Source organism: Nocardioides sp. Root122 (assembly GCF_001425025.1).
Taxonomy (GTDB): Bacteria; Actinomycetota; Actinomycetes; order Propionibacteriales; family Nocardioidaceae; genus Nocardioides.
In genome coordinates, this window is record NZ_LMDE01000001.1 from 225841 (window position 1) to 339958 (window position 114118).

Annotated in this window: 105 protein-coding genes and 1 tRNA gene (2 of these 106 running past the window's edge); 54 read left to right on the top strand and 52 right to left on the bottom strand. The window is 72.4% G+C overall.

Going from position 1 to position 114118, the window contains the following annotated elements; translation table 11 throughout:
- Positions 1-534: the beginning of a carboxyl transferase domain-containing protein gene (locus ASC64_RS01055; protein WP_056905667.1), read on the bottom strand. The gene continues 942 nt to the left of window position 1, outside the view; only the first 534 of its 1476 coding nucleotides appear in the window; the start codon lies at positions 532-534; its stop codon lies off the left edge, out of view.
- A gap of 194 nt (positions 535-728) precedes the next feature.
- Between ASC64_RS01055 and ASC64_RS01060 the strand changes: the two genes are divergently transcribed.
- Complete coding sequence (locus ASC64_RS01060; protein WP_162245754.1) at positions 729-6200, top strand: carboxypeptidase regulatory-like domain-containing protein; 5472 nt, start codon at positions 729-731, stop codon at positions 6198-6200.
- Positions 6201-6219: 19 nt separating this feature from the next.
- On the opposite strand, the gene ASC64_RS01065 is transcribed toward ASC64_RS01060, so the two are convergent.
- Complete coding sequence (locus ASC64_RS01065; RefSeq protein ID WP_056905669.1) at positions 6220-7764, bottom strand: M1 family metallopeptidase; 1545 nt, start codon at positions 7762-7764, stop codon at positions 6220-6222.
- On the bottom strand, positions 7761-8339 hold the full coding sequence (locus tag ASC64_RS01070; RefSeq protein ID WP_056905670.1) for an RNA polymerase sigma factor: 579 nt from the start codon (positions 8337-8339) through the stop codon (positions 7761-7763). Before ASC64_RS01070 ends, ASC64_RS01065 begins: the two co-directional genes overlap by 4 nt.
- 20 nt (positions 8340-8359) lie before the next feature.
- On the opposite strand from ASC64_RS01070, the gene ASC64_RS21865 reads away from it, so the two are divergent.
- On the top strand, positions 8360-9817 hold the full coding sequence (locus ASC64_RS21865; RefSeq protein WP_156384939.1) for a serine/threonine-protein kinase: 1458 nt from the start codon (positions 8360-8362) through the stop codon (positions 9815-9817).
- A 12-nt stretch (positions 9818-9829) separates the two neighbouring features.
- On the opposite strand, the gene ASC64_RS01080 is transcribed toward ASC64_RS21865, so the two are convergent.
- On the bottom strand, positions 9830-10468 hold the full coding sequence (locus ASC64_RS01080; RefSeq protein ID WP_056905672.1) for a hypothetical protein: 639 nt from the start codon (positions 10466-10468) through the stop codon (positions 9830-9832).
- 10 nt (positions 10469-10478) lie between these two features.
- Complete coding sequence (locus ASC64_RS01085) at positions 10479-11132, bottom strand: hypothetical protein (RefSeq protein ID WP_156384940.1); 654 nt, start codon at positions 11130-11132, stop codon at positions 10479-10481.
- Between the two features lie 105 nt (positions 11133-11237).
- Between ASC64_RS01085 and ASC64_RS01090 the strand changes: the two genes are divergently transcribed.
- Positions 11238-12728 carry an amidohydrolase gene (locus tag ASC64_RS01090; protein ID WP_056905674.1) on the top strand — a complete coding sequence of 497 codons (1491 nt, stop codon included), beginning with the start codon at positions 11238-11240 and terminating at the stop codon, positions 12726-12728.
- 114 nt (positions 12729-12842) lie between these two features.
- Here ASC64_RS01090 and ASC64_RS01095 read toward each other — a convergent pair whose 3' ends face one another.
- Positions 12843-13997 (bottom strand): helix-turn-helix domain-containing protein, encoded by a 1155-nt coding sequence (locus ASC64_RS01095; RefSeq protein WP_156384941.1) that lies wholly within the window; start codon positions 13995-13997, stop codon positions 12843-12845.
- A 136-nt stretch (positions 13998-14133) separates the two neighbouring features.
- Here ASC64_RS01095 and ASC64_RS01100 point away from each other — a divergent pair, with 136 nt between their 5' ends.
- The 5 genes from ASC64_RS01100 to ASC64_RS01115 all read left to right on the top strand — a co-directional run bounded on the left by ASC64_RS01100 (position 14134) and on the right by ASC64_RS01115 (position 18951).
- Positions 14134-15264: a ferredoxin reductase gene (locus ASC64_RS01100; protein ID WP_056905676.1), complete on the top strand. Its 1131-nt coding sequence runs from the start codon at positions 14134-14136 to the stop codon at positions 15262-15264.
- A 77-nt stretch (positions 15265-15341) separates the two neighbouring features.
- Positions 15342-16574 carry a fatty acid desaturase family protein gene (locus ASC64_RS01105; protein WP_056905677.1) on the top strand — a complete coding sequence of 411 codons (1233 nt, stop codon included), beginning with the start codon at positions 15342-15344 and terminating at the stop codon, positions 16572-16574.
- Between the two features lie 210 nt (positions 16575-16784).
- Entirely contained in the window at positions 16785-16943 is a 159-nt protein-coding gene (locus ASC64_RS21870) for a hypothetical protein (RefSeq protein ID WP_156384942.1), read from the top strand.
- Between the two features lie 186 nt (positions 16944-17129).
- A complete protein-coding gene (locus tag ASC64_RS01110) occupies positions 17130-17366 on the top strand; it encodes a hypothetical protein (protein ID WP_056905678.1) in 237 nt (78 codons plus the stop codon).
- 79 nt (positions 17367-17445) lie between these two features.
- A complete protein-coding gene (locus ASC64_RS01115) occupies positions 17446-18951 on the top strand; it encodes a hypothetical protein (protein ID WP_056905679.1) in 1506 nt (501 codons plus the stop codon).
- Positions 18952-18954: 3 nt separating this feature from the next.
- On the opposite strand, the gene ASC64_RS01120 is transcribed toward ASC64_RS01115, so the two are convergent.
- Complete coding sequence (locus ASC64_RS01120; protein WP_056905680.1) at positions 18955-19794, bottom strand: maleylpyruvate isomerase family mycothiol-dependent enzyme; 840 nt, start codon at positions 19792-19794, stop codon at positions 18955-18957.
- Positions 19795-19950: 156 nt separating this feature from the next.
- Here ASC64_RS01120 and ASC64_RS01125 point away from each other — a divergent pair, with 156 nt between their 5' ends.
- The 3 genes from ASC64_RS01125 (at position 19951) to ASC64_RS01135 (ending at position 23349) form a co-directional block, all read left to right on the top strand.
- A complete protein-coding gene (locus ASC64_RS01125; RefSeq protein WP_156384943.1) occupies positions 19951-21609 on the top strand; it encodes a carboxypeptidase regulatory-like domain-containing protein in 1659 nt (552 codons plus the stop codon).
- A 171-nt stretch (positions 21610-21780) separates the two neighbouring features.
- The gene (locus tag ASC64_RS01130; protein ID WP_056905682.1) at positions 21781-21990 is read left to right on the top strand and encodes a DUF6458 family protein; all 210 of its coding nucleotides are present in this window, start codon (positions 21781-21783) and stop codon (positions 21988-21990) included.
- Positions 21991-22392: 402 nt separating this feature from the next.
- Positions 22393-23349 (top strand): hypothetical protein, encoded by a 957-nt coding sequence (locus ASC64_RS01135; protein WP_156384944.1) that lies wholly within the window; start codon positions 22393-22395, stop codon positions 23347-23349.
- Between the two features lie 12 nt (positions 23350-23361).
- Here the strand turns inward: ASC64_RS01135 and ASC64_RS01140 are convergent, their stop codons facing one another.
- From ASC64_RS01140 to ASC64_RS01160, 5 genes are all read right to left on the bottom strand, one after another.
- On the bottom strand, positions 23362-23967 hold the full coding sequence (locus ASC64_RS01140; RefSeq protein ID WP_056905684.1) for a response regulator transcription factor: 606 nt from the start codon (positions 23965-23967) through the stop codon (positions 23362-23364).
- Positions 23964-25094: a sensor histidine kinase gene (locus tag ASC64_RS01145; protein WP_162245755.1), complete on the bottom strand. Its 1131-nt coding sequence runs from the start codon at positions 25092-25094 to the stop codon at positions 23964-23966. The genes ASC64_RS01140 and ASC64_RS01145 overlap by 4 nt, the downstream gene beginning before the upstream one ends.
- Positions 25031-25828 carry an ABC transporter permease gene (locus ASC64_RS01150; protein WP_235563463.1) on the bottom strand — a complete coding sequence of 266 codons (798 nt, stop codon included), beginning with the start codon at positions 25826-25828 and terminating at the stop codon, positions 25031-25033. Before ASC64_RS01150 ends, ASC64_RS01145 begins: the two co-directional genes overlap by 64 nt.
- A complete protein-coding gene (locus ASC64_RS01155; protein WP_056905686.1) occupies positions 25825-26706 on the bottom strand; it encodes an ABC transporter ATP-binding protein in 882 nt (293 codons plus the stop codon). Before ASC64_RS01155 ends, ASC64_RS01150 begins: the two co-directional genes overlap by 4 nt.
- Before the next feature lie 196 nt (positions 26707-26902).
- A complete protein-coding gene (locus tag ASC64_RS01160; RefSeq protein WP_056905687.1) occupies positions 26903-28777 on the bottom strand; it encodes an acyl-CoA dehydrogenase in 1875 nt (624 codons plus the stop codon).
- Positions 28778-29034: 257 nt separating this feature from the next.
- On the opposite strand from ASC64_RS01160, the gene ASC64_RS01165 reads away from it, so the two are divergent.
- A complete protein-coding gene (locus ASC64_RS01165; protein WP_056905688.1) occupies positions 29035-29937 on the top strand; it encodes a sulfite exporter TauE/SafE family protein in 903 nt (300 codons plus the stop codon).
- Positions 29938-30001: 64 nt separating this feature from the next.
- The gene (locus ASC64_RS01170; protein ID WP_056905689.1) at positions 30002-30460 is read left to right on the top strand and encodes an RrF2 family transcriptional regulator; all 459 of its coding nucleotides are present in this window, start codon (positions 30002-30004) and stop codon (positions 30458-30460) included.
- A gap of 40 nt (positions 30461-30500) precedes the next feature.
- Here ASC64_RS01170 and ASC64_RS01175 read toward each other — a convergent pair whose 3' ends face one another.
- Positions 30501-31037, bottom strand: a complete 537-nt coding sequence (locus ASC64_RS01175; RefSeq protein WP_056905690.1) for a hypothetical protein — start codon at positions 31035-31037, stop codon at positions 30501-30503.
- A 179-nt stretch (positions 31038-31216) separates the two neighbouring features.
- Between ASC64_RS01175 and ASC64_RS01180 the strand changes: the two genes are divergently transcribed.
- Complete coding sequence (locus ASC64_RS01180; RefSeq protein WP_056905691.1) at positions 31217-31723, top strand: SigE family RNA polymerase sigma factor; 507 nt, start codon at positions 31217-31219, stop codon at positions 31721-31723.
- Positions 31724-31733: 10 nt separating this feature from the next.
- Positions 31734-32489, top strand: a complete 756-nt coding sequence (locus ASC64_RS01185) for a hypothetical protein (RefSeq protein ID WP_056905692.1) — start codon at positions 31734-31736, stop codon at positions 32487-32489.
- Between the two features lie 3 nt (positions 32490-32492).
- Here the strand turns inward: ASC64_RS01185 and ASC64_RS01190 are convergent, their stop codons facing one another.
- The 4 genes from ASC64_RS01190 to dcd form a co-directional block, all read right to left on the bottom strand.
- Entirely contained in the window at positions 32493-33125 is a 633-nt protein-coding gene (locus ASC64_RS01190; RefSeq protein ID WP_056905693.1) for a DUF2461 domain-containing protein, read from the bottom strand.
- Between the two features lie 10 nt (positions 33126-33135).
- Positions 33136-34242: an LptM family lipoprotein gene (locus ASC64_RS01195; protein WP_056905694.1), complete on the bottom strand. Its 1107-nt coding sequence runs from the start codon at positions 34240-34242 to the stop codon at positions 33136-33138.
- A 1-nt stretch (position 34243) separates the two neighbouring features.
- Positions 34244-35470, bottom strand: coding sequence for a hypothetical protein (locus ASC64_RS01200; RefSeq protein WP_056905695.1), 1227 nt, complete (start codon positions 35468-35470; stop codon positions 34244-34246).
- Positions 35471-35627: 157 nt separating this feature from the next.
- Positions 35628-36203 carry a dCTP deaminase gene (gene dcd, locus ASC64_RS01205; RefSeq protein ID WP_056905696.1) on the bottom strand — a complete coding sequence of 192 codons (576 nt, stop codon included), beginning with the start codon at positions 36201-36203 and terminating at the stop codon, positions 35628-35630.
- Positions 36204-36316: 113 nt separating this feature from the next.
- On the opposite strand from dcd, the gene ASC64_RS01210 reads away from it, so the two are divergent.
- The 7 genes from ASC64_RS01210 to ASC64_RS01240 all read left to right on the top strand — a co-directional run bounded on the left by ASC64_RS01210 (position 36317) and on the right by ASC64_RS01240 (position 42548).
- Positions 36317-37078, top strand: a complete 762-nt coding sequence (locus ASC64_RS01210) for an SGNH/GDSL hydrolase family protein (RefSeq protein ID WP_056905697.1) — start codon at positions 36317-36319, stop codon at positions 37076-37078.
- 43 nt (positions 37079-37121) lie between these two features.
- A tRNA-Gly gene (locus ASC64_RS01215) sits at positions 37122-37197 on the top strand.
- Positions 37198-37546: 349 nt separating this feature from the next.
- A complete protein-coding gene (locus ASC64_RS01220) occupies positions 37547-38608 on the top strand; it encodes an iron-siderophore ABC transporter substrate-binding protein (RefSeq protein WP_056905698.1) in 1062 nt (353 codons plus the stop codon).
- 28 nt (positions 38609-38636) lie between these two features.
- Positions 38637-39656: a FecCD family ABC transporter permease gene (locus ASC64_RS01225; protein WP_082550098.1), complete on the top strand. Its 1020-nt coding sequence runs from the start codon at positions 38637-38639 to the stop codon at positions 39654-39656.
- A complete protein-coding gene (locus tag ASC64_RS01230; RefSeq protein ID WP_235563464.1) occupies positions 39653-40774 on the top strand; it encodes a FecCD family ABC transporter permease in 1122 nt (373 codons plus the stop codon). The genes ASC64_RS01225 and ASC64_RS01230 overlap by 4 nt, the downstream gene beginning before the upstream one ends.
- Positions 40771-41613, top strand: coding sequence for an ABC transporter ATP-binding protein (locus ASC64_RS01235; protein ID WP_056905699.1), 843 nt, complete (start codon positions 40771-40773; stop codon positions 41611-41613). Before ASC64_RS01230 ends, ASC64_RS01235 begins: the two co-directional genes overlap by 4 nt.
- A complete protein-coding gene (locus tag ASC64_RS01240) occupies positions 41610-42548 on the top strand; it encodes a siderophore-interacting protein (RefSeq protein WP_056905700.1) in 939 nt (312 codons plus the stop codon). The genes ASC64_RS01235 and ASC64_RS01240 overlap by 4 nt, the downstream gene beginning before the upstream one ends.
- Before the next feature lie 203 nt (positions 42549-42751).
- On the opposite strand, the gene ASC64_RS01245 is transcribed toward ASC64_RS01240, so the two are convergent.
- From ASC64_RS01245 to ASC64_RS01265, 5 genes are all read right to left on the bottom strand, one after another.
- Positions 42752-43582 carry a DUF4097 family beta strand repeat-containing protein gene (locus ASC64_RS01245; RefSeq protein WP_056905701.1) on the bottom strand — a complete coding sequence of 277 codons (831 nt, stop codon included), beginning with the start codon at positions 43580-43582 and terminating at the stop codon, positions 42752-42754.
- A 113-nt stretch (positions 43583-43695) separates the two neighbouring features.
- The gene (locus ASC64_RS01250; RefSeq protein ID WP_056905702.1) at positions 43696-44238 is read right to left on the bottom strand and encodes a toxin-antitoxin system HicB family antitoxin; all 543 of its coding nucleotides are present in this window, start codon (positions 44236-44238) and stop codon (positions 43696-43698) included.
- 175 nt (positions 44239-44413) lie between these two features.
- Positions 44414-48166, bottom strand: coding sequence for a heterodisulfide reductase-related iron-sulfur binding cluster (locus ASC64_RS01255; RefSeq protein ID WP_056905703.1), 3753 nt, complete (start codon positions 48164-48166; stop codon positions 44414-44416).
- A 127-nt stretch (positions 48167-48293) separates the two neighbouring features.
- A complete protein-coding gene (locus ASC64_RS01260) occupies positions 48294-48593 on the bottom strand; it encodes a WXG100 family type VII secretion target (protein WP_056905704.1) in 300 nt (99 codons plus the stop codon).
- Positions 48590-48910 (bottom strand): WXG100 family type VII secretion target, encoded by a 321-nt coding sequence (locus ASC64_RS01265; protein ID WP_056905705.1) that lies wholly within the window; start codon positions 48908-48910, stop codon positions 48590-48592. The genes ASC64_RS01260 and ASC64_RS01265 overlap by 4 nt, the downstream gene beginning before the upstream one ends.
- A 120-nt stretch (positions 48911-49030) precedes the next feature.
- Between ASC64_RS01265 and ASC64_RS01270 the strand changes: the two genes are divergently transcribed.
- The 6 genes from ASC64_RS01270 to ASC64_RS01295 are packed head-to-tail and all read left to right on the top strand — an operon-like array spanning position 49031 to position 53283.
- On the top strand, positions 49031-49354 hold the full coding sequence (locus ASC64_RS01270) for a hypothetical protein (RefSeq protein ID WP_056905706.1): 324 nt from the start codon (positions 49031-49033) through the stop codon (positions 49352-49354).
- 1 nt (position 49355) lies between these two features.
- Positions 49356-50987 carry a putative T7SS-secreted protein gene (locus ASC64_RS01275; RefSeq protein ID WP_056905707.1) on the top strand — a complete coding sequence of 544 codons (1632 nt, stop codon included), beginning with the start codon at positions 49356-49358 and terminating at the stop codon, positions 50985-50987.
- A complete protein-coding gene (locus ASC64_RS22270) occupies positions 50984-51436 on the top strand; it encodes a hypothetical protein (protein WP_056905708.1) in 453 nt (150 codons plus the stop codon). The genes ASC64_RS01275 and ASC64_RS22270 overlap by 4 nt, the downstream gene beginning before the upstream one ends.
- Positions 51433-51936 (top strand): ADP-ribosyltransferase domain-containing protein, encoded by a 504-nt coding sequence (locus ASC64_RS01285; protein WP_056905709.1) that lies wholly within the window; start codon positions 51433-51435, stop codon positions 51934-51936. The genes ASC64_RS22270 and ASC64_RS01285 overlap by 4 nt, the downstream gene beginning before the upstream one ends.
- Positions 51933-52928: an ADP-ribosylglycohydrolase family protein gene (locus tag ASC64_RS01290; protein ID WP_235563465.1), complete on the top strand. Its 996-nt coding sequence runs from the start codon at positions 51933-51935 to the stop codon at positions 52926-52928. Before ASC64_RS01285 ends, ASC64_RS01290 begins: the two co-directional genes overlap by 4 nt.
- Positions 52921-53283, top strand: coding sequence for a hypothetical protein (locus ASC64_RS01295; RefSeq protein ID WP_056905710.1), 363 nt, complete (start codon positions 52921-52923; stop codon positions 53281-53283). The genes ASC64_RS01290 and ASC64_RS01295 overlap by 8 nt, the downstream gene beginning before the upstream one ends.
- 20 nt (positions 53284-53303) lie before the next feature.
- On the opposite strand, the gene ASC64_RS01300 is transcribed toward ASC64_RS01295, so the two are convergent.
- The 6 genes from ASC64_RS01300 to ASC64_RS01325 form a co-directional block, all read right to left on the bottom strand.
- Positions 53304-55901, bottom strand: coding sequence for a hypothetical protein (locus ASC64_RS01300; protein WP_056905711.1), 2598 nt, complete (start codon positions 55899-55901; stop codon positions 53304-53306).
- 56 nt (positions 55902-55957) lie between these two features.
- Positions 55958-56719: an IclR family transcriptional regulator gene (locus ASC64_RS01305; RefSeq protein ID WP_056905712.1), complete on the bottom strand. Its 762-nt coding sequence runs from the start codon at positions 56717-56719 to the stop codon at positions 55958-55960.
- 49 nt (positions 56720-56768) lie between these two features.
- Complete coding sequence (locus ASC64_RS01310) at positions 56769-57458, bottom strand: hypothetical protein (RefSeq protein ID WP_056905713.1); 690 nt, start codon at positions 57456-57458, stop codon at positions 56769-56771.
- A gap of 107 nt (positions 57459-57565) precedes the next feature.
- Positions 57566-58849 (bottom strand): vanadium-dependent haloperoxidase, encoded by a 1284-nt coding sequence (locus ASC64_RS01315; RefSeq protein ID WP_056905714.1) that lies wholly within the window; start codon positions 58847-58849, stop codon positions 57566-57568.
- Between the two features lie 108 nt (positions 58850-58957).
- Positions 58958-59659, bottom strand: a complete 702-nt coding sequence (locus ASC64_RS22450) for a response regulator transcription factor (RefSeq protein ID WP_200937429.1) — start codon at positions 59657-59659, stop codon at positions 58958-58960.
- Positions 59660-59743: 84 nt separating this feature from the next.
- On the bottom strand, positions 59744-60160 hold the full coding sequence (locus ASC64_RS01325) for a DUF2895 family protein (protein ID WP_056905716.1): 417 nt from the start codon (positions 60158-60160) through the stop codon (positions 59744-59746).
- Between the two features lie 167 nt (positions 60161-60327).
- Here ASC64_RS01325 and hutH point away from each other — a divergent pair, with 167 nt between their 5' ends.
- Together hutH and hutU are read left to right on the top strand one after the other, a co-directional pair.
- A complete protein-coding gene (gene hutH / locus ASC64_RS01330; RefSeq protein ID WP_056905717.1) occupies positions 60328-61881 on the top strand; it encodes a histidine ammonia-lyase in 1554 nt (517 codons plus the stop codon).
- Complete coding sequence (gene hutU / locus ASC64_RS01335; protein ID WP_056905718.1) at positions 61878-63644, top strand: urocanate hydratase; 1767 nt, start codon at positions 61878-61880, stop codon at positions 63642-63644. Before hutH ends, hutU begins: the two co-directional genes overlap by 4 nt.
- Before the next feature lie 7 nt (positions 63645-63651).
- Here hutU and ASC64_RS01340 read toward each other — a convergent pair whose 3' ends face one another.
- Complete coding sequence (locus ASC64_RS01340) at positions 63652-66318, bottom strand: fibronectin type III domain-containing protein (RefSeq protein WP_156384947.1); 2667 nt, start codon at positions 66316-66318, stop codon at positions 63652-63654.
- Positions 66319-66428: 110 nt separating this feature from the next.
- Entirely contained in the window at positions 66429-67487 is a 1059-nt protein-coding gene (locus ASC64_RS01345) for a GGDEF domain-containing protein (protein ID WP_056905720.1), read from the bottom strand.
- 130 nt (positions 67488-67617) lie between these two features.
- On the opposite strand from ASC64_RS01345, the gene ASC64_RS01350 reads away from it, so the two are divergent.
- Complete coding sequence (locus ASC64_RS01350) at positions 67618-68649, top strand: M48 family metallopeptidase (RefSeq protein WP_056905721.1); 1032 nt, start codon at positions 67618-67620, stop codon at positions 68647-68649.
- A 3-nt stretch (positions 68650-68652) separates the two neighbouring features.
- On the opposite strand, the gene ASC64_RS01355 is transcribed toward ASC64_RS01350, so the two are convergent.
- The 9 genes from ASC64_RS01355 to ASC64_RS01390 form a co-directional block, all read right to left on the bottom strand.
- Positions 68653-69675 (bottom strand): glycosyltransferase, encoded by a 1023-nt coding sequence (locus tag ASC64_RS01355; protein WP_056905722.1) that lies wholly within the window; start codon positions 69673-69675, stop codon positions 68653-68655.
- Complete coding sequence (locus ASC64_RS01360; RefSeq protein WP_056905723.1) at positions 69672-70019, bottom strand: WxcM-like domain-containing protein; 348 nt, start codon at positions 70017-70019, stop codon at positions 69672-69674. Before ASC64_RS01360 ends, ASC64_RS01355 begins: the two co-directional genes overlap by 4 nt.
- Positions 70012-71052: a DegT/DnrJ/EryC1/StrS family aminotransferase gene (locus ASC64_RS01365; RefSeq protein WP_056905724.1), complete on the bottom strand. Its 1041-nt coding sequence runs from the start codon at positions 71050-71052 to the stop codon at positions 70012-70014. The genes ASC64_RS01360 and ASC64_RS01365 overlap by 8 nt, the downstream gene beginning before the upstream one ends.
- Positions 71053-71102: 50 nt before the next feature.
- Positions 71103-71957 carry a 3-keto-5-aminohexanoate cleavage protein gene (locus ASC64_RS01370; protein WP_156384949.1) on the bottom strand — a complete coding sequence of 285 codons (855 nt, stop codon included), beginning with the start codon at positions 71955-71957 and terminating at the stop codon, positions 71103-71105.
- Positions 71942-72583 carry a hypothetical protein gene (locus tag ASC64_RS01375; RefSeq protein ID WP_056905725.1) on the bottom strand — a complete coding sequence of 214 codons (642 nt, stop codon included), beginning with the start codon at positions 72581-72583 and terminating at the stop codon, positions 71942-71944. The genes ASC64_RS01370 and ASC64_RS01375 overlap by 16 nt, the downstream gene beginning before the upstream one ends.
- Before the next feature lie 98 nt (positions 72584-72681).
- A complete protein-coding gene (locus ASC64_RS22455; protein WP_186339411.1) occupies positions 72682-72825 on the bottom strand; it encodes a hypothetical protein in 144 nt (47 codons plus the stop codon).
- A gap of 101 nt (positions 72826-72926) precedes the next feature.
- A complete protein-coding gene (locus ASC64_RS01380) occupies positions 72927-73808 on the bottom strand; it encodes an HpcH/HpaI aldolase/citrate lyase family protein (RefSeq protein ID WP_056905726.1) in 882 nt (293 codons plus the stop codon).
- Positions 73805-74887: an HpcH/HpaI aldolase/citrate lyase family protein gene (locus ASC64_RS01385; protein WP_056905727.1), complete on the bottom strand. Its 1083-nt coding sequence runs from the start codon at positions 74885-74887 to the stop codon at positions 73805-73807. The genes ASC64_RS01380 and ASC64_RS01385 overlap by 4 nt, the downstream gene beginning before the upstream one ends.
- Before the next feature lie 70 nt (positions 74888-74957).
- Positions 74958-75530, bottom strand: a complete 573-nt coding sequence (locus tag ASC64_RS01390; protein WP_056905728.1) for a J-domain-containing protein — start codon at positions 75528-75530, stop codon at positions 74958-74960.
- A gap of 159 nt (positions 75531-75689) precedes the next feature.
- Between ASC64_RS01390 and ASC64_RS01395 the strand changes: the two genes are divergently transcribed.
- The 4 genes from ASC64_RS01395 (at position 75690) to ASC64_RS01410 (ending at position 78574) form a co-directional block, all read left to right on the top strand.
- Positions 75690-76925 carry a 4-alpha-glucanotransferase gene (locus tag ASC64_RS01395; protein ID WP_056905729.1) on the top strand — a complete coding sequence of 412 codons (1236 nt, stop codon included), beginning with the start codon at positions 75690-75692 and terminating at the stop codon, positions 76923-76925.
- 82 nt (positions 76926-77007) lie between these two features.
- Complete coding sequence (locus tag ASC64_RS01400; protein WP_056905730.1) at positions 77008-77259, top strand: PspC domain-containing protein; 252 nt, start codon at positions 77008-77010, stop codon at positions 77257-77259.
- A 20-nt stretch (positions 77260-77279) separates the two neighbouring features.
- Positions 77280-77960: a maleylpyruvate isomerase family mycothiol-dependent enzyme gene (locus ASC64_RS01405; protein WP_056905731.1), complete on the top strand. Its 681-nt coding sequence runs from the start codon at positions 77280-77282 to the stop codon at positions 77958-77960.
- A gap of 86 nt (positions 77961-78046) precedes the next feature.
- The gene (locus ASC64_RS01410; protein WP_056905732.1) at positions 78047-78574 is read left to right on the top strand and encodes a maleylpyruvate isomerase family mycothiol-dependent enzyme; all 528 of its coding nucleotides are present in this window, start codon (positions 78047-78049) and stop codon (positions 78572-78574) included.
- 134 nt (positions 78575-78708) lie between these two features.
- On the opposite strand, the gene ASC64_RS01415 is transcribed toward ASC64_RS01410, so the two are convergent.
- From ASC64_RS01415 to ASC64_RS01425, 3 genes are read right to left on the bottom strand one after another with little or no spacing between them, the layout of a single operon-like run.
- Positions 78709-80172 (bottom strand): MFS transporter, encoded by a 1464-nt coding sequence (locus tag ASC64_RS01415; protein WP_056905733.1) that lies wholly within the window; start codon positions 80170-80172, stop codon positions 78709-78711.
- The gene (locus tag ASC64_RS01420) at positions 80169-81518 is read right to left on the bottom strand and encodes a M20/M25/M40 family metallo-hydrolase (RefSeq protein WP_056905734.1); all 1350 of its coding nucleotides are present in this window, start codon (positions 81516-81518) and stop codon (positions 80169-80171) included. Before ASC64_RS01420 ends, ASC64_RS01415 begins: the two co-directional genes overlap by 4 nt.
- Positions 81515-82129, bottom strand: a complete 615-nt coding sequence (locus ASC64_RS01425; protein ID WP_056905735.1) for a nitroreductase family protein — start codon at positions 82127-82129, stop codon at positions 81515-81517. Before ASC64_RS01425 ends, ASC64_RS01420 begins: the two co-directional genes overlap by 4 nt.
- A gap of 340 nt (positions 82130-82469) precedes the next feature.
- Between ASC64_RS01425 and ASC64_RS01430 the strand changes: the two genes are divergently transcribed.
- The 9 genes from ASC64_RS01430 to ASC64_RS01470 all read left to right on the top strand — a co-directional run bounded on the left by ASC64_RS01430 (position 82470) and on the right by ASC64_RS01470 (position 94033).
- Complete coding sequence (locus ASC64_RS01430) at positions 82470-83672, top strand: allantoate amidohydrolase (protein WP_200937430.1); 1203 nt, start codon at positions 82470-82472, stop codon at positions 83670-83672.
- Entirely contained in the window at positions 83669-85009 is a 1341-nt protein-coding gene (locus ASC64_RS01435; RefSeq protein WP_056905736.1) for a formimidoylglutamate deiminase, read from the top strand. Before ASC64_RS01430 ends, ASC64_RS01435 begins: the two co-directional genes overlap by 4 nt.
- Complete coding sequence (gene hutI, locus ASC64_RS01440) at positions 85006-86178, top strand: imidazolonepropionase (RefSeq protein ID WP_056905737.1); 1173 nt, start codon at positions 85006-85008, stop codon at positions 86176-86178. The genes ASC64_RS01435 and hutI overlap by 4 nt, the downstream gene beginning before the upstream one ends.
- A gap of 442 nt (positions 86179-86620) precedes the next feature.
- Entirely contained in the window at positions 86621-89539 is a 2919-nt protein-coding gene (locus ASC64_RS01445) for a helix-turn-helix transcriptional regulator (protein WP_162245756.1), read from the top strand.
- Positions 89540-89571: 32 nt separating this feature from the next.
- A complete protein-coding gene (locus ASC64_RS01450; RefSeq protein WP_056905739.1) occupies positions 89572-90330 on the top strand; it encodes a sucrase ferredoxin in 759 nt (252 codons plus the stop codon).
- Between the two features lie 98 nt (positions 90331-90428).
- A complete protein-coding gene (locus ASC64_RS01455; protein WP_056905740.1) occupies positions 90429-90686 on the top strand; it encodes a hypothetical protein in 258 nt (85 codons plus the stop codon).
- A 68-nt stretch (positions 90687-90754) separates the two neighbouring features.
- Positions 90755-91804 (top strand): cupin domain-containing protein, encoded by a 1050-nt coding sequence (locus ASC64_RS01460; protein WP_235563466.1) that lies wholly within the window; start codon positions 90755-90757, stop codon positions 91802-91804.
- Positions 91801-92706 (top strand): sucrase ferredoxin, encoded by a 906-nt coding sequence (locus ASC64_RS01465; RefSeq protein WP_056905742.1) that lies wholly within the window; start codon positions 91801-91803, stop codon positions 92704-92706. The genes ASC64_RS01460 and ASC64_RS01465 overlap by 4 nt, the downstream gene beginning before the upstream one ends.
- Positions 92707-92752: 46 nt before the next feature.
- On the top strand, positions 92753-94033 hold the full coding sequence (locus ASC64_RS01470; protein WP_235563467.1) for an MFS transporter: 1281 nt from the start codon (positions 92753-92755) through the stop codon (positions 94031-94033).
- Positions 94034-94088: 55 nt separating this feature from the next.
- Here the strand turns inward: ASC64_RS01470 and ASC64_RS01475 are convergent, their stop codons facing one another.
- The 4 genes from ASC64_RS01475 to ASC64_RS01490 all read right to left on the bottom strand — a co-directional run bounded on the left by ASC64_RS01475 (position 94089) and on the right by ASC64_RS01490 (position 96791).
- Entirely contained in the window at positions 94089-95090 is a 1002-nt protein-coding gene (locus ASC64_RS01475; protein ID WP_056905743.1) for a hypothetical protein, read from the bottom strand.
- Positions 95087-95386, bottom strand: a complete 300-nt coding sequence (locus ASC64_RS01480) for a hypothetical protein (RefSeq protein ID WP_056905744.1) — start codon at positions 95384-95386, stop codon at positions 95087-95089. The genes ASC64_RS01475 and ASC64_RS01480 overlap by 4 nt, the downstream gene beginning before the upstream one ends.
- A gap of 90 nt (positions 95387-95476) precedes the next feature.
- Positions 95477-95983, bottom strand: coding sequence for a DUF1648 domain-containing protein (locus ASC64_RS01485; RefSeq protein WP_056905745.1), 507 nt, complete (start codon positions 95981-95983; stop codon positions 95477-95479).
- A gap of 1 nt (position 95984) precedes the next feature.
- Positions 95985-96791 carry a hypothetical protein gene (locus ASC64_RS01490; protein WP_056905746.1) on the bottom strand — a complete coding sequence of 269 codons (807 nt, stop codon included), beginning with the start codon at positions 96789-96791 and terminating at the stop codon, positions 95985-95987.
- Between the two features lie 173 nt (positions 96792-96964).
- Here ASC64_RS01490 and ASC64_RS01495 point away from each other — a divergent pair, with 173 nt between their 5' ends.
- Positions 96965-97495 carry a hypothetical protein gene (locus ASC64_RS01495; protein WP_056905747.1) on the top strand — a complete coding sequence of 177 codons (531 nt, stop codon included), beginning with the start codon at positions 96965-96967 and terminating at the stop codon, positions 97493-97495.
- On the opposite strand, the gene ASC64_RS01500 is transcribed toward ASC64_RS01495, so the two are convergent.
- Positions 97482-98708: an MFS transporter gene (locus tag ASC64_RS01500; RefSeq protein ID WP_056905748.1), complete on the bottom strand. Its 1227-nt coding sequence runs from the start codon at positions 98706-98708 to the stop codon at positions 97482-97484. The two genes, ASC64_RS01495 and ASC64_RS01500, sit on opposite strands and share 14 nt — an antisense overlap.
- Before the next feature lie 139 nt (positions 98709-98847).
- Positions 98848-99690: an aldo/keto reductase gene (locus ASC64_RS01505; RefSeq protein ID WP_056905749.1), complete on the bottom strand. Its 843-nt coding sequence runs from the start codon at positions 99688-99690 to the stop codon at positions 98848-98850.
- Positions 99691-99753: 63 nt separating this feature from the next.
- Between ASC64_RS01505 and ASC64_RS01510 the strand changes: the two genes are divergently transcribed.
- A complete protein-coding gene (locus ASC64_RS01510) occupies positions 99754-101691 on the top strand; it encodes a M3 family metallopeptidase (RefSeq protein ID WP_082550105.1) in 1938 nt (645 codons plus the stop codon).
- Positions 101692-101708: 17 nt separating this feature from the next.
- Here the strand turns inward: ASC64_RS01510 and ASC64_RS01515 are convergent, their stop codons facing one another.
- The 3 genes from ASC64_RS01515 to ASC64_RS01525 all read right to left on the bottom strand — a co-directional run bounded on the left by ASC64_RS01515 (position 101709) and on the right by ASC64_RS01525 (position 106180).
- Complete coding sequence (locus ASC64_RS01515; protein WP_056905750.1) at positions 101709-103145, bottom strand: M28 family metallopeptidase; 1437 nt, start codon at positions 103143-103145, stop codon at positions 101709-101711.
- 101 nt (positions 103146-103246) lie between these two features.
- The gene (locus ASC64_RS01520; RefSeq protein ID WP_235563469.1) at positions 103247-105256 is read right to left on the bottom strand and encodes a M4 family metallopeptidase; all 2010 of its coding nucleotides are present in this window, start codon (positions 105254-105256) and stop codon (positions 103247-103249) included.
- Between the two features lie 213 nt (positions 105257-105469).
- The gene (locus tag ASC64_RS01525; RefSeq protein ID WP_056905751.1) at positions 105470-106180 is read right to left on the bottom strand and encodes an SGNH/GDSL hydrolase family protein; all 711 of its coding nucleotides are present in this window, start codon (positions 106178-106180) and stop codon (positions 105470-105472) included.
- Positions 106181-106339: 159 nt separating this feature from the next.
- Here ASC64_RS01525 and ASC64_RS01530 point away from each other — a divergent pair, with 159 nt between their 5' ends.
- From ASC64_RS01530 to ASC64_RS01565, 8 genes are all read left to right on the top strand, one after another.
- On the top strand, positions 106340-107125 hold the full coding sequence (locus ASC64_RS01530; RefSeq protein WP_056905752.1) for a GNAT family N-acetyltransferase: 786 nt from the start codon (positions 106340-106342) through the stop codon (positions 107123-107125).
- 238 nt (positions 107126-107363) lie between these two features.
- Entirely contained in the window at positions 107364-109241 is a 1878-nt protein-coding gene (gene dnaK, locus ASC64_RS01535) for a molecular chaperone DnaK (RefSeq protein WP_056905753.1), read from the top strand.
- A complete protein-coding gene (grpE, locus tag ASC64_RS01540; protein WP_235563471.1) occupies positions 109238-109948 on the top strand; it encodes a nucleotide exchange factor GrpE in 711 nt (236 codons plus the stop codon). Before dnaK ends, grpE begins: the two co-directional genes overlap by 4 nt.
- Positions 109949-110004: 56 nt before the next feature.
- Entirely contained in the window at positions 110005-111180 is a 1176-nt protein-coding gene (gene dnaJ, locus ASC64_RS01545) for a molecular chaperone DnaJ (protein ID WP_056905754.1), read from the top strand.
- Positions 111177-111593, top strand: coding sequence for a heat shock protein transcriptional repressor HspR (locus ASC64_RS01550; protein ID WP_056905755.1), 417 nt, complete (start codon positions 111177-111179; stop codon positions 111591-111593). Before dnaJ ends, ASC64_RS01550 begins: the two co-directional genes overlap by 4 nt.
- A gap of 1 nt (position 111594) precedes the next feature.
- Complete coding sequence (locus ASC64_RS01555; RefSeq protein ID WP_056905756.1) at positions 111595-112062, top strand: SRPBCC domain-containing protein; 468 nt, start codon at positions 111595-111597, stop codon at positions 112060-112062.
- A 227-nt stretch (positions 112063-112289) separates the two neighbouring features.
- Complete coding sequence (locus ASC64_RS01560; protein ID WP_056905757.1) at positions 112290-113600, top strand: reverse transcriptase family protein; 1311 nt, start codon at positions 112290-112292, stop codon at positions 113598-113600.
- Positions 113601-113658: 58 nt separating this feature from the next.
- A complete protein-coding gene (locus ASC64_RS01565) occupies positions 113659-113904 on the top strand; it encodes a hypothetical protein (RefSeq protein WP_056905758.1) in 246 nt (81 codons plus the stop codon).
- Here ASC64_RS01565 and ASC64_RS01570 read toward each other — a convergent pair.
- Positions 113895-114118, bottom strand: partial view of a lysophospholipid acyltransferase family protein gene (locus ASC64_RS01570; protein ID WP_056905759.1) — the final stretch only. Its footprint extends 550 nt past the window's final position; only the last 224 of its 774 coding nucleotides appear in the window; the start codon falls outside the window, past its right edge; it ends in the stop codon at positions 113895-113897. The two genes, ASC64_RS01565 and ASC64_RS01570, sit on opposite strands and share 10 nt — an antisense overlap.

Sequence of the window (114118 nt, forward strand, 5' to 3'; positions counted from 1 at the left end):
GTAGACACGGGGTCCGAGGAAGCCGACGAGGGCACCCGGCTCGGCGACGGTCACGTGGCCGAGAGAGCCCCACGAGGCCATCACGCCACCGGTGGTGGGGTGGCGCAGGTAGACGAGGTACGGCAGTCCGGCGGTGCGGTGGGCAGCCACGGCAGCGGAGATCCGCACCATCTGCACGAAGGCCGGCGTGCCTTCCTGCATCCGCGTCCCGCCGCTGACCGGGGCGGCGACGAGGGGCAGGCCCTCGCGGGTCGCGCGCTCGATGCCGGCGACGATCCGGTCGGCCGCGGCCCGGCCGATGGAGCCGGCCAGGAAGCCGAACTCGCCCACCAGGACGCCGATCCGGCGCCCGTGCATGCGGGCCTCGCCGGTGAGCACGGACTCGTCCACGCCGGACTTCTCGGCCGCCGCCGCCAGCTCGGCGGCGTACTCCTCCGGGACGCCGTCGCGCGATGGCGGGGTGTCCCAGGAGGACCACGAGCCGGGGTCCAGGACGAGGTCGATGAGGTCGCGCGCGGACAGTCGTTCGCTCATTGAGCGAGGTTAGGCCATGCGGTGCCGCGCCAGGTCCGGGACCGCCCACCCCGACGGGTGGCGCCCCGTACACCAGCGTGGGTATATCGCTGACAAGGCGTCCCTGACGGCTGGGGCGCCCGTCCTACGGTGCAATCCGCTGTCCACCGGGCTCGGGCCACGCCTGTATGGAGATCGCTGTGGTCACTGGAGCCGTGCGTCGCGTCGGAGGCCCCCTGGGCCTGTTCCTGCTCGTCCTCGCGATGGTGCTCGCACCTCTGGGCCTGCTGGCACCGGCCTCCGCCGCGCCGTACGACCCCGGCACCATCGGGGGCACCGTCTACGACTCGGACTTCCTCGAGGTCGACGGTGCCACGGTCACGCTCTACGACGAGGCCAAGTCGCCGGTGGGCAGTCCCCGGGTGACGGGCGCCGACGGGACCTTCGAGTTCAGCGGGCTCGACGGCACCTACTACGTGGGCGCCACGAAGACCGGCGTGGGCACCGTCTTCCACGCGTACGCCGGCACCCTGGCCAACGCCGACGCGATCGTCGTCGCCCCCGACTTCGGCGACTACGTGGACCTTCAGCTCATCCCGCCGCCCGTCATCGCCGGCACCGTCAGCAACGCCTCCGGACCGCTCGCCGGCGCGGACGTCACCGCCTACGAGCTCGACGGGTCCTGGACCGAGGTGGCGTATGCGACGACCGACGCGTCCGGCCGCTACGAGATCGCCGGCCTCCCGCCGAAGGCCTACCGCCTCCAGTTCAGCGCCCTCGACCACATCACCGAGTACTGGAACGACAAGGCGTCGCTGTCGACGGCGAACGACGTCACGGTGGCGGTGGGCGCGGTCCAGCAGGCGAACGCCGTGCTGACGGCCAGGACCGCCGTGTCCGGCCGGGTCACCGGCACAGGCGGCACAGGCGTCGCGAACGCCAGCGTCACGGCTGAGCAGCAGGTCACCGACCAGTTCGGCGACACCTACTGGGACCAGGTCGACTTCGCCACGACCGCCGGTGACGGGACCTACACGCTGCGCGTCCCGCCCGGAGCGACCCGCATCCAGTTCGAGGCGACCGGCTACCTGTCGGAGTACTACAACGACGCCCTCGACGTGGCCGACGCGGACCTGGTGCAGGTGGCGCAGGTCGCGGTCCCGAACATCAACGCCGCGCTGGTCGCTGGCGGCAAGATCACCGGCCTCGTCCGCAACGCCTCCAACGCCGGGATCCCGAGCGTCTCCGTGACGGCCTACCGCAACGTCGGCGGCACCTGGCAGGCGGTCGGGAGCGGGTTCACGGACGGCGCCGGCAGCTACGCCGTCGACGGCCTGCGGACCGGCACCTACCGGGTGCAGTTCTCGACCTTCGGCGCCGGCGGCTACCTGTCCGAGTACTACCAGGACAAGGACACGCTCGAGACCGCCAACGACGTCGCCGTCAGCCAGGGCGGCACGGTCACGGCCAACGCCACGCTCGACGTCGGCGGGCAGGTCACCGGGACCGTCACCGGGCCGTCCGGGGCGGTCGCCGGCGCCGAGGTCGTCCTCTACGCGCCGAGCCGCTTCTCCCAGTCCGGCTGGACCTGGCGCGGCTCCCAGACCACCGTCGCCGGCGGCACCTACACCTTCACCGGGCTGGTGCCCGGCGCCTACCGGGTGTGCGTGGAGTCGGCCGCGGGGCTCGCCCCGGAGTGCTGGAACGACAAGCCCGACGTGTACGCCGCCGACTCCGTCACCGCCGCCAAGAACACCACGGTCACCGCGAGCTTCGTGCTGGCGGCCGCGCGCAAGATCAGCGGCACGGTGACCTCGCGCGCGGGCGGAGCGCTCACCGGCCCGTCGGTGTCGGTCGACCGCAAGGTGGGTGGCCCCGAGGGCAGCTACTGGGAGTCCGTCGCCTACGCCACGCCGGGGGCCGGCGGGGCGTACTCGGTGGACGTCGCACCGGGCACCTTCCGTGTGACGGCGTCCGCGGACGAGCACCGCTACGGCTTCTACAGCGAGCCGTCGAACCCGACGCGCCCGGCTCGGATCGTCGTCGCGGCTGGCGCCGACCAGACCGGCAAGAACGTCGCGCTCGACCGCTACGGCCGGATCGCGGGGACGGTGAACGGCCCGTCGGGCGCCCTGTCCGGTGCCACCGTCCGGGTCTACCGGTGGTCCAACCCGAGCTTCGTGCAGGTCGGCTCCGTGCAGACCGCCGCCGGTGGCGCGTACACCGTGACGGGCCTCAATCCCGGCAACTACCGGGTCGGCTTCAGCGCCACCGGCATGACGCCGGAGTTCCTCGCGGACAAGGCCGACGTCGAGCTGGCCGACGACGTCGCGGTCGCCCTCAACGGCACGGCGAGCGCCAGCGCCACGCTCGCCTCCAGCCAGCGCACGCTCTCCGGCACGGTGACCGCTGCTGTGGGCGGGGCCGCGCTCGCGGACGTCGACGTGCAGGTCGAGCGCCGGGTGCAGACCCAGGACGACGTCCGGTGGCGCCTGGTGGACGAGGTGAGCACGGTCGCCAACGGCACGTGGAGCACCACCGTCCCCGACGGCACCTACCGGATCCGCTTCACCCGGACGGACTACCTCGTCCAGTGGTTCTCGGGAGCCCCCTCGGCGGCCAACGCGACCCTGGTGGTCGTCAACGGCGCCAACCGCACCGGCCTCAACGCCGCGCTGCAGCTGGGCGCCACCATCAGCGGCACCGTCAGCGGGCCCGGCGGCGCCATCCAGGACGGCTACGTCACGATCTACCGCCAGGTCGCGCCGGGGAGCTTCGAGGACGTCGACTACGCCTCCACCAGCGCAACCGGTGCCTACCGGGTCAGCGGCCTGGTGCCCGGCACCTACGCGGTCGAGCTCGCCGCCGATGGCCACGTCACCGAGTACTGGAACGACAAGGCCAGCCTGGCGACCGCCAACCCGATCACCCTCGCCGTGGGCGGCACGGCGACGGCGAACGCCACCCTGGCGGCGGCGCGGAAGCTCTCGGGCACCGTCACCGGGCCGAGCGGCGCGGCGCTGGCCGACGCGGATGTCGTCGTCGAGCGGCAGTACGACGACGGCGACGGCGGGACCTACTGGGACGACTACACCGACGCCACGACCACGGCGAGCGGCGCGTGGACCGCAGACGTCCGGCCCGGCACCTACCGGGTCCGCTTCCAGCGCTCCGGCCACCTCACGGAGTGGTGGAACAACGCCACGACCGCCTCGGCCGCACAACAGCTCGTGGTGACCACCGCCGACATCGGGTCGGTCAACGCCCAGCTGGCCGCGGCAGCAGTCCTCACTGGCCACATCTCCGGCCCGGACGGTCCGGTCTCGGGGCGCGTGACGGTCTACCCCGCCAGTGCGACCGACCTCGCGACAGCGGTGCCGGTGGCCACGGACTTCAGCGACTCGGACGGCGCCTACCGCGTCGACACGCTGCCCGCGGGCAGCTACAAGATCCGGTTCGAGTCGTCCCGGCTGCTGCCGGAGTTCCACTCCGACAAGCCCGACCTGGCCACTGCGAACGCCGTCGCGCTGTCCACGGGCTCGCCGACGACGATCGACGCCACCCTGGCGCGGGGACGGGCCATCACCGGCACCGTGACGGGCGTCGGCGGTGCCATCGACACGGCCACCGTCTACTTCCACCAGCGGCAGCCCGACGGCAGCTACGACCTCGTCGACTGGGACAGCACCGACGCCGACGGCGCCTACCGCGGCTACCTGCCGGCAGGGACCTACAAGGTCAGCTTCACGGCGTACGACAACCGGGTCTCGGAGTGGTGGAACAACGCCGCCAGCCAGGAGGCCGCCGCCCCCGTGGTCCTCGGCGCGAGCGACGTCGGCGGGATCAGTGCGGTCCTCGACGACGGAGCCACGGTGACCGGCACGGTGACGTTCCCCCAGCGGAAGTCCGGCTGGGACGACCGGGTGGTCGTCCGGGATGCGGCGACCGGTGCGTTCGCCGGCAGTGCGTCCGTGAACGCCCACACCAACGCCTACACGGTCACCAACCTGCCGCCGGGCACCTACCGTGCGGAGTTCGCCCGCGACCCCGGCTACGACGTGGCGGAGGCGCAGTTCTACGACGGCAAGGCCGAGCACCTCGGCGTCGGCGCGTCGCAGTCCTTCACCCTCACCGCCGCCGCGACCCGGACGGCTGTCAGCGCCGTCCTGGTGGAGGGTGGTCGCCTCACCGGACGCGTCCGCGACACGTCGTCGAACCCGGTCGCCGACTGCATCGTCACGGCCTACACCAGCGACGGGTCACGGGTCGACCGCGAGTCGCGCCCGTCGGGCGCCGACGGTACCTACGCGATCCCCGGGCTCACCACGGGCAGCTACCTGCTCCGCGTGGAGGGCGGCGGCTGCGGCTCCGGCACAACGTACTACGACGGCGTCGGCACCGTCTCGCCCTCGTCGGCCGACGCGGTCGCGGTGCCTGCGACGCGCGGGACCAGCACCGCCGTGCCGCAGGACGTCGTCATCGGCGTGCCCGACGCGCCACCCATGGTGAACAACACGCTGCCGTCGATCAGCGACACCACGCCCGACGTCGGCCAGACGCTCACCGCGACCAGCGGCACGTGGACACCCTCGGACGGCACGTACGCCTACCAGTGGCTCGCCGCGGGCGTGCCGATCACGGGAGCGACCACCAGCGCGTACACGCCCGTCGCGGGCGACGCCGGCAAGGCCCTCGCGGTCCGGGTGACCGCGTCGCGATCGGGTCGCACGAGTGCCAGCGCCGTGTCGGCGAGCACGTCGCCAGTCTCCGCCGGGACGATCACCAACAGCGTCCGGCCGGCGATCAGCGACACGACGCCCGAGGTCGGCCAGGCGCTCACCGCCACCAGCGGCACGTGGAACCTCGCCGACGGGACCTACGCCTACCAGTGGCTCGCCAACGGCACCGCGATCACCGGCGCGACGACGAACGCGTACGCACCGGTCGCCGGCGACGTCGGCAAGAAGCTGTCCGTGCGGGTGACCGCGTCGAGGGCCGGGTGGACGAGCGGCGTGGCCACCTCGGTGGAGACCAGCGCGGTCTCGACCCCGGGCACGCCGGTGATGGTCAACCTGACCCTGCCCACGATCAGCGACACGACGCCCGAGGTGGGTCAGGCGCTGACCGCGACCAGCGGGACGTGGAACCCGGCCGACGGGACCTACGCCTACCAGTGGCTGGCCGACGGCGCCCCGATCGCCGGGGCGACGACGAACGGCTACACACCGGTCGACGGCGACGTGGGGAGGACGCTCTCGGTGCGGGTCACCGCGTCCCGGAGCGGCCACACCGCAGACAGCGCGACGTCTGCGGCGACGTCCGCCGTCGCGGCGGTCGTCACCCCGCCCCCGCCGCCCCCGCCCCCGCCGCCGCCTCCGCCGCCTCCGCCTCCGCCTCCGCCGCCCCCGCCGCCCGTGGTCGTCACGATCACCTGCCCGACCCCGAAGGCGACCGGCACCTTCTCGGTGGGCAAGAAGGTGAAGGCCGTGGTGGGGACCGTGTCCCCGGCGGGCGTCACGGTGACGTACCAGTGGCTGCGCAACGGCAAGGCGATCAAGAAGGCGAAGAAGGCCTCCTACAAGCTCACGGCCAAGGACAAGGGCAAGAAGGTCAGCGTCAAGGTGACCTACTCCAAGGCGGGGCTCACCACGGTGGTCAAGACCTCGAAGGCCAAGAAGGTGAAGTAGCGGGTGGCGTGCCGGAGGCTCAGGCCTTCGGCACGCCCGGCTTCGGCGTCGCGCGTCCGGTGATCCAGGCGTCGAAGAAGCCGGACAGCTCGCGCCCGGTCTCCTTCTCCCAGTGGTCGAAGATCTGCTCGCGGGTGACCGAGGCGCCGTCGTTCTCGACCAGCCACGAGCGGGCGATGCGGTAGAACTCGTCGTCACCGAGCTCGACGCGCAGCTCGTTCCACATCAGGCCGGGCGTGGTGTAGATGTTCGAGCCGCCGAACTGGCGGGGGTCGTAGTCGCCGGGAGGGCCGTACTGGTCACGCAGACCCTGGTCGGCGGCCCGGGCGCTGTCGATGCTGACGCGCAGCGGCTGCAGCTCGTGCTCGTCCTGGTAGATCCACTGCATCAGCATCGTCATGCCCTCGTTGAGCCACACGTCGCGCCAGTCGCTGGGCGAGACCTGGTCGCCGTACCACTGGTGCACGAGCTCGTGGGCGATGACGGCCGGCGAGAGGACGTAGTCGTTGTTGCCCAGCGTCACCATCGTCTGGGTCTCCATGGCGCTCATCGAGTCGGTGACGACCAGGCCGAGCGAGTCGAACGGGTAGGGCCCCAGCTTGGACTCGATCCAGTCGACCGACGCCGCTGCGCCCTGCACCTGGTCGAGGTGCTGTGCCATCCCGCGAGGCGTCCAGTAGTCGACGCGCATCCCGGCCGCCGTCGCGGTGCTGCTGTGGGCGTAGTCGCCGATCGCCAGCGTGATGAGGTACGACGACGCCGGCTCGGTCAGCTGCCACGAGGTCGTGGTGCCCTCCTCGTCGGTCGTGAGCTCGGTCAGGTGCCCGTTGGAGATGCCGGTCCACGGCGCCGGCGCGTGCACGGTCACGTCGTAGAGCGCCTTGTCCGACGGCTGGTCGTTGACGGGGTACCAGGTGTAGGCGCCGTAGGGCTCCTGCATGGTCCACACCTCGCCGGCGTCGGTGATGGTGAAGCCGGTGGTCGAGAAGTCGCCGCGCGTGGTCGGTGCGGGTGCCGGCACCGGCGTGCCGACGTAGTCGAGGCTCAGCTGGTAGCGCTGGTCGGCGACGATCGGCGCCTTGACGACGAGGTCCTTGCCGCGCCGCGCGAAGACGACGGGCTCGCCGTCGAGGGACACCTCGCCGACGGTGAGGCCGCGGCCGAGGTCGAGCTGGAACCGGGGCGCCCTGCGGGTCGCCCGGAAGTCGATGACAGCCTCGCCCCGGAGCTCCTCGTCCGACGGGTCCCAGGTGAGGTCGAGGTCGTAGTGCAGCGCGTCGACCCGCGGGTCGCCGACGTCGGGGTAGACGCTGTCCTCGACCGGCGTCGAGAGCGCCAGGTCGAGGTCCTGCTCGACGGGCTCGGTGAGGGGCGGCGGCGAGGTGGGCGCGACCGCGTCCCGGGCGGCCTCGGTCGCCGTCGCCGCGGGCCGCTCCAGCTCGCCGGCGGCCTCCTGCTCGCTCGAGCAGCCGGCGAGCAGCACCAGCGCCGCCAGCACGCCGAGCCGGGTGCGCAGGCCCGCGGGGACTGCTGCCGCGGGCGCACTCGACCGGCGTCGGGTCATCTCTCGCCCCGAAGCAGCGGCCGGGCGAGCTTGCGGCCGTGGTGGATCTGGGCCTTGACGGTGCCCAGAGGGGCATCGACCAGCGCCGCGATCTCGTCGTAGGGGAGGCCGTAGACGTCGCGCAGCAGCAGCGGCTCGACGAACTGCGGGTGGTCGCGCTCGATCGTCTCCATCGCGTCGAGGAGGTCGAGCCGGGTGCCGGCGATGACGCTGGTGGTGCGCGGGTCGGGGCGGTCGTGCGCGCCGTCCTCGAAGTCCGTGGGGGTGGCCAGGTTGCGCAGCCGGCGGTAGGTCGTGCGGGCACTGTTGACGGCCACGATGTGCAGCCAGGTGGTGAACCGGCCCCGGCCGCCCCAGCTGCCGATCTTGGTGGCGACGTTGAGCATCGCCTCCTGGCACGCGTCCTCGGCGTCGCCGGAGTAGGGGAGCACCCCGCGGCAGATGTTCAGCACCCGCGGTCGCACCTCCGCCAGCAGCTGCTCCAGTGCATCACGGTCGCCGTCACGGGCCTGCTGGGCCAGCGCGTCGATGTCGTCGGGTGCCAGTGCGGCCCCGTGCTCCCCCGAATAGCTCACCCCTGCACGATAATGCCCGGGTGTCCGCTCCCTCTCGCCTCGGTCGGTATCCCGTGCGCCGTCGCATCGGGTCCGGGGCCTTCGCGACCGTCTGGCTCGCCTACGACGAGCACCTCGACTCGCCCGTCGCCATCAAGGTCCTCGCGGACAACTGGACCGGCGACCTGCACATCCGCCAGCGCTTCCTGGAGGAGGGCCGCTTCCTGCGCAAGGTCGAGTCGCCGCACGTGGTGACCGTCTACGACGCCGGCGAGCTGGTCGACGACCGCCCCTACCTCGTCATGGCCTACGCCGACCAGGGCACGCTCGCCGACCGGCTCGAGCTGTCCGCCCTGGAGCCTGCGCAGGCGCTCACCGTCATCTCGCAGGTCGGGAAGGGCCTGACCGCCCTGCACGACCGCGGGGTGCTCCACCGCGACATCAAGCCCGCCAACGTGCTGTTCCGCACCGTCGAGAACGGCCGCGGCTCGCAGGTCGTCGCCATGGTCGGCGACCTCGGGCTGGGCAAGGCCATGGACATGTCGTCGCGGCTGACCATGGTCGGTGGCACGCCGACCTACGTCGCGCCCGAGCAGGCGCTCGGCGAGGGACTCGACCCGCGCGCCGACCAGTTCTCCCTCGCCGCACTCAGCTACTACCTCCTGGCGGGTCGTCAGCCCTACGACCACAAGAGCCTCTCGGCGGCCGAGGACCCCGCGCCCCCGCCGCCGATGGAGATCGGCAACGCCGACGCGGAGGCCGTGGTGCTCAAGGCGTTGTCAAAGGACCGCGACGACCGCTTCGACGACGTCGAGTCGTTCGTCGCCGCGCTCGTGGACGCCATGGGCGGCGACATCGACGAGGCGCCCCAGGCGTGGATGCCGGTGGATCCCGAGCTGACCCAGGCAGGGGCGCGGCCCGTGAGCACGGGCGTCATCGGCAGCCTGCCGTCGGTGCCCGACGCCGTACGCCGCCGCACGTGGCCGTGGATGGTCGCCGCGGTGCTGGCGCTGGCGATGGGCGGCGGCCTCGGCTGGACCCTCGAGCGGGCGGCCACCACCGACCGCACCATCGACGACGCCACCGGCACGATCTCGGTGACGGTGCCCGAGGCCTGGACCGCGCAGGTGGACCCCGAGCCGTGGACGCCGGCGGAGGGCCAGCAGGAGCAGCCCTCGATCGCGTCCGGGTCGCGCGCGGACTGGAACACCGACGCCGCCCCGGCCCCCGGTGTCTTCGTCGGCATCCTCGAGGGCGAGAAGCTGCCGACCCGCGTGCCCCAGCACCCGGCCTGCGAGACCGCGCGCAAGCCGGTCTTCGACGAGCGCGAGGGCGACCGGTCGATGACCGTGTTCTTCAACGGCTGCCCGGGCGCCGACTACACCGTCGAGCGCGTCGTCCAGGTCAACGAGAACCAGCTGCTGTGGGTGCAGGTGCGCAGCCACGACCGGGGCACCGCCAACCGGGTGCTCGAGTCGGTCTCCTGCTTCTGCGCCTGAGGCGTGCTGGGCTCAGCCCAGCTCCATCCCCGCGGCGACGCGCGCGATCAGGTCGGCCATGCCCGCGTCGTCCACCTCGCGTCCCGTCACCGCGATCTCGACCTGCGCGTTGTCGGAGCCGGTGAGGTCGAGCCACGTGAGGTAGCCGTGGCGCAGGTGGTTGGACGTCACGAACGTGAAGTGGAGCAGGCCGTCGGCCTGGCTGATGATGTCGACGTTCTCCTCGTCCTCGTTGAGCTCGCCGATCCGGTTGTCCAACGTCCACTGGATCGAGCGTCGGTTGCTGAGCACCTGCTCGACGCGCAGGACGTAGCCGAAGTCGGGTTGGTCGGGCGGTCGCCACTGCCACTCGTTGAGGGAGTTGACGGAGAAGTCCCAGCCCCGCGGGACCGGGAACGACATCTTGAAGTCGCCCGTGCCGACGCTGGTGCGCACCAGGTCGAGCGACGGCGCCAGGGGCGCGGTCCCGGGGTCGGGCAGCAGCTCGGGGACCGGGTCGACCGGCAGGCTCGGCGACTGGGCCGCCACCGGCGCCGCGGCACCACTGCCGGGAGGGTGCTCGCCGACGACCAGTGAGATGCCGAAGCCGGCCACGCTGCCGAGCGCGAGCAGCAGCACGAGGGCGAGCGGGGCCCGGGTCCTCACCGCCATGGGTCCCTCGTCACTGGACCGGTCCGCCGGTCGCGCCGCGCATGCCCTCGGCGACCCGGTCGATGAGGTCCTTGCTGCCGGGCACGTCCCGCTCGCGGCCGTGCACCACGATCTCGACGTCGGCCTGGCCGCTGGAGTCGAGGTCGAGCCAGCGCATGAAGCTGTGGCGGGCGTTGCCCTCGTTACTGCGGTAGGTGTACTCCAGCGAGCTCGGGCCGCGGTCGACGATGACCACGTCCTCCTGCTCGGCGCGCAGCCGCTCGACGCGGATGTCGATGGCGTCCTCGATCGTGATGTCCTGGCTGTCGATCTGCTCGACGCGCATCACGTAGCTGTTGTTGGACGTGCCCGGCTCCTTCCACTTCGTCTCGTTGGAGGCGTTGGCGTTGGTGCGCCAGCCCCGCGGGACGGGGAAGAAGATCTCGAACTTCCCGCTGCCCATCGCGCCGGTGGTCATCGGGATCCCCGGCAGGAGCCTCGGGTCGTCCGGGTCGGGCGCATAGGGACGCGGCGCCTGCACGGGGAGGTCCGGCTCCTCGGCGGGCACGGGAGCCGGCACGCCGGCCCCGATGCTGGTGTCGCGGGTCTGTGCGGAGGCGGCGTAACCGCCCCCGGCGCCGACCGCCAGGAGCACGACCAGCACCGCAGGCCCCCGCCATTCCATGGGCACAACCTAACGGGGGCGCGGCCCGGCGCTCTCCTGCCCGCGCCCGGTCCGGCTCGCGGGGGGCGCGGTGCATGCCCGCACAAGACCTCTTACGGTGGCCCCATGCTCCTGCGCAACGCCCGCCTCGTCGCCGTCACCGAGCACGTGCCCGGACCCGTCGACGTGCGCGTCGAGGACGGCCGCGTCGTCGAGGTCGGCCCCGGCCTGAGCGCGCGCGGCAGCGAGACGTCGTACGACGCCGGGGGCGGGTGGCTGATGCCCGGCCTGTGGGACCAGCACGTGCACCTCGGCCAGTGGACGCTCGCCTCCGCGCGGCTCGACCTCGGGCCCGCGCGCTCCAGCGCGGACGCGGTGGCGCGGGTGCGCGAGCGGCTCGAGCAGTGGCCCGACCTGCCGGTCATCGGCTGGGGCCACCGGCCGACCGCGTGGCCGGACAACCCCACGGTCTCCGACCTCGACGCGATCGCGACCGACCAGCCGATCGTGCTCATCGCCGGCGACGGGCACCACGGCTGGCTCAACACGATCGCCCTGCACATGCTCGCCCTCCCGATCCGCGACAGCGTCGTCACCGAGGCCGAGTGGTTCCAGGCCTACGGCCGGCTCGCCGCCGTCGTCGGCTCCGACGGCACCGCTCCGGAGGCCTACCGGCGCTCGATGGAGGCCGCAGCGGCGCAGGGAGTGGTCGGCGTCGTCGACCTGGAGTTCAGCGGCGGGGTCGCGGACTGGGCCGCCCGCTGGGCCGGCGGCGCCGACCTGATCCGGGTCCGGCACGCCTGCTACGCCGACGGGCTCGACGACGTGCTCGCACGTGGCCTGCGCTCGGGCGATCCCCTCGACGGGGATCCGAGGCTGACGATGGGGCCGCTGAAGATCATCAGCGACGGCTCCCTCAACACCCGCACCGCCTGGTGCTGCGAGCCCTACGCCGAGAAGGCGGTGCCCGGCTTCGAGGAGGGCCAGCCCAACCAGACGCCGGCCGAGCTCCGCGAGCTGCTCGCCCGAGCCGTGGCAGGGGGGCTCGAGGTGGCGGTGCACGCCATCGGCGACCGGGCGGTCACCGAGGCGCTGGCCGCCTTCGCGGACACCGGTGCCCGCGGCGGGATCGAGCACGTGCAGCTCACCACCCGCGGCGACGTACGCCGGATGGCCGCGCTCGGTGTCCGGGCGAGCGTGCAGCCGGCCCACCTCATCGACGACCGTGACGTCACCGACCGGTTGTGGCCCGGGCGCGCGGAGCGGTGCTTCCCGCTGCGCTGGATGCTCGACGACGGCGTCGACGTTGTCCTGGGCTCCGACGCCCCGGTCTCACCGCTCGACCCCTGGCTCGCCATCGCGGCCGCGGTCCACCGCTCCGGCGACGACCGCGAGCCCTGGCACCCCGAGCAGTCGATCACCGCCCGCGAGGCGCTGGCGGCGTCGACCGACGGGTGGGGCACCGTCGCCGTGGGTCACCCCGCTGACCTGGTCCTCCTCGATGCCGACCCGCTGGCCGGCGCGTCCGACCGGGCCCACGGCCTCGCGCTGCGCGACTTCGCCGACCACGTCGTCACCACCTGGGTCGCGGGTGAGACGGCGTACGAGCGCGACTGACCGCGGGGGCCACAACCGCCGCACATGTGCGGGTTCTCGCCCTCGGTGATCCGTCCGAGGGGCCAGAACCGCCACACGTGTACGGCTTCTCGCCCCGCGGCGGTCCCCTGGCCGTCAGGCCAGCGCGAGCGTCGCGTCCAGCACGAAGGCCGGGTCCTCCAGCCGGTCGCCGTAGACCTCGCGGAGCTGGCCGACGCGGTAGCGCACGGTCTGGGCATGGACGAAGAGCTCCTCGGCGACCGCGTCGCGGCGGCCGTGGTGGAGCAGCCAGCTGCGGAGCGTGTCGGTCAGCTTCTCCGCCGTCGACGGTCGGAGGTCGGCCAGCGGCGCCAGCACCCGGGCCCGCAGGTCTGCACGCGCGTCGGCGTCGGCTGCCAGCACCAGTGCGGCGAGGTGGTCGTCGGAGTCCACGAGCCCCTCGACGCCGAGCGTGGCGCACCGCACGGCCCGGCGGTAGGACGCCGACGCCTCGAGCCACGCGGTGCTGGGCCCGACGACTGCGTCGGTGCCGCGCAGCGCCCGCAGCAACGTACGACGTGCGGTGGCCGACCCGGTGCTGGGCACCAGGAGCAAGGCATGCCCCTCCGGCAATCCGGCCAGGTCGTCGGTGGGCTGGAGGGTGCGGGGGTCGAGCGCGGTCAGGGCGTGGGAGACCTGCGACTCCGGGAGCAGGACCGCGGTCAGCGCACCGGGCGGCTCCCAGTCCGCCCGCTCGGCGGCCGCGTTGACGGCGTCGGCAGGGGCGCCGGTGAGCAGGGCCCGTGCGAGGCGTTCGAGGTTGCGCTGGCGCACGCGCCCGCTGCTCTCGAGCTCGTCGGTGTGCCCCGCGACCGAGGCCGCGGAGAGCTCGTCGATGTAGGCGAAGACCAGCTCGGCGAAGCGCGCCAGCTGCTCGGCGCCGATCCCCGCCTCCACGGCGGCGTCGGCCATGTCGCGCCACGAGGTGCGCGCGCCGACGCGGTAGGCGGCCAGCAGCGCCTCGACGGTGCGACCGCTGCGCGCCTCCCCGCGACCGAGCTGGTAGGCCCCCTCGATCGCCGGTGCCTTCGGCGGCGGCGCCTTGCCGTCCTGGCGGGTGGCGAGGGTGAGGAAGCCGCCGAGCGCGAGCTGGACCGCGTTGCGGATCACCTCACCCATCCGACCGCTGAAGGCGCCGGCATAGCTGGGCACCTCGTCGATGATGGTGAGGACGACGCGGTCCGCGACCTCGACGAGCCGCGAGCGCAGCGCCTCGGCCACCTGCGGGTCGAGGCCCACGACTGTCTGCATTTGTGTGGCAGAGCGCACAGGTTCTGTTGCCATCGGGACTCCTGTGGTGTCTTTTGTTCGCGACGAACAAGAGTCTAGCCCCGATTCACGTGCTCAGCGCAGGAACATCCGGCCCGCCTCAGCCACATTGGATGACATGACCACGACTCTCGAGCCCCCCGCTCGCGGCGCGCGCCCGAGCCGCCGACTGGGAGACCACCTGGTCCGCGTCGCCGAGGCCGCCACGACGCCCTACCTCCCGGCCGACTTCCTGGACCTCTTCGCACCCCTGCGCTCGGGTGCCGACCTGCGCGGTCGCATCGAGTCCGTCCACCCCGAGACCGCCGACGCGGCCACCATCGTGATCCGCCCCGGCGCCGACTGGGCCGGCCACGTGCCCGGCCAGTACCTCCGCATCGGCATCGACGTCGACGGCGTACGCCAGTGGCGCGCCTACTCGCTGACCCACGGCCCGCGCCGCGACGGTCGCATCTCGATCACCGTCAAGGCCGTGCCGGACGGCCTGGTCAGCAACCACCTCGTGCACGAGGCCTGTCCCGGCACCCTGGTCCACCTCGAGCAGGCGGCCGGCGAGTTCGTGCTCCCGCCCGCGGGTGGCAAGTTCCTGATGGTCACCGCCGGCTCCGGCATCACGCCGGTCATCGGCATGCTGCGCAACCTGTTCCCCAGCACCGACGAGGGCGTGCTCCGCCCGGTCCGCAGCGCCGTCCACGACATCGTCGTGGTCCACGTCGCGCCGAGCCACCCCGACTCGATCTTCATCCGCGACCTCGAGGCGCTCGACGCCGCGGGCGCGATCCGCCTCGTCGCGCGCTACGACGACGAGCACGGCGTCCTCGACGTCGACGACCTCGCCGCGCTCGTGCCCGACCTCGCCGAGCGCCAGACCCTGGCGTGCGGCCCGGCCGGCCTGCTCGACGCGCTCGCCGCGCACCACGACGCCGCCGGCCTCACGCTCACCACCGAGCAGTTCCGCACGGCGCGGGTCGAGCCCGGAGACGGTGGCACGGTCACCTTCTCGTCCGGCACCACCCTCGAGCTCGACGGTGCGACGCCGATCCTCGACGCGGCCGAGGAGGCCGGGATGCTGATGCCGAGCGGCTGCCGGATGGGCATCTGCATGGGCTGCGTGATCCCGCTGCGCGAGGGCAGCGTCCGCGACCTGCGCAACGGCGCGATCACCACCGCCGTCCCCGGCGAGACCGGCGCCCTCAAGGTGCAGACCTGCATCAACGCCGCCGCCGGCCCCTGCCACATCGACCACTGAGGCCCACCACCCCCACCGCGTGGTTTCGAGGCTCGCTGCGCTCGCACCTCAACCACCGAAGAACGGAAGGAACACCCATGACGACGATCCAGAAGAAGGCCGTCCTCGGCCAGGCCAACCCGATCGCGCACCTCACCGAGGCCGACATCGAGCAGATCGGCATCGAGCTCGACGCGATCCGCCAGGACGTCATCGACAGCCGCGGCGCCAGCGACGCGGCCTACATCCGCCGGGTCATCGACACCCAGCGCAAGATCGAGCTCGGCTCGCGCGCGGTGCTGCTGTTCAGCGCGTTCCCGCCGGCCTGGGTCCTCGGCACCCTCGGCCTGAGCATCTCCAAGATCCTCGACAACATGGAGATCGGCCACAACATCCTCCACGGCCAGTGGGACTGGATGCGCGACCCGAAGATCCACTCCTCGACCTGGGAGTGGGACATGGCCTCGCCGGCCGAGCAGTGGAAGCACAGCCACAACGAGCTCCACCACACCTACACCAACGTGATCGGCAAGGACAACGACCTCGGCTACGGCATCATGCGGGTCGACGAGGACCAGCCGTGGACACCCGCGTCGCTGGCCCAGCCGCTGTTCTGCTTCATCAACGCCGTGTTCTTCGAGTACGGCATCGCCGCCTACGACCTCGAGCTCGGTGCGGTCATCGCCAAGAAGCAGACCAAGGACCCCGAGTTCCGTCGCCGTGCCAAGCAGGTGCTGGGCAAGATCCGCAAGCAGGCGACCAAGGACTACGTCGTCCACCCCCTGCTGTCGATCCCGACCGGCTCGTTCGTGCCGACGCTCGCGGCCAACGTCACCGCCAACATCGTGCGCAACCTCTGGTCGAACTCGGTGATCCTCTGCGGTCACTTCCCCGAGGGCGTCGAGACCTTCGAGAAGCGCTCGATCGAGGGCGAGAGCAAGGGTGACTGGTACGTCCGCCAGATGCTCGGCAGTGCCAACATCTCCGGCTCGAAGTTCCTCCACCTGATGACCGGCAACCTGTCGCACCAGATCGAGCACCACCTGTTCCCGGACCTGCCGTCCAACCGCTACGCCGAGATCGCGCCCAAGGTGCAGGCCCTCTTCGACAAGTACGACCTCACGTACTGCGCGCGGCCGATGGTCCCGCAGGTCGCCTCTGCCTGGCACAAGGTCATCCGGCTGTCGCTCCCCAACGGCTGGCTCAAGACCACCAACGCAAAGAACGCCCCGCAGCAGCTGGCCGTGCTCTACAAGATGGCCACCGGCGACCGTCGTACCCGCCGCCTGCTGGGCCGCAAGCTGGAGAGCGAGGCGCGCGCCGCTGCGTGACGCCCGGCGGCGACCACTCTCCGCCCCGTTCTCCGCCCCGTTCTCCGCTCCGGACGACGCACCCGCAGATCAGTAGTCCTGCCGATGTATCAGGACGGGCCTCCGCACATCCTTGATGTCGACACCGCGCCAGGCTCGGGGGTGCCTGGCGCGGGTCACTGGAAACACACATGGGGGAGCTGTGGGGAACAACGGGGGAGAGATGGACGTGTGCAGGACCAGCAGGACCGCCGCCACGGGGGCGAGCCGATGATCCGCGTCGGTTCGGTGGGGCGGCCGCTGCAGGAGGACGCCGGTCGGGTCGTGGTCTACGTGCCGCGCCCGAGGGGGACGGCGGCCAACGAGATGCCGGCCTTCCCGGCAGCCTGAGGGGCTAGCGCCTCAAGCGCACGTCAACTCGTCGATGAGGGACGGTCCTGGTCTGGACCGTCCCTCAAGACTTTTCGCAGGCTTCGCGCAGGCCATTCCCCCACATGGGGGAGCGCTCCTACCGTTGCCCGCGTGGCGATCCGTGGGGGGTCGCCCGGTGGTGGGGACCAGAGGGGATTCGCTGACATGGGCGAGCACAGCATCGAGACGTCGGACATGGTTGGTCGGCTCGCCGACCTCCAACGGCTCACGGGGGGACTCCTCCCGCGACGTGAGCCCGAGCCGATCGTGATCCCTGAGGCGGCACGCCCTCTGATCCCTGTCCCCCGCCGGTCGCGGGTCTTCCTCCGGCACGGTGGCGGCCACGGAGCCTTCGCCGACGTCACGCTCACCGCGCCGCACGTCCGTCACGTCACCGACTGACGCGATCGTCCGGCGCCGTCGCTGCGCCTCCCCGTTGTGCCTCCCCGATGGGGGCACGCCGCTGACCTAGCATCAGCCGGTGGTCTGGGTGGTGGGGGTGCTGCTGCTTGCCTGGATGGCGTGGGGACCCGTCGTCCTGGTCCTCGCCGCCGGCGCTCTCTGCGTGCCGCGCCTGCGCTGGTGGGTGCTGGACCGGACCTACGTCAGCCGGCAGGTCGCCGTCCGCACTGCGGGTGCTGTGGCCCTGCTGGTCGCCGCGGTAGTGGTCGTCCCCGACGGCTGGCTGCCGATCCCGCCGGCGCCGGGGATCTGGGCCGCGCCGTCCTACGTCGGTCGCCCGGCGTCGCCGCAGGCCATCACGTCCGAGCTCCCGCCGAACCCCCAGCTGTCGACCGTGCCGGCCACCAGCCGACCGGGCCCGGTGGGGCTCCAGCCCGACGTCGAGACCTCCTGGTTCGGCCTGCAACGGTGCGGTCGGCTCGAGGTGACCTCCACCGACCGGCTGGTCGCGCTGTGCCATGACCGGTCCGGGCCGGTGCTGCGCCTCGTGGACCCCGAGTCCATGCGGCCCGTGGAGACCAAGGACCTCCCCGAGGGTGACGGCCGCGCGGCCTGTCCGGGCGACGCGCTCTACCTCGATGCCCAGGACCGCGCAGTGGTGGCGACCACGGACCGCAGCGTGCTGGCGGTGCGCACCTCCGCGGACGAGGGCGAGGACGGTCTCCGCACGGAGACCACCTGGGACCTCAAGCCCTACGTGCCGTTCGGTGACTGCGTGGTCGCGCTCGCCCCCGACTGGTCCGGCCGGATCTGGTGGGCTTCCGGGAAGGGGCTCGTCGGCACGATCGCGCCGGAGTCGGACGACGTACGCGTGCTGGACCTCGCCGAGGACGTCGAGCACGGGTTCGCGACGGACCCCGACGGCGGCGTGCTGCTGGCCACGGACGAGGCCGTGCACCGCCTCGGCGCCGGACCCGACGGCGTACCCCAGGTCACCTGGACCGCGGCGACCGGGCACGCGAGCGGCAGCGCGCCGGTGCTCGTGGACGGCGGCGCGGTCGCGGTCACCGACCTGGGCAAGGACCAGCTCTCCGTGGTGTTCCTCCGACGCGGCACCGGCGAGGAGGTCTGCCGCGAGGCCGTCTTCGGGAAGGGTGACGGGGACGTGGACGCCGACCTGGCGGCCGTCGGGCCGGGAGTGGTCGTGACCAACGACCACGACTACTCCTCGCCGCGCAGCACGCTCCTCGGCTTCACCAGCAGTGCTGGCGTCGCGCGCGTCGACCTGGTCGACGGCACGTGCGCCGAGCAGTGGACCAGCGAGCAGGTCGTCCCGGGCTCCGGCGCCGTCGCCAGCTGGCCCACGGGCCTGGTCTACGCCTGGACCAAGCGGCCCTCGCTGCTCGGCGTCAGCGCGTGGTACGTCACCGGGATCGACGCGCGGACCGGCCGCAGCATGTGGAGTGTCCGCGCCGGGACCGGTCTGCTCGCCGGCAGTGACGGGTCGCGGCTCGCCCTCGGCCCCGGAGGCTCGCTCTGGATGGGCACGCTGTCCGGGCTGGTGCGCGTCACCGACCGCAGCTGAGGCTCAGGGTGTGATCCCCATCGAGGCGAGCACCCGCGCACCGAGCTCCGCGTCCCCCGTCACGCGTACGCCGCCGGGCTGGGCGGGACGACGCCCACCGGCCAGCACGACGAAGGTCTCCCGGTCGGTCGTGAGGGTGACCGTGGGCTCGCCGTCGTCCGGACCTCCCGGGCGACCGCGGCCGTCCTCGCCCACCACGGCGATCGCCGGGTCGTGGCCGTCCACCTCGAGGCGTACGACGCTGCCGGCCGGTGCCTGCGCCCGCTTGGCCACGACGAAGGGCAGGCTCTCCATCAGGTAGTCGGTGCTGTGCCGGGCAGGCGCGGAGTCGAGGTTGCCGGGCATGTCGAGGGCCCGGCGGACGTCCTGCTCGTGCATCCAGACGTCCAGCGGCCGGTTGCGCAGCAGCAGTCCCGTCGTCCACCCGATGGCACCGAAGGCACCGGGCGCGGGCGCCGACGGGTCCGTCGGCGGGTCGGCCAGCAGCTGGGTGTGGCGTGCCGTGGTGGACTCGCGGATCTCGGTGATCAGCGCGTCGGCGGTCTGGTCGCGGCGCGCCACCACACCCTGCTCGGTGAACTGCCCCATCATCCCGCGGGCGTGCGGTGCCTCCCCGACCTCGACGTCGTCGTGCGGCCGGCCGGCGAGCAACGCCTCGAGGTGGGCGGTGTGCGCGGCGATCGCGTGGACGTCCCAGCCGGGCAGGTCCGTGGGGGTCGCCCACTGGTCGTCGCCGACGTGCTCGAGGAGGCGGGTGAAGGAGTCGACCGCCTCCCACCAGACGGCGATCAGGGCGCGCAGCCGCTCGGCATCGGTCGCGCTCGGGGTCGCGGGTGACGTCATGGAGGAGAGAGTAGGCCCACCCCTGGGTAGGTGTCGGCACGCGGGACGAGGGACCAATCGTCCCGTTCGCCCACGCGGTCGACGCAACGGTCCTAGCGTTCACAGCCAGTGACCGGGTCGACTCGCGGCCCCGAGTCCTTCGTAGTGGGGAACCTCATGCACACACGCTTGCGCCGGCCTGCCGGCGCGTTGATCACCCTGACGCTGGCTGCCGGCGCGCTGGGCCTCGCCCCGGCGGCGTACGCCGCGGACGGCACCATCTCGGGGCTGGTGACCGGGTCCGGCGGCGCGCTCGAGAGCGTCGAGGTCGCGCTCTACCAGTACAACATCACTGACAGCTACTGGGAGGCGATCGACTACACGGACACCGACGCGACCGGCCGCTACTCGATCGTCGCAACGGCCGGCGGCGCCTACCGCGTCGGCTTCACGGACTACTACAACGGCCACGTCGAGGAGTTCTTCGACGACGCCGCGGACATCGACGACGCCGACACGATCAACGTCACCTCCGGCGGCAACGCCGTGGCCAGTGCCGACCTCGCGCCCGGTGCCCACGTCACCGGCACGGTGACCGGCCCGGGCGGTCGCGACCTGCAGGGGATCCGCGTCGTCGCCTACCGCAAGCAGGTGGACGAGGACGGCTACGTCCACTATCCCTCGGTCAGCTCCGCGTACACCGATGCAGACGGCACCTACGACGTCGCGGGCCTGGCTGCCGGCAGCTACAGGCTGGCCTTCAGCGACGCCTACGACGGTGACGTGCACACCTACGCCAACGAGTACTACGAGAACCAGCCCACCGTCGAGACGGCCAAGGACGTGACCGTGGCTGCCGCGGGCACGGTCTCGGGCATCGACGCCGAGCTGGCGCTCGACGCTGCGGTCAGCGGCAAGGTCACCAACGCTGCCGGCGCCGGCATCGAGGACGCCTGGATCCAGGCCCTCGTGAAGGTCGGGAACGACTGGAACTTCGCCGGCTCCGCCTTCTCCGGTGCGGACGGCAGCTACGTCCTCGACGGCCTGGCCGCAGGAACCTACCGCCTGCGCTTCGCCGCGTCGGTCGATCGTCAGCAGGTCGACGAGTACTGGAACGACCGCGGCCGCCTCGAGAACGCCACGGACGTCCCGCTCGTCGCGGGTGGTCAGACCGCCGGCATCAACGCGCAGCTCGTCCCGGGCGAGCACGACGCCGAGATCACCGTGCAGAACACCGTCAAGCCCGCCGTCAGCGGCGCGACGGTCGTGGGATCCACCCTGACGGCGTCGACCGGATCGTGGTCGCCCACCCCGACGGAGTACTACTACGACTGGCTGCGTGACGGCGAGTTCATCGTCGGGTCCTACGACTCGACCTACACCCTGACCGCCGCCGACCTCGGCAAGTCCATCACCGTCCTGGTGACCGCCGGCGCGGACGACTGGGAGTACGGCCACGCCGAGTCCGCAGCCGTGGGTCCGGTGACCAACCCGGTGGTGGCCCCGCCGACCCCGACGCCCACCCCCACCCCGACGCCGACCCCGACCGTCGACGTGCCCACCGCCCTCACGGCGCTCGTGGCCACCCTCGACGTGACGGGCAAGCCCAAGGTGGGCAAGACCCTCAAGCTCACCGGCCTGGACAAGCTGCTGCGCGCCACCGGTGTGTCGTACAAGTTCCAGTGGCTCGCCGGGTCGAAGAAGATCAAGAAGGCGACGAAGTCCAAGCTCAAGGTCACGAAGGCGATGAAGGGCAAGAAGATCTCGGTGAAGGTGACCGCGACCGCCGCCTCCTCGTCGAAGACGGTGAAGATCAAGGTCGGCAAGGTGCGCTGACGCGCTGACCCGCACGCACGAGGGGCCGGACTCCAGCAGGAGTCCGGCCCCTCGTGCGCGTGGAGGACACCCGCACGGTGTCCCGGGTCCTCGGAATCACCGTCGTCGGCCCCTACGCTGCCCGGGACGGCCGCCCCGAGGCGGTCGCGTCACCTCGACGAAGGAGCTGTCATGGGTATCGGAATCGGCATCCTGCTGCTGGTCCTCGGCCTGATCCTGCTGTTCGCGATCAAGGAGTTCCCCGACTCGGTCCAGGACGTCGTCGACCCGAGCACGGTCGGCTGGATCCTGGTGATCGCCGGCGTCCTCGCCCTCGTCCTGGGCCTGGTGATGAACAAGCAGCGTGCGACGACCCACGTCGAGGAGCGCCGCGACGTCTGACTCGGCGTGCAGGTCATCCCGGCCCTCCCGAACAGAGTGCGGTCGTGGTGACGTACGGAGCGCGTCACGAGAACCACACTCCCGAGGCGAACGTCGTGTTTCCCCCATGTCCCGTGTGCTCGACACCACGTGTTCGGGGACACTCGTGCGCGGGCTGGGTCCGACTCGCGGGCACAGCAGTCGAACGGGGGTGCGATGGGTCTCGTCGTGGACGTCGAGAAGGTCCGGCGGGGACGTCAGGGATCGTCGATCGCATTCGTGCTGTGGGCCGAGTTCTCGGATGAGCCGGACGCAGCGGAGCTGAGGCGAGTGTCATCACACGTGAGCCGCGAGCTCGGCAGCGATGAGCCTCCGTTCGCTGAGCAGTGGATCAGGTCTGCTCGCGGTTGGTCCGCCGTCCTCATGCGCGCCGTCGAGTTCCGCGACGGCATCCGGTGGCTGCAGCTGTTCGCTGACTACTACGGCGATGACGTGGAGGGCACGGTGGCCGGACAGGCGCGGCTGTCCGGCGGCGGGTTGGGCCGCAACGACGTCACCCGTGGCCCCGTCACGGGCGTCGCCTACACGACCGGAGACCTGCGGAAGGCCAACAACGGGCGCAATGCGTGGTGGTACGTGCACCCGGACGTGACGGCTGCGTTGGTCGCAGCCGCCCAGGACTGGGTCGTCACACCAGGGTGTCGGCGGTGGATCACCCGAAGCGGCGGCTACTGGGGCATGGAGATGGAAGGACTCGACTGGCAGCAAGGATGGTTCGAGGCCATCCACTCCTACGTCAACGCAGAGGTGGTGACCCGGCAGACCAAACCGACCCGCATGCGCTCGGTCTCCTTCTGGCCCCACGGACGTGTCACCTACGCGGCCTACGACCCGACTCTCTCGCTGGGCGAGAGGCTCGACGTGGCCCGCCGGCCCCTCACGTTCGCCGTCGAGCACACGAACGTGGCGTTCGTCGCGACCCGCTACCCGGTGGAGAACGTCTGGTGGCCGAACCACGGCACGGACGACGACTGGGCATACGTCCACGAGCCAGACGTCAGGTACAACGAACCCCTGCTCGCGTCCATGGTCCCGGACGCGCACGGCATCCAGGTCGTGACGAAGGCCCACCTGGACCGCGCGGGCAACCTGGACGACTGGACCGTGACGAACGTGGGGCACGGCCGCTACCTGGTCGAAGCCTCCGACCTCGGGGCCTGGTACGCCGCAGACGCTCCCGACCCTGCCGTGCGGGCCAAGGCGCGCACGGACTTCGGCGACATGGTCATCACCCCCGAGCTCATCGAAGCGAACTTCCCCTGGACCTCCCGCACCGACCTGCCAGGGCACGACGGCCAGATCCACCGCTACCAGGACTGACCTCGCCTGCCCTCAGAGCCAGCCGCGGTCCTGGGCGATCCGGGCCGCCTCGCTGCGCGTCGTCGCACCGGTCTTGCCGATGGCGGCGGACAGGTGGTTGCGGACCGTGCCCTCGGACAGGTGGACCCGGGCGGCGATGGTGGCGACCGGGGAGCCGTCGAGGGCGTGGGTGAGCAGCTCCCGCTCGCGGTCCGTCAGGGGGCTGGGCCCGTCGATCAGCGACTCGGCCGCGAGGTCGGGGTCGATCACCCGCAGACCGGCGTGCACCCGGCGTACGGCGTCGGCCAGCTGCCGGGCCGGCGTGTCCTTGACGACGAAGCCGGACGCGCCGGCCTCGATCGCCCGGCGCACGTAGCCCGGCCGCCCGAACGTGGTGACGACCAGCGACCGCACGCCGGGCAGCTCACGGCGTACGGCGGCGGCGGCGTCGATGCCGTTGAGGCCAGGCATCTCGATGTCGAGCAGGCACACCTCCGCGCCCGAGGCGCGTGCGGCCTCGACGACCTCGTCACCACGCCCGACCTGGGCGACGACCTCGAGGTCGGTCTCGAGGTCGAGGAGCGCGGCCAGCGCGCCCCGCACGAGGGCCTGGTCGTCGGCGAGCAGCAGCCTGATCACGGGAACCCCACCTCCACGCGTGTGCCGGGCGCCGCGTCGAGCACCTCGAGCGTCCCGCCGGCGCCGCCCACGCGCTCGCGCAGGCCGCGCAGCCCGTTGCCCTCTGCCCCCGTGCGGCCGCAGCCGTCGTCGGTGACGGCGATCCCGTGCGGACTCAGCTCGATGACGACCGATCGCGCGCGGGCATGGCGTACGACGTTGGTGACCGACTCCCGCAGCACCCAGGCCAGCAGCGCCCGGTGGCGCGGATCGGTGTCGGCGACCTCGCCCACCACGCGCGTGCTGGTGCCGGCGTCGGCCAGCACCCGAGGTGCGGCGGCGAGCTCGGCCTCGAGGTTGCCGGCACGGAGGCCGCCGACGGTGGCTCGCACCTCCGCCAGCGCCTGGCGCGCGGTCGCCTGGATCGACTCCAGCTCGTCCTTGGCACGGGCGGGGTCGATGTCGATGAGCCGGGCGGCGAGCTCGGCCTTGACCGAGAGCGCGGTGAGCGAGTGGCCGAGCACGTCGTGGACGTCGCGCGCGACCCGTTCGCGCTCGGCGACCAGTGCGTGCTGGCCCTGCGCCTCGAGCGCGACCTGCTCGTGCTCACCGAAGATCCGGAGCATCACGCCGCCGAGCATGATCGGCCAGAGCATCAGGAAGAGGTAGGGAGGGAAGCCCTCGACGCCGAGCAGCGACACCAGGGGCAGGGCCACCCAGAACCCCACCGTCCACTTCCACGCCGGCGCGGGCAGGCGGAGCGCGGACAGCATCGCCAGGTAGGGGGTGTAGGAGACCGCCTCGATGCCGATCAGCGGGATCGTGGCCGCGGCCAGGGCGACCATCAGGGCCAGCGCGGTCCACGCGGTCAGGCGCATGCTGTGACCGAGCACGTTGGCCACGGCGAAGCCGACGATGCACGACAGGCCGAGCGCCCGGACCGCTGCCGGGGCGTCGGCGTCCACCACCGCGGTGACCGGGTAGACGAGGAAGACCAGCCAGATGGACGCGAACGCCCACCCCCACTTCACCCACGGGTTGATGGGGAGGGCGTCCGCGTGCGCGGCGGGGTGCGGGGTGTCGCTCACACCCGCGCCCGGCTCCGGCGTACGCCCCACAGCGCCAGCAGGGAGAAGAGGATCGTCCACGCGAGCACGTTAGCGACCGGGAGCCACAGCGGGTCGCGGCCGCCGGTGGGGAGGTATCCCTCGGTGAGCGGGAACCGGGCGAGGGCGGCGTAGCCGTAGAGCGGGGTGAGCCGGCCGATGTCGAGCAGCAGGCCGCTCATCGGGGTGAAGACGTTGCCGAGGAAGGCCAGGATCACGATCATCCCGGAGGCGATCCCGGTGGCGTTGGGCCCTCGGAATACCAGGGACATCGCCAGGCCGTAGATCGCGAAGAGCGCCGACCCCAGCCAGACCAGGGCGCCGGCGAGCACCCAGTCGCTCCAGCTCCCGCGGGCGCCGGTCAGGGCGCCGATGGTGAAGATCAGGGTCACCGGCATGAGCGCCACGACCATGGCGATCGCGGCCTTGGTGGCGATGAAGGCGAGCGGGCGCATCGGGGTCAGCCCGAGCTGGCGGCCCCAGCCCATCACCTGCTCGGTTGCGGCGCTGCCGGCGACGCCGGTGGTCGCAGTGACCGCACCGTAGGCGGCCATCGAGATCATCACGTACATCGCCACGTTGCCGCTGCCCACCGCGTCGTCGGAGCCGAGCCCGAAGACGAGGAACATGAAGGTCGGCAGACCGACGATGAAGAACATGCCGAACCGGTCGCGCAGCTGACGGCGCAGGTCGAGCCGGCCGTAGGTGGACATCGAGGGCCGCGGCGCGGTGCGTACGACGGCGGTGTCGGCGCTGTGGACGAGCTGCTCGGTCATCGGGTGGCTCCTTCGAGGATCGTGTCGACCGGCACCTCGGCGGTCAGGGCGAGGAAGGCGGCCTCCAGGCTGGCGGCCGAGACCTCGAGGTCGGCCACGCCCAGCGGCGCGAGGGCCTGCTGGGCGCGCGCCAGCCACGCGGGGTCGATCCCCTCGGGCCCGACTGCCTCGGCCGGGGGCCGGAAGGTGACGGTGCGGCCGCCGTAGGCCGCGCGGACGTCGGTGGTGGGGGCGTCGTGGACGATCCGGCCGTGGTTCATCAGCACCGTGCGCCCGGCGAACTCGTCGGCCTCGGCGAGGTAGTGGGTGGCGAAGACGATGGTCCGCCCGAGGGCGGCGTCGGCGCGCATGGCCTGCCAGAACTCCTGCCGGGCGCCCACGTCCATGCCGGTGGTCGGCTCGTCGAGGATCACCAGGTCGGGGTCGGGCACCAGCGCGAGGGCGAACTTCAGCCGCTGCTGCTCGCCCCCCGAGCAGGCCTCCACGCGGCGGCCGGCGAGCTCGGTGAGACCGGCCCGCTCGAGCACCACGTCGACGCGGTCGGGCCGCCCGTGCAGGGCGGCGATCGCCCGGACGGTCTCCTCGACCGTGAAGTCGTTGAGCAGGCCGCCGGTCTGCATCACCGCCGACACCCGTCCGGCCCGTACGGCGGCGTCCGGAGCGACGCCGTACACCTCGACCGAGCCGGCGTCGGGCCGGGTGAGCCCGAGGAGCATGTCGACGGTCGTGGTCTTGCCGGCACCGTTGGGGCCGAGGAAGGCGACGATCTCGCCGGGCTGGATGGTCAGGTCGACGTCGTCGACCGCGACGACGGGGGTGCCGTCGGCCTGGCGGAACTCCTTGCGCAGGCCGGTGGCGTGGATGGCTGGTGTGTTCATGTCACCAGCGTGTCGGCGTACGACCTCAGCGGCCGGGTGGAGTTGTCACGAGCTGGCCGTGACACCTGTCATCCGGACCGCCTTCTCGGTGGTTGAGGTGCGAGCGCAGCGAGCCTCGAAACCACATGACTTCATGGGTTTCGAGGCTCGTCGCTGGCGCCCCTCGCACCTCGACCACCGAGAGCGAGGTGTCGGATCAGAAGGCGGACTCGTCGAGGTCCATCAGCTCGAGGGTGGTCGCCTCGGCGATGGCGCGCTCGGCGCTGATCTTCGGCAGGTTGGTCTGCGCGAAGAACTGGGCGGCGGCGACCTTGCCCTCGTAGAAGGCCTTGTCCTTGGCCGAGACCTCGCCGGCCAGCGCACGCAGGGCCACGTCGGCCTGGCGCAGCAGGAGCCAGGCGCACACGACGTCGCCGAGCACCATCAGCAGGCGCGAGGTGTTGAGCCCGACCTTGTAGATGTTGCGGAGCTCGTCCTGCGAGGACATCAGGTCGTTGATCATGTGGCCGACGATCGCGTTGGCGTCCTCGAGCGCGGTGGCGAGCAGGGCCCGCTCGTTCTTGAGGCGGCCGTTGCCGGCCTCGGAGGCGATGAAGCCCTCGATCTCCTTGGCCAGGTGGCCGAGCGCGCGGCCCTGGTCCTTGACGATCTTGCGGAAGAAGAAGTCCTGGCCCTGGATCGCGGTCGTGCCCTCGTAGAGGGTGTCGATCTTGGCGTCGCGGACGTACTGCTCGATCGGGTACTCCTGGAGGAAGCCCGAGCCGCCGAAGGTCTGCAGCGACTCGGTGCCGAGCAGGACCCACGAGCGCTCCGAGCCGTAGCCCTTGACGATCGGGAGCAGCAGGTCGTTGACCGCGGCGGCGAGGCGCGCCTCGTCGGAGTCGGCGGTGCCGGCGTGCTCGGCCACCATCACCTGGTCCTGCCAGGTGGCGGTGTAGAGCACCAGGGCGCGCATCGCCTCGGCGAACGCCTTCTGCGTCATCAGCGAGCGGCGTACGTCGGGGTGGTGGGTGATCGTCACGCGCGGCGCGGTCTTGTCGGCCGCCTGGGTCAGGTCGGCACCCTGGACGCGCTCCTTGGCGTAGTCGAGGGCGTTGAGGTAGCCGGTCGACAGCGTCGCGATGGCCTTGGTGCCCACCATCATGCGGGCGTTCTCGATGACCTGGAACATCTGGGCGATGCCGTCGTGCACCTCGCCGAGCAGCCAGCCCTTCGCGGCCTCGCCGCCACCGACCTGCGGGTCGCCGAAGGTGACCTCGCAGGTGTTGGACACCTTGATGCCCATCTTGTGCTCGACGTTGGTGACGTAGACGCCGTTGCGCTCACCGGTGAGCTCGCCGGTCTCGAGGTCGAAGTGGTGCTCGGGCATCCAGAAGAGCGAGAGGCCCTTGGTGCCGGGGCCGCCGACGCCCTCGACGCCCTCGGGGCGCGCGAGGACGAGGTGCATGATGTTCTCGCTCATGTCGTGCGTGGCGCTGGTGATGAAGCGCTTCACGCCGGTGATGTTCCACGAGCCGTCGTCGTTGGCGACGGCCTTGGCGCGGCCGGCACCCACGTCGGAGCCGGCGTCGGGCTCGGTGAGGACCATCGTGCAGCCCCACTGGCGGTCGACCATGTACTGGGCGACCAAGCGGTCGCGCTCGTTGCCGTTGCGGTGGACCACGTTGGCGAACGCAGGGCCCGCGGCGTACATCCACACGGGGGCGTTGGCGCCGAGCACCATCTCGCCGAGGGCCCAGATCAGGGACGACGGGGCGGGGGTGCCGCCCATCTCCTCGAAGACCTGGAGGCGCCAGAACTCGGAGTCCATCCACGCCTGGTAGCTCTTCTTGAACGACTCCGGCACGGGGGCGGTGTGCGTGGCCGGGTCGAAGACGGGCGGGTTGCGGTCGCTGTCCTCGTAGGACGCGGCGAGGTCCTCGCGGGAGAGGCGCTCGACCTCGCGGAGGATCTCGCGTGCGCTGTCCCCGTCGATCTCACCGAAGGGTCCGGTGCCGAGCACCTCGTCGCGGCCGAGCACCTCGAAGAGGTTGAACTCGATGTCGCGGAGGTTGGTCTTGTAGTGGCTCACAGCTTCCACCTGTTCCGTGTCGCGGTCGGGGGCGCGAGGGCATGGGCTACTCGCGGGTAACAAAATGATGCCTCGCCGTCGCTCGCGACGCAACACGAACGTCCCATGTCGCCCGTCACAGGCGCCGCGCGACCGCGACGGGAGGCGCCGAGGGCAAGGTTGATTTTGTCTATCACCCAAAGTATGTCTAGTCTGTCGCGTGACAAACATGGTCACGACGTGCTGACCTGATCGACGACCCCGAAAGGAGCCTGCGGATGCGCAAGCTCATCGTGCTCGGCGTGGTGGGCCTGATCGCCCAGCTCATCGACGGCTCCCTGGGCATGGCCTACGGCGTGACCTCCTCGACCCTCCTGCTGGCCGCCGGCGTCGCGCCCGCCGCCGCCTCGGCCGCGGTCCACTTCTCCGAGATCGGCACCTCGCTGGTGTCCGGTGCCTCGCACCACAAGCTCGGCAACGTCGACTGGCGCACCGTCTCGATCCTGGCCCTGCCGGGCTTCGTCGGTGCCTTCCTCGGCGCCACCCTGCTCTCCAACCTCGACGCCGCGGTCGCCAAGCCGGTGGTCGCCGTCATCCTGCTGAGCCTCGGCTTCTACGTCGTCTACCGCTTCCTGCGTCTCGGCGGCGCGCGACCGACGTTCAAGGGCCACCCCTCCGCGCTCTTCCTCGCCCCGATGGGCCTCGTCGCCGGCACGCTCGACGCCGTCGGCGGTGGCGGCTGGGGCCCGGTCGGCACGACCTCGCTGCTCTCGAGCGGCCGCCTGGAGCCGCGCAAGGTGGTCGGCTCGATCGACACCTCGGAGTTCGTGGTCGCCGTCGGCGGATCGCTCGGCTTCCTCCTCGGCCTCGGGGCGCAGAACATCAACTGGGGCTACGCCGGCGCGCTCCTCGCGGGCGGTGTGATCGCCGCGCCGGTCGCCGCCTGGCTGGTCAAGCACCTCGCCGCCCGCGTCCTCGGCACCGCCGCCGGTGGCCTGATCATCCTGACCAACTCCAGGACGCTGCTCGAGGCAGTCGGTGTGCCGGGTGTCGGTGTCGCCGCCGTCGCCGCCGTCGTGTTCGTCCTCTGGATCGCGGGCATCACCTGGGCGGTCAAGCAGGAGCGCCTCGCCAAGGCCGCGGTCGTGGACGAGCGCGAGCTCGAGGGTGCGCCGGCCTGAGGTCGCGGCGCCCGAGCACCACAAGCACCACTGACTCGGCAGACATATCTGACAAACTGGCCTTATGCGCGTATCCGCCAAGGCCGACTATGCCCTCCGGGCCCTGATCGAGATCGCGGTGCGCGCCGACCGGACGGCCGTCAGCGCCGAGCAGCTCGGCAAGGCCCAGGGGATCCCGCACGGGTTCCTCCAGGCCATCCTCGCCGACCTCCGCCGCGCCGACATCGTGGTGTCGCAGCGCGGGCAGTCCGGCGGCTGGCGCTTCGCGCGCCAGCCCAGCTCGGTCACCGTCGCCGACGTGATCCGTGCTGTCGACGGCCCGCTCGTGTCGGTCTACGGCCTGCGCCCGGAGGCGGTGGAGTACGACGACTCGGCCCAGGTGCTGCAGCACGTGTGGATCGCCGCCCGCAGCTCGCTGCGCGCGGTCTTCGAGCAGGTCTCCATCCAGGACCTCGCCGACGGCGCGCTGCCTCAGGGGGTCGCCGCCCTCACCGAGGACGACGACGCCTGGCAGCCGCACTGACCTGCTCGACCGCAGGTCGACCCGGTCGCGCCGGCGACCGTCACGCAGCGAGCTTGCGGTTCACCTGGCGGCGGCGCTTGGAGATCTTGGTCAGCCGCTTCTCGAGCCGCGCCTCCTCCTCGATCAACGCGATGCGTGCGACCTGGGCGGCGAGCTGCTCGTCGGTGAGGTGGGAGGGCAGCACGTGCGTGCGACCGTCCTTGACGAGCCCGAGCCACGCGGCAGGAGGCTCGACGTGGAAGCCGCTCGTCACCACGAGCACGACCCGGAAGTCGGCGAGGCCGTCGAGGGCGAGCGCGGCCTGCTCGGGTGAGGCGTCGAAGAAGTCGGGCACGCTGACGAAGCAGTCGGACCGGGTCTTCCAGGCGCGCCGGCACACGGCGGCCCACGAGCCCTCGACCTGCTTGCGTCGCAGGCCGGCCGTCTTGTGCGTACGGCGGATCTCGATGCCGGCGTGCGCGAACGCCTCGGCGGACGCGTCGGGGACCGCGATCCGCCCGAGGGCGAGCGCGTCGGTCATCGCGGACACGTCCACCGGCTCGGGGCCGATGTGCAGCAGGAACAGTCGCTTGGCCATGGCGCGAGCCTGACCCCGTCACGCGTCCCCGACGTGAACGGCAGGCGGCCTTGCCGGGAAGAACGTGCCGCTGGGCTGTGACGCGACGGGTGGTTGAGTGCGTCTCACCGGGTGACGCCGAAGCACCACCGTCCTTCACCACCACCCTTCACCACCGTCCTTCATCACTCAGGAGAGACATGCCCTGCACGAGCGAGGAGTTCGAGGAGTTCGCCGTCGCGCGGACGCCCCAGCTCTATCGCGCCGCGTGGCTGATGTGCGGCGACGCCCACCGGGCCGAGGACCTGGTCCAGGACACCCTGGCCAAGGTCTACGTCCGGTGGCACCGCCGCCTGGGCGCACCGATCGAGCACCCCGTCGCCTACGCCCACACGACGCTCGCGCGTACGTACCTCAGCGCGCAGCGCCGACGCAGCACCCACGAGACACCGATCGAGCACCTGCCCGAGCGGGTCGGACCCGGTGGAGACGCCGCCACCGGGATCGCCCTCCGCGCAGCGCTCGACGAGCTGGCGCCGCTGGGCCGGGCGGGCCTGGTCCTGCGCTACCTCGAGGACGTCTCGGTGGCCGACACGGCCGACGCGCTCGGGGTCAGCCCGGGCGCGGTGCGCAACCGCACCCTCCGCGCACTCGACCGCCTCCGTGCCGTGCTGGGCCCGTCCCTCCGCGACCTGCTGGAAACCTGAGGAGGATTCCATGACTGCGCACGACACCGGCGTCACCGAGCTGCTCCGCCGGGCCAGTGACGGCCTCACCCCCGACGTCGACCGCCTCGTCGTCGGCGGCATCACCCGCGGCCGCTCGCGCCAGCGCCGCGCCCGGATCGGTACGACGGTCGCCTCGCTCGCCGTGATCGGCGTCGTCGGCGGGCTGGCGGCCGTCGTACCCCGGCTGGGCGCTGCGGACAGCGCCCCGGACCCCGGCTTCGCCACCGACGGGAGCGCCACTGCCACACAGGCGCCGACCGTGAGTCCGACGGCCCCGGCGGAGCCCGCCGACGTGGAGCTCGCCGGCTTCGGGGCCGACGAGATGCCGGCCATGGTGGTCGACCTCATCGGGACGAAGTGGGGCGAGCGACCGGAGCCCACGGTCAGCGTGGTGGACCAGCCCGACCTCAAGCGGGTGGAGTTCACCTACGACGGGATGCTCACCACGCTCGGGCTCGAGCGTGCGGAGCCTCTCGACGAGAGGACCTGTGCCCAGCAGGCAGGACAGATCGGGGGCGTGTGCGTGTTGGCCCCGCCGTCGGAGCCGATGATCCGGTGGGGACCCACGCTCGCCGACGGCGTCACCTGCCAGGGCGCCAACCAGTTCCGTGGCGGTTGGGAGATCTACGTGACCTCCTGCAACGCCGCTGTGGCGAAGGATTCCACGACGTTGGCCGACGCACCGCCGATCACCATCCCGGAACTGGTCGACATCGCCACCAGCGACGTCTGGTTCGCCCCGTAGGGATCAGTCGACCCGGACCGCGCGGAGCCAGGTGACGAGCGGGCGCAGCGCCTTCCAGTCGGCGCGGACCCGGTCGGCGAGGCCGGCGCCGATGGCGTCGGCCTCGAAGCCGTAGGACCGGCCGACGAAGAGCTGCTTGTGGCGCAGCAGGTGGATGCGCGGGTGGTCGGCGTCGTAGCCGCGCGGCGAGGTCTTCAGCCGGTCGCCACCGACCTCGAAGCCGTCCTTCTCGAGCTTCCTCAGCAGTCGCTCGAGTGCGGTGCCGGTCTTATCGGCGGCCATCGCGTCGCGGATCGCGGCCAGCGCGGGGCCGTCGGCGTCGTAGAAGCCGGCGCCGACGCGGGTGCCGCGCGGGGAGATCTCGAAGTACCACCCCGTCCGCGGGCCTGCGGCGACGAAGGCGCCCTGGTGGGTCTTGTAGGGCGTCTTGTCCTTGGCGAACCGGACGTCGCGGTAGGGACGGAACACCTTGGCCGTCCCGAACTCCGGCTCGAGCTCGGCCATCAACGCCTTCATCGGTGCCACGACCGACTCCTTCCAGACGTGCTTGTGGCTCTCCCAGAACGACTTGGTGTTGTCCATCTCGAGGTCGTCGTAGAAGTCGAGCGCAGCGACGGGGAATCCGGTGAAGCTCACCCCTCGAAGGCTAGGCGACGCTGGCCCACACCTGCTCGTCGCCCTGCTCGCCCATCGCGGAGATCGACAGCACCCCGCCGCCGCAGACCGGCTCGGCGATGAAGGCGTTGCCGCGTGACGTGGTCTCGTAGGCGATCTCGAGCGTGTGGTCCGGCGTCCAGCGCATGAGTCGTGCGGGCTCGTCGGGGGTCTGCGGGTCGCGGACGAAGAAGACCGAGTCGCCGCACGGCACGAGGGACCCTGTCGCGCCGGGACCGAGGTCGAAGAAGCCGTCCCCGGCCGAGGCGTGGAAGGTCGCCTCCTCCTGGCGTCGTGGCTTCGGCACCTCCGACCAGATCGCGCCGTCGGCGGTCGCGGCGACGTCCCAGCCGAGGCACTCCGCCGGCCCGGTGACGGGCTGCGGCACGCCGCTCGCGTCGAGGACGGTGAGGGTCCGGCAGGCCACCGGCCGGGCGTCGTCGAAGGTCATCATCCCGATGCCGTGCTCGCTGGCCGTGAGACCGGACCAGCCGGTGCGGGAAGGCGCGCACCAGCCGTCCTCGCCGTTGCTGTCGGCGAGGGCGCTGGTCGCCAGGCAGTACGCCCGGTCGTCGCCGTACGTCGGGTAGTAGAGGTCGCCGTCGACCAGCGCCCACGAACCGCCGCTGGCGGGGGTGGGTCCGACCAGTGTCGACTTCTTGCCGGTGGCGAGGTCGACCACGTCCACCTCGCTCGGGCGGGTCTCGGCCTTGTCCTGACGGACGACGACGGCCCACGCGGCGCTCATCAGCACCTCGGACACGGTGCGTCCGGGTCCGGCGGCGATGCCCACCGAGTCGCCGTCCCTGGCGAGGTCGACGGTGCTGTCGCCGCGGCTGCCCAGGGCCTCCCACTCGGGACCGCGGACGTAGCGGGCGCCGGGCGGCACGCCGGTGTTCTTCCAGTCGAGGACGTGCTCGACGGGCTCGGCGACCTCGGGATCGTCCGCGCTCCCGCCAGTGCGGGAGGGCTCGCCGGTCGGCGCGCTGGTCGAGCTCGTCGGTGCCGTGGGCGGCGCGTCGTCGTCCGGGTCCCCGGTGCTGCCGCACCCGGCGAGGCCGACGAGCAACGCCAGCGCGACCGTCGTACGCACGCGCACGTCAGACGCCCACGTTGTGCTGGAAGTGGTCGAGGTTGGCGCGGTAGGAGCGGTAGGCGTTGCGCCACTGCACGCGGCCGATCCGCGGCTCGCTCGGGTCGAACCGCGACTGGTCCCACGGCTCGAACCAGCCGAGCTGCGGGTTGCCGCCCGGGTTCTGGTCGAAGCCGCGGCCGACCTGGAAGTGCCCGCTCGCGTCGTCGTCGAGGTAGGGGTAGTACTGCTTGAGCAGGACGGGATGGAGCACGACCGGCGCGCGGTAGTCGTGGACGTGGCGCATCATCAGGCGGTACCACTGCTTGAAGGTGAAGTCGCTGATGTCGAGGACGACGTAGGGGCCGGCCTTGTCCTTGGCGTCGTAGTCGGTCTTGTTGTTCACCACGCGCACCATGTCGGTGATGGCGGTGCCGTCGGTGGTGGTGCCGAGGCGGCGGGCCCAGTAGGACTGGTTCTTGCGCTGCTTGCTCGAGCTCCAGCCAATGGCCTGCATCGTCGCGGGACCGCACCACCAGGTCTGGTTCTGCGCGAGGATGCGTGACTCCTTGAGGATGGAGAACTTCTCGGGGTAGTTGTTGCCGAACCCGCCGCGCTCGTCGCCCCCGGTCAGGTCGGACATCGCGACCTCGGGGTGCCTCGCCGCGAAGTCGTCCGGCAGCTCGACGCCCTGGATCTCGTGGCGCAGCATCCAGACCTTGCCCACGGACTGGGCGGCCATGGTCAGCTCCGCGCGCTCGGAGTCGGTGCGGGCGATCGCGCTGCGCGCGTTGTTGCGGGCGATGATCCCGTCGGCGTCGAGGTCGCCGGTGCGCTCCCGCCCGAACGTCGGCCGCGCGACCAGGCGGGCGGCGAGGGCCTCGCGGGACTGGTTGGTCCAGCCGAAGCCGAGGCAGTAGCGCTGGCCGTCGAAGACCGCGCAGCGCACGGACGCCCGCGCGAGCGCCGTACGTCCCTGGGCGCGGTCGAGCCCGGCGCCCTCGGCGAGCACGCGGTCGATCTCGGCCTGCATCGCGCGGGTCACCTTGCCCCGGCCGACCGTGCCCGGGGCGGCGGTCGTCTCGGCCGTCGGGGCGATCGAGCCGTCGTCGTCGCCGCCGTCGGGCAGGAACGGGACGGCCCCCAGGGTCAGCGCGAGCGCCGCCGCGGCGATGGTGACGGGGTGCCGCCAGAGCGGGCGTGTGCGGTCACCGCCGGCGATCTGGTGGGCGAGGAAACGGGGAAGGGCAGGCATGGGGAAGGACCTTCGATCCGAGAACAACGGACGCCCCACTGTCCTCTGTGGCCCCAGAAGGCGCAAGTCTCACTTCCGTCTCACAGGTGACCGGGCACTTCGTTCCCGTCCGGGGTGGTGACCGGGCACTTCGTCCCCGTCCGGGGTGGTGACCGTCTCAGATGGGCGTGCGGTGGAAGTTCTGGAACGAGCGGCTCGGGGTGGGCCCGCGCTGCCCCTGGTAGCGCGAGCCGTACTTCTCCGAGCCGTACGGGTGCTCGCTGGGCGAGGACAGCCGGAAGAAGCAGAACTGGCCGATCTTCATGCCCGGGTAGAGCTTGATCGGGAGCGTCGCGACGTTGGCGAGCTCCAGGGTGACGTGCCCGGAGAAGCCGGGGTCGACGAAGCCCGCGGTAGCGTGGGTGAGCAGGCCGAGGCGGCCCAGCGACGACTTGCCCTCGACGCGTGCCGCGATGTCGTCGGGCAGCGAGATGACCTCGTAGGTCGAGCCGAGCACGAACTCGCCCGGGTGCAGGATGAACGGCTCGTCGCCCTCGGGCTCGACCTCGCGGGTCAGGTCGGACTGGTCGGCCATCGGGTCGATGTCGGGGTAGCGGTGGTTCTCGAAGACGCGGAAGAACCGGTCGAGGCGTACGTCGATGCTCGAGGGCTGCATCATCGCGGGATCCCACGGATCGAGCGCGATCCGGCCGGCGTCGATCTCGGCGGTGATGTCACGGTCGGAGAGCAGCACGCGGCCAACCTAGCCGCAGACGTCACTCGGTGGTTGAGGTGCGAGCGGAGCGAGCCTCGAAACCACGCCCCACCACCTGGGAGCGGCCGACACCCCACCGGCACAATGGATCAGTGACCTTCCACCGCTACGTCGCCCTGGGCGACTCGTTCACCGAGGGCGTCGGCGACCCCGACCCCTCCCGCCCCAACGGGCTGCGCGGCTGGGCCGACCGCGTCGCCGAGGTGCTCGCGCAGCAGACCGACGACTTCGGCTACGCCAACCTCGCCATCCGCGGGCGCAAGCTCGGCCCGATCGTGGCCGAACAGGTGGACGCCGCCATCGCGCTGCAGCCCGACCTGATCACGATCCACGGCGGCGGCAACGACGTGCTCCGCCCGCGGGTCGACCTCGACGCCCTCGCCGTGATGTACGACGAGGCGGTCGCGCGGCTCGCGACCACCGGCGCAACGGTGGTCATGTTCACCATCTTCGACCCCGGCGCCGGGGGCATCTACGGCCCCGTGCGCGGCCGGATGGCGATCTTCAACGAGTGGGTGCGCGAGATCGCCGACCGGCACGGCGCCACCATCGTCGACATGTGGCGGATGCGCGACATCGAGATCGCCGGCGTCATGGACACCGACCGGATGCACCTCAACTCCTCCGGCCACACCCACATGGCCCACGCGGTGCTCGAGGCGATCGGCGTCGAGCACGGCCTCGAGCCGGTCGAGGTCGGTCCCCTGCCCGTGCTCGACCGCCGCCAGCAGTGGCGCGCCAACGCCCAGTGGACGCGCGAGTTCTTGGTCCCGTGGGTCCACCGCCGCCTCACCGGCCGCTCCTCCGGCGACACCGTCTCGGCGAAGCACCCGAGCCTGTCGAGCGTGCGGTAGCCCCGGTCCGGTATCGTTCGGCCCGCCGTCCCCGGACGGCACTGCGGATGTAGCTCAGTTGGTAGAGCGCGACCTTCCCAAGGTCGATGTCGCGAGTTCGAATCTCGTCATCCGCTCCACAAGGAACGTAGTCCCCTACGTTCTGAACGCGCCGAGCGCGACGCTCTGCTCACCGTCGATGTCGCGAGTTCGAATCTCGTCATCCGCTCCACAAGGGACCTGGTCCCCTGCGTTCTGAACGCGGTGAGCGCGACGCTCTTCCCACGGACATCGCCGCGCCCGTCAGTCCTTGCCGCCGGACGGGGACGAAGTGCCCGGTCACCGTTCTGGACGGGGACTAAGTGCCCGGTCACCGGCTCGGCCGGTCCACATCGTGGGCCAGGCCGTACCCGTGTGCCCCACGCACCGGCAGGTGTGGTTAGGCTGTCCTAAGTTAGGTCAGCCTCACTTACCCGTTCCGGAGACACGATGAAGCGAACGCTCGCGCCCACGGCCCTCAAGGCCGCCGCGGCCTCCCTGCTGGTCGCAGCCCTCACCGGCTGCAGCACCGGTTCCACCGACTCGACCGCCAGCGAGGGCGAGCCCACGGCCACCACCAGCGCCGAGGCCGACGCGTTCCCCGTCACCATCGAGCACGCGCTCGGTGAGACCACCATCGAGTCCGAGCCGACGCGCGTCGTCGCGGTGGGCTACGCCGAGGCCGACTACCCGCTGTCGCTGGGCGTGGTCCCGATCGGCGCCGACAAGATCGAGTACGCCGGCAACGAGAACGCGTCGTCCGACTGGTTCGACGAGGCCCTCGGCGACATCGAGGGGGCCGAGCAGCCGAAGCGGTTCAGCACCGCCGACGGCGTCCCGGTCGACCAGATCGTCAAGCTGCAGCCGGACCTCGTGACCGCCACCCAGTCCGGCATCACCCAGGAGGAGTACGACCGGCTGACCGAGGCCGGCATCCCGGTCGTCGCCTACCCCGAGGCTCCGTACAACACCACCTGGCAGGAGTCGCTGGAGATGGTCGGCCAGGCGCTCGGCCGCTCCGAGCTCGCCGCGCAGGTCCAGGCGGACACCGAGCAGGTCATCGCCGACACCGCCGCCGAGTTCCCGCAGCTCGAGGGCAGGACCTTCACCTTCGCCGGCCCCAACGCCGACCCCTCGTCGTTCTACGTCTACACGACGATGGACAACCGCCCCCGCCTGCTCGTCGAGCTCGGCATGGAGAACTCCCCGCTCGTCGAGGAGCGCAGCGAGCCGGGCCAGTTCCTGTTCAACATCTCCTCCGAGCGCACCGCCCAGCTCGACGCCGACGTGTTCCTGACCTACGCCACCTCGGAGGCCAACGTGAAGGAGCTGGCCGACGACCCGCTGGTCAAGCAGATCCCGGCCGTCGCCGACAACCGCTGGTACGCCCAGGTCGACCCGATCGAGTCCATCGGCCTCTCGGCCCCCTCGCCGCTGTCGATCCCGGTCGCGATGGAGATGTTCGTCCCGAAGGTCGCCGCGGCGGTCGACGGCGACGGCTCCACCCCCTGATCGCCCCCGGACGAGCGAGAGACCTGAGATGACGGCCACCACCGGGATCGAGCTGCTGGACCGGCCGCGGAGCACCTCCGCGGCCGGCCCCGCGACGGCGTACGCCGTGCTGCTCGGGCTGCTGGTGGCGGCCGCCCTCGCGTCGCTCCTCCTCGGGTCCCGGCTGGTCTCCCCGACCGCGGTCCTCGAGGCCGGGCCCGACCGCACCGTGATCGAGGTCCGCGCCGTCCGGACGGTCCTCGGCCTCCTCGTCGGGATGGCGCTCGGCGTGGCCGGCGCCTGCATGCAGGGCCTGACCCGCAACCCGCTCGCCGACCCCGGCATCCTCGGGGTGAACTCGGGTGCCGCGCTCGCGATCGTGCTCGGCATCTCCTTCCTCGGCGCGGGCGGGATCTGGGCCTTCGTCGTCCTCGGCCTGGTCGGTGCGGCCGTCGCCTCGGTCGCGGTCCACGCCATCGCCGGCATCGGCCGCGACGGGGCGACGCCCGCCAAGCTCACCGTCGCGGGCGCGGCGTTCGCCGCGGCCGCGAGCAGCTGGACGATCGCCGTGCAGCTCGTCGACCAGACCGCGCTCGACATCATGCGGCGCTGGCAGGTCGGCTCGATCGGCGGCCGGCCGTGGGACCTCGTCGTCTCGCTCGCCCCGGTCTTCCTCGTCGGCACGCTCCTCGCACTGGCGCTCAGCCGGACCCTCAACGCCCTCGCGCTCGGTGAGGAGATGGCCACCGGGCTCGGCCGCCACACCACCCGCGACCGGATCCTCGTCGGCCTGGCGATCGTGCTGCTGGCCGGCACCGCCACCGCGGCCGCCGGGCCGATCGCCTTCGTCGGGCTGATCGTCCCCCACCTCGTCCGCACCCGCACCGGATCCGACCACCGGCACCTGCTCCCGCTCAGTGCCGGATTCGGGGCGGTGCTCGTGCTGCTCGGCGACACCGCCGGGCGCATCGTCCTGCCGCCGTCCGAGGTGCAGGTCGGGATCATGACGGCGGTCATCGGCGTGCCCTTCTTCCTCCTCCTCGTACGCCGCGGACGGATGGGCATGTGAACACCCCACGACCTTCTTCTCCTCCGCTGTGCTCCTCCGAACAACGCCGCGGGGACCCCGTTCCTCACGAACATCCTGCGGTCGGACCCCAGGTCGGACCCCAGCTCGACCTGGACCTGCGCACCCTCACCCGCCGGCCGCGACGCCGCCGGCGGCTGGCCCTCGGTGGTCTGGGTGTCGCGCTGGTCGCGGCGTTCGCGGTGCGCGTCCTGCTCGGCGACTACACGTTCACCGTGCCGGACTTCTTCCGGATCCTCCTCGGGGAGCAGATCCCGGTCTCGACCTTCATCCTGATGGAGTCCAAGCTCCCGCGGGCGGTGCTCGCCCTGCTGGTCGGCCTCGCCCTGGGGGCGGCCGGTTCGCTGTTCCAGCTCGTGCTGCGCAACCCGCTCGCCAGCCCCGACATCGTCGGCGTCAGCCTGGGCGCCAGCGCGGCCGGCATCTTCGCGCTGCTCACCCTCGGACTGCGCGACGGCGCGGTCTCGCTGTTCGCCGTCGTCGGGGCCGTCGCGATCGCCGCACTGGTGCGGTGGGTGGCCGGCACCACGGGCGGCTACCGCCTCGTGCTCGTCGGCGTCGGCGTGGCCGCCGCGATGGGGTCGGTCGTCCAGTACCTCCTCGCCCGCTCCAGCACCTGGGACGTGCAGCTCGCGCTGCGCTGGCTCGTGGGCAGCGTCAACAACGTCCCGTGGTCGACGATCGGCGTGCTCGCGGCCGCTCTTGCGGTGCTGCTGCCCACCCTGGCCGTGCTGGCCAGGTCGCTGCCCGCGCTCGAGCTCGGCGAGGACGCCGCCGCCGGGCTGGGCGTCGGGCGCCACCGTACCGACGCGCTGCTGCTGGTCGGGGTGCTGCTCACCGCCGTCGCGGTCGCGGCCGCAGGTCCGGTCGCGTTCGTGGCGTTCATGTCCGGCCCGATCGCCCGGGCGCTGCTGGGCGGGCGGCACAGCCTCCTGGGCGGAGCCCTGGTCGGCGCGACCCTCATGCTGCTCGCCGACCACGTGGCGGCGTACCTCATCCCCGACGTGGTGCTGCCCGTCGGGATCGTGACGGGAGCGGTCGGAGGGCCGTTCCTGCTCTGGCTGCTGGCGCGCGGCGCCGCGACGGGAAGGACCGGATGACCACCACGTCCACGACCAGGCTGCTCACGGACCGCGTGAGCCTCGGCTACGGCGACCGCACGGTCGTCCGCGAGGTCAGTGTCGCGATCCCCGACGGCAAGGTGACCGTCGTCGTCGGCCCCAACGCGTGCGGCAAGTCGACGCTGCTCAAGGGACTCGCTCGGCTCGTGAGACCGCACGGCGGCTCGGTGCTGCTCGACGGCGAGGAGATCCACCGCCGCCCGACCAAGGAGGTCGCGCAGGTGCTGGGACTGCTGCCGCAGAACCCGATCGCACCCGACGGCGTCGCGGTCGCGGACCTCGTCGGCCGCGGCCGGCACCCGCACCAGGGCGTCTTCACCCGCTGGTCCCCCGAGGACCGGGCCGCGGTGCAGGAGGCGATGGTCCTCACCGACACCTACGCCCTCGCCGACCGGGCCGTCGACGAGCTGTCGGGCGGTCAGCGTCAGCGCGTGTGGATCGCGATGGCCCTCGCCCAGGGGACCGACCTGCTGCTGCTCGACGAGCCGACGACGTACCTCGACGTGGCCCACCAGGTCGAGATGCTCGACCTGCTCGCCGAGCTCAACGCGCGGCGTGGCACCACGATCGTGATGGTGCTGCACGACCTCAACCTGTCCGCGCGGTACGCCGACCACCTCGTGGCGCTGCACGAGGGCACGGTCGCGGCCGAGGGCACGCCGCGCGAGGTCGTCACCGAGGAGGTCGTCCGGACCGTCTTCGGCCTCGACAACCGGGTCATCGAGGACCCGGTGTCGCACACGCCCCTGGTGGTCCCCGTGGGCCGCCACCGCCCCCACCGCGCCCCCACGCCCCAGCCGCACCAGGAGAACCGATGACCGTGACGTCCGCGACCCTGCCCATGCTGTTCGCCGACCTGGAGGTCGTCTCGGTCGAGCGGATCAGCCCGACCTTCGTGCGCGTCGAGCTCGGTGGCCCCGAGCTGGCCGACTTCGGCGTCGATGGCCCGCGCTACGACCAGCGCATCAAGCTGGTCTTCCCCGACCCGGTCACGGGCCGGCGGACCTCCACCCAGGGGGCCGACGAGTCGTGGTTCGCGACCTGGCTCGAGCAGCCGGCCGGCGAGCGCGGCCACATGCGGACCTACACCATCCGCGACGTGCGCGGCTCCGGCGAGCAGACGACCTTCGTCGTCGACATGGTGCTGCACCTCGAGGGGGACCTCGTGGGCCCGGGCTCGACGTGGGCCTCGGCCGCGACCCCGGGTGACCGGCTCGTGGTGCTCGCGCCGCGTCGCGGCTACCCCTACGGCGGCATCGAGTTCACCCCGCCGCCGGCGGCCGACCTGCTGCTCGTCGGCGACGAGACCGCCGTCCCGGCGATCTGCTCGGTCCTCGAGCAGCTGCCCGACGACGCGCGGGGGATCGCCTTCCTCGAGGTGCCCCTGGCTGCCGACGTCCAGCGCGTACGGCGCCCCGCGGGCGTCGAGGTCGTGTGGCTGGCCCGCGAGGGCGAGGAGCTCGGCGCCGGGCTGCACGACGCCGTCGTGGCCCACCTCGGGATCCCGGGGGCGACCGTCGAGGTCGACGCCGAGGAGGTGGACCCCGACCTGTGGGAGACGCCGTTCTACTCCTCGTCCGGTGAGCAGTTGCCCGGCGACCTCGACGGGATCGGTGGCACCTACGCGTGGATCGCCGGGGAGTCGAAGGTCGTCACCGGCCTGCGCCGGCACCTGGTCAACGAGCTCGGCTTCGACCGCAGTCGGGTGGCCTTCATGGGCTACTGGCGCCGCGGCGTGGCGATGAGGTCCTGACCGGGGTCCGGCCCGTCCTCCCGCCTCGGCGCGACGCCGCAGCGTGGTGGTGCGTCAGCCGCGCTTGGGTGCGCGGGGGGAGTAGCGCACGCGCTCGGCGATGCGGTGCCGGGCGACGAGCTCGATGTCGGTGAGTGAGTTGAACATGGCCCTGCTCCTTTCGGTGGTCTCGGTGGGTGGAGGGTGTGGGCGGCGTCGTCCGGTCAGGCCTGGTGGAGGGTGACGTCGCCCGAGGCAGTGGTGGCGCGCACCTCGAGGTAGGGCTGGTCGGGGCCGGGCTGACCGGTGCTCGGCAGGTCCGAGGCGAGGCGGCCGCTCGCGGTGCGGATGTCGGTCCACACCGGCGTCCCCGCGGCGACGCCGATGCGGACGTCGCCGCTCCCGGTCCTGGCGGTCACTCGGCCGGACGCTGCCCGGTGGACGACCAGGTCGCCCGAGCCGGTCGTGAAGATCGCCTCGCCCGCCAGGCTGCCGACCAGGGCGTCGCCCGAGCCGGTCTTGACGGCGAGCTCGTCGCCGGCGGCCTCGACGCGCACGTCGCCACTGCCGGTGGTCACCAGCAGGTGCGAGTCCGCACGGCGGACGACGATGTCGCCCGAGCCGGACTTGATCCGCGCGTTGCCGGCCAGGTGCTCGGCGACGAGGTCCCCGGAGCCGCACTGGACGACGGTGTCGCCGTCGACGACGTCGAGCGAGACGTCGCCCGAACCGCTGTCGACGCGGGTGTCGTCGAACCGGCCGTGCGCGGCGAGGTCGCTGCTGCCGACCTTGGCGTTGAGGCCGCTCGCGACGGGCACCTCGACGACGATCTCGGCGCGGGCGTCCCGGGCGAAGATGCCGTTGCGCGGCGGGGCGATGATCGCGATCCGGTCGCCGAGGTCTCTGACGTCGTACTCCTCGGCGCGCTCGCCGGTGATGCGCACGGTCGTCTCGGTGGTGCTCGTGGCCGTGACGTCGACAGTGCCGCGCCCGTTCTCGACGTAGAGGTCGATCGGCTCGGGGGTGTCGAAGGTGAGGTCCAGCTGGTTGCTCATCGGTGGCTCCGTCGGTCGGGTCGGACTGGTCGTCGGGTGTGCTCGTCCCACGGGCCGGCCAGGTGCCGGTCCGTTCGGGCGGGGATCTCGGGGCCCGGGTCAGGGCCCGGGCGTCAGAGCCAGCCGCTCATCCGGCGGTTGCCCTGCTTGCGGTTGGCGGCGAACGGGTCGTAGCCCACGAAAGGCACGCTGCTCAGGTCGATGTCGACGTTGATCGAGTGCTCGTTGGTGGCGCTGCGGACCACGCCGACCATCCAGGTGTTCAGGCTCTGGCCGGCCGCGGCCGCCTTCTCCTCGGCGCGGGCCTTGACCGCCTCCGGGATCCGGAGGGTGATCCGGGCGAGGTCGCCGTCGTCCTCCTCGGGCGCGGACGGCGCTGCGGGCGGCGGGGGCGGGGCGGGGATCGCGCTCGGGGGCGCCACCTCGACCACGAAGTCGAGCTCGCGGCCGACGAGCCGCACGTCGACGCTGCCCTCGGGCAGCTCCGCGGTGATCTCGGCGGCGGCGTGGGAGATGGCCTCCATCAACGCCAGGCGGGCGCTCGGGTCGAGGGCGTACGCCAGCCGCTCGGCCGCCTGCTTGAGCTCGTCGCTCCCGGCCTCGGCCGCTGCCACGAGGTCGCGGCGGAGGGTGTCGACGTAGGGGGTGATGTCCATGTGCACCAGAGTGACATCACTCTGACGTCATGTCAACACCTTTATGACATCACGCCACGGTCAGGGTGATGTCACGGTGACGCGGGCCCGAACGGCACCGAGCCGGCGCGTCTGCAACGTGGGGTGAGCAGATGCGCCGGCTCGGTGGTCCTGGGTCGGCAGGGAGGCCGACTGGTCAGAGGTCGAACAGCGATCCCGACCCGCTGATGTCGACGTCCGTGCGCGGGGTGTGCGCCGGGCCGTCGGGGGCGCCCGGCTTCGCGGCCGGCTGCTCCTCTGCGGGCACGTCGTCCTCGTCCTCGTCCGCGGCGGGCTCCGGCTCCTCGGCAGCGGCAGGGACCGGGCCCTCAGCCGGGATCTCAGCCGGGGCCTCGACCTCGTCCTGGGCCGGCACGTCCTCGGGGTCGCGGAAGGTGGCGGCCTGGCTGAGGTCGGCACCGCTCGGCGGCGCACTCGGCGCCTGCGCCGGCTCGGTCGCTGCGTCCGGGGCGGCGTCGGGCTCCGGGGCGTCGGGCTCGGCCGCCGCCCCGGGCTCCGCGGTGCCCTCGGGTGCCGCATCCGGCGCCGGCTCGGCTGCCTGGGGTGCGGCAGCGGGTGCCGCGGCAGCTGCCGGAGCGGCGACCGTGGCCGGTGCCTCGATGTCGAAGAGCGATCCGACGCTGCTGAGGTCCACGTCGGTGCTCGGCGTCGAGGTCGTCCCACTGGCCGGTGCCGGTGCGGCCTCGGTCGCGACCTCCGCGACCGTCTCGGGCTGGCCATCCGGCTCGGGCTCGGGCGCGTCCTCGGAGTCGAGGATCGTCTCCGGGTCGTCGTCGGTGGCGACCGACGCCGTCTCGGTGACCGTCTCCGTCCCGGCCGCAGCCTCGGGCTCCCCGGCGTCCGCTGCTGCCGGCGCCGCAGGGGCGGGCTGGGCCGCGGGAGCCTCGAGGTCGAACAACGACCCGAGGCTGGACAGGTCGGCGTCGGTGGTCGGCGTGGACGTCGTGCCGCTGGCGGCCGGAGTCGCGGCCGGCGTCGCGGCCGGCGTCGCGGCGGGTGCCTCCGACTGCGCGGCCGGGGTCTCCGTAGCCGCCTGCGCCTGCTCCGTCTCCGGCTCGCTGACCGTCTCCGGCTCGGCCGCAGATGGCGCCGAGGGCTCGGGCTGGGCGGCAGCCGCAGGAGCAGCGTCCGGCTCGGGTGCGGCGATGTCGAAGAGCGAGCCGCCGCCACCCAGGTCGGCGGCCGGCGCTGCGGCCGGCGCTGCGGCCGGCTCCGCCTCCTTGGCAGGTGCTGCGGCAGGCGCTGCGGCCTCGGCCGGTGCAGCAGGAGCGGCCTCGGGCTCCGCCGGCGTACCGAGGTCGAAGAGCGATCCGCCGGTGCCCAGGTCGGCCGCGGGCTTCTCGGCAGGCTTCGGCGCGGCAGCCTCGGTCTCGGCAGGCTTCGCCTCCGCGGCGGCGGGCTCCGGTGCCGGGGTGTCGAACAGCGATCCGCCGGACTCCGCCGGCGTCGCCTTCGCGTTCGGCGCCGGGGTGTCGAACAGCGAGCCGCCCGCCCCGCCGGTCGAGCCCGTGGAGCCGGCCGAGTCGGCCGGGGTGTCGAAGAGCGAGGAGCCCCCCGACGCCTTGGCGGCCGGCCCGGCGTCCGCGGTCTCGGTGACCGTGTCCTCGGTGATGGTGACGTCGCCGGTCTCGGGCTCGTCCTTGGTGGCCACGTCAGTGCTAGCAGGGGCGGTCGCGGCGGAGGCTGCGGCCGGAGCGGCAGCGGGGGAGGAGCCGGGGGCGGCCTTGGTCGCCTGCTCGCCCTTCACGGAGGCGAGCAGCATCTGCGCGACGTCGAGGACCTCGACCTCCTCGCGGGCCTCGCCCTTGGCCTGCTGGGCGGTGAGGCCGTCGGAGAGCATCACGCGGCAGAACGGGCAGCCGACCGCGATCTGGTCGGCGCCGGTGCCGACGGCCTCCTTGGTGCGGTTGACGTTGATCCGCTCGCCGAGGTTCTCCTCCATCCACATGCGCGCGCCGCCGGCGCCGCAGCAGAAGGAGCGCTCGGAGTTGCGCTCCATCTCCACGACCTCGGCGCCGGGCAGCACCTGGAGCAGCTCGCGCGGCGGCGAGTAGACCTCGTTGTGGCGCCCGAGGTAGCAGGGGTCGTGGTAGGTGATCGAACGCTTCGCTGCGCCTGCGCCGTCCTTGACCGGCGTCAGCCTGCCGTCGCGGACGAGGCGGTTGAGCAGCTGGGTGTGGTGGACGACCTCGAGCTCGATGCCGAAGTCCTTGTACTCGTTCTTGAGCGTGTTGAAGCAGTGGGCGCAGGTCGAGACGACGTTCTTGACCTTGTACTCCTTGAAGGTCTCCACGTTCTGCTGGGCCAGGCCCTGGAAGACGAACTCGTTGCCGGCGCGGCGGGCCGGGTCGCCGGTGCAGGTCTCGCCGTTGCCCAGGACGCCGAAGGAGATCCCGGCGATGTTCAGCAGCTCGGCGACCGCGCGGGTGGTCTTCTTGGCGCGGTCCTCGTAGGCGCCGGCGCAGCCGACCCAGAACAGCCAGTCGACCGACTCGAGGGACTCGAGGTCGTCACCGACGACCGGGACGTCGAACTCGAGGCCCTTGGCCCAGTCCAGGCGGCCCGAGGGCGACATGTTCCACGGGTTGCCCTTGTTCTCGAGGCCCTTGAACAGCTGGTTGAGCTCGGCGGGGAAGTTCGACTCCACCAGCAGCTGGTAGCGCCGCATGTCCATGATGTGGTCGACGTGCTCGATGTCGACGGGGCACTGCTGGACGCACGCGCCGCAGGAGGTGCAGCTCCAGAGCACGTCCTCGTCGATGACGAAGTCGCCGTCGGAGGGGTTGTAGAAGTAGTCGAGCACGTCGGTGCCCGAGCCGGCGGACTCGCCCTTCGAGCCCACGCCCACCAGCGCGCGATCGGCGTGCCCCTCGACGCCGTCGTGCTTGGCGTACGCGTGGTCGCGGAGGCTGGTGATGAGGAGCTTGGGCGACAGGGGCTTCTCGGTGTTCCAGGCGGGGCACTGCGACTGGCAGCGGCCGCACTCGGTGCAGGTGGTGAAGTCGAGGATGCCCTTCCAGGAGAAGTCCTCGACCTTGCCGGCGCCGAGGACCGAGTCCTCGTCGAGGTCGTCGATGTCGTCGAGCGTGACGGCCTTGCCGTCGGAGGTGAGCGGCTTCATCGCGCCGAGCGCCGTGCTGCCGTCGGACTCACGCTTGAAGAAGATGTTGAACCAGGCGGTGAAGCGGTGCCACGCCACGCCCATGGTCAGGTTGGACGCGATGACGATCAGCCAGATCATCGCGGAGGTGATCTTCACCATCGCCACGAAGAACACGATGTTCTTCAGTGCCTGCTCGGAGTCGGGGTAGAACCAGTCGCCGACGAGGTGGCTCAGCGGGAAGTGCAGCTTGGTGCCGTCGTGGAGCTTGTACTCCGCGCCGCGGATGAACAGGATCGCGGCGCTCTCGAGGAGCACCATGGCCTCGACGAAGTAGGCCTGCCAGAAGTTGGAGCCGAAGAAGCGGCTGCGGCGCCCGAGCGAGCGCGGGTGCTTGACCTGGCGGTAGATCGCCAGCGCGATGATGCCGAGGGTGCCGAGCAGGCCGAGGACCTCGGCGGCCCAGCCGTAGATGTACCACTTGCCGACGACCGGGATCTCGAACATCGGGTCGAACAGCTGGACGTAGCCCGCCATCACCGCCGAGGACAGGAAGATGAAGGCGGCGTAGACGAACCAGTGCAGGATGCCGATCCAGTGCCACTGGAGCATCCGCGTGTGGAGCACCGACTCCTTCAGCATGTGGAGCAGGCGCGCTGCCGGGTCGTTGCTGCGCGACACCGGCTGGCCGCTGCGGATCACGCCGACCATGTGGCGTACGGCGCGCGTGGTGAGGACCACGGCGACGGCCGTGGCGGCCAGCGAGACGACGATCGCGAACATCTGCATGAAGGACTGCTCCTCGGTCGGGGCGTACGAGCCGGAGCATATGGCGGTCCACGGTGCCGACGGCAGGGCGCGTACGAGTGAGAAGAATCCTACCCGCAGGTAACTTCATTCACGGACGCGCGGCGGGTCAGTTCACGATCGCGACGTTCTCGACCTCGATCTCGCGCGCGTCCTCGCGGTAGGTCGCGAGCTTCTGCGTGACCTGATCGAGGGCGTCGGTCAGCTGCTTCACGCCGTCGCGCAGCTTCTGCTGGTGCTCGAGGTGCGCCGCGTGGGACTCGCTGGACTCCTCCCAGCTGGGCGTGAGGCGCTCGACCTCCTCGAGCAGCTCGTCGATCTGCTGGGTGATGGCGGTGGTCGCGTCGGCCAGGGCCGTCTCCATCGAGGAGAGGGAGCCCTGGTGCACGACCAGCCCGCGCTCGCTCACCGCGGACCACCGCCGAGGCGGTCGGCGAGCTGGCCGGCCCGCTCGGCCTGGGCGACGTCGTTGGTGGCGTGCTCCTGGGCGACGTACATCAGGTTCTGGGAGTAGCCCTCGAGGATCGGGCCGAGGGTCACCGCGACGTTGAACCACTCGTTGATCGCCTCGCCGAACCCGGCGGCGGCCTGCCCCTTGAAGCCCGCACCGGCCTCGCTCTCGATGGTGGCGCCGAGGTCGCGCAGCACCTGCTGCAGCGGCTCGACGGCATCCGCCGCTGCCTGGGCGGCTGCCTGCATCTCGGCATAGACGAGTCCGACGGCCACGGCCGCCCCCTTCCAGATCGGGTGTCGCGTGACCCATACCCCGCGCGGGCGGGTTCACACCCCCCACGATGCCCGAGTTCAGCCGGTTTGAGCGCGCCCGTCAGGGGGAACCCCACAGCCATGCCGTCCTACGACTACGAAGTCGACCTCGAGAGCATGGGCAAGGCCGCCCAGGGGCTCAACGACACCGTGAAGCTCTTCAAGGACAAGGACGTCGAGGACCTGGTGCCCGGCAAGGGCGACGTCGGCAGCGACGTGGTCTGGGACGCGCTCGACGAGTTCAAGAACCGCTGGGAGGAGGGCGTCAACAACCTCTGCCAGGACGTGGAGGAGATGGCCGGACGTCTCGGCAAGATCGCGATGAACTACTTCGAGACCGACAAGGCCGGCTACGACGCGCTCTCCGGCCTCAAGGGCACGATCGCGGCGATCAAGGTGATGTGAGATGCCCGACTTCGAGATCGAGGGCAACCCCGCCAACATCCGCTCCAAGGCGCTCACCATGGAGCAGAAGGGCCAGCTCTTCTACGACACCGGCGACGCCCTCGGCAAGATCGACGTCTCGGGCTGGACCGGCCGCGCGGCCGACGAGTTCCGCGAGGCCCACGACCTCGAGCCCGAGCGCTGGGTCAAGGCGGGCAACGGCTTCAAGAAGGCGGCCGCGGGGCTGACGACGTACGCCGGCCAGCTCGAGGACGCGCAGTCCCGGGCCGAGTGGGCGCGCAAGGAGTACGAGCGCGGCCAGCGCGAGTCGGCCAGCGCACGCACCCAGTACGACACCTACATGGGCAAGATGCGGGCCTACTGGAGCAGCGGCGGCACCGACCAGGCCGAGCCCTTCCACGACTGGGGCGACCCGATCCAGCAGGCCGCGCTCAGCGAGCTGGCGGCCGCGCGGGCCGACCTCGACAACGCCGCCCACGTCTGCGCCGGTGAGGTGAAGGCCGGCTGCGCGGACGCCCCGGAGGAGCCGAGCTGGTGGGAGTCGGGCCTGAAGTTCGTCGGCGGCATCTTCGAGGGCGCGGGAGAGGCGGTCTGGGACCTGCTGACGATGGTGCCGTTCAGCCCGGTCAACCTCGTCATCGACTCCTACAAGCTCGCCACGGGCGACCTCACGCCCGAGGAGCTGATGAAGAAGTACGAGCTGTCGGCGGAGAGCGCGTGGGACATGGCGCAGGGCATCTACACCGGCCTGACGACCGACCCCGTCGGCTTCGGCAAGGAGCTCGGCAAGTCGCTCCTCGACTGGGACACCTGGGCCGACGACCCGGCCCGCGCGATCGGCCACCTGGTGCCCGACGCAGTCGTCGCCGTCGCCACCGCAGGCAGCGGAGCGCTCGCCACCCGCGGCGCCAAGGGCGGCGCGGACCTGCTCGACGGCCTCAGCGACCTGTCCAGGCTGGACAACCTCGCCGACCTCAACAAGCTCGACAACCTGTCGGACCTCAACAAGCTGGACAACCTGTCCGACCTCAACAAGCTCGACAACCTCGCCGACCTCAACAGGTACGACAACATCGACGCGGCTCCTCAGGGCACGTGGCGCCACTTGGACGACCCCGGGCTCGACTCCTGGCTCGACGACGTCAGCGCCCAGCACCCCGAGCTCGACCGCGACGGCATCCGCGGCATCTGGGACTACACGACCGACAACGGCTACGACACGATGAACAACGCGATGCGCGGCGACGGCCCGATCGACCCGTCGGTCCAGAACCGCATCGACGCCACCAACCACGGTCTCGACCAGCTGCCGAAGTACGACGGCACGACCTATCGCGGCACCAACCTCCCGGACTCCGTGGTCGACCGCATCGACAACGGCGGCAACCTCTCCGACGGTGCGTTCACCAGCAGCTCGACCAATCCCAACGTCGCCGAGGGCTTCATGAACCTCGGTAAGGACAACCCGACGCGGATCACCATCGAGGGACACTCGGGCAGCAACGTCGGCCCCTTCTCCGCCGCGAGGTCGGAGGCTGAGATCCTGTTCCGTGGCGGCACCGAGTTCGAGGTGCTGAGCAACACGGTGGGGCCGGACGGCATCCGCCAGCTCGTGGTGAGGGAGATCCCGTGAGTGGTCGCGACGACCTGGACAAGATGACCCCCGCGGAGATCGCCGACTGGGCGGCCCGCGACTGGGCGGCCGCGCGCGAGGCGCACAAGGACGATCCACTGCCCGAGTTCAGCAGGGTCAAGCGGGACGACCACCCCCACTGGAACGTCACCTCCTACGAGTTCCACACCCGCCCCGGCGAGCGGGTGCTGGTCGGCAAGGGCGAGGAGCCGCAGGTGGAGGGCACGCTCGGTGGCGTACGCCGGGCACGCGGGCAGGACGAGCTGGTCGTCGACCTGGCCGGCGAGGTGTGGGCCTGCACGCGCGCCGACGGCACCGACTGGGCGCCGAAGGACAATGGCCGGGTGCGGGTGGAGACGCTGACGGTGGCGGTGCTCGCGCGCCGCGTGGACGGACCGCCCGATCCCCAGGAGTGGACCCTGCAGACCAACATGGAGGGACAGCCGTGACCCAGACCCCCGACCTGGAGACGCTGCTCTCGACGCTGGAGCAGCTCCCGCCCCACGAGGGTCTGGTGTTCCGTGGCTGCGAGGCCCGCAGCCATGAGCGCTGGCCAGGCCGCGCCCACGTCAGCGACCGGCTGCTGTCGGGCTCGCGCGACCCGCGCGTCGCGACCGACAACTTCACCACCGAGGCGGTCTACGCCATCCTCAGCCGCACCGGTCGCTCGATCGAGCAGTTCTCCGCGGCCCGCGAGGAGCGCGAGGTCGTCTTCCTCCCGGGCACCGTGTTCACCCTCGTCACCCGGGTCCGGGTCAAGGACCTCGGCGTGACGATCGTCGAGGAGTTCGACCCCGGTGACCCGTCGACGGTGGAGCCCGGCGTCGAGCCGGAGGCTGTCGACTTCGCCGCCCTCCAGGAGGAGATCGGCCGCGCGATCCTCGAGGCCGCACTGCGCGAGCCCGTCCCGGCGCCCAAGGCGGGCAAGTTCGCGGGCGACATCGCGTGACCGGTCCGGACGCGTCGGCGCCGGACCTGTCCGACCGGGTCGAGGGCGTCCTCCTCGGCGCCGCGTGCGGCGACGCTCTCGGCGTGCCCTACGAGTTCGGCTCGGCGCCCCTGGGCCCGGGCGAGGTGCCCCGCATGATCGGCGGCGGGCTCGGGCCCTACGCGCCCGGCGAGTGGAGCGACGACACCCAGATGGCCGTGGTGGTCGCGCAGGTGGCGGCCGACCACGGGTTGCGCGACGAGGCGGCGCTCGACCGTGTCGTCGAGGGCTGGGTCGGCTGGCTGCGCGAGGGTGCCACCGACGTCGGCAACCAGACGCGGTCGGTGCTCACCGGTCTGGTTGCCGGCACGGCCACCCGGCCGGCGGAGGAGGCCCGGCTGGCGTCGTACGCCCTGCACGCGCAGACCGGTCACACCGCCGGCAACGGCTCCCTCATGCGCACGGCCCCAGTCGCGCTCGCCTTCCTCGACGATCCCGTCGCACTCGCCGCGCAGGCTCGCGCGATCTCCGGCCTCACCCACGCCGACCCGCTGGCCGGGGACGCGTGCGTGCTCTGGTGCCTCGCGATCCGCCACGCCGTGCTCAGCGGCGAGGTGCCCGACCTCGGCGACCTCGTCGCCGAGATCCCGACGGAGCGCCGCGACCAGTGGGCCGGCTGGATCGCCGACGCCGAGCGTGGTGAGCCCGCGGACTTCTCGCCCAACGGGTTCGTCGTCACGGCGCTGCAGGCCGCCTGGTCGGCCGTACGTCACCCGGTGGGGGTGGGGTCCCCATCAGTCGGCTCGCTGGTGGCGGCGGTGCACGCAGGCAACGACACCGACACGGTCGCGGCCATCGCCGGCGCCCTGCTCGGTGCCGCCCACGGTGCGTCGTCACTGCCCGAGGAGTGGCTCGCCCTGGTGCACGGCTGGCCCGGCCTCCGCGCCGACGACCTGCGCGTCCTGGCCGGTCGGGTCACCGCTCCCGTCAAGGGGACGTCCACCCATGGGTGAGGTGAGGTCGAGCGGCCACTACGCCGTCATCGACGGGAAGGAGGTGAAGGTCGTCTCCGGCCGGGAGCATGTCTGGGTGTCGGACGAGCACGGGCGCAAGATCCGTGTCGAGATGTCCGACATCGACGACCTCCTCAGCGTCAGCACCCTCGCCACGTGGCGCGGCGCGGAGATCGCCGTCTCCACGGTCGCCGGCGACGAGTGCGGCTTCTACACCAACAGCAGCGACCTCGCCGAGGCCGAGGGCCTGCACGGGGACACCTACAACGGGTGGACGGGTGTCGCCCGGCTCGACGAGCTCAGCGGCGTACGCGAGCGCTCGACGTCGATCCATCCCGACCGGCGTCAGTCGTGACGAGCGGTGCGGCCTGACCCTCAAGCCCTGCGGACCGCCTGCACCGTCCCGCCACGTGAGAGCTCGACCGTCATCAGCACCCGCTTCCTGCCGGGCCGCTTCGCGCAGTAGGTGAACTCGGTGCCGAGGCGCTGCCACGGCTGGCCGACCCGGCGCATCAGTGCCCTCGTCGTGAGGCCGCGGTCGGCGGCCCTGGTGAAGGCCCGCACGGGCATCCGCAGTCCCGGGTTGCGGCAGGAGTCGGGCGCGACGCCCCACGCCCGCTCCCACGTCTGGAGGTAGGCCTCCGCGCCACGGGACAGGTCGGCGGCGAGTGCCGGACCCTCGGCGCCCGCCACGTGCTCGGCGTCCTCGACCCAGTCGGCGTACATCCCGTAGTGGGAGACGCCGTCGGTGTTGATGTCGAAGACGCGCTCGCCGCTGCGCTGCCGGTCGACCGTGACCCCGCCGAGCCCCGTGAAGGGGTACGTCACCGGGTTGCTCGCGCCGGCACCGCGCGGGTCGCCCTGCGCGCCGAAGCCGTTCATGTCGGAGCCGAACCCGAAGCCGAAGTAGAACCGCGGGTCGGTCCACGCCAGGTGCTGGCGCCACTTGTCCACGAACCCCGCGGAGTCACCGGCGTACGGCGCCACGAACCCGCCGAGCCGGTAGATCCGCGGGTAGGCGTCCGGCGTCGACCACGAGTGCGACGACACGACGCCGACGGGTCGCCCGGCAGCGTGCTGCTGCTCGAGGTAGTCGAGGGCGGCGTTGCGACCGGCGACGCTCATGTGGTCGGGGTCGAAGAGGATCCTCTGGTCGATCATCGCCGACAGAAGCTTCTGCCCGAGCGGGCTGAGGCCGAGCTGGTTGCAGTGCGGACCGGCCGGGTAGACCGGCGCCGGCTGGACCCCGACGTCGCCGAAGAGCTTCCAGATCGCGCCGAAGATCGCGTCCTGCTGCGCCTTCTCGATGGGAGGCGTCGCCTGCGCCCCTCCGCCGAGGTCGCCGAGGTTGGGCGACTGCAGCTTGTCCTCCATCCCGGGCGGGTTGCTCGCGGGGCACTGCTGCATCCGCAGGAAGGAGCCGGTGCTCAGGAAGTTGGCGCTGTTGGTCAGCGGGCCGATGGTGCCGGAGTCGCCGGCGACCCCGGTGAACGCGTTGTCGAACTTGTTGGTCAGCTCCATCTGGCTGACGCCGAGCTTCTTCATCTCGGCGAGCTCGGCGAGCATCTGCTCCTCGGTGCAGGTCGGCCGACCGAGCTGGACGTTGCAGCCCAGCGGGACGGAGGTCTCCATCCCCATCACCACCGCGAGCTTGCCCTCGTTGATGACCTTCCGCGCCTCGAACGGGTCGGTGACGATGCGGTACCAGCCGCGGCCGGGGCCGCCGTACTGCGCGTCGACGTAGTCCTGCATCGCGCGCATGTCCCTGGCTTGGAGCCGGACGGCGTCGCGGTCGTCGCACGAGTTCTTCTTCAGCGGGTAGACCGCGCAGAGGACGTGGTTCTCGGTGAGCAGGCTCGTGTGGATCCGCAGGCCGGCGCGCCACGAGCGCTCGAGCCACTTGTAGTAGACCTGCTGGTGCGTCAGCGAGTGCGGGTTGGGCCAGTAGGAGAACGTCGGCCAGCCGATGGGGTCGTGCCCGGTGCCGGGTGTGTTGCCGGCGAGCACGTCCTCGAGCAGGGCGCCGCGGCCGTCGGCGAGCTGGTGGTCGGGGCAGTCGACGAGCGCGGCGGGAGCGCCGTACCGGTGGAAGGGCGGGCTGCAGATCACGCGGCCGCCGAGGAACTCGTGGGTCTGGCCGTGCACGTGCGGGTCGACGTAGCCCCGCACCTCCTGGAAGGACGTCGCGCCGCCGAACGGGCGTCCGCTGACGTCGGTCTCGACCTCGGGGAAGGCGGTGCACCCCTCGGTGCGGCGGAGCCTGAAGGACTCGGCGGTGCCGGTGGCGAACCCCGTCCCGGACGAGGTGGTCGTACGACGCAGGGCGCGGCCGTCGGCGAGGGCGAAGGTGAAGCGCCCGCGGCCCGCTCCGCGCACGGTCCAGTCGGCGTCCGGCGAGGGCGAGGCCGCCCACGTGGTGCCGCCGGGCGACGCGGCCAGGAAGGTGCGGTCGGCGGCGTAGAGGAGGTAGGAGCCGAGACCGGTTGCCTGGAAGGTGAGTGGCACACCGCCGAGCGAGTAGCAGCCGCCCGCCATGGCGTACCTGCTCTCCGGCACGACGCGCCGCGGGCTGCGCAGCGGCACCCGGGTCAGGCGGGGCTCGGCGAGCGTGCGCTGGGCCGCGACGCGCGCGCGGCTCTCGGCGCGCTGCCGAGGCGTCGTCGGGTCGGGTGCGCTCGCGGCCTCGCCGCTGCGGCTGATCGCGTTCTTGGTGCTCGGGTCGTCGTGCACGTGACCGTGGCCATCGCCGAGGACCGTCTCGATGCCCGCAGCCCCGTTCGCACCGGGGTGGGCGTGCGGTCGCTGCTCGGTCGCGACCTCGGCGCGCTGCCGGGCCTGGGCGTCGTAGGTCGATGACAGGGCGCCCGACGGCGCCGGGTCGTGGGCGGCGGTCAGCACCCCGGCCGTCACCACCCCGGCGGCGGTCAGCAGGGAGATCAGGACACGCTGGACGGGGTGGGGCGTCGGGCTCACGGCGGCTCCTTGTCGGCTCCTCTTCGAAGGACCCAACGACGCGGTGCCCGCCGGGGCTACGTGGCGCGGCTGCCGCTGACCCTCCGGGTGAGCAGGGCGGCCGTGGCCGTGACCGCCCGCGCGATCGTGCGGGCGTCGGCGTCGGCGTCGCTCGGGAAGGTGACCGCGACGCCCGCCACGGGATGGCCGTTGTGGTCGAGGACGGCAGCAGCGACGCTCTGCAGGCCGGGCGTCACCTCGCCGTCCTCCGTCGCATGGCCACCCTGGCGTGTCTCGGTGAGGATCGTGCGCAGCGCGCTCAGCGACGTCGGCCCCTTGCCGTGCCGGTCGACGAAGGCGCCGCGGTCCGGGTAGAGGGCACGGACCTGGCTGGCCGGCAGGGCGGCCAGGATCGCCCGTCCGGAGGCGGTGAGGTGCGCCGGGAGGCGTACGCCGACGTCGGTGACGAGTGGCGGACGCCCCGGCGCGCGCTCCTCGATGACGTAGAGGACGTCGCGGCCGTGCAGGACGGCGAGGTGCGCGCCGTGGCCGGTGCGGTCGACCAGCTCGGCGAGCGGGCGGCGGGCGAGGCGGGCCAGGGGCTCCTGTCGGGTGAACCCGCTGCCGACCTCGAACGCCGCCACGCCGAGGCCGTAGCGGTGCTCGTCGGGCAGGTGCACCACGAAGCCCTCGTCGATCATGGTGTTGAGCAGGTGGTAGGCCGTGCTCCGCGGCAGGTCGCAGGCCCGCAGGATCCGGTCGAGGGGGACCGGGTCGGCCTGCGTGGCCAGGAACCTCAGCACGCGCAGGGCGCGGGAGGCTGCGGGGACCTGGCTCACGGGGCCGATCGTGGCACGTCGTGCGCCGGGGTGCCGCCGCCGCTCCGGGTCAGGAGTCGGTGCTGTCCTTGCGGGTGAACCAGCCGCCGCCGCCACCCTCGCTCTCCAACGGCTTGCCGGGCATCTCGTTGGCGCCCGGCGTGCGGCGCGGCAGCAATGGGGTGCTCGGCGCCTGCGTCTCGGTCCGGCTGTCGTCGGTCCGGGTCTCGTCGGCCGGAGCCTCGTCTGCCGGAGCCTCGTCGGTCCGGGGCTCCTCGGCCCGCTGCACCGGCTCGGCCGGCGCGGTGGTCTCGGCGGTGGTCTCGGCGGCGGGCTCCGGGGTGGTGGGCTCGGGCTCGGCGTTCACCTCGGCGGGCGGGGTGGGGCCCTGGTCGACGGTGCCGGGGACCTGGGGCACGTAGTCGTCGGCCTTGTGGTCGATGCGAGGGTCGAGCCGGTCCGCTGCCCGGATCTGGTCCTCGTGCGCCGCCTCGGCCTGGCTGGCCATGAGGCGCGCCTGCTGTGCCTCGGCCTCGGCACGCTCGGCGATCGCGCGAGCCTCCTCGGCGTTCGCCTCCGTCTCCGCGGCCCTGGCCTGCGCGGGCGGCAGCACGGTCTGGGCGCTCGCGGCTGCCTCGGACCGCAGCTGCTCGGCGCGCGCGACGTTCGCCTCGCGGTTCTTCCGCCGGATCGTCGGGACCACGAGGGCCAGGGCGATCACGAGGATGACGATGAGCGTGATGCTGATGAGCGTGGTCACGGAACTTCCTCATTTCACGAGTCAGGGATGCCGCCAGTCTGGCAGCACCCCTGATCGTGTGCAGCGCACTTGCCCACCTCGACGGGCGATCTCGTGCGCCGGCGACCTCACTCGAGCCGCTGCATCACCACCCGGGCGGTGCGGTGGCCGATGGCGTACGCGTCCGACATGGCGTCGCGGAAGTGGAACCCGCCCCAGATGCGGGCGTTGAGGGCGTCGTGCTCGAGCTGCGTCAGCGTGGCGTAGGTGCGGGGCGCAGTGGGGAAGTTGACCGAGCGCAGCTCCAGCGGGGTCGTCTCGCCGAGCCGGGTCCGGATCACCTCGACGGCGGGGCTCGTGACGCAGCCGTGCCCGCTCACGTAGTCGGAGTAGGGCGGGCTGGGCTGGAACGGCGTCCACCCCGGTTCCGGTGCGGTGTCGGGGTTGCCGTCGTCGGCTGCCCCCGCGATGGCCTGGAACGGCCGCCAGAACCCGACGTCGCGCTTGAGCTGCCAGCACTTGATCAGCGAGTCGGTCATCGCGCCGTGCACGGTGGCGAACAACCGGGCCGTCTCGGTGATGCTCTCGGGGTGGGTCTCGAGGTAGCGCACGAGGGCGTCACCCACCATCGTGGCGGAGTTGCTGTTGAAGAACACGGCCGTGTCGGACTGGGCCTGGGTGCGCACCGTCGAGCCGGTGCCGCCGAGGAGCTTCACCTCGTTGTAGTCGGTCGTGTAGTCGTCGCTGGTGAGGGCGTCGGGGCCGTCGACCCGGGCGAGCCGCTTGACCACGAGCGGGTCCATCGAGCCGATCCACGCGGCGAGCATGTCGGTGGCCGGCGCCGTCGGCTGCCAGACGCCGATGCCGGGAGACAGCGTGTAGTGGATGCTCGTGTCGAGGTAGCCGTCGTCGGCGCGCTCCGCGAGCAGCTGCGCGGCGACCTCTGCGCCGATCCGCACGCCGCGGTCCTGGGCGCTGCCGTCCGGCACCCCGGCGAGCGAGGTGGCGAGGCTGGCGTCGAGCGAGCTCGCGGCGGCCGGCACGTGGTGGACGAGCACGTCGTGCGCGGCCTGGGCGACGGCGGCGGTCTCGGAGCTGTCCCACCGCCACGACGAGGCCCGCAGGGCGTCGTACAACGCGGTGGAGGTGTAGCCGAGGAGCGGCACCCCGACGGGGACCGGTGTTGCCGGGTAGACCGTGGTGAACGCGACGCGCTCCCAGTCCAGCACGACCTGCCCGCTCTCGGTGGACTCGGGAGGCTGCGGGTGCGAGTGCTGGTGGGAGTGGGCGTGATGGGTGTGCCGCGTCCCGCCGGGTGCGGGCACGCCGGAGGTGGCGGACGGTGCGTAGAGCGCGGATCCCGCCAGCAGGACGGCGACGCCGAGGGCGACGCGGGTGCGGTTCAGTGTCATGGGCAGCTGCCTTTCGCGAGGGGATGTCCCTGCTCGTGAGTCTCAGGCGGTCGCTGCGCTGCGGCCATACGCGTTCGCGCGTACCTTCCGGCCCGGTGCCGCACCCGTCTAGCCCAGGCGGGCGAGCCGCTCGCGGAGGTCCATGTCCGGGAGGTCGCGACCCTGGAGCCGGGCCACGGCCGCGACGCGGCCGGTGACGCCGAGCTTCCGGTAGGCGTTCTCGAGGTGCTTGCGGACCGTGGCCGGCGCGATGAAGAGGTCCTCGGCGATCTGCGCGTTGGACGCCCCGGACGCCACGTGGCTGAGGACGCGGCGCTCCTGGACGGTGAGGCACGCGGGGAGGCCGGGCGTCGGGCGCTCGCGCACCAGCCGGGCCAGGAGCGGGGTGAGCATGCGTGCCATGGCGAGGTCGTGCTCGTCGAAGAACCTGCGCTCCCGCCCGAAGCCCACCTGCACGATGGCGTCGGGACCGTTGCGGAAGCCGAGCGCGAGGCCGTCGGTGAGGCCGTCGATGGCGTGGCACGCCTCGGCGGCGCGCGGGTTGCGGCTCCAGTGCATGACGCCGAGGTAGAAGGGTGCTCCGTGGGGCTCGGCAGGGTCGTCGTCCGCGTCGGACAGGCCCAGGCTGACGACCTCGGTGACGCGCAGCCCGCCGTCCTGGAACACCGCGACCACGTCGTCGGCCGGGATCAGCAGGCTCAGCCACTCGAGGACCCGTCGCGAGGGCAGCGGCGAGCCGGGGCAAGGGCGGGCGTCCAGCAGGTGGCGCAGCGCCCGTTGCTCGATCTCAGTGAGCACTAGGTCCGGCACGGGTCTTCCTCGTCCCCGAGGCTAGACCCGGGTCAGCGGCCCGTCATCACCCACCGTTGCCCCGTCGCGGGCAGGACAGTGGCGTCAGGCGCGGTGCGTCCCGTCGGTGGTGCCGTCCGTCCGACGGGCGTCGTCCGCGTCGAGGACCGTGTCGGGCGTGTAGTCCTCGGACCTGGTGTCGACCCGCGGGTCCACCTCGTCGGCGGTGCGGAGCCGGTCCTCGTGGACCGCCTGCTGCTGGGTCGCGGCGACCTGCGCCTCCTGCGCCTTCTGCTGGGCGCGCTCGGCATCGAGGCGGGCGCGCTCGGCCTCCACCTCGGCCTCCCTGGCGCGTACCTGGCTCTCCGGGATCTCGGTGGCGTGCTGCTGCGCCTCCTGGCGCAGGTTCTCGGCGTGCTCGACGTGCTTCTTCTTGCGCTGCTGCGCCGCCATCCAGGCGACGAGTGCTGCCACGACGAGCACGACGACGACGATGATGATGATCCATGCGGTGGTGCTCATGACGACCTGCTCCCCGCGGCCCGGGTGGGCCGCTTCCAGATCGACCGTGCCACAACCGGGACGGAATGGTTTCCCCCTCCGGGGTGAGTGGCGCTGTCTCGTATCCCAGACCCCGGTGCCGCTCCGCCCTCTGGTGGGACGCGCCCGGCCACGGCTTCAATGGAGGCATGCAGAGCATCCAGGTCGGGGTCGGCCCCGTCTCCTTCGAGGACCTCATCGACGTCGCCCGGCACGGCGCGGGCGTCGAGCTCACCGACGACGCGCTGGCTGCGATCGACCGCGCCCGCGGTGTGATCGAGACGCTGGCCGCGGCCGAGACGCCGTCGTACGGCGTGAGCACCGGGTTCGGCGCCCTCGCCACCCGGCACATCCCCACCGAGATGCGCGCGCAGCTGCAGCGCTCGCTGGTGCGCTCGCACGCGGCCGGGTCCGGCCCGGAGGTCGAGCGGGAGGTGGTGCGGGCGTTGATGCTGCTGCGCCTCTCGACGCTCGCGACCGGACGCACCGGCGTACGCCGTGAGACCGCGCAGCTGCTCGCCGGGCTGTTGTCCCACGGCATCACGCCGGTCGTGCGTGAGTACGGCTCCCTCGGGTGCTCCGGCGACCTCGCGCCGCTGTCGCACTGCGCGCTCGCGCTGATGGGTGAAGGTGAGGTGCGCGACGCGTCCGGCACCCTGATGCCCGCGGCCGAGGCGCTGGCCGCCGCCGGCCTCGAGCCGGTCGAGCTGGTCGCCAAGGAGGGCCTCGCGCTCATCAACGGCACCGACGGCATGCTCGGCATGCTGGTCATGGCGATCACCGACCTGCGGATGCTGCTGGGCACCGCAGACGTCGCAGCCGCGATGAGCGTCGAGGGCCAGCTCGGCACCGACCGGGTCTTCGCCCCCGAGCTCCAAGCGATCCGGCCGCACCCCGGGCAGGCCCTGTCGGCGGCGAACCTCACCGCCCTGATGGCCGACTCCGCGATCGTCGCCTCGCACCGCACGGGGCCCGGCAACACGGTCGAGTGCAACAAGGTCCAGGACGCCTACTCGCTGCGCTGCTCGCCACAGGTGCACGGCGCGGCCCGCGACACCGTCGAGCACGCCGCGACCGTCGCCGCCCGCGAGCTCGCCAGCGCGATCGACAACCCGGTCGTGCTGGGTGAGGCGGTCGAGTCCAACGGGAACTTCCACGGCGCCCCGCTCGCCTACGTGCTCGACTTCCTCGCGATCGTCGCGGCCGACGTCGCCTCGATCAGCGAGCGACGCACCGACCGCTTCCTCGACAAGGCGCGCAGCCACGGGCTGCCGCCGTTCCTCGCCGACGACCCCGGCGTCGACAGCGGCCACATGATCGCCCAGTACACCCAGGCCGCGATCGTCTCCGAGCTCAAGCGCCTCGCGGTGCCGGCGTCGGTGGACTCGATCCCCTCCAGTGCGATGCAGGAGGACCACGTCTCGATGGGGTGGAACGCCGCGCGCAAGCTGCGCCGCTCCGTCGACGGGCTCTCGCGGGTGGTCGCCGTCGAGGTGCTCACCGCTGCCCGGGCCCTCGACCTGCGGGCGCCGCTCACCCCGTCGCCGGCCACCGCCGCCGTCGTGGACCTGCTCCGCGGCAACGGCATCGCCGGCCCCGGCCCCGACCGACACCTCTCGCCCGAGATCGAGGCCGCCGTCGACCTCGTCCAGTCCGGCGCCGTGCTCGCGGCCGCCGCATCCGTGATCGGAGACCTGAAGTGAACGACCAGAACCCGCGGCTGCCCATCCACGCCGCGCGCGGCACCGAGCTGACCGCGAAGTCGTGGCAGACCGAGGCGCCCCTGCGGATGCTGATGAACAACCTCGACCCGGACAACGCCGAGCGCCCCGAGGACCTGGTGGTCTACGGCGGGACCGGCAAGGCCGCGCGCAGCTGGGAGGCGTACGACGCCATCGTGCGCACCCTGCGCGACCTCGAGGACGACGAGACGCTGCTCGTGCAGTCGGGCAAGCCGGTCGGCGTGATGCGCACCCACCAGTGGGCGCCGCGCGTGCTGATCGCCAACTCCAACCTGGTCGGCGACTGGGCCAACTGGGAGGAGTTCCGCAGGCTCGAGGACCTCGGGCTGACGATGTACGGCCAGATGACCGCCGGCTCGTGGATCTACATCGGCACCCAGGGCATCCTCCAGGGCACCTTCGAGACCTTCGCCGCGATCGCCGACAAGCTCTCTGCCCGCAGGGCCGACCCGGTTCCTGAGGAGTCGCGAGGGACGAGCGACGTCTCGAAGGGTGGCGGAACCCTCGCGGGCACGATCACCGTCACCGCCGGTCTCGGCGGCATGGGCGGTGCGCAGCCCCTGGCCGTGACGATGAACGACGGCGTCGCGATCTGCATCGAGTGCGACCAGCACCGCATCGACCGTCGCCTCGAGACCCGCTACCTCGACGTCCAGGCGCGCGACCTCGACCACGCGATCGAGCTGGCGCTGGAGGCACGCGACGAGCGCCGCGGGCTGTCCATCGGCCTGCTGGGCAACGCCGCCGAGGTGCTGCCCGAGCTGCTCGAGCGTCACCTCGACCGGGTCGGGAAGGGGGACGGCCCGCTGGTCGACATCGTCACCGACCAGACCTCGGCGCACGACCCGCTGTTCTACCTGCCGGCGGGGACGGCGTACGACGACTGGGAGCGCGAGCGCACCGAGGACCCGCGCGGCTTCACCAAGCGTGCGCAGGAGTCCATGGCCACCCACGTCCGCGCGATGGTGGAGTTCCAGGACGCCGGCGCCGAGGTCTTCGACTACGGCAACTCGATCCGCGACGAGGCCCGCAAGGGCGGCTACGACCGGGCCTTCGAGTTCCCCGGCTTCGTGCCGGCCTACATCCGCCCGCTCTTCTGCGAGGGCAAGGGCCCGTTCCGGTGGGCCGCGCTGTCCGGCGACCCCGCCGACATCGCCGCGACGGACCGTGCGATCAAGGAGCTGTTCCCGGCCGAGGAGAAGCCCGAGTACGCCCGTCTCCACACGTGGCTCGACATGGCCGCCGAGCGGGTCCAGTTCCAGGGCCTGCCCGCCCGCATCTGCTGGCTGGGCTACGGCGACCGCGCGAAGGCGGGAGCGAAGTTCAACGAGATGGTCGCCAGTGGCGAGCTGTCGGCGCCGATCGTGATCGGTCGCGACCACCTCGACTGCGGCTCGGTGGCCTCGCCCTACCGCGAGACCGAAGCCATGCTCGACGGGTCCGATGCGATCGCCGACTGGGCCATCCTCAACGCACTCGTCAACACCGCGTCGGGCGCCACGTGGGTGTCCTTCCACCACGGCGGCGGCGTCGGCATCGGCCGGTCGCTGCACGCCGGCCAGGTCACCGTCGCCGACGGGACCGAGCTGGCCGCGGAGAAGATCGAGCGGGTGCTGACCAACGACCCGGGCATGGGCGTCATCCGCCACGTCGACGCGGGCTACGACCGCGCCGTCGAGGTCGCCGAGGAGCGCGGCGTGAGGATCCCGGTCCGCGAGGGCTGAGCTCCGCTCAGCGGACGCGGACCTTGACCCAGCGGCTGGACGGCGACCACCCGGTGGCATTGAGCGCGGCGACCCGGATCTTGTACTTCCCGGGCCGCAGCTTCAGCACCACCTTGCGGGCCGATCCCTTGGCCGACCGGTCGGTCCCCTTGGAGAGGTCGACCAGGTAGGTCCTGACGGCACTGGTAGGACTGCTGGCGCTCGCCCAGCGCACCGTGACCTTGCGTCCCTTCACCTTCACCTTCGGCGGAGCCATGCGGAGCGGTGCCGCCGCGGTCGGCGTGGCGGGCGTCGGCACCGACGTGGGTGTCGGCGTGGGTGTCGGGGTGGGCGTGGGTGTGGGCGGCGGGTTGCCGGTGTCGCCGACCCCCACGGGCGTGACGGCCAGGGCCTGGGACTCCGCGGACGTGCCCACACCGTTGGTGGCGGTCACGCTGATCGAGTAGGTGACGCCGTTCGTGAGGCCGGTGAGGATCGTGCCGAGCGTGGTGGCGGGCACCTGGTACGTGCGGTCGTCCTCCCAGCTGGACCGAGCAATCACGGTGTAGCCGGTGATCGCCGAGCCGTTGGCGGCGGGTGCCGTCCACGCCAGCGTCACCGACCGGTCGCCCGACATCACTGTGCTGAACGTCGGCGGAGCGGGCACGGCCTCAGGGACGTCGACGACGACCGTGGTGCTTGCCCGCGGGGACTCGCCCACCGAACTCACCGCCGCTACGGCGACGGTGTAGCTGCCGTCGGCGAAGCCGGAGTCGTGGGTGATGTAAGCGTCCCGGCTCTCCGGGTCGAGCTCGCCGAGCCGCTCACCGTCGAGGTAGACGGCGTAGCCCGAGATGGGCTGGGTGCCGGAGCTCGCGGGCGCCGCCCAGGACACGGAGATCGCGTCGCTGTCCGCGTCGTAGGACCCGGTCAGGTCGCGCGGTGCGCCCGGCGCGGCCGGCGGCGGCGCAAGCGTCGTGCCCGTCACCGTGGCGGCCGGACCGGCACCAGTCGCGTTCACGGCGCGCACCGAGAGGGTGTACGGCGTCGCGGCCACGAGACCGGCGAAGACGTGGCTGCGGGCGGTGGCGGACAGCGCCCAGGTCTGTGTGGTGCCCGAGCGGCTCACGACGTAGCCGGTGACCGGACCGCTGCCGACGTCAGCGGGCGTGCTCCAGGACAGGGCGAGGCTGTCCAGCGTGGCGGACGCAGTGGCGGCCGACTGCGGGGCGCTGGGCACGCCGTCGACCGGGGTGCCCTGGCAGCCGGGGGCGCTGACCGAGTAGGCGCCGAGGCTGCCGTAGTCGTCGTACCCGCCCGCGGACCAGCTGCCCTCGCCGACCCCCTCGACGGAGACGATCCAGCCGGTGCCGCTGGTCGGGACGGTCAGGGTCGCACCGACGCCCGTCGCGGTGATGCCGTCGCCGTAGCCGGACACCGGTGCGGCAGTCGCCATGACCGTGCCGCTGCTGTTCCGCAGCGTCGCCTTGACGTCGAGGTTCGGCGCGAGGCCGGCCGTGGAGACCGTGACGGCACTGCCGGCCGTGCAGGTCCCCAGGGCGTAGCTGTCGACGTCGAAGGCGGCGGTGATGTACGCCGTCCCGGTGAGCAGCTCGACGGCTGTGTCCACCGTGTCGGGTGCCTCGTCCGTCCGACGGCCGAGAAATCCGGTCAGCACCGCGACGTCGTCCTGCGCGGAGTTGTTGGCATCGGGGTAGGACCCGTGGCTCCACTGGGCGATCGGCTTGTAGTAGCCCACGCCCATGATGGGTGCCCAGCTCCCGTGCCCCGCGTAGTAGCCGAGTGTCGTGGTGCCGTCGTGTCGCAGCCCGAGGTTGTGGCCGGCCTCGTGGGAGGCGGCCTCGGCCACGCTCTTGGCGCCGCCGAGTGCCTGGGGGAACACCCAGGCCGGCTGGTAGTAGGTGCCGACCTCGTCGAACGAGCCGACGTAGGCGACGCCGCCGCAGCCGCCGCCGCAGATCGTGGTGAGTGCGTCGTCGCTGGGCGAGACCAGCACCCTCGTGCCGTACGTCGTGTCGAGGGGGTCGGTCCGCACCAGGCCGTCGTCCCCCGGGTCCTCGGTGGTCACGTCGACACCGAAGGGTGCGTAGTCCTCCGCCACGATCGCCCAGACCTCCTGGACCATCAGCAGCTCGTTGTTGCTGAAGCCGGCGCCGTCGCCGGCCGGATCCCAGGCAGGGTGCTGGCCGGACGTGACGCCGCCGTCGTTCCACGCCGTGCCCGACACGTCGGCTCCGTCGACGTCGAGGAAGATCGTCAGGTCCGCCCCGGGGTTGCTGTGCAGGGTGAACGTCTCGGAGAGCGGAGCCACCGCGGGCGCCGTCGGCGCGTCCGGCCCGCTCGTCTCGAGGGCGGGCTCGACGAAGTAGGCCCGGCCGTCGACATCCACCCACGCGGTGGCGTCGTTGCGCAGAAGGGAGCGCAGCTCGCCGGCACGCAGGTCGTTGCGGGCCGCGGCCACCGGCAGGCGGTCGCCGAGCCGGCGGATCGCCCGTTCGCCGCGGGCCGGCCCGTCGAGCAGGCGGGGCGACGCGACCAGGTGGGTGTCCTTCGCCCGCGCGTCGGCCGGGTCTGCCTGCGCGACGGTGCCGACGGCCGGCGTCGAGGCGAGGAGGGCGAGGACCACGGTCCCGGCGAGGCGGCGAGGAAGGCGTCGGAGCTGGGTCACAGGCACCGCGTGACCGTAGTCAGCGCGCGACGTCCGCCGCAGGCGATTGCCGAAGTTCGCGGGTCACCGCATGCGGCGTGGTGCGCCGTGGTCGGCCCGGGCCCCGCGGTGCTCCGTCACCCTCGCGCAGGCGTCCCGTCGACGATCTCGGGGACGCCGCCGACCCGGCCCCGGCCGTTGCGCTTGGCGTCGTAGAGCGAGAGGTCCGCCGTCGTGTAGAGGCCGTGCAGGTTGTCGGCGTGCACCGGGGCGTGCGCCACTCCCACGCTGATGGACAGGGTCAGCTGCTCGCCGTGGGGCAGGGTCATCGGGGACGTCCGGACGGCCTCGACGAGCTCCTGCGCGCGCCGGAGCGCCACGTCGTAGGGACAGCCGGGCAGCAGCATCGCCAGCTCGTCCCCGCCGAGCCGGCTGAGGACCGTGTCGGGGCGGCTGTGGGCCCGCAGGACCTCGGCGAGGTGGGTGAGAGCGGCGTCGCCCGCGGGATGCCCCCACGTGTCGTTGATGCTCTTGAACCGGTCGACGTCGAGCAGGACCAGGGAGGTGCCACCGTCCCCGTCGTTGCTGGTCAGCACGCTGCGGGCGGCGTCGTCGAGGACCCGACGGGTGACCAGGCCGGTCAACGGGTCGATGGCCGCCTGCTCGCGCAGCTTGTCCGTGAGCCGAGCCGTGCGCTCGCTCGCGCGCACCAGGAGCCACGTGGTGATCGCCAACAGCACGCCGACGTTGGCCAGGTCGGTGAGGGCACGCTCCAGCGGGCTCAGCGCGAGGACGATCGCAGCGTCGGCGGCGACCGCGCTGCCGGTCACCAGCCAGGCCGCCGGTGCTCGGAGCTGCGAGGCGGCGAAGAGGACCGGGGCACAGAGGACGACCTGCCCCGCGGCCGAGGCGTCGTGCGTGGCGAGGTCAGCGAGGACGATGGCGGCGATGCCGAGAAGCGGCACGGGCAGCCACAGCCACACCCGGAACTGCTCCTTCACCACGACGAGCAGCAGGCCGGCCAGCATCACCGCCAACGACGTGGCGATCACGGGAGCCTTCATCCCCGGAGCGAGGTCCTGCGGCGTGAACGCGGTGACGACGGCGCTGAGCCCACCCGCGACGACGCACAGCGTCACGGCGAAGGTGGTGGCGGTCTTCGAGTCCCGCGGCTCGAGGACGGCACGATCGATCATCCCCCCAAGGTAAATGGGGGCGGTCCGCGCTCGGGCCCTTTCTGCGTGATTGCCGGACGTCCGGGGAGGCGGGGTGGTGTCGGCGGCCGAAGGGCTGCGACCGACACGGCGCTTCTGCGAGGATCTCGCCATGACCGACACGGGGGACAAGAAGCCGGCGCGCGTACGCGTCACACTGACCGACATCAGCTCGCGGGCGTGGGAGCACCCGGCGGACAAGGGCGCCCTGGTGGCCCTGCGCCGCCTCAAGGGCTTCGACGTCCTGCTCAAGACGATGTCCGGGGTCTTCCGCGAGCGGGCCTGGCGGCTGACGCTGCTCGGCTCCGCGGTGCGGGTCGACGAGCGGCAGTTCGCCCGGCTGCACCGGATCCTCGGCGAGGTGGGGCAGGCGCTCGACGCCACCGACCTCCCGGAGATGTACGTCCAGTCCGACCCCACGCTGAGCGCCATCACCGTCGGCATGGACAAGCCGATCATCGTGCTGTCGTCCGGACTCGTGCACCACCTCGACGACGACGAGCTCCGCTTCGTCATCGGCCACGAGCTCGGGCACGCGATCAGCGGCCACGCGGTCTACCGCACGCTGCTGGTGCGTCTCCTCGGACTGGGTGGCCTGCTGAGCGCCATCCCCGGCGGTGCCCTGGGCATCCGGATGGTCACGGTCGGCCTCCTCGAGTGGTCCCGCAAGTCCGAGCTGTCCGCCGACCGCGCCGGCGTCCTGGCGTGTCAGGACCCGACCGCTGCCCTGCGGTCCCACATGAAGCTGGCCAGTGGCGGGACCCTCGACGAGCTCGACACCACCTCGTTCCTGGCCCAGGGCGCCGAGTACGACGAGGGTGGCGACGTGCGGGAGTCCCTCATCAAGCTCTCGCTGCTCCAGCAGCAGTCGCACCCGTTCGCCGTCGTCCGCGCCACCGAGCTGCGCCGCTGGATCGACTCGGGCGCCTACACCGCGATCCTGGGCGGTGCCTACCCGCGCCGGCAGGACGACGACGGCGCGTCGGTGTCCGCCGCCGCACAGGAGGCGGCGGCCAGCTATGGCGAGTCCTTCGAGCGGACCCAGGACACGCTCGGCAAGGTGGTGCACGACCTCGCCGGGTGGATGGGCACGGCCAGCACCTGGCTCAACGACCGCTTCCGTCGCGGCAGCGAGAGCGCCTGAGCGCTAGCGACTCCTCGCCCGGAGCCGGGCGATGACCTCGGTCTTGTGCGCGAGCCTGGCCTGCAGCCGCTCGATCGTCGCCAGCGCGGCCTCGAGCTGGCGGCGCTGCACCTCGTGCTGCCCCTTGAGCCACTCGAGGTGCCCGAGGCCCTCCTCCAGCTTGGCGCTCAGCCAGTCCTTCTCCTTCGCCTGTCGCTCGTGCTCGCCGCGGAGCCAGGCGAGGTCGCGCTGGAGCAGGGCGATGGTGGCGCGCTCCTCGACCAGCTGCTCGCGGCGGCCCGCCTCGCAACGGCGATCTATCTCGTCCTGTGCGCCCGGACCGACGACGAGTGCGTGCCAGGGACGCAGCTCCTCGACCCGCGCCTCGTCGGTCCACGTGTCGCGCCCGTCGCTGCTCGTGGGGAACTGGAGAGCGGTCATCCGCGACGAGGTGGCCCCCGCGTACGACGGGTGCCGCATGAGCTTGCGGAACTGCCAGTGGTCGGGCCACCAACCGCTCGGCGTCGTGTCCCAGCGGTCGTCGACGGCGTCGTACAGCTGTCGTGTGTGTGCCGTGCCGGTGATGCTGACCGAGCAGAAGCGGACATCGTCGCGCAGGTGCATCGCCACCACGTCGCGGTCGGCGAGGTCGGAGGCGTAGAAGCGGACACGTCCGTCCGGTCGCACCTCTCCGTTGAGGCTCTGCGCGAACGAGTGGTCCTCGAGCAGGTCGAGCAGGTCGGCCACGTGGTCGGGGAGCAGCAGGTCGTCGTCGCAGAGGTAGAAGATGGCATCGCTGCGTGCGGCCCGGACCGCGTCGTGGCGGTAGCGCTCGCCGTGGTGGGGACCCTTGGGGAAGTCGAGGAACCGCACACGCTCGTCGCCAGCCACCAGGTCTGCCACCACGGCGCGTACGGCGTCGGTGACCCCGTCGCCGATGAGCAGCACCTCGAGGTCGTCAACGGTCTGCCGCAGCACTGTGTCGACCGTCAGCGGCAGCGTGGTCGGCTTGTCGTGGATCGGGACGAGGACCGAGGCGCGCGTCATGACGGGCTCCGGTAGGGCTCGTCGCAGAGCACGGCCACGACCGAGTGGGCGCCGTCGAGCTGGTAGTCGACGTGGTCGCCGGACGCGATGGTGACGGAGTCGCCGGGCTTCTCGAGCACGCGGACGGCGTCCGGCGTTCCGGCGCGCCCGAGCGTGACCGTGGCGCTGCCGCAGACCAGGACGATCAGCTCGGTGCAGGTCGCGCGGTGCCCTCCTCGCGGCGCGCCACCCGCCCTGCCGACCACCGTGAACACCCGCCGGATCGGGAACTCGAGCTCGTCGCCCTCGACGACGAGCAGCTCGCCTCGGTCGTCGCGGTGGACCGGGAAGGTGCGCTCAGCCACGAGGCGTCCACTCGTGCAGAGCGGCCGCCACGCGATCGGCCTCCTCGTCGGTGAGCTCCGGGAAGCAGGGGAGGCTGAGGACCCGGCCTGCCAGTGAGGCGGCCACGGGGGCGGGGCCTCCCTCCGCCCTGAGGCCGGGCATGTCACCGACCACGTGGGGGTAGTGCACGGCAGTGTCGACGCCGTGCGCGGCGAGGTGGTCGGCGAGCCCGCCGCGGTCGTCGGTGATCGCCACCGCATGGTGAGCGACCGTCGTCTCGGGGTCACCCCAGAGCACGGCGGAGCCGACGAGGGCAGAACGCCAGCGGGCCGCCAGCTGGCGGCGGCGCTGGTTGCGGGCGTCGAGGTGGGGGAGGCGTGCCGAGAGCACCGCCGCCTGGAGAGGGTCGAGGCGGGTGTTGCGTCCGTTCGCGAGGTCCGGCCGGAAGCGCTCGTCAACCCACCCGTACTGCCGCAGCGCCCTGGCCCTTGCGGCGATCACGGGGTCGGCGAAGCCGACCAGTCCTCCGTCGCCGACCGCGCCGAGGTTCTTGGTCGGGTAGAAGCTGAAGGTGGCAGCATCGCCCGTGGTGCCGACGTGACGGCCGGCGACGCGCAGACCGTGCGCCTGCGCGCAGTCCTCGACGAGCGCCAGGCCGAGGCGGCGGCGCCAGGCGTCCAGCTCCTCCAGTGGTACGGCGTCGCCGTGCAGGTGCGTGACGACGACGGCCTCGACGCCCGGGCGGTGGGCGGCGGCCGCGGTGTCGGCGTCGACGAAGGTCGACGAGGACGCCAGGTCCATCACTACCGGGACGAGCCCCGCGAGGCGGGCGGCCGTGGCGGCGTACCCGCCCTCATCGGCAGCCACCAGCACGCCGGCGCCGGGCGACAGGTCGAGCGCGGTCATCGCGACGACCAGGGCGTCGGTGCCGTTGCCAACTCCCACCGTGTGGCCCAGCCCGGTGTAGTCGGCGAACGCGGCCTCGAAGGACTCGACCTCCGGCCCGAGGACCCACGGTCCGTCGGTGATCACCCGCGACACCGCGTCGCGCACTGCAGCAGCCTCGTCGCCGGCCAACCGGGTCGGTGCCGCGGACGGGACCCTCACGGCTGTGCCAGCCGGTGGCGGAGCTCCTCGGGCGTCATCATCGTGCGCCCGTGCAGCTGGAGCAGATCGTGGACGCGCTCGACCAGCATGGGGTTGGTGGCGAGCGTGGTGCGGTGGCGGTCGAACCAGATGCCGTCCTCCACCCCGACGCGGACCCCGCCCCCGGCGGCGATCGAGTGGGTCTGCACAGGGAGCCCAAAGTCTCCGAGCCCGGCGCCCGACCAGATCGTGCCCTCCGGGAGCCGGTCGACGGCAAGGCCGATCTCACCCAAGGTCGGCTGCATCCCGGCGACGTTGCCGAAGAACAGGTTCGCGACCACGGGCCCGGGCAGCAGACCCTTGCGCCGGAGGACGTGGACGTAGTTGACCATCCCGAAGTCGAACAGCTCGAGCTCCGGCACGATCCCGCGGTCGAGCATGATCCGCGCGAGCGCGTGGATCGTGTCCGGACTGTTGACCGAGGCCTGGGTCAGGAAGTTGAGCGAGGAGAGCGTCAGCGAGGCCAGGTCGGGCTTGAGGTCGTCGTCGAGGGCGAGGCAGTCGGCGCGGCGCTCGACCTCCGACCAGGTGCGTCCGCTCGTGCTGACGTTGATGACCACGTCGGGGGAGCTCTCGCGGACTGCGCCGACGATGCGGGCGTAGGCCTCACGCTCCCACGTGGGGGCGCCGTCCTCGCCACGCGCGTGGATGTGAACCGACGTGATGCCGATCGCCGCAGCTGCCGCCACGTCGGCGGCGATCTCGTCCGGGGTGAGCGGCACGTGCGGCGTCATGGCGCGGGTGGGCACCATGCCAGTCGGTGCCAGCACGATCGGTGCCGGCTGGTCGAGGTCGTTCAGCAGTGGGGGCACGTCAGCTCCTCGACGTCCTGGGCGCGAAGCACCCGCGCCGGGTTGCCGACCACCACGTCGCCGGGTGCGACGTCGCGGGTCACCACTGCTCCGGCGCCGACGACGGCCCCGTGCCCGATCGTGACCTCCGGGAGGACAGTGGCGCCGGCACCGACGAACGCACTGGTCTGGACGACCACCCCGCCGGCCAGCACGACTCCCGGCCCGGTCGAGGCGCCGAAGCCCAGGTGCGCGTCGTGCCCGATCGAGCTGGACCGGTTGACGTTGGCGTGGCAGCCGATGCTCGCGTGCGCTCCCAGCACCGCGCCCGCATTGACGTACGCACCATGGGCGATCGTCGCCGTCGACGGGACGACCGCGGTCGGGTCCACGAGGGACTCGGCGTCCGACCACCCGGCGTCGGCCGCGGCGTGTGCGGCCCGGCCGCGGTGGGCGGCAGAGGAGAGGCCCAGCGTGAACGGCGTACGCGGGACGGCGTCGGTCAGCTCGACCAGGCCCGGCAGGCGAGGATCGGCGCCGCCGTGGTTGTCGACGCACACGACGTCCCGGACCATCCGTCGGGCGGACTCGACGACGTCGAACGCGTAGGGGGAGGCCACCCCGAAGAGGGTGAGGGGGCGCGACATGGTCAGAGGCTAGTGGCGTCCGCGGCCGCCGTGCGGAAAATGTGCGCGGGCCCCGGACACCGTGAGGTGTCCAGGGCCCGACGCGTAGGTGGAGAGCGCTACCAGACTCGGCGGCTGCTGCCGCCGATCGGGACGAAGTTCAGCACCAGACCCACCACGATCAGGATGATCCCGAGAGTGGTCAGGATGCTCTGGGGCAGAAGCAGCCCGAGGATGAGCAGGATCAGTCCGAGGACAATCATTCTTTCTCCTCCTAAGTTGTCGCCCACTTTGGGCGGCGCGCACACTATGCCGGTTCCGGTCCGGGAGGGAAACCCTCCCTGCGGGTGACCGCCGACAGCGGTCAGGCCTCGGCGAGCGCCTCGATGGCGTCGTGGATCGACAGGGTGCGGCGGGCGGACTCGACGTGGAGGTTCTCCACCATCCTGCCGTTGTACGTCACCACACCGGCGCCGTGCCCGTCCTCCCAGGCGGCGATGAGCCCGCGGGCGTCCTCGACGGCCCGCTCGCTCGGTGCGAAGGCCGCGTTGGCGCCCTCGACCTGACCGGGGTGGATCAGCGTCTTGCCGTCGAAGCCCATCTGGCGGCCCTGCTCGCACTCGGCGAGGAAGCCCTCGGCGTCCTTGACGTCGTTGAAGACCCCGTCGAGGACCGCGATGCCGGCGGCGCGGCCGGCGAGGAGGGCGGTGTGCAGGCTCGGCAGGATCGGCGCGCGGCCCGGGACGTGCTCGGCGTACAGCTCCTTGACGAGGTCGTTGGTGCCGAGCACGAACGCGCCCAGTCGCCCGGAGGCGCGGGCGATGGCGAGCGCGTCGAGGATCGCGACGGGTGTCTCGACCATCGCCCACAGCAGGGTGTGGTCGGGTGCGCCGGCCTTCTCCATCGCGGCGACGAGCTGCGCGACCTCGTCGGCACTGTTGACCTTCGGCACCACGATCGCCGCCGGGCCGGCCTGGCTGGCCGCCACGATGTCCGCGTCGTGCCACTCGGTGCCGATGCCGTTGACACGGATGGTGACCGTGCGCCGGCCGTAGTCGCCGCTGGCGGCGGCTGCCGCGGCCGCCTCGCGGGCAGCAGGCTTGGCGTCGGGGGCGACCGCGTCCTCGAGGTCGAGGATCAGCGCGTCGCAGGCGATCGACTTCGCCTTCTCCAGCGCCCGCTCGTTGGAGCTGGGCATGTAGAGGACGGAGCGGAGCGGGGTGAAGGTCGCGTCCGGGCTGCTCATGCCGGCACCTCGATGGCGTCGTAGGCCTGCTTCAGGTCGGGGTCGATCGCGGCGAGCTCGTCGGCCAGCGCGACCATCACCTGGCACTGCTTCACCGAGGCGTCGTCCTCCATCTTGCCGTCGAGCATCACCGCGCCGGTGCCGTCGCCCATCGCGGCGATGACCCGCCGTGCGTGGGCGACGTCCTCGACGCTGGGGGAGAAGACCTTGTTGGCGATCTTGATCTGCGCCGGGTGCAGGCTCCACGCGCCGACGCAGCCGAGCAGGAAGGCGTTGCGGAACTGGTCCTCGCACGCGACCGTGTCGGCGATGTCGCCGAACGGCCCGTAGTAGGGGTAGATGCCGTGCATCGCGCACGCGTCGACCATCCGGGCGATCGTGTAGTGCCACAGGTCCTGCTGGTACGTCGTCCGCTCGGCGTCGTACTGGGGCACGCCGAGGTCGTCCTTCACCGGGTCCTTGCGCACGAGGTAGCCCGGGTGGCCGCCGCCGACACGGGTGGTCTTCATCCGGCGGTCGGCGGCGAGGTCGGCCGGGCCGAGCGAGAGGCCCTGCATGCGCGGGCTGGCCGCGCAGATCTCCTCGATGTTGGCCACGCCGCGCGCGGTCTCGAGGATCGCGTGGACCAGGATCGGGCGGTCGATGCCGGCCTTGGCCTCGAGCTGCGCGAGCAGCCGGTCGACGTAGTGGATGTCCTCGGCGCCCTGCACCTTCGGCACCATGATCACGTCGAGCTTGTCGCCGATCTCCGGCACCAGCGTGGTCAGGTCGTCGAGCACCCACGGGCTGTCGAGCGAGTTGATCCGGGTCCAGAACTGGGTCGGCCCGAAGTCGGTCGCCTTCCCGATCTCGACGAGGCCTTGGCGGGACTTCTCCTTGTTCTCCGCCTTGACCGCGTCCTCGAGGTTGCCGAGGAGCACGTCGACGGTGCCGACCATGCCGGGCACCTTCGCGGCCATCTTCTCGTTGCCCGGGTCGAAGAAGTGGATCGCGCGGCTCGGCCGGGCCGGGATGTCGCGCAGCGGCGCTGGGGCCCCGACGGCGAGCGGGGCGAAGAAGTCCTTGGCGGAACGTGTCATGGGCCGCAAACTACCGCCGCTCCGGCGGCCGTCGATATGACGGATGTCTCGCTCTCGTCCGAGGTCCTGGTCAGCGACCCCGCAGGCGTGACCACCAGGACTGCTTCCGCGGGGCCGGCTCCGCGGCGGCGCGGGCCGCGCGCTGCGCTGCGATGAGTGCCGTACGCCGCTCGCGCCAGGCGGCGACCTCGGCGTCGACGTCACGCGTCGGGGTCACCACGGGTGGTCCGCCCTGCAGCTGGCGGCGGGTCTCGACCACCCGGCGGTTGAAGTCCGCGAGCTCACGCCGGACCTCGCTCTCGGCCGGGATCGCGTCGAGCCGCGCGTCGAGCTCGGCGTCCTCCTTGCGCAGCGCGATCGCCGGCGGCAGGAGCGCGATGTTCTCGCGCTCGACGAGCTTCTTCAGCCACCAGTCGGGGTCGTGCTCGGCCCCCAGGTCCTCGATCGGCTTGCCCTGGCCCGGCAGGTCGTCGAACTCCCCGCGCTCCATCGCCCGGCGCACCTGCTGGTCGACCCAGCTGGCCTGGTGGGCGATCCGTGCCGCCGCCGCGGACCGGCCGGTGCGATCGTCGCGCTCGGCCCCACGTCGTACGGACCCGGTGTCCGGGTTCTCGAACCCGTCCTCCCGGTCGCGCTCCGACATGCCTCCACTGTACGAGCCCGGCCCCGGACACGTGTCCGCGAAGTCGCCCCCCTCGGGCCGTTCGCCGGGCGACATCCCGGACACGTGTCCTGCTCCGGGGGAGCTTCCCGCCCCTGCGGACCTGCCGGACCCCCTCCCGGCGCGTGACAGGCTGGGACCATGGCCGCTGCAGGGATCCCCGACCGGGCTGCCGGCGTGCAGCTCCACGTCACCTCGCTGCCCGGCGGCCGGCTGGGTGAGCCGGCGCGCGACTTCGTCAGGTGGCTCGCCGCCGCCGGGCAGACGGTGTGGCAGGTCCTGCCGGTGGCGGTCCCCGACGCGCACGGGTCGCCGTACGCCTCGCCCTCTGCCTTCGCCGCGTGGCCGGGACTGCTCGAGGATCCCGGCGCACCGGTGGGCGACGACGAGGTGGCGGCGTTCGCCGAGCGGCATGCCTACTGGGCCGGGTCGTGGGCCGACCACGGTGGCGACCTCGCCGACCAGGTGCGCTTCGAACGGGAGTGGGCCGACCTGCGCGCCTTCGCCGCCGACCACGGCGTGCAGGTGCTCGGTGACATCCCGATCTACGTCGCGGCCGGCAGCGCCGACGAGGCCACCTGGCCCGCCCTCTTCCGCACCGACGCGGTCGCCGGGGTGCCGCCCGACGCCTTCACCGAGACGGGGCAGCTCTGGGGCAACCCCCTCTACGACTGGGACGCGATGGCGGCCGACGGCTACCGGTGGTGGGTCGAGCGGCTGCGCCGGAGCGTGGGCCTCTACGACCTGGTCCGCATCGACCACTTCCGGGCGTTCGCCGCCTTCTGGGCCGTCCCGGCCGGCGATGCGACGGCCGAGCACGGTCGCTGGGAGCCGGGACCGGGGCGCGCGGTCTTCGACGCGGCGACCGCTGAGCTCGGAGCGCTGCCGGTGCTGGCGGAGGACCTCGGCGTCATCGACGCCCCGGTCGAGGACCTGCGCGACGTCTTGGGCTTCCCCGGCATGGCCGTCCTGCAGTTCGCGTTCGACCCCGACGGCGAGGACCGGCGACACGAGCCGGAGAACCTGCGCCGCGACCAGGTCGTCTACACCGGGACCCACGACAACGACACCGTGGTCGGGTGGTGGGACACCTTGCCGGAACGCCGCCGCCGCGAGGTGCGCCGTGCCTGCCGCGCCGCCGGCACCAGCGACACCGACAGCGATCCCGCCTGGGCGCTGATCGGGCTCGCGCACGCGACACCGTGTCGGCTGGCGGTCGTGCAGGCCCAGGACGTGCTGTCGCTGGGTTCGGAGGCCCGGATGAACACCCCGGGCACCGCGGCCACCTGGTCGTGGCGGCTGGAGGCCGGGATGCTGACCGACGACCTCGCGGCACGGCTGCGCGACGTCACCGCCGAGCACGGCCGACTGGCCTGACCGGCCGGCCGGGGGCGGGTTCAGGGTCGTACCGGGGACGATCCGGATGGTCCACAGCGCCGTTCAGGAGCACCATGGAGGCATGGAAAAGATCCGCACGTCCTTCGCCCGCCAGGGCCTCGTCCGCTCCACGGACCGAGCCATCATCGCCGGCGTCTGCGCCGGCGTCGGACGACGCCTCGGCCTCACCCCGTGGATGACGCGGCTGCTGTTCGTCGTGACGATGATCGTCATCCCGGGCAGCCAGATCCTGGTCTACCCGCTGCTGTGGTTCCTGATGCCGTCGGAGGACAGCGTCGAGGCCGCGGCCGCACGCACGCCGCGGGCGGGCTGACGCCTCACTACCGTCGGGGCATGGCCCACGACTGGTTGCCCCTGCTGCGCCTCCACACCGACCGCTTCGCGCAGGTCATCGGGGGAGCGGACCTCGACGCCACGGTGACGCAGTGTCCCGGATGGTCGGTCCGCGACCTCGCCGTCCACCTCGGCGGCATCCACCAGTGGGCCGGGCACGCGGTGACCCACCGCAGCCCGTCCTTCGTCCCGACCACGCCGGCGAGTGACGCCGGCCGTGACGAGGTGGCCCAGTGGTACCGCCGCTCTGCCGCCGACCTGCTCGACGTGCTGCACGCGACACCGGAGGAGGCGCCCGCGTGGACCCTCGACCCCGACGACACCACCGCCGGCTTCTGGCGACGACGCCAGGTCCACGAGACCGCCCTGCACGTCTGGGACCTCGAGGGGACGCTCGGCACCCCGACGCCGTACGACGCCGGGCTCGCCTGGGACGGCGTGCTGGAGGTCGCCCGCGTGATGTATCCGCGGCAGGTGCGCCTGGGTCGGGTCGAGCCGTTGTTGGCGGCCCTGCGCCTGCTCGCCACCGACGTGGAGGGCGAGGTCACCCTCGGGGCCGGTGAACCCGTCGTGGTCAGCGAGACGGCCGAGGTGCTGTTGAGGCTGCTCTGGCACCGGGCCGACGCCTCGGCGCTCGACCCGCGCGCGACCGCGCTCGTCGCGAGGGCTCTGACGCCGTGACCCCCGCCGGCCAGGACGTCGCTCGTCGCCGGGTGTCCGACCCGGCTGACAGGCTGACGACATGACGGAAGTCTGGGAGGTGGTCGGTGCACGACGTCGCGGCCCACCTGGTCGACAACGCGCGCACGACCCGCATCGGCATCGTCGTCGCGATGGTGCGGGCACGGTTCGACTTCGACCGGCAGAACGACGAGGGAGTCGCCCGCCACAAGGGCGGCACGCCGGTCGAGACCCTGCAGCGGCTGCGCGAGGTCGTGGGCCGTACGACGACCCCACCCGCGCCCCTCGACAGCCGGCTGGTCGAGGAGGTCGTGCACGGCGAGGACATCAGGCGGCCGCTCGGCCTGACCCGCGCCTACCCGCAGGAGGCGGTCCTCCGCGCGCTCACCCACCAGCTCAGGACCTCCGTCGGGCTCGGCGGTGGCAAGCAGCGTGCCGCCGGGCTCCGGCTCGTCGCGTCCGACGCGCACCTGGTCCACGGCGACGGGGCCGAGGTGCGCGGCCCACTGGTCTCGCTCCTGCTCGCGGTCTCCGGCCGCCACCAGGCCCTCGCCGACCTGGACGGTCCCGGGGCCACCCGGCTCGCGCAGGTCCTGAGGTCTCCCGCTGGTTGAGGTGCGAGCGCCAGGTCCCTCGGTGGTTGAGGTGCGAGCGCCAGGTTCCTCGGTGGTTGAGGTGCGAGCGCCAGCGAGCCTCGAAACCCCGGAGATCGCAGGTTTCGAGGCTCGTCGCTGGCGCTCCTCGCAGCTCAACCGGCGAGGGTTGGCTCCCCGACGTCGCTGAACGCGTGCCGCGGTGCCGCGAGGAGGGCGAGCGCGGCGAGGAACGACGCGCCGGCGCAGACGGCCCAGACGGTGAGGTAGCCGCCGAGCGGGGCGACCTTCTCCGTGGTCTCGTCGAGCGAGCCGGTCGCCGTCAGCGCGATCGCGAAGATCGCGGAGGCGATGGCGCCGCCGACGGTCTTGGTGCCGTTGGTCATGCCGGTCGCGATGCCCGTCCGCTCGGGCGGAGCGGCGGCGGCCGCGGCCGCCGGGAGGGCCGCCACCAGCGCGCCGGAGCCGAGGCCGGCGATCGCCATGTTGATGAGCGCCTGCCACGTGTGGTCGTGGAAGGGCAGCCACAGCAGGTAGCCGACGCCCACCAGCACGCAGGCGACGACCAGCGCGCGGCGTACGCCACCCAGCAGGCGGGTGGTGAGCGGCAGCGTGAAGGCGCCGATGGCGAGGGTGATCACGTAGACCCCGATCAGGGTCGAGATGAAGCTCGAGTCCGCGCCGAGGCCGTAGCCACGCTCGAGCGGGTCGGCCTGGGCGTAGGTCGACAGCGGGATCTGACCGCCCAGCACGGGGATGCCGAAGAGGAAGGCGGTCAGCTGCACCGGCCACTGCGCGGGGCTCGAGAGCAGGCGGACGTCGACGATCGGCTCCGGGTGCTGCTTCTCGAAGCGCCAGAACGCCGCGAAGACCACGACCGAGGCGACGATGGTGACCCAGCCGCGGAGCGAGCCCGGGCCGTCGAGCCGCAGCCACACCAGGCCGCCCATCAGCACGCCGAGCGCGACGGTGACCAGCGCGAGCCCGGCCCAGTCGATGCCGCCGCTGTCGTCGCCCGGCGCCTGCTCGATGCCGACGAGGATGACGAAGAAGACCGCCGTGACGACGAGCGCGGGCAGGGTGAGCAGGACGTTCATGTCCAGCGACTCGACCAGTGCGCCACTGGCGACCGCGCCGATGATGACGGCCAGCTCGAGCGATCCCACGAGGATCGCGGCGCCACGCCGGGTCAGCAGCTCCTGTCGGCCGGTCGAGCGCGTGCGGCGGTGGATGATCGCGATCTCCAGCGGGAGCCACACGACGTACGCACCCTGGATCGCCCATCCGATGAGGAACGTGGTGAAGGTCGGCGCGAAGGCCAGCCACCAGGAGCCGAGCGCGGTGACCGCCGTCGAGATCAGCAGCACCCGCTTGTGGCCGACCAGGTCGCCGAGCCGCGCGAGCAGCGGGATGCACAGCGCGCTGACGATCAGCTGGGCCGCCTCGAACCAGTTGATGTCGCCTTCGTGGATCTGGAGGTGGTCGGCGATCTGGGGGTAGATCGGCGTGTAGAAGCCCTGCAGGATGCCGCTGGCGAACTCGACCATCACCAGGAAGCCGACGATCGCGGCCAGGCTCTTGACGGCGGTGTGGGACGCGCGGTCCTTGGTGTCGCTCAACGCGGGAGCCTCTCGATCAGCAGCTGGTACCAGCGGGCGCCGTCGACGAGGTCGGCCACGCCGAGGTGCTCGTCGTAGGAGTGGATCGCCTGGCGCTGGGCCTTGGTCATCCGGAAGGGGGCGAAGCGGTAGACGTGCTCGCTGATCGCGGTGAAGTGCCGCGAGTCGGTGGCCGCCATCATCACGTAGGGGGTGGCGATCGCGTCCGGGAACACGGCACCGATGCACGACTCGATGAGCTCGAACGGCTCGTCCATCGGCGAGACCGGGGACGGCTCGCCCGACTCGATCACGTCGATACGGATCGAGTCGTCGGCCACGGCCTTGCGGATGTGCTCGACCACGCCGGCGACGCTGTCGCCCACCATGACCCGGATGTTGAGGCCGGCCCTGGCGGTCGACGCGATCACGTTGAGGGCGGGTGAGCCGCTGAGCGTGGTGGCGGCGACCGTCGTACGCGTCATGGCGGCGGCCTCCGGTCCGGCCGCGAGCAGGACGCGCGTGATCACCGGTGCCAGCCGGTCGGCCCGACCGAGCAGGGGACGCACCGGGAGCGGCAGGTGGGGGGCCAGGCGCCGCATCAGCTCGAGCGTGGGAGCCGGCGCGGAGGCGGGGAACGGCGACTTCTCCACGCGCAGGATCGCGCGGGCGATGCGGGCGGTCGGCCCGTTCCTCGCCGGCGTGGAGGCGTGCCCGCCGCGCCCTTCCGCGACGAGCTCGAGCGAGGTGGTGCCCTTCTCGGTGACGCCGATGACGCCGAGCGGTGCGGTCACGCCGGGGAAGGCGCCGCCGGCGATCGCACCGCCCTCGTCGAGCACCAGCCACGGCGTGACCCCGCGGTCGCGGAGCACGGCGACCGCTTCGGGTGCCGTGCTGCCGCTGACCTCCTCGTCGCAGCCGAAGGACAGCCACACGTCCTGGGCCGGCGTGTGACCGGCCTCGAGCAGCGTCTCCACGGCCTCGCAGATCGCGGCGACGCAACCCTTGTCGTCGAGGGTGCCGCGACCCCAGATGGCCGGACCGACGTCGGAGTGGTGGATCTCCCCGCCGAAGGGGTCGTGCTGCCACGGCGCCTCCCCGTCGACGGGGACGACGTCGAGGTGAGCCATCAGCACGATCGGACGCTCGGCGCTGGCGCCCGCCCAGTGGAGCAGCAGGCCGTGCGTGCCGACGCGGGTCAGGTCGAGCCGCTCGTGCAGCAGCGGGAAGTGCCTCTCCAGCTCGACCAGCAGCCGGTCGAAGGCGTCGGTGTCGACGCGTGCGGGATCGCGGTCGGAGACGGTCGGGATGCGGACGAGGGCCTGCAGGGCGCCCACCACGCGCTCCTCGACAGGCGGTGCGGTCATGGGGTGACCGTAGTGCCCCAGCGTCCCCGGTGGACCAGATTCGTACGTCGTTCGCGCCGCGCCGGGGAGCCCGCCGCCCCGCGGTCGCTCACCCGGTGCCCGACGGTGATCGCACCGACGGGTGCGTGGTCGGCCGGGACGTCGAACGCGGCACGGAAGCCGTTCAGGTGCTCGCCGGGGATGCCGAAGAAACAGGCGCCGAGCCCTTCGTCCACGGCGGTCTGGAGGATCAGCAGCGAGGCCATGCCCGTGTCGACGTACCAGTACGGCACCGGCCACCGGTCGGCCCGCCGGTCGGTCCAGCCCTTGTCGGCCTCGGCGTAGCGGTCGAGGTAGGCGTCCTGGCACACCAGCGGCACGATCACGACCGGGGCCGTGCGCATGCCGTCGAGCCAGCTGTTGTGGGTGTCGGGTTCGGCGCCGGTCGACTCCCAGAAGCGCGCGACGTCCTCCGCCGTGTCGAGCACCAGGAACGCCCACCCCTGCGTGAACCCCGCGTTGGGCGCGCGTTGGGCGTGCTCGAGCATCCGGTCCACCACCGCCGGGTCCACCGGCTCGTCGGAGTAGCGCCGCACCATCCGTCGGCGGCGTACGACCTCTCGGAACTCCATGGAGTATGTATAGGCGGTCGAGTAGTCGCGAGCGCCGGCCAGCGCCAGCCAGCGCCCCAGGGGGTCGTCCGCGGCGTGCCCGGGAGTGCAGGAGGAGGGGTGCGTCCGGAGGAGCGGCGCTTGGGGTCCCCGCGGGGTTCTGGCGGAGGAGCGCAGCGGGGGAGTCAGAAGCTCGTGGGGTGAAGCGCTGCGGGGGAGGGCGCGGCAACGACGACGAACGAGTGGGCTCAGGCGCCGCGGACACGGCGAAGCGGAGCGAGCCCATGAATCGTCTGAGATCCGAGACGCCATGCCGGGGGCGTTCGTTGACCCGGGTCGGCCGGGACGATGGACTGGGTCCATGGCCTTCGAGGAGATGTGGCGCGACCTGTCGCCAGTGGGGCGCTCGGCGTCCTCGGGCGGCTACTTCCGTCAGCCGTGGACCTCCGCCGAGGGCGAGCTGCGCGCGTGGTTCGCCGAGGAGTGCGCGGCGCGCGGGCTCGTGGTCGAGACCGACGGCATCGGCAACCAGGTGGCCTGGTGGGGTGACGGTGACCTGCCCGGCGTGCTCACCGGGTCGCACCTCGACTCCGTCCTCGACGGCGGTGCGTACGACGGCCCGCTGGGCGTCGTCTCCGCCCTCGCGGCCATCGACACGCTGCGCGCCCGTGGCGTCCAGCCGGGCCGCCCGATCGGCGTCGGCGTCTTCGTCGAGGAGGAGGGCTCGCGCTTCGGGCGCGCCTGCCTCGGCTCCCGCCTCGTCGCCGGCGCGACCACGTGGGAGGAGGCCCGCGAGCTCCGCGACCGCGCCGGGGTCTTCCTCGCCGATGCCGTCGCCGCGGCCGGCCTGGACCCGTCGGCGGGACTGCTGTCGCTGGACCGGGTCGGCACCTTCGTCGAGCTGCACGTCGAGCAGGGTCGCGACCTCGTCGACCGTGACGTGCCGGTCGGGCTCGCGAGCGAGATCTGGCCGCACGGCCGGTGGCGCTTCGACTTCGCCGGTCAGGCCAACCACGCCGGCACCACGCGCATGGAGGACCGGCACGACCCGATGCTGACCTACGCGATGACCGCGCTCGCCGCGAACAAGCAGGCCCGGCTCGCGGAGCAGCGGGCCACCTTCGGCCGGATCGCGGTCGAGCCCAACGGCACCAACGCCGTGCCCTCGCTGGTCACGGCCTGGCTCGACGCGCGCGCCTCCTCCAACGCCGCCCTCGCCGACATGGTCGCGGCGATCGAGCGCCAGGCCGAGGACCGGGCGGGCCGCGACGGCACGGCGCTCGTCGTCACGCCCGAGTCGGTGTCCGGGTCGGTCGCGTTCGACGCCGACCTCGCCACGCGGCTGGCCGGGCTCGGCGGCTGGCCCGTCATCCCGACGCAGGCGGGCCACGACGCCGGCATCCTGTCCGACGCAGGCATCCCGACCGCGATGGTCTTCGTGCGCAACCCCACCGGCGTCTCGCACTCGCCCGACGAGCGGGCCGAGACTGCCGACTGCCTCGCCGGCGTCGAGGCGCTGGCCGACGTCCTCGCCGAGCTGACCCGTTCCGGAAACCCAGCATGACGGCGTACCTCCTCGAGCGCGCCTGGCTGCCGTCGTCCGACGGCGGCCGCTTCTGCGACGACGTGCTCGTCGAGGTGGAGGACGGCCGGTTCACGTCGGTGACGCCCGACGCCGACCCGCCGCGCGCCATTCCCGTGCGCGGCCTCGTCGTGCCGGGCCTCGCCAACACCCACAGCCACGCCTTCCACCGCGCCCTGCGCGGGCGCACCCAGCGCGAGCGCGGGACGTTCTGGACCTGGCGCGACCAGATGTACGACGTCGCCGCCCGGCTCGACCCCGACACCTACCTCGCCCTGGCGCGGGCGACCTACCGCGAGATGGCCGCCGCCGGGATCACGTGCGTCGGCGAGTTCCACTACCTCCACCACCAGCCCGACGGCTCGCGCTACGCCGACCCCAACGAGATGGGGCAGGCGCTCGTGCACGCCGCCCGCGAGGCGGGTCTGCGGATCACCCTCCTCGACACCCTCTACCTCTCCTCCGGCTTCGGTGCCGCGCCCGAGGGCGCCCAGGTGCGCTACAGCGACGGCTCGGTGGAGGCGTGGATCGACCGCGTCAGCGGCCTCGAGGCGCGCTTCGCCCGCACCTCCGCCACCGAGAAGCTCGGCGCCGCGGTCCACTCCGTGCGCGCCGTGCCCGCCACCGACCTCGCCGCGGTCGCGGCCTGGGTCGGGGACCGGCCCTTCCACGTCCACCTCTCCGAGCAGGTCGCCGAGAACGACGCCTGCCGCGAGGCGTACGGCGTCACGCCCACGCGGCTGCTCGCCGACCACGGCCTGCTCCGGCGCTCGACCTCACTGGTGCACGCCACCCACCTCACGGAGGACGACGTCGCGCTCATCGGCGGCGCTGGCGCGTTCGCGTCGTTCTGCCCGACCACCGAGCGCGACCTCGGTGACGGCATCGGCCCGTCGCGGCAGCTCCACGACGCCGGCGCCCGGCTGACCCTGGGGAGCGACAGCCATGCGGTCATCGATCCCTTCGAGGAGATGCGCGCGCTGGAGCTCGACGAGCGGCTGGCGACCCGGCAGCGCGGGCACTGGAGCGCGCCCGAGCTGCTGACCGCGGCGACCGTCGACGGCCACGCCTCGCTCGGCTGGGACGACGCCGGGTCGATCGCGGTCGGGCAGCGCGCCGACCTCGTCGTGGTCGATCCCGCCAGCCCGCGCACCGCGGGGGCCGGGCGCGACGAGGGCGCGGTCGTCTTCGCGGCGGCCGCCGAGGACGTGCAGCGGGTGATGGCGGACGGCCGCTGGATCGTGGAGGAGGGCCAGCGCTACGACATCGGGCTCGAGCTGGAGCAGGCCGTCGCCCGGACCTGGGGAGAGGCGCGATGACGGCCACGGTGATCACCGGCATCGGCGAGCTGGCCACCAACGATCCGACGCGGGCCGAGCAGGGCGGCCTCCTCGGCCTGCTCGCCGACGCCGCGGTCGTCGTCGAGGGCAGCCGCATCGCCTGGGTGGGCCCGGCGGCCGAGGCCCCGGAGGCCGACGTCCGGGTCGACGCCGGCGGGCGCGCCGTGATCCCCGGCTTCGTCGACTCGCACAGCCACCTCGTCTTCGCGGGCGACCGCTCGGCGGAGTTCGAGGCGCGGATGACCGGCCAGCCCTACACCGCCGGCGGCATCCGCACGACCGTCGCCCGCACCCGGGCCGCCACCGACGAGCAGCTCACCTCGCACGTCGCCCGGCTCGTCGCCGAGATGCGGGCGCAGGGCACCACCACCGTGGAGATCAAGAGCGGCTACGGGCTGTCGGTGCACGACGAGGCCCGCAGCCTCGCGGTGGCGCGGCAGTTCACCGACGAGACCACCTTTCTCGGCGCCCACGTGGTGCCGGCTGACACCACGCCCGAGGACTACGTCGACCTCGTCACCGGCCCCATGCTCGCGGCCGCGGCACCGCACGCCCGGTGGATCGACGTGTTCTGCGAGGACGGCGCCTTCGACGTCGACCAGGCACGAACCATCCTGGCGGCGGGGTCCGACAGCGGCCTGCGCGGGCGGCTCCACGCCAACCAGCTGACGTACGGTGGCGGCGTGCGGCTGGCCTGCGAGCTCGGCCTGGTCGCGGTCGACCACTGCACCTTCCTCAGCCCGCTGGACATCGAGTCGCTGAGCGACTCAGGGACGATCGCGACGCTGCTGCCGGGCGTGGAGTTCTCCACCCGGCAGCCCTATCCCGACGCCCGCGGACTGCTCGACGCGGGCGTGCGGGTCGCGCTCGCCAGCGACTGCAACCCCGGCTCCTGCTTCACCTCCTCGATGGCCCTCTGCATCGCCCTGGCGGTCCGCGAGATGCGGATGAGCCCGGCAGAGGCGCTCCACGCCGCGACGGCCACTGGTGCCGCCGCGCTCGACCGCGACGACGTCGGCGTGATCGCGCCCGGCAAGGCCGCCGACCTCGCCCTGCTGGACGCGCCGTCGTACGTCCACCTCGCCTACCGCCCCGGCGTCCCGCTGGTCGCGGGCGTCTGGCAGCACGGTCGCCCGGTCGCCGGGTAGTCCAGTGGTCAGCGGCTGTCCGCGCATCTCGGGGTAGTCCAGTGGGAAGTCGTCGTCGAGGAAGGTCATCGGCAGCCATTCGCCACTGGACTACCCCGGTCGGGCAACCGGTGGCCACTGGACTACCTCAGACGGGTGTCGTACGCCGCTGGGCGCGCATCTGAGGTAGCCGGGCGGGCGTGGATAGGGCACCCGCCCGATGTCCGGGCCTACCTCAGCGACGCAATCTCTCCTCACGGTCCAGCCAGGACCGTGGAGAAGAGGAGAATCACATGTTCGCCACCGACAGCTTCCTGAGTGCCGAGATCGCCTACCGCCAGGACAAGGTCCGCAAGGACTACGGCGTTCGTCGCTGGACCCGGGTCCGCGCCGACGACACCCAGAAGTGACCCGCACCGCGATCGACCCGCCAGTGTCGGAGCGGCACGACACAATGTCGTCCGTGCCGGCCCTGAGGACCACCGATCTCATCGGACGCGATGCCGAGCTGGAGCAGCTGACTGCCCAGCTCGGCATTCGCACGTCCGGGGGCGAGCCGTCCGTGCGCGCGATGCTCGTGGCGGGCGACGCCGGCGTCGGCAAGACCCGTGTGCTGATGGCCCTGCGCGACGCCGCCCTCGAGGCCGGCTGGCAGGTCGTGGCGGGGCACTGCCTCGACCTCGCCGACAGCTCCCTTCCCTACCTCCCCTTCTCGGAGGTCCTCGGTCGGGTGATGGCCGACCGGTCCGACGTGGCGACCCGCGTCCTCGACCAGCACCCCACGCTCGCCCGCCTGCAGCCGGGCAGGCGGATCCGCAGCAGCGAGACCGCGTCGGGCGACCAGGCCCTCGACCGCGGCAACGTCTACGACGCGTTCGGCGACCTCCTCTCCGCCGTCGCCGAGCAGGCGCCGCTCCTCGTCATGGTCGAGGACGCCCACTGGGCCGACGAGTCGACGCGCGACATGCTGAGCTTCCTGTTCTCCCGCACCGTCCCGGGCGTCTCGCTCGTCGTCTCCTACCGCGCCGACGACCTCCACCGCCGCCACCCGCTGCGTCGCCAGGTCGCGGAGTGGATGCGGCTGCGCGGCGTCGACCGGCTGCACCTCGAGCCGCTCTCCGACGACGACGTACGCCTGCTCGTCCGCGCGCTGCACCCCTCGACGATGTCCGAGGCTGAATACACCTCGATCGTCGACCGCGCCGAGGGCAACCCCTTCTTCATCGAGGAGCTCGTCGGGGCCGCGTGGTCCGGGCAGGTGCCGGGCGAGCTCGCCGACGTGCTGCTCGTCCACCTCGACCGCCTCGACGAGACCACCCGCAAGGTGGTGCGGATCATCTCGGTCGCGGGTCGCCAGGTCAGCCACGAGCTGCTGGCTGCCGTCTCCGACCTCGGCCCCGCCGAGCTCGAGGGCGCGCTGCGCAACGCCGTGGAGTCGCACGTCCTCGTGGCCTCGCGTGGTGGCACCTACGCCTTCCGGCACGCGCTCCTCGGCGAGGCCGTCTACGACGACCTGCTGCCGGGGGAGCGGGTCCGGCTGCACGCCGACTTCGTCGCCGCCCTGGGCGAGGGTCGCGCCGTGGGCACCGCCGCGGAGCTCGCCCAGCACGCGCGCCGCGCCGACGACCGCCCGGTGGCGGTCCGAGCCTCGATCGAGGCCGGGGAGGAGGCACTGGCCGTGGGTGGACCGTCCGAGGCCGCGACCCACTTCCTCGACGCCCTCGAGCTGATCGACACGTCCCGCACCCCGATCGCCGACGTGGACGCCTCCGCGCTGGCGCGCAAGTGCGCGGACGCGCTGATCGCAGCCGGGCGGGTGCCCAAGGCCGTCAAGGTGCTGCGGGGCCGACTGGCGGCGCTCCCGGCCGAGGACACCGGGGTCGACCGAGGGCAGCTGCTGACGTCGCTGGCAGCCGCCCTGATGCTCACCGACACCACCGAGTCGCCGAGCGACATCGCGGCCGAGGCGGTGGCCCTCCTCAGCGCCGCCCCGCCCAAGCTCCTGGGCCGCGCACTCCTCGTCCGCGCGCAGAGCCTGAGCAGCTGGCACGACGACGAGGCGCGCGCCGCCGCGCTGGAGGCGCTGTCGCTCGCCGAGCGCAACGACCTCACGAGCCTGGCCGTCGAGGTGCAGACCACCCTCGCCGGCCTTGACCCCGCGGGCGGCGACGACCCCGGCACGGGCTGGCGCGCGGCCGCGGAGCGCGCCCGTCGCGCCGGCTTCATCGAGCCGGAGCTGCGCGCCCTCTACTTCCTCGCGCGGACCCACCACGACCGCGGCGACCTCGCGGCGGCGGTCGAGGCCTACCGCGAGGTCCTCGCGCGCAGCGAGGTCGACGGTCTCACCTGGTCCCCCTACCCCGCTGAGGCGCGCGTGCTGATGTCGGCGGCGCTGACCCACCAGGGCCGGCTCGACGAGGCCTTCGACCTCCTCGACGTGAGCGGGCAGAACCCGCCGATGGTCTACGAGTGGCTCTACTTCGCCCATCAGATGCTCATCACGATCGGCATCCGCGGGGAGCAGAAGCCCAAGGCGCTCGAACGGCTGCGCGACTACTGGGGCACCGACGGCCTCACCGCCATCTCGGCGGCGAGCGCCGAGATCATGTGGAGCGCCTCGGTCGGCGACGCCGCACGCGCCACCCGGGTCTACGACGACGTGGTCGCCACGGTCGTGCCGCTGTGGCACGACTGGTTCCAGGCCCGGCTCCGCCTTGCCACGCTCGTCATCGGCGCCATCGCCAACGCCGCACCTCGTCAGTCCGCCGACGAGCGGGCCGCGGCCGGCGTCGAGGTCGATCGGATGATGGCCGACGGCGGCCGGGTCATCGACTTCTACGCCCCCTACGACGGCAGCCACGGCCCCGAATACCGCATGTGGGTCACGCGCCGCGCCGCCGAGCACCTGCGCTGGCGCTGGCTGGCGCAGGTCGACCCGCCCACGAGCGACGAGCTGGTCGCCGCCTGGCGTGCCGCGGAGGAGACGGCGATGGCCTACGGCAGCGTGCCCGAGATCGCCCAGACCCGGGTCCGCCTCGCCGGCGTCCTGCGGGCAGCGGGTGGCGCCGCAGCCGCGCGCGAGGTGGCCGACCGGGCCCGCGAGGCCGCGCACGCCATGCGGTCCACCGCCCTGACGGCGGAGCTGACCGCGCAGGGATCGGCGCCCGCGCCGGCGACCGCCACCGACACGGTGACGCTGACGCCGCGTGAGTCGGAGATCCTGGCGCTGGTGGCCGAGGGCCGCTCCAACGGCGAGATCGGCAAGCAGCTGTTCATCAGCACCAAGACCGTGTCGGTGCACGTCTCCAACATCCTCGCCAAGCTCGACGCGGCCTCCCGCACCGAGGCGGCTGCCGTCGCGCGGCGTCGCGGCCTCCTGTGAGGCCGTGCTGAGGCATCGGCAAGACTGCGGCCATGCCTGACTTCCGGTGCTCGCTCGCCAGCCTCACCGACGACGAGCCGATCATCGGCACCGCGCCGACCGACCCCGAGGTCCTGCTGGTCGAGGCGCCTGGCCCGTGGGGTCGCGACGCCGTCACCGACAACCGGCTGCCCGCGACGGTCCGCGAGCACCTCGGCGGGCTGGACCTCAAGGTCCTCCTGCTGCGGCGCTACGACGGGGGCGCCGGCCCGGGGACGCACGTCTTCCACGCTCGCGCCACCGCCGACGGGTTCGACGTCCGCGGCACGGTGCTCGACCGACCCGAGGACCTCGTCGACCTCGACCTGGCCGGCCTGCCGGCGTACGACGGACCGCTGTGGCTGGTCTGCACCAACGGCAAGCGCGACCGGTGCTGCGCCGAGATCGGCCGCCCGATCGCCGGGCTGCTCACCCAGGAGTGGCCGGAGGGCACGTGGGAGACCACGCACCTCGGCGGCCACCGGTTCTCCGGCACCCTGCTCGCCCTGCCGAGCGGTCTCACCCTCGGTCGTCTCGACACCGCCACCGTCCTGGCTGCGTGCGAGGCGGTGGACCGCGGCGAGGTCCCGACCGAGTGGATCCGCGGCCGCGCCGGGCGCCCCGGTGTCGAGCAGGTCCGCGAGCTGCACGTGCTCGCGGGCGGCGACCCCGACGACGAGGTCGTCGCCGTCCCGGGCCCGAGCCGCCGCCAGTCCTGCGGCGACGACAAGGTCAAGGGCACGACCCGCTTCGAGGTGCGGGCGACCCGGTGACCTCGTCCCCAGGGGTGTGGGACGGTGGGAGTCCAGAGCACGAGACTCGCAGGTGTATCCGGGGCGGACCGTCCGTCGCGGCACGACGAGGAGGATCCATGACGACGACTCCTGACAGCCCCCTGGGCGACGACGAGATCACCACGGAGGGCGCCGACCCGACCGGGGTCCCGGCCGCCCCCGGTGATGCAGACGGCGCGGACGCCGACGGCACGGACGGTGACTCGACCGACAGCACCGACGGCGACTCCACCGACAGTGACTCGACCGACGCGGACGGAACCGACGGCGACTCGACCGACAGCACCGACGGTGACTCCACCGACGCCGACGGCACGGACGGGTCCTCCCTCTGAGCGCACTCGACCGCCTGACGGGCGACGCCCAGACCTTCATCGACAAGGTCTGGGCGTCGCACGTCCACGTGCACCGCACCGACCCCGGCTTCGGCGCCGAGGTGCTCTCGCTCGCCGACGTCGACCACCTGCTGACCGAGACCGGCGTCCGCACGCCCGCGATCCGGGTGGCCCGCAACGGCTCGGTGCTGCCCGACTCGTCGTTCACCCGCGGCGGCACCCTGGCCGGCAAGCCACTCACCGGCCTCGTCGACCCGGTCAAGCTGATGCGCCTGCACGACGAGGGCGCCACGATCGTGCTGCAGGGCCTCCAGCGCTACTGGACCCCCGTCGGGGACCTGATCGCCGACCTCGAGCTCGAGCTCGGCCACCCCTGCCAGGCCAACGCCTACCTCACCCCGCCCGGAGCCCAGGGCTTCGCGGTGCACTCCGACTCCCACGACGTCTTCGTCGTGCAGACCCATGGCACCAAGCTGTGGGAGATCCACGGTGAGGGCGGCCCCGGCGAGCTGCTGCTCGAGCCGGCCGTCGTGGCCTACCTCCCGACCGGCACCCCGCACGCGGCGCGTGCGCAGGAAGCGGTCTCGCTCCACCTCACGATCGGCATCAACCAGCTGACCTGGCGCAGCCTGTTGCAGCGCGAGGTCGGCCGGCTGCTCGACGAGGTCCCCGACGACCACCTGCCTGCGGGCTACCTCGACGACCCAGCGCGACTGGCTGAAGGTGCCGGCGGCCACGTCGCCGCGCTCGTCGACGCCGTACGCCGCCTCGACCCCGCACTCATCGCCGCCGAGCAGGCCGAGCGGTTCCTCAGCGGGCGCCCCGCGCGTCTGCCGGGAGCACTGCTCGACCGCGCGTCGCTCGCCGGCCTCGACGCCACCACGCCGCTGCGACGTCGCGCCGGCCGCCCGTGCGTGCTGTCCGACGACGGCGACGCGGTCCGGATGCTCATCGGCGACCGGGTGCTCCGCATCCCCGCGCGCGTGCGCCCGGCCCTGGAGCACGTCGCGGCGCACCGCGGGCTCACGCCCGCAGACCTGCCCGCGCTCGACCCGCAGAGCGCGCTGGTGCTGTGCCGTCGGCTGGTCCGGGAAGGGCTGCTCGAGGTCGTCCGGTGACGGACTTCCGGTGCGCTGTGGCCAGCCGCGAGCGCGGCGACGAGCTCGCCGGCACCGCCTCGACCGTGCGCAGCTACCTCCTGCTCGAGCACGCCGGGCCGTGGGGCGCCGATGCGCTGCGCGACGCCCGCCTGCCCTACGGCCTCGGCGTGCACCTGCGTGAGGTGGCGGGCCGCCACCGGGTGCGCGTGCTCCTGGTACGCCGTCCCGGCCGGCGTGCCGGCGCCGGCGACGGCGGCGTACGGCTCTTCGCCTGCCGGGCGGCCGGTCCGGAGTCGTGGACCGAGACCACGCTGCTCAACGAGCTCAACGACGTGCGCGACCTCGACCTCGCGCCGCTGGGTGCCGGGCGCTCGCTCGGTCTCGAGCCGCATGCCGCGCCGTTGCTCGCGGTCTGCACCCATGGCCGCCACGACGCGTGCTGTGCCGAGCTCGGCCGGCCCGCCGCGCTCGCCCTCGCCCGGGGGCCGCACGCGGAGGACGTGTGGGAGACCTCGCACATCGGCGGTGACCGGTTCGCCGGCAACCTCGTCGTGCTGCCCCGCGGCCTCTACTACGGTGCGCTCGACGCCACGTCGGCCGTCGCCGTGGCCGACGCGACCGCGGCCGGCGAGGTGCTGCTCGACCACCTCCGCGGCCGCTCCGACCTGCCGATGGGCGCGCAGGCCGCCGACGTGGCGCTGCGGCGCGCGCTCGGCGTCACCGGCCTCGACGACGTCCTCGCCCGGTCGGTGCGGGTCGACGGCGACCTGACCACGAGCCGCTTCGACGTCGCCGGGCACGGCGCCCGCGAGGTCGTCGTACGCCGCGTGGTGGGCGACACGGCCCACCAGCTCACCTGCTCCGCCCGGCGCGACAACCCGGTGCCGCGCCACGAGGTCCTCGAGGTCCGCGAGGCCTGAGAAAGTCGCGCGCACCGTCGCGCGCCCGGTGGGAGACTGACCGCTCGTGACCTGGATCGACCGCGTCCGCGCCCTGCGGATGGACGTCAGCCCGTTGCGGGAGTCCCGCGACTTCCGCCTGCTGTTCACCGCCGGAAGCGTCTTCTACCTCGGCAGCATGGTCGCCTACGTCGCGGTGCCGTTCGCCATCTACGACCTCACCGGCTCCAACTTCCTCGTCGGGCTCGTCGGCCTGGTCGAGCTCGGCCCGCTCATCGTCTTCGGCCTGTACGGCGGCGCGCTCGCCGACCACGTCGACCGCCGCCGGCTCCTCGTGAGCACCGGCCTGGCCCAGGTCGCGCTGATGGCGGCATTCGCGTGGAACGCCTTCTCCGCGCACCCGCGAGTCTGGGTGATCTTCGTGCTTGCGGCGCTCTACGCGGCCACCAGCTCGCTGCAGCGTCCCTCGCGGGAGGCACTGGAGCCGCGCACCGTCCGGCATGACCAGATCGCCGCCGCCAACGCCCTCAGCAGCTTCGCCATGCAGTTCGGCGTCCTCCTCGGCCCGCTCATCGGCGGACTGCTGGTGGCGTACGTCGGCGTCGGCTGGTGCTTCCTCGCCGGGATGGCCGGCTACGCGATCGCCAGCCTGCTCTTCGCCGCCATGCGCCCCTACCCGCACGACGGGGAGACGACGCCACCGAGCCTGCGTGGGATCCACGAGGGCCTGACCTACGCCGTGCGGCGCCGCGACCTGCTCGGCACCTACGTCGTCGACATCGCCGCGATGATGCTCGCCATCCCGGTCGTGCTGTTCCCCGCCCTGGCGCACGAGGTCTTCGACCGCCCGGAGCTGCTCGGCCTGCTCTACTCGGCCGAGACCGTCGGTGCCCTCGTGGCCACCGCGCTGAGCGGGTGGGTCGGCCGCGTGCACCACCACGGCCGCGCCATCGTGATCGCAGCCAGCCTCTACGGCGCCTGCATCGCGCTGGCCGGCCTGATGCCGTCGTTCTGGCTGGCGTGCCTGTTCCTGGCCCTGTCCGGGGCCGCGGACATGGTCTCGGCCGTCTTCCGCTCGACGGTGTGGAACCAGACCATCCCCGACACGATGCGGGGCCGCCTGGCCGGTATCGAGATGCTGTCCTACTCGGTGGGCCCGATGGTCGGCGAGACCCGCGCCGGGTTCGTCGCCGACGCCTGGTCGGTCCGGGGCGCGGTCGTCAGCGGTGGCGCCGCCTGCGTCGGCGGGGTGCTCCTGACCGCGGTCGCGCTCCGCGACTTCTGGTCCTACGACTCGCGCACCGACCCCTACGCCGTCGCCGAGCGCGAGCGCCGCGCGACCGGCTGACGCCGGCCCGCATCCGTCGGTCGAGGAGGTCGCGCAGCGACCGTCACGAGATCCCTCAGCCGAGCCGGTCCCGGAGGTCGGTCGTCGGCTGGACGTCGGCCCGCTCGACGACGAGGCGCGGCTTGCCCGACTCAGCGGCCTCGAGGTTGCGGGCCGTACGGTTGGCCTGCGCCTGCTCGCGGTCGGCGACCGCCTCGGCGTCGTGGGCCTCGACCCGCGCGTCGACGAGCTCGCGGTGCAGGGTCTGCACCTTGGCGGCCTGGGCCTGGATCTCCTCCGGCGGGCGCTCCTCGACGACCAGCTTCTCGAGCTGGTCGAGCGCGTGCTGCTCGCGCCGCTTGAGCTGGTCGACGGTGCGCTGGGCGGCGTCGGCGCGGTCGTTGGCCTCGACCGCTTCCAACGCCTCCTCGGCCGCCTCGCGACGCAGCTCGCCGAACGTCACCTGGTGGGCGTTGGCGGCCACGAGCTTCGCCTTGTCCTTGTCGGGGTGCACGCCGGCGTGGTCGGCGAGCGCCTTGACCAGCTCACGGGTGCTCGCGCGGCGCGCGTCGCGCAGCTCGATCTTGATCTCGAAGCACTCCTGGTAGGCCTTCCAGTCGGCCTCCCACGCGTCGGCCTGCTTCTGCGTGGCGTCGCCGGGCAGGGTCTCGACGGGGGGCCAGATCCGGTTGCCGCGCACCTCGAGCCCCTTGCTGGCCGCGAAGGCGCGCAGCTGCTCGAGGCCCTCGCGATGGCGACGGAGCACGTCGGAGTAGGCGTTGATCGCACGGCCCAGACCGCGCAGGTTGTCGCGCACCGTCACCGCCTCCTCGTGGCGGCGGCCGGCGCGGTCGCGGAGCGTGTCGGCGGCCTCGCCGGCGAACACCTCCTCGGACAGGGTGGCGGTGCGCTCGAAGCCGTCGACGGCCAGCTCGACCTTGGACCCGAGCCGCCTCACCGAGTCGCCGTAGGCGTCGACCTGGTCGGGCTCGAGCCAGTGGTAGCCGCACCCGATGGGGTCGCCGAACTGCAGGGAGTCCTGCTGCGTCTCGAGCCTGTCGGCGACGACCTTCGTCATGGCTTCACCTGGTCGAGCTGGGCGGCGACCGTGGCGGCCTGGCCGACCATCACGTCGAGCTCGTCGAAGTCGATGATCGAGTCGTCGATGGCCCCTGCGAGGGTGCGGCACTTCTTGGCGACCTGCTCGGCGTCCTCCACGAGGCTGCGCACGCCCTCGACCATCAGGTCGCGCCACGGGAAGTCGTCGGCCGGGTGGTCGATGTCGCCGAGCGCGGCACGCAGCCCCTCGCGCGCGGAGTCCAGCTCCTCCTTGGCGGTCCGCAGCGCCCGCTGGTTGATCGCGATCGGCCTCATGGCGACCTTCTGCCCCGATGGATGCCGGGCGAAACGCGCAGTGGTGAAAATGTGAACCACGACGCGCAGCGGTCTGGACCGTCGCCTCCGTCAGGCTGTCGCAGGCGGCCGGTAGCGGCGCAGCAGCCGGACGGTCCACACGGCCGTCGCGACGACGTAGGCGCCCGTGAGACCCGCGAAGGCCCACCACGGCGCGCCGTCCCGTGCGGTCGTCGCGACCCACGTCGTCAGCGCGAGCAGCGCGGTCATCAGCACGCCGGTGAGGGCGGCGAACCCGTCGAGGTCGTCACCGAAGCGGACCCGGAACTCCGCGCGCCGCTCGGGTTCGAACCAGTAGTCCTTGGAGCGCTGCGGCATGTTGACCCACGTCCCGTCGCCGGCAGCCGCCAGCCTGGTCAGTGCCGGCATCGCGACGAGGACCAGCAGCCCCATCACCGCCCAGAAGGCGACCATCGTGGTGCGTGAGGTCCAGTCGTCGGTCCGACCGGTCGCGTCGAAGTGCGACGGCACCCGGTCGGGCAGGACGAGTGCCGACCACCCGAGCACGACGACGTACGCCGTGGCGCTGAGGACCAGCGCGAGGCGCCCCCGCCGCACGTCAGACGTGCCCGCTGAGCTGGGCCATCCGCAGCTCGAGCCGGGCGAGGAGCTCGGTGCACTCCTTGTCGGTGAGCCGGCTCGGGTCGGTGGACTTCTTGCCGCCGCCCTGAGCACACACGGGCAGCACGTCGATCGACAGCTTGGCGCCGCCGGCGAGGGCGCGGAGCTCGTCGAGCTTGTCGCCGAAGGGCGAGCCGCTGCCGGGGGAGTAGTAGTCGACGGCCGCCTCGACGTCGTCGGCGAAGAGGTCGGCCTTGGTGACCGCGATGATGAGCCACGTCGGGCGGTCACGGCGCACGGCCATGCTGGCGATCCGGTGCGCGGTGATCGACCAGTCCTCCAGCTCGGCAGCCAGCTGCTCCTCCCGGGTGGCCACGCCGGTGCCGGTCGTGCCGGCCGTACGCCGTGGGGTCGCGTGGCCGTTGGCGACCACGTGCAGAACGCCGTCGACCGGCTCGTCGTGGAAGACCTCGTCCAGCGCGCCGAGCCGGGTGGCGGCGTTCTCGCCCGGCACCACCCGGAAGCGGTAGCCGCGCAGCCGTGCGTCGCGACGGGTGCGCCGCTCCATCACGGCCGAGCCGACGTCCGCGGTGCCCTGCTCGGCCGCCTGCGCGCTTGCGCGGCGGGACAGCCGGTCCGCCAGCCGGGTCTTGCCGACACCGGTCATGCCGGTGACGGCCACCGTCGGGTAGCGGTGCCGCAGGAGGCGGGAGGCCCGCTCGGGGGCCTGGGAGAGCGCGGCGAGCGCGCCCCCGGCGATCGTCGTACCGAGGGCTGCCCTGCCGTGTCGCAACGGTGACTGCATGCCCCCATCCTTCCTGACGCCCGGGTGGTCCAGTGGCGAACGGTCCTCCGACGGCGGTCCGGACGACCACTCGCCACTGGACCGCCCAGCGGCCGCGACCCGCCGCCGGTTGGCCATGCAACCAGCGATCACGGAGAATGGCCCCGCCCGTGCCCGCCGGTCGAAAGGTCCCCATGGACACCGAGAACCGTCCCGTCCTGACGGGGCTGCTCGCCCTCGTCGGCGTCGCCGTGGCCATCGGTCTGCTCGGCGGGCTCGCCGTGCTGGTGGGGGTCAAGGCCGCCGGCATCGGCGAGGACTCGAGCGCCTCTGACGACTCCACCACCGCGGCGACCTTCAGCCTGCCGCGGCCCACCGACACCAGCAGCACGATCCCCGAGCCGGAGCAGACCTCCGAGCCGGGTGCGGGAGAGTCGACGTCGGAGGCGCCGGCCGAGGCCATCTCGCTGGCGGCGACCCAGCAGTCGGTGAGCCCGATGCAGCAGATCGACCTGACCGGCACCTACCAGTCCGGCGAGGGCGCGATCCTGCAGGTGCAGCGGATGGAGAACGGCCAGTGGTCGGACTTCCCGGTGACCATGTCGGTCAGCGGCGGCACCTTCGCGACCTACGTCCAGACCAGCCGCACCGGACCCAACAAGTTCCGTGTGATCGACACCGACACCCGGACGACCTCCAACGAGGTCACGGTCACCGTCGGCTGACCTCCGCGACGGCTGTCGCGGCCGCCCGTGCGCGGTCGACCCGTCCGGTCCAGTAGCCGACCCACCCGGCGCCGGTGAGGCCGAGCGCGCCGACCACGAAGCACGCGGTCGCCAGCGGAGCCACGGCAGCGACGGCGCTGACCAGCAGCGGGCCGCCGGTGTTGCCGATGTCGCCGCACAGCCGCCACGCACCGAGGAACTGCGAGCGCCCGTCCTCCGGCGCCGCGTCCGCGCCGAGCGTCATCACGATGCCCGAGCCGAGCCCGTTGCCGCACGCGATGAGCGCCATCACGAGGGCGAGGGTGAGCGCGTCGGAGGTGAGCGGCAGCAGCAGGCACGCGAAGGCCATCGACAGCACGACCGGTACGGCGACCACCATCCGGCCGCGCGTGTCCATCAGCCAGCCGCCCGGCCACATGAAGGCGACGTCGAGGGCGGCCGCGCCCGCGAAGATCAGCGACGTCGTGGACGCGGAGAGGCCGAGGTGGTCGGCCCACAGCGGGAGCAGGCTCATCCTCAGCGAGCGCGTCATGCCGAGGATGACCACCGCCGAGCCGAGCGTGGCGAGGACCCGACGGTGCTGCCGGATCACCGTCCACACGCCCAGGTGGCCGCTGGCCCGCGCGGCGGCACGCTTCTCCTCGCCGACGTCGGGCATCGCGCCGGCCACCAGCGAGGCGGTGACCGACATCGCCGCTCCCAGCCAGAAGACGCTGGTGAGGTCGGTGAGCCGGATGAGCCCGGCGCCGACCAGTGGTCCGATCAGCACACCGATCCGGTAGGAGCCACCGAGGAACGACATCGCCCGCGCCCGGTGCGACGCGGGCACCACGTCGATCATGAAGCCCTGCCGGGCGATCAGGAACAGGGTCCAGCACACGCCGCTCAGCAGCACGCCGACGGCGAGGCCGAGCACCGTGTCGGTCAGCGCGGCCAGGGCCATCGCGCCGGCGTCGACGAAGCCGGCGGCGACCAGGGCACGACGCTCGCCCACCCGCGCCACCAAGGCGCCAGCCGGGAGGCTGAAGATCAGCATCCCGACGCCGGTGAGCGCGACGACGGCGGCGGCCGTGCTGACGTCCGCACCCAGGTCGCGGGCCCGCAGCGCGAGCACCGGCAGGACCGCGCCGTGCCCGATCGCGGAGACGATCGAGGGGCCGTACGCCACCAGCCAGATGTCGCGGAACCTGAAGTCCTGCGCCCCCGAGCTCACCCGCGCATCCTCTCAGCCCACCGCTCTCCGTCGGCCGAGGAGGGACGAAGCGCCGTCACGAGACCCCGCCACATGGGCTGAGGGGTCTCGCGACGGGCGGCAGGGCGCCCTCCTCGACCAACGGATGGCGGCCGAGGGATCAGGGGATCCAGTCGAAGGTGTCGGGGTTGGGGCCGGTGCGGCCCTCCTCGCCGCGGTCGAGGCCGGAGATGGCGGCGACCTGGTCCTCGGTGAGATCGAAGTCGAAGATCTCGAGGTTCTCCCGCATCCGCTCGGCCTTCATCGACTTGGGGAAGACGATGTCGCCGCGCTGGATGTGCCAGCGCAGCGTCACCTGCGCCGGCGTACGCCCCACGGCGGAGGCGATCCCGCCGATCGTCGCGTCGTCGGTGACCGCGCCCTTGGCGATCGGCGACCACGCCTCGGTCAGCACGCCGTGCTTCTCGTCCGCGGCGCGGACCGCCTCGTTGGTGAAGAACGGGTGCACCTCGACCTGGTTGACCACGGGCACGACGCCGGTCTCCTCGATGATGCGCTCGAGGTGGGCGGGCTGGAAGTTCGAGACGCCGATGCTGCGGGCCTTGCCCGCCTCCTGGGCCTCGATGAGCGCGCGCCAGGTCTGCACGAAGTCGCCGTCGTACTGGGTGGGGAGCGGCCAGTGGATGAGGAACAGGTCGACCTGGTCGAGGCCGAGCCGCTCCAGCGAGGCGTCGATCTCGCGGCGCGCGTCGTCGGGGCGGTGGAAGGAGTTGTTGAGCTTGGTGGTGACGTAGAGGTCGTCGCGGTCGAGGCCCGACTCGCGGATCGCCTCGCCGACCCCGGCCTCGTTGCCGTACATCTGCGCGGTGTCGATGTGGCGGTAGCCGACCTCGAGGGCCTGGGCGACCGTGGCCGCGGTCTCCGGCGGCGGGACCTGGAAGACGCCGAAGCCGAGCTGGGGGATGGACGTGCCGTCGTGGAGCTGGATGTTCGGAACAGTCATACAGGTCACTACCCCTGTGGAGCGCGAGGTATTCCGCTGGACGCCACGCCCTAGGCTCGCTGCGTGACCCACGACACCCCGATCCCGCTCGCACCGCTCCACCTGCCCGGCGACGGCGACTGGCTCACCTGGGTCGGCGAGCGGTGCGAGGGCCAGCTCGCCGAGGCCCGGCGCCTGGTCGAGGAGGTGAAGGCCGGCGGCGACGCGAGCACCGTCCTGGGCGCGTGGAACCGTGCCGAGACCGCCATCGCCAACGCGGGCGAGGTGTCCCTGTGGGCCGAGGTCCACCCCGACGCCGCCGTGCGCGACCGGGCCGACGAGCTGAGCCAGGAGGTGCAGAAGTACGTCACCGAGCTCGGCCTCGACCGCGACCTCTTCGCCGTCTTCGACGCGCTCTCCGCCTCCGACCTGGGTGGCCTCGACGACGACGCGCGCCGGGTGCTCGACCACACGCTGCGCGACTTCCGTCGAGCCGGCGTCGACCGCGACGACGCGACGCGCGAGCGGCTGCGCGAGCTCAGCGAGCGCGGGGTGAGGCTGTCGCAGGACTTCGGCCGCAACATCCGCGACGACGTGCGGTCGATCCGCCTCGCCCCCGAGCGCCTCGCCGGCCTCCCCGAGGACTACCGCGACGCCCACCCGGCCGACGACGACGGACTCGTCACCCTCACCACCGACTACCCCGACCTGGTGCCGTTCATGACGTTCGGCTCCGACGGCGAGGCGCGCCGCGACCTGAGCCTGGCCGCCACCAACGTCGCCTGGCCGGTCAACGACCAGGTCCTCCAGGACATCTTCGCGGTGCGCCGCGAGACCGCCGCGCTCCTCGGCTACGACTCGTGGCCCGACTACGACACCGAGGTCAAGATGATCGGCACCGGCGCTGCCGTGGCCGCGTTCATCGACCGCATCAGCGACGCGGCCAACGAGCGGGCGGGCCGGGAGCTCGCCGTGCTGCTCGAGCGCAAGCGCCAGGACGACCCGTCCGCCGACGCCGTGATGACCTACGACTCTCGCTACTACGAGGAGCTGGTCCGCCGGGAGCAGTACGACGTCGACGGTCAGGTCGTGCGCACCTACTTCCCGTTCGAGCAGGTCCGGCAGGGACTCCTCGACGTCACCGGCCGCCTCTTCGGCCTCGAGTGGACCCCGGTCGACCAGGCCGAGGCCGGCACCTGGCACGAGGACGTCGCGACCTACGACGTCGGCCTCGACGGTCGCCGGATCGGCCGGATCCACCTCGACCTGCACCCGCGCGAGGGCAAGTTCAAGCACGCGGCGCAGTTCGACGTGGTCCGCGGGATCGCGGGCGTCCAGCTCCCCGAGGGCGGGCTGGTCTGCAACTTCACCCGCGGCTTGATGGAGCACGACGAGGTCGTCACCCTCTTCCACGAGTTCGGCCACCTCGTCCACCACGTGCTCGGCGGACAGGGCGACTGGGTCCGCTTCTCCGGGGTGGCCACCGAGTGGGACTTCGTCGAGGCGCCGAGCCAGATGCTCGAGGAGTGGGCGTGGGACGCCGATGTGCTGGCGACCTTCGCGCGCAACGCCGACGGGGAGACCATCCCGGCCGAGCTCGTCGCCGCGATGCGCCGCGCCGACCACTTCGGCAAGGGCACGCACGCCGCCCAGCAGATGTCGTACGCCGCCCGGTCCTACTGGTTCCACGCGCAGCAGCACGACGACCTGACGGCGTACGGCGACGAGCTGCAGCGCCGCTACTCGGTGTTCCCGCCGCTGGACGGGGCGCACATGCACTGCGCCTTCGGTCACCTCGACGGCTACTCGTCGGGCTACTACACCTACATGTGGTCCCTCGTCATCGCGAAGGACCTCTTCTCGGCCTTCGACGTCGACGACATGTTCGCCGCCGACGTCGCCGGCCGCTACCGCGACCGCGTGCTCGCGATGGGTGGGCGCAAGGACGCCGCCGACCTCGTCGCCGACTTCCTCGGCCGCCCCTACTCCTTCGACGCCTGGCAGGCCTGGCTCGCGGAGTAGGGCCGACCCGCCGGAGGTCAGCCGGTGGTCACGGCCGTGTCGTCGACCACGAAGCTGGTCTGGAGCGAGGAGTCCTCGCTCATCAGGAACTTCACCGTGACCGTCTTGCCCTTGTAGGCCAGCAGGCTGTGGCTGAACTGGGTGTAGCTCGCGTTGGCGCCCACGTTGCTGAAGGTCTTCAGCGTCGTGGTGGTGCCGCCGCTGACGACCTGCACCTTCATGGTGTCGTAGGCCGTCGAGCCGGACTCCGCGGTGTCGGTGCGGATCCAGTACGACAGCGACGCCGCCGTGGCCGAGGCCGGGATGGTCACCTGCTGCGCGATGTTCTCCGACGACGTGCTGCCGTTGCCGCCGAGCCAGGCCTTCCACGTGCCGGTGCGCGCTGGGCGGCCGCTGTTGCTGGTGATCGGCCCGGAGGTGCCGGTCCACGAGGTCGCGCCGGACTCGAAGCCCGGGTTGGCGAGCAGGTTCGCGCCCGTGGGCGGTGTGGTCGGCGGGGTCGTGGTGCCGAAGTCCTTGTCGGCGTAGAGCCAGACCATGTGGCCGATCATGTCGAGGTTGCGGTCGAGCGCCGTGGTGTTGATGTTGGAGATCGTGTCGCAGGAGCGGTGGTAGCAGGGGTCGAACGCCTTGCCGGCCGTGCCGCCCCACTTCTGGGCCTGCGCGCTGGTCTTGATCACCTCACCCCCGGAGTACATGCCCGTCGTCGGGATCCCGTAGCTGCGGAAGGACGCGTGGTCCGAGCGCCCCTGCACGTCGATGTACTCCCAGGGGATGCCCTTCGACGTGTAGTAGGCGGTCATCGTGTCGCGGGCGAAGTTGCCGGCAGCGTTGTCGTCGTAGACGAAGTAGCCAGGGTTGGGCGAGCCGACCATGTCGTAGTTCATGTAGAGGTCGATGCGGTCCTTGTCGGCCGTCGGCAGCAGCGACATGTACTTGTTCGAGCCGAGCAGTCCCTGCTCCTCCGCGCCCCACCAGGCGAAGCGCAGGTGGTTGCGCGAGGTGTTGCCGCTCGAGGCCCACGCCAGTGCGGCTTCCAGGATCGAGGCGGAGCCGGTGCCGTTGTCGTTGATGCCGGGCCCGGCCGACACGCTGTCGAGGTGGGCGCCCGCCATCACCACGTGCTCGGGGTCGCCACCGGGCCAGTCGGCGACGAGGTTGTACGACGTCCCGGACGAGGTCGAGAACGACTGGACCTGGGTGGTGTAGCCGGCCGCGTCGAGCTTGGCCTTCACCCAGTCGACGGAGGCCTTGTAGCCGGGTCGTCCGGTGGCGCGGTTGCCGCCGTTGGCGGTGGCGATGCTCTGCAGCTGCTGGAGGTGCGCGGTCACGTTGGTGACGCTGAGGTCCGGCGATGGTGCCGCGACGGCGGGTGAGCCGGTGCCGGCGAGCAACGAGGCGGCGACGGCCGAGGCCGCGACGGCGGACAGCGCCGTCGTACGAAGGGAACGCATGGGTGTCTCCCGAGAGGTCGAGGTTCTGCAACAGGGCATGGAACGGGAGACGGGGCGGGGCAGCACTGCTGCTGCCCCGCCCCGTCAGGGTGCGGTGTTCGTCAGGAGACGTTCAGCGCGGTGTCGTCGACCACGAAGCTGGTCTGCAGCGACGAGTCCTCGGTCATCGTGAAGCGGATGGTGACCGTCTTGCCCTTGTAGGCGGTGAGGCTGTGCGAGTACTGCGTGTAGGTCGAGTTGGTCCCGACGTTGGTGAAGGTGCGCAGCGTCGTCGCGGTCGAGCCGTCGACCACCTGCACCCGCATCCGGTCGTAGGCCGTCGAGCCGCTCTCCGAGGTGTCGGTCCGGATCCAGTACGACAGCGCGGCCGCGGTCGCACTGCTCGGGATCGTCACCGACTGGTTGATCGTCTCGGTGCTGCTGGAGCCGTTGCCGCCGAGCCAGAGCTTCCACGAACCGGTGCGGGCCGGGCGGCCGGTGTTGTTCGTGATCGGGCCCGAGGTGCCGGTCCACACGGTGGCGCCGGACTCGAAGCCCGGGTTGCCGAGGATGTTGCCGCCGGTCGGGGGCGGCGTGGTGGGCGGCGTGGTGGTGCCACCGCAGGTCGGGTCACCGGTCTGGGCCGGCACGTTGACCGCGTCCCAGGCGTTCTTCGTGGAGTTGAAGAGCGCGCAGGTCGAGTCGAGGTTCTTCGCCGAGGTGAGCGTCCACGTGCGGTACTTGAGGTAGTTCGACGACGACGTCTTCATCAGCATCGCGTTGTACATGATCTTCATGGCGTTCTGGACGCCCACGCCGCTGACGGAGGTGCCGTCGCACTTCGAGGTGCCACCGTTGGCGAGGAGGTACCACCAGTGGTCGCCGGGGCCGGCCGCCGCGTGGACCTCGCTGGTCGGGATCGAGCTGGTGTAGCAGGACGGGTCACCGACGTTGCCCGGGTTGGTCATGTCGCGGATCGGGCCCTGGCCGACGAGGTTGACCTCCTCGCCGATGGTGTAGTCGGCCGGGTCCGCCGGGTTGTTGGCGTAGAACTCGGTCGCGGTGCCGAAGGTGTCGGCGACGAACTCCTGCGTGCCGCCGCCGGAGATGCCGCCGGGCGTCTTGTCGTCGATGCCGTGGCCGAACTCGTGGGCCACGACGTCCATGGCGCCGATCCACTCGTTGGTGCCCTGGCGGTGGCCGATCTGGACCTGGGTGCCGTCGTAGTAGGCGTTGACGTCGTTGAGGCCGACCCGGATCGGGACCCAGCCGCCCGACCCGTTCATGCCGCTGCGGCCGAGCCAGTTGGCGAGCATGAGCCGCTCCTGCTCGGCGCTGTAGAACGCGTCGACGCAGCCCGTCTCCTTGTTGGTGGCGACCCCGTTGCCCCAGGCGTTGTCGGTGCCCGAGAAGGTCGTGTTGTTCGCGGCGTCCTGGCACTTCAAGGTGGTCGCGTTGGTGTTGGTCATCGAGTACGAGGAGCCCGAGCCCGACGTCGGGATGGTGACGTTGCCCTCCCAGGCGCCCGCACCGGTGCCGCGCGCGATCTGCTCGCGGGACTCCAGGACCTGGCCGGAGTCGGCGTCGACCCAGACCTTCTGCCACGAGACCTCGCCCTCGTCGGTGCCGCGCACCTCGACCTCGTAGGCGAGCTTGGTGCCGGCGTCGCGGTGCCAGATGACCAGCTCGGGCGTCGAGGCCTCGGCGCCCTGGTCGGCCAGTGCCTTGGCGGCGCTGGAGGCGTTGTCGGCGCTGATCTTCGGGGTGGTGCTGGCGATGCTGACCGGCGCCTCCTGGGCGACCGACGAGCCGACGACCTGGCCTTCTCCGTTGGCCAGGACGACGAAGTCGCCGCCGACCACGCGCAGGCCCTCGTGGGTCCGCTCGTAGGCCATGGAGTAGAGGTCGGAGACACCGGTGTAGGTGCCGGTGCGGACGAAGGCGTCCTGCGAAGCGCGCTCGAGCGCGTTTCCATGGCCCTTCACCCAGGCGCTGGCGGCCTGCTGGGCCTCGAGGCGGGGATTGCCCGCAGACGGGGCGGCGTCGGCCGGGGTGGCGGTCGGTGCCAGGAACGACGCAGCGACCGCTGTCGCTGCGATACCGGCCAGGGCGGCCAGTCGAGTTGTCTTCACTTGGGGTATTCCAATCATGAGTTCGGTGCCCGAGAGCCCGAGGATGGATTGGGTGACGCGGACCACTGCACAAACTCGCAATCGGCGCGGGGTGGGTCAATCACCCTTCGACTGCAGGTTCGTGCAACGCGAGAACCTGCACGTCCTGAACGCGGATCCGGCGATTTGTCCGATAATCGGTACGGCGCGGGATTCCGTTGCGTGGGAGCGGTTTCAGCGCGCGAGTACGACGGGACGGCGCGGCGAAACCGCTGCGATCCGCTCGGCCACGGTGCGGCCGAACTCCTCGTGGCCGCCCTCGGTGAGGTGCAGCCGGTCGTCGAGGTAGTCGAGGTCCAGGTCGCTGGTCTGGACGTACGGCACGCCGTACTGCTCGCTCAGCGAGGCGAGGAGGCCGTCGACGCGTGGCACGGCGCCGGCCCGGACGGGGGCGGCGGCCGGTCCCACGACGACGACCCGCTGGCCGGCGAGGTCGGCCATCAGGTCGCGGAACCCGCGGTCGATCGCGGCCGCCGGCTGGTCGTAGTCGTTGAGGCCGCCCTCGACGACCACCAGCGCCGGACGTACGTCGAGCGCGGTGGGCGCGCGGTCGTGGAAGGACACCCGCCCGCAGGTGCTCGCGCGGGCGCTGAAGCCCGACCCGGAGAAGCCGGCGACGTGCACCTCGCCGGCGAGCCGGGACGCCCACGACCGGCCCAGGTCGTCCTGGCCGAGGCCGACCGACCACGAGTCGCCGATGACCAGCGTCCGAGGGCCCTCGCCGGTGACGATGGTCGCGCGGTCGCGCGCGTCCACGCGGTGCTGCTGGCACCGGGCCGGGCCCGCGCCCGCGCGGCCGGCGACGTAGAACGCCATCAGGGCAGCGAGCAGCACGACGACGGCCGAGGCGCCGACGACCCGACGCAGGTTCCCCCGATGGAGCACGTGGGCAAGTGTGCGGCCTCGGTGGCGGGATACGCAGGGGAACAACCCTGAGATTTGCCCTGATTTCGGGTGATTCCGCCCACCAGGGGTCGGGCTGCCACTCCTGCGGCCCCCGATATCCGGCGGCGGGCACAGCCGCTGGCGCCCTACGCTGCGCGCATGACGGACGAGCTGCTGCAGGCGTACGACGACCAGCTCCGGCGGGAAGGCGAGGTCGGCACCGCCGACGAGCTCGTGCTGCACGGGCCGCTGATGTGGGCGGTCTTCGACCACGGCGGCTTCGTCACCTACCGCGACCTCGCCGGCACCGAGGGGGAGGCTCTCGACGTGCTGATCGAGGAGACCGTCGCCCACTACCGCGACGACACCACCGTTGCCTCGTTCGAGTGGAAGTCGCGCGGCCACGACCTGCCGGCCGACCTCGGGGACCGGCTCGTCGCGCACGGCTTCGAGGCCGAGCCCGTCGAGACGGTGATGATCGGGGAGGCCTCGCTGCTCGCGGGCGACGTACCGCTGCCGGAGGGAGTCGTCGTACGCCGCGTGGGTGAGGGCGGCGACCTCCGCGACGACGTCACCCGGATGCTCGCCGCCCAGGAGTCGGTCTTCGGCGGCGGTCGCGGCCCCTCGGTCGACAGCGCCCTGGCCGAGCTGGCCGGCGGCGACTCGGAGTCCTGGATCGCCGAGGTCGACGGGCAGGTCGTCTGCGGCGGCCGGCTCACCGTCGTGCCGGGCACCGACTTCGCCGGCATCTGGGGCGGCTCCACGCTGCCGGAGTTCCGCGGCCGCGGCATCTACCGCGCCCTCGTCGCGGCCCGCGCCCGCTCGGCGGTCGAGCGCGGGGTGCGCTACCTCCACTCCGACTGCAGCGACATGTCGCGCCCGATCCTCGAGCGCTCCGGGCTCCGCGCGGTCACCACCACGACGCCGTACGTCTGGACCCGCTGACCGCGGGCACCCTCGGGCCCGGATCGCGACCCGAAAATTGTTCGCCGGATCGGGAACACCCGGCTGCGTCCTGCGTTGAACTGGGTGATGAGAGTTGAGTCCGATCGACTCAACAGTTTTGCCAGGCCGGACGTGACACGTCAGGATGGTGGTCATCGGGGGCGGTCCCGCACCGGGAGCGCCCCAGCCCCAGACATCGATCCCGGACCCACCGGGACGCAGCAGGAGGTAGACACACATGGCACGAGCGGTCGGCATCGACCTCGGTACGACGAACTCCGTCGTCGCCGTCCTCGAGGGTGGCGAACCCACCGTCATCGCCAACGCGGAAGGTGCGCGGACCACGCCGTCCGTCGTCGCCTTCACCAAGTCCGGCGAGGTCCTCGTCGGCGAGGTCGCCAAGCGACAGGCGGTCACCAACGTCGACCGCACCATCCGGTCCGTCAAGCGCCACATGGGCGAGGACTGGAAGGTCGACATCGACGACAAGACCTTCACCCCCCAGCAGATCAGCGCCTTCGTGCTGCAGAAGCTCAAGCGCGACGCCGAGGCCTACCTCGGCGAGACCGTGACCGACGCGGTCATCACCGTCCCGGCGTACTTCTCCGACGCGCAGCGCCAGGCGACCAAGGAGGCCGGCGAGATCGCGGGCCTCAACGTCAGCCGCATCGTCAACGAGCCCACAGCCGCCGCGCTGGCCTACGGCCTCGACAAGGGCGAGGACCAGACCATCCTCGTCTTCGACCTCGGTGGCGGCACGTTCGACGTGTCCCTGCTCGAGATCGGCGAGGGCGTCGTCGAGGTCAAGGCGACCTCCGGTGACAACCACCTCGGTGGTGACGACTGGGACAACCGCGTCGTCGAGTGGATGGTCAAGAAGTTCAAGGACAACAACGGTGTCGACCTCGGCGCCGACAAGATCGCCAAGCAGCGCCTCCAGGAGGCTGCGGAGAAGGCGAAGATCGAGCTGTCCTCGAGCTCGGAGACCACGATCCACCTGCCCTACATCACCCACGGCGAGGGCGGCCCGCTCCACTTCGAGGAGAAGCTGACCCGCAGCGAGTTCCAGAAGCTCACCGCCGACCTGCTCGAGCGCACCAAGGCGCCGTTCCAGTCGGTCCTCAAGGACGGTGGCGTCGCGGTCTCCAACATCGACCACGTGGTGCTCGTCGGCGGCTCGACCCGCATGCCGGCCGTCACCGAGGTCGTCAAGGAGCTGCTCGGCGGCAAGGAGCCCAACAAGGGCGTCAACCCCGACGAGGTCGTCGCCGTCGGCGCCGCGCTCCAGGCCGGTGTCCTCAAGGGCGAGGTCAAGGACGTGCTGCTCCTCGACGTCACCCCGCTCTCCCTCGGCATCGAGACCAAGGGCGGCGTGATGACCACGCTCATCGAGCGCAACACCACCATCCCGACGAAGCGGTCCGAGATCTTCACGACCGCCGACGACAACCAGCCGTCGGTCGAGATCAAGGTCGCCCAGGGCGAGCGGCAGATGTGGTCGCAGAACCAGCCCCTCGGCAACTTCGAGCTGACCGGCCTCCCGCCGGCCCCGCGCGGCGTGCCGAAGATCGAGGTCACCTTCGACATCGACGCCAACGGCATCGTGCACGTCTCGGCCAAGGACCAGGCGTCCGGCCGCGAGCAGTCGATGACCATCTCCGGTGGCTCGGCGCTCGGCAAGGACGAGATCGACCGCATGGTCAAGGAGGCCGAGCAGTACGCCGAGGAGGACGCGAAGCGTCGCGAGACGGTCGAGGCCCGCAACCAGGGAGACCAGCTCGTCTACACGACCGAGAAGTTCCTCACCGACAACGCCGACAAGCTCCCCGACGACGTGAAGACCGAGGTCCAGGCCGACGTCGACGCGCTCAAGGAGATCCTCGCCAAGGAGGACGCCTCGTCGGAGGAGATCACCGCCGGCGTCACCAAGCTCGGTGAGTCCAGCCAGAAGATGGGTGCGGCGATGTACGCCGCCGCCGAGGCCGACCAGGCCGCCGCGGGCGGTGCCACCGGGGCCACCGGCGAGTCGGACGACGACGTCGTCGACGCCGAGATCGTCGACGAGCCCACCGGCGACCAGGCTGCCGGCGACGCCTCGGAGGGTGAGTCCAAGTGACCGATCGCCCGGCCGAGCCCATGCCGGGCGCCGAGCCGAGCAACCCGCAGGAGGGGGAGCCCACCGTGGCTCCCTCTCCCGGGGGCACGGAGGGCTCTCGGAAGAGCGAGCCCTCCGGCTTCGGTGACGCTGCCGGCGAGATGGCCAACGAGACCGAGGTGGAGGCCCAGGTCGGTGGCGACCACGTCGCCGGCAACGACCCCGGCACCGCCGAGGAGCAGGGCGGCGACGAGTCCTCAGGCCAGGGCGACGAGGACACCGAGGTCGACGAGCTCGCGCAGATGAAGGCCTCGCTCGCCGACCTGACCAACGACCTCCAGCGCCTGTCCGCCGAGTACGCCAACTACCGCAGGCGGGTCGACCGCGAGCGGCAGCTGGTGGCCGAGAACGCCGCCTACAAGGCGCTGACCCCGGTCATCGAGGTGCTCGACACGATCGACCGGGCCAGGGAGCACGGCGAGCTCGAGGGCGGCTTCAAGACCGTGGCCGAGCAGCTCGAGCGGGTCGTGGCGACGGCCGGGCTGGTCCGCTTCGGCGAGCCCGGCGACGCCTTCGACCCGACGTTCCACGAGGCGCTGAGCCACCTGGGCGCCGACCCGGAGGTGCAGGTGACCACGGTCAAGCACGTCGCCAAGGCGGGCTACCGCCTCGGCGAGCGCGTCGTACGCGCCTCGCAGGTGCTCGTGGTCGACCCGGTCGAGGGCTGAGCGCGACCACCCCGTGAGGCAGACGATCCAGCCGGTGACGGAGAGGAGGTTCATCCATGGCTGACAACGAAGGTTTCCGCAACGACTGGGCGACCAAGGACTTCTACCAGGTCCTCGGCGTGGCCAAGGACGCGAGCGCGGCCGACATCAAGAAGGCCTACCGCAAGCTGGCCCGGGAGAACCACCCCGACTCCAACCCCGGCAACGACGCCAAGCACGAGAAGTTCAAGGCGGTCGCCGAGGCCTACGACGTCGTGGGTGACGAGGCCAAGCGCGCCAAGTACGACGAGTTCCGCTCGCTGCAGGCGCGGGGCGGCTTCGGACCCGGCATGGGCGGGGGCGGCTTCGGCGGCGGTGGCGGCGGCTTCAACCTCGACGACCTGCTGCGCGACCGCGGCGCGGCCGGCGGCGGACTCGGCGACATGTTCGGCGACCTCTTCGGCGGGGGCCAGCGGGGTCGGTCGCAGCAGGCCCGCGCCCGCCGGGGCGCGGACGTCGAGAGCACCGCGACCATCGGCTTCACCGATGCGCTCGACGGCGTGACCGTGTCGCTGCGGCTGACGTCGGACTCTGCCTGCCCGACCTGCCACGGCACCGGCGGCAAGCCCGGCACCCGCCCGCACGTCTGTCCCGAGTGCGACGGCGCCGGCTTCGTCGTCGCCGGCACCGGCGGCGCCTTCTCGATCAACGAGACCTGCCCGTCCTGCGGTGGGCGCCAGCTGGTCTACGACGAGGCCTGCCCGACCTGCCACGGCAGCGGCCGCGGCACGTCCTCGCGCACCATCCAGGCGCGGATCCCGGCAGGGGTGAAGGACGGGGCGAAGATCCGGCTCAAGGGCAAGGGTGGCGCAGGTGAGAACGGCGGTCCGCCCGGCGACCTGTTCGTCACCGTCAAGGTGACCCCGCACCGCCTCTTCGGGCGCAAGGGCGACAACCTCACCCTCGACGTGCCGGTCTCCTTCGACGAGGCGGCGCTCGGCGGCGAGGTCAAGATCCCGACGCTCGGCGGCGCACCCGTCACCCTCAAGCTGCCCGCTGGCACGCCCAACGGGCGCACCTTCCGGGTGCGCGGCAAGGGCGCGGCCCGGCGCGACGGCACGAAGGGCGACCTGCTCGCCACCATCGAGGTGCAGGTGCCGGCCACGCTCGACCCGACCGCCAAGGAGGCCCTCGAGGCCTATCGTGCGGCCATGGCCGGCAAGCCCCTCCGCAGCGGGCTCTTCGAAGCATGAGCAGCCCGTTCGGCTCCCCGTCGCCCGACGCCGCCGTCTACGTCATCAGCGTGGCGGCCGAGCTGACGGGGCTGCACCCGCAGACCCTCCGCGCCTACGAGCGGATGGGGCTGATCGCGCCGGGTCGCACGGGCGGCGGCGGTCGCCGCTACTCCCACCGCGACCTCGAACGGCTGCGCGAGATCGCCGACCTCACCAGCGCCGGCATCGGCATCGAGGGCGTCCGCCGCATCATGGAGCTCGAGCACCAGATCGACGCGCTGCGCGCGCGCAACGAGGAGCTCGTCGCCGAGCTCGACGCCGTACGCCGCGGGCTCGCCGCCCGCGCGGCCGCGAGCCAGCCGGCCAACAAGCTCCCGGTCCTCCACCAGGCCGCCGGCCAGTCCCTGGTCGTCTGGCGCAGGAACCGCTGACGTGCCACGCCTCGACCGCGCCACCACCGACGTCCCCGCGACGCCGGCAGAGGTCTACGCCGCCTTCGTCGACGCCGACGCACTCGCCGAGTGGCTGCCGCCGGACGGCATGCGCGGCGAGCTGTCCGACGCGCGGCTGCGCGAGGGCGGCGGCTTCACGATGACGCTGCACTACCCCGACGGAGCGGGCGGGCACGGCAAGACGACCGACGACAGCGACGTCTCCCGGGTCGCGATCGACGAGCTGGTCGAGGGCGAGCGGGTCGTCTGGGGCGTCGAGTTCGACTCCGACGACCCCGACAACGCCGGCCGGATGACGATGACGTGGACCTTCTCGGCCAACGACGCGGGCGGGACACGGGTCGCGATCGACGCGACCGACGTCCCTCCCGGCATCGACGCCGACGCCCACCAGCAGGGGCTCGAGGCGTCGCTGGCCAACCTCGCGGCGCGTTTCCCGGCCTCGTAGTCCACCCCGGCCGTCGGCCGGTCCGGCTACTCTGCCCGCGTGCGGCAGCGCGATCTCGAGACGGCGGACCGGTGCGCGTCACCGGTTTGCCTCTCCGGGGCTACCCCGGGGACCACCGGTACGTCCGGGCACGGCACCGCGCGCGACTCGCTGCGCTCCGCTGCAGGTCATCGCGCGCACGACGGGACAGGTCGGGCCGCGCTGCCGCACCCGAGCCGCTGGTCCTGATGCGCGACGACCTCGCGCGGGCCCTCGCTGCCGCCTTCCTCGCCGGCGACTGGACCCACGAGGGTCTCGTCGAGAGCGGCGTCCCGGTCCTGGGCCGCCGGCCACGGTGGCTGCCGCCGCTCGCCCGCCAGGTGCTCGCCCTCTACCCGCGGGCACCGGCCGACCGGCCGCGGGAGCTGGCCGCCAACCTCGCCTCACGCCCGGCGGCCGCCAAGGCCCGGATCGCCGGCCCCGTCCTCCGGCCCGTCGCCGAGACGCGCATGCTCACCAACCGGTGGCGGCTGCCCGTGCTCGACGACCTCGGCGACGTCGCTGGGCTGCTGCGCCTCGAGCCCGGCGAGCTGGAGTGGTTCGCCGACCCCCGCCACCTGGCGCGCACCGCCTCCGACGTGCCGCTCCAGCACTACCGGGTCAGCCACCGCGTCGCGGCCAGCGGCGCGATCCGGGTCCTCGAGGCGCCCAAGCCGCGGCTCAAGGCCGTCCAGCGACAGCTGCTCCACGACGTCGCGGCGCTCGTCCCGCCGCACGACGCTGCCCGTGGCTTCCGTCCCGGCGGCTCCGTGCGGTCCTACGCCGCCCCGCACGCCGACCGGCCCGTCGTGCTCCGGCTCGACCTCGAGGCGTTCTTCGCCAGCGTCACCGTGTCGCGGGTCTACGGCATCTGGCGCACCGCCGGCTACCCCGAGGCCGTCGCCCACTGCCTCGCCGGCCTGGTGACCAGCGTCCTGCCGCTCTCCCAGTGGCGCGCCGTCCCGGCCCCCGCGGACGACGGGCTGCTCGACGCGCACTGGCGCCTCGGCCGCCGGCTCGCTGCGCCGCACCTGCCGCAGGGGGCGCCCACCTCGCCCGCCATGGCCAACCTGGCGGCCTACCGTCTCGACGTGCGGCTCACCGCGCTGGCCCGCTCGTGGGGTGGGCGCTACACGAGGTACGCCGACGACCTGGCGTTCTCCGGCGACCGGGGCTGGGGCACCGGCACCTCGCGGCTGCTCGACGCGGTCGAGCTGATCGTGCGCGACGAGGGCTTCCGGCTCAACGCCCGCAAGACCGGCGTCATGCCGCACGCCGGCCGGCAGACCCTCGGCGGCCTCGTGGTCAACGAGCGGCCGAAGGTCGCCCGCCGGGAGGTCGACGTGCTGAAGGCGATCCTGCACAACTGCGCGCGCTTCGGACCGAGCTCCCAGAACCGCGACGACGTGCCCGCCTTCGAGGAGCACCTCCGCGGCCGGATCGGCTGGGTGGCCCAGCACGACCCGGTCCGCGGGGCCCGGCTCCAGGCCGTGCACGACACGATCGACTGGAGCCGGTGAGCGCCCCCTTCGACAGCTGTGTCGGTGCGAACGCGTAGGTTCATCGCGTGAGTGAGCGATGAGCAAGATGGACAACCTGCGGGCGATGCGCGAGGCCCGCTACGCCGAGGCACAGAAGCGGTCGGCAGCCGCCCCGGCCAAGCCGGCAGTCAAGGCGCCCGTGGCCCCGCCGGCCGCGACGACGAAGAAGGCCTCGCCCGAGCCCGCGGCCGCGACCGAGGAGCTGTGCGGTCACCGCAACATGAGCGGTCGCACCTGCACGCGCGAGAGCGGCCACGCCGCCAAGAGCCACCGCTACTCCTGAGGCGCGCCCAGCGCCTCCTCCGGCACGCCCAGCGGGTGGGGCGCGACCTCGCCACGCAGGTCGGCGACCCGTGCGACGAGCTCGGCCATCACCTCGTCGGCCGCCCGCCGCACCGTCGCGTCGTCGACCTCCGCGTCACCGGTGACGCCTGCGAGACGGCGTACGTCGATGGGCTCGCCCACCTCGATCCGCACGATCGGCCGGGTGAGCACGT

Excerpts from the sequence above, each read along its gene's own strand:
- dnaJ (WP_056905754.1), top strand. The coding sequence starts at position 110,005 with ATGGCTGACAACGAAGGTTTCCGCAACGACTGGGCGACCAAGGACTTC.
- ASC64_RS01435 (WP_056905736.1), top strand. The coding sequence starts at position 83,669 with ATGACGGCGTACCTCCTCGAGCGCGCCTGGCTGCCGTCGTCCGACGGC.
- ASC64_RS01480 (WP_056905744.1), bottom strand. The coding sequence starts at position 95,386 with ATGAGGCCGATCGCGATCAACCAGCGGGCGCTGCGGACCGCCAAGGAG.
- ASC64_RS01505 (WP_056905749.1), bottom strand. The coding sequence starts at position 99,690 with ATGACTGTTCCGAACATCCAGCTCCACGACGGCACGTCCATCCCCCAG.
- ASC64_RS01240 (WP_056905700.1), top strand. The coding sequence starts at position 41,610 with ATGACCGTGACGTCCGCGACCCTGCCCATGCTGTTCGCCGACCTGGAG.
- ASC64_RS01565 (WP_056905758.1), top strand. The coding sequence starts at position 113,659 with ATGAGCAAGATGGACAACCTGCGGGCGATGCGCGAGGCCCGCTACGCC.
- ASC64_RS01490 (WP_056905746.1), bottom strand. The coding sequence starts at position 96,791 with ATGCAGTCACCGTTGCGACACGGCAGGGCAGCCCTCGGTACGACGATC.
- ASC64_RS01405 (WP_056905731.1), top strand. The coding sequence starts at position 77,280 with ATGGCCCACGACTGGTTGCCCCTGCTGCGCCTCCACACCGACCGCTTC.
- ASC64_RS01250 (WP_056905702.1), bottom strand. The coding sequence starts at position 44,238 with ATGGACATCACCCCCTACGTCGACACCCTCCGCCGCGACCTCGTGGCA.
- ASC64_RS01225 (WP_082550098.1), top strand. The coding sequence starts at position 38,637 with ATGACGGCCACCACCGGGATCGAGCTGCTGGACCGGCCGCGGAGCACC.
- ASC64_RS01110 (WP_056905678.1), top strand. The coding sequence starts at position 17,130 with ATGGGCGAGCACAGCATCGAGACGTCGGACATGGTTGGTCGGCTCGCC.
- ASC64_RS01560 (WP_056905757.1), top strand. The coding sequence starts at position 112,290 with ATGCGCGACGACCTCGCGCGGGCCCTCGCTGCCGCCTTCCTCGCCGGC.
- ASC64_RS01455 (WP_056905740.1), top strand. The coding sequence starts at position 90,429 with ATGACGACGACTCCTGACAGCCCCCTGGGCGACGACGAGATCACCACG.
- ASC64_RS01350 (WP_056905721.1), top strand. The coding sequence starts at position 67,618 with ATGACCGACACGGGGGACAAGAAGCCGGCGCGCGTACGCGTCACACTG.
- ASC64_RS01475 (WP_056905743.1), bottom strand. The coding sequence starts at position 95,090 with ATGACGAAGGTCGTCGCCGACAGGCTCGAGACGCAGCAGGACTCCCTG.
- ASC64_RS01270 (WP_056905706.1), top strand. The coding sequence starts at position 49,031 with ATGCCGTCCTACGACTACGAAGTCGACCTCGAGAGCATGGGCAAGGCC.
- ASC64_RS01120 (WP_056905680.1), bottom strand. The coding sequence starts at position 19,794 with ATGACGTCACCCGCGACCCCGAGCGCGACCGATGCCGAGCGGCTGCGC.
- ASC64_RS01245 (WP_056905701.1), bottom strand. The coding sequence starts at position 43,582 with ATGAGCAACCAGCTGGACCTCACCTTCGACACCCCCGAGCCGATCGAC.
- ASC64_RS01085 (WP_156384940.1), bottom strand. The coding sequence starts at position 11,132 with ATGGAATGGCGGGGGCCTGCGGTGCTGGTCGTGCTCCTGGCGGTCGGC.
- ASC64_RS01105 (WP_056905677.1), top strand. The coding sequence starts at position 15,342 with ATGACGACGATCCAGAAGAAGGCCGTCCTCGGCCAGGCCAACCCGATC.
- ASC64_RS01125 (WP_156384943.1), top strand. The coding sequence starts at position 19,951 with ATGCACACACGCTTGCGCCGGCCTGCCGGCGCGTTGATCACCCTGACG.
- ASC64_RS01425 (WP_056905735.1), bottom strand. The coding sequence starts at position 82,129 with ATGGAGTTCCGAGAGGTCGTACGCCGCCGACGGATGGTGCGGCGCTAC.
- ASC64_RS01150 (WP_235563463.1), bottom strand. The coding sequence starts at position 25,828 with ATGACCGAGCAGCTCGTCCACAGCGCCGACACCGCCGTCGTACGCACC.
- ASC64_RS01135 (WP_156384944.1), top strand. The coding sequence starts at position 22,393 with ATGCGCGCCGTCGAGTTCCGCGACGGCATCCGGTGGCTGCAGCTGTTC.
- ASC64_RS01430 (WP_200937430.1), top strand. The coding sequence starts at position 82,470 with ATGGCCTTCGAGGAGATGTGGCGCGACCTGTCGCCAGTGGGGCGCTCG.
- dnaK (WP_056905753.1), top strand. The coding sequence starts at position 107,364 with ATGGCACGAGCGGTCGGCATCGACCTCGGTACGACGAACTCCGTCGTC.
- ASC64_RS01090 (WP_056905674.1), top strand. The coding sequence starts at position 11,238 with ATGCTCCTGCGCAACGCCCGCCTCGTCGCCGTCACCGAGCACGTGCCC.
- ASC64_RS01395 (WP_056905729.1), top strand. The coding sequence starts at position 75,690 with ATGGCCGCTGCAGGGATCCCCGACCGGGCTGCCGGCGTGCAGCTCCAC.
- ASC64_RS01100 (WP_056905676.1), top strand. The coding sequence starts at position 14,134 with ATGACCACGACTCTCGAGCCCCCCGCTCGCGGCGCGCGCCCGAGCCGC.
- ASC64_RS01325 (WP_056905716.1), bottom strand. The coding sequence starts at position 60,160 with ATGAGCACCACCGCATGGATCATCATCATCGTCGTCGTCGTGCTCGTC.
- ASC64_RS01355 (WP_056905722.1), bottom strand. The coding sequence starts at position 69,675 with ATGACGCGCGCCTCGGTCCTCGTCCCGATCCACGACAAGCCGACCACG.
- ASC64_RS01515 (WP_056905750.1), bottom strand. The coding sequence starts at position 103,145 with ATGCGTTCCCTTCGTACGACGGCGCTGTCCGCCGTCGCGGCCTCGGCC.
- ASC64_RS01235 (WP_056905699.1), top strand. The coding sequence starts at position 40,771 with ATGACCACCACGTCCACGACCAGGCTGCTCACGGACCGCGTGAGCCTC.
- ASC64_RS01380 (WP_056905726.1), bottom strand. The coding sequence starts at position 73,808 with ATGAGCAGCCCGGACGCGACCTTCACCCCGCTCCGCTCCGTCCTCTAC.
- ASC64_RS01530 (WP_056905752.1), top strand. The coding sequence starts at position 106,340 with ATGACGGACGAGCTGCTGCAGGCGTACGACGACCAGCTCCGGCGGGAA.
- ASC64_RS01080 (WP_056905672.1), bottom strand. The coding sequence starts at position 10,468 with ATGGCGGTGAGGACCCGGGCCCCGCTCGCCCTCGTGCTGCTGCTCGCG.
- ASC64_RS01180 (WP_056905691.1), top strand. The coding sequence starts at position 31,217 with ATGCCCTGCACGAGCGAGGAGTTCGAGGAGTTCGCCGTCGCGCGGACG.
- ASC64_RS01095 (WP_156384941.1), bottom strand. The coding sequence starts at position 13,997 with ATGCAGACAGTCGTGGGCCTCGACCCGCAGGTGGCCGAGGCGCTGCGC.
- ASC64_RS01275 (WP_056905707.1), top strand. The coding sequence starts at position 49,356 with ATGCCCGACTTCGAGATCGAGGGCAACCCCGCCAACATCCGCTCCAAG.
- ASC64_RS01495 (WP_056905747.1), top strand. The coding sequence starts at position 96,965 with ATGGACACCGAGAACCGTCCCGTCCTGACGGGGCTGCTCGCCCTCGTC.
- ASC64_RS01420 (WP_056905734.1), bottom strand. The coding sequence starts at position 81,518 with ATGACCGCACCGCCTGTCGAGGAGCGCGTGGTGGGCGCCCTGCAGGCC.
- ASC64_RS01220 (WP_056905698.1), top strand. The coding sequence starts at position 37,547 with ATGAAGCGAACGCTCGCGCCCACGGCCCTCAAGGCCGCCGCGGCCTCC.
- ASC64_RS01200 (WP_056905695.1), bottom strand. The coding sequence starts at position 35,470 with ATGCCTGCCCTTCCCCGTTTCCTCGCCCACCAGATCGCCGGCGGTGAC.
- ASC64_RS01165 (WP_056905688.1), top strand. The coding sequence starts at position 29,035 with ATGCGCAAGCTCATCGTGCTCGGCGTGGTGGGCCTGATCGCCCAGCTC.
- ASC64_RS01295 (WP_056905710.1), top strand. The coding sequence starts at position 52,921 with ATGGGTGAGGTGAGGTCGAGCGGCCACTACGCCGTCATCGACGGGAAG.
- ASC64_RS01130 (WP_056905682.1), top strand. The coding sequence starts at position 21,781 with ATGGGTATCGGAATCGGCATCCTGCTGCTGGTCCTCGGCCTGATCCTG.
- ASC64_RS01450 (WP_056905739.1), top strand. The coding sequence starts at position 89,572 with ATGCCTGACTTCCGGTGCTCGCTCGCCAGCCTCACCGACGACGAGCCG.
- ASC64_RS01400 (WP_056905730.1), top strand. The coding sequence starts at position 77,008 with ATGGAAAAGATCCGCACGTCCTTCGCCCGCCAGGGCCTCGTCCGCTCC.
- ASC64_RS01155 (WP_056905686.1), bottom strand. The coding sequence starts at position 26,706 with ATGAACACACCAGCCATCCACGCCACCGGCCTGCGCAAGGAGTTCCGC.
- ASC64_RS01255 (WP_056905703.1), bottom strand. The coding sequence starts at position 48,166 with ATGCAGATGTTCGCGATCGTCGTCTCGCTGGCCGCCACGGCCGTCGCC.
- ASC64_RS01185 (WP_056905692.1), top strand. The coding sequence starts at position 31,734 with ATGACTGCGCACGACACCGGCGTCACCGAGCTGCTCCGCCGGGCCAGT.
- hutH (WP_056905717.1), top strand. The coding sequence starts at position 60,328 with ATGCAGAGCATCCAGGTCGGGGTCGGCCCCGTCTCCTTCGAGGACCTC.
- ASC64_RS01065 (WP_056905669.1), bottom strand. The coding sequence starts at position 7,764 with ATGACCCGACGCCGGTCGAGTGCGCCCGCGGCAGCAGTCCCCGCGGGC.
- ASC64_RS01175 (WP_056905690.1), bottom strand. The coding sequence starts at position 31,037 with ATGGCCAAGCGACTGTTCCTGCTGCACATCGGCCCCGAGCCGGTGGAC.
- ASC64_RS22455 (WP_186339411.1), bottom strand. The coding sequence starts at position 72,825 with ATGATTGTCCTCGGACTGATCCTGCTCATCCTCGGGCTGCTTCTGCCC.
- ASC64_RS01315 (WP_056905714.1), bottom strand. The coding sequence starts at position 58,849 with ATGACACTGAACCGCACCCGCGTCGCCCTCGGCGTCGCCGTCCTGCTG.
- hutI (WP_056905737.1), top strand. The coding sequence starts at position 85,006 with ATGACGGCCACGGTGATCACCGGCATCGGCGAGCTGGCCACCAACGAT.
- ASC64_RS01385 (WP_056905727.1), bottom strand. The coding sequence starts at position 74,887 with ATGACACGTTCCGCCAAGGACTTCTTCGCCCCGCTCGCCGTCGGGGCC.
- ASC64_RS01170 (WP_056905689.1), top strand. The coding sequence starts at position 30,002 with ATGCGCGTATCCGCCAAGGCCGACTATGCCCTCCGGGCCCTGATCGAG.
- ASC64_RS01375 (WP_056905725.1), bottom strand. The coding sequence starts at position 72,583 with ATGTCGCGCCCCCTCACCCTCTTCGGGGTGGCCTCCCCCTACGCGTTC.
- ASC64_RS01390 (WP_056905728.1), bottom strand. The coding sequence starts at position 75,530 with ATGTCGGAGCGCGACCGGGAGGACGGGTTCGAGAACCCGGACACCGGG.
- ASC64_RS01550 (WP_056905755.1), top strand. The coding sequence starts at position 111,177 with ATGAGCAGCCCGTTCGGCTCCCCGTCGCCCGACGCCGCCGTCTACGTC.
- ASC64_RS01345 (WP_056905720.1), bottom strand. The coding sequence starts at position 67,487 with ATGATCGATCGTGCCGTCCTCGAGCCGCGGGACTCGAAGACCGCCACC.